The 115,343-nt window shown below is 71.6% G+C and carries 95 protein-coding genes (1 of these 95 running past the window's edge); 49 read left to right on the top strand and 46 right to left on the bottom strand.

Annotation, left to right across the window (positions count from 1 at the left end):
* The 5 genes from BUB97_RS06545 to BUB97_RS06525 all read left to right on the top strand — a co-directional run.
* Positions 1-1,457, top strand: the 3' portion of a protein-coding gene (locus BUB97_RS06545; protein ID WP_073132847.1) for an ABC transporter substrate-binding protein. Its footprint begins 106 nt before the window's first position; the window shows 1,457 of its 1,563 coding nt (coding positions 107-1,563); its start codon lies off the left edge, out of view; its stop codon occupies positions 1,455-1,457.
* The gene (locus BUB97_RS06540) at positions 1,457-3,274 is read left to right on the top strand and encodes an adenine deaminase (protein ID WP_086061957.1); all 1,818 of its coding nucleotides are present in this window, start codon (positions 1,457-1,459) and stop codon (positions 3,272-3,274) included. Before BUB97_RS06545 ends, BUB97_RS06540 begins: the two co-directional genes overlap by 1 nt.
* Before the next feature lie 136 nt (positions 3,275-3,410).
* Positions 3,411-4,076: an SGNH/GDSL hydrolase family protein gene (locus tag BUB97_RS06535; protein ID WP_073132845.1), complete on the top strand. Its 666-nt coding sequence runs from the start codon at positions 3,411-3,413 to the stop codon at positions 4,074-4,076.
* Between the two features lie 179 nt (positions 4,077-4,255).
* Positions 4,256-5,677 carry an MBOAT family O-acyltransferase gene (locus BUB97_RS06530; RefSeq protein WP_073133025.1) on the top strand — a complete coding sequence of 474 codons (1,422 nt, stop codon included), beginning with the start codon at positions 4,256-4,258 and terminating at the stop codon, positions 5,675-5,677.
* 7 nt (positions 5,678-5,684) lie between these two features.
* A complete protein-coding gene (locus BUB97_RS06525; protein WP_073132843.1) occupies positions 5,685-6,806 on the top strand; it encodes an alginate O-acetyltransferase AlgX-related protein in 1,122 nt (373 codons plus the stop codon).
* 3 nt (positions 6,807-6,809) lie between these two features.
* Here BUB97_RS06525 and BUB97_RS06520 read toward each other — a convergent pair whose 3' ends face one another.
* The 5 genes from BUB97_RS06520 to BUB97_RS06500 all read right to left on the bottom strand — a co-directional run bounded on the left by BUB97_RS06520 (position 6,810) and on the right by BUB97_RS06500 (position 13,967).
* On the bottom strand, positions 6,810-7,577 hold the full coding sequence (locus BUB97_RS06520) for a GDSL-type esterase/lipase family protein (protein WP_245818210.1): 768 nt from the start codon (positions 7,575-7,577) through the stop codon (positions 6,810-6,812).
* On the bottom strand, positions 7,574-8,266 hold the full coding sequence (locus BUB97_RS06515) for an ABC transporter permease (RefSeq protein WP_086061956.1): 693 nt from the start codon (positions 8,264-8,266) through the stop codon (positions 7,574-7,576). The genes BUB97_RS06520 and BUB97_RS06515 overlap by 4 nt, the downstream gene beginning before the upstream one ends.
* A gap of 87 nt (positions 8,267-8,353) precedes the next feature.
* Positions 8,354-11,059, bottom strand: coding sequence for a tetratricopeptide repeat protein (locus tag BUB97_RS06510; RefSeq protein WP_073132840.1), 2,706 nt, complete (start codon positions 11,057-11,059; stop codon positions 8,354-8,356).
* Between the two features lie 155 nt (positions 11,060-11,214).
* Positions 11,215-12,480: a glycosyltransferase gene (locus tag BUB97_RS06505; protein WP_086061955.1), complete on the bottom strand. Its 1,266-nt coding sequence runs from the start codon at positions 12,478-12,480 to the stop codon at positions 11,215-11,217.
* A complete protein-coding gene (locus tag BUB97_RS06500) occupies positions 12,477-13,967 on the bottom strand; it encodes a hypothetical protein (protein WP_073132835.1) in 1,491 nt (496 codons plus the stop codon). Before BUB97_RS06500 ends, BUB97_RS06505 begins: the two co-directional genes overlap by 4 nt.
* Before the next feature lie 187 nt (positions 13,968-14,154).
* Between BUB97_RS06500 and BUB97_RS06495 the strand changes: the two genes are divergently transcribed.
* Both BUB97_RS06495 and BUB97_RS06490 read left to right on the top strand, forming a co-directional pair.
* The gene (locus tag BUB97_RS06495) at positions 14,155-16,485 is read left to right on the top strand and encodes a glycosyltransferase (RefSeq protein ID WP_073132833.1); all 2,331 of its coding nucleotides are present in this window, start codon (positions 14,155-14,157) and stop codon (positions 16,483-16,485) included.
* 34 nt (positions 16,486-16,519) lie between these two features.
* A complete protein-coding gene (locus BUB97_RS06490) occupies positions 16,520-17,263 on the top strand; it encodes a hypothetical protein (protein WP_073132830.1) in 744 nt (247 codons plus the stop codon).
* Between the two features lie 369 nt (positions 17,264-17,632).
* On the opposite strand, the gene BUB97_RS06485 is transcribed toward BUB97_RS06490, so the two are convergent.
* Genes BUB97_RS06485 through galE form a run of 3 tightly spaced genes read right to left on the bottom strand, consistent with a single transcriptional unit; the run spans position 17,633 to position 20,839 of the window.
* Positions 17,633-18,757, bottom strand: a complete 1,125-nt coding sequence (locus BUB97_RS06485; protein ID WP_073132828.1) for a hypothetical protein — start codon at positions 18,755-18,757, stop codon at positions 17,633-17,635.
* Between the two features lie 7 nt (positions 18,758-18,764).
* The gene (locus BUB97_RS06480; RefSeq protein WP_073132826.1) at positions 18,765-19,826 is read right to left on the bottom strand and encodes a glycosyltransferase; all 1,062 of its coding nucleotides are present in this window, start codon (positions 19,824-19,826) and stop codon (positions 18,765-18,767) included.
* 2 nt (positions 19,827-19,828) lie between these two features.
* Positions 19,829-20,839 carry a UDP-glucose 4-epimerase GalE gene (gene galE, locus BUB97_RS06475; RefSeq protein ID WP_073132824.1) on the bottom strand — a complete coding sequence of 337 codons (1,011 nt, stop codon included), beginning with the start codon at positions 20,837-20,839 and terminating at the stop codon, positions 19,829-19,831.
* Positions 20,840-21,071: 232 nt separating this feature from the next.
* Here galE and BUB97_RS06470 point away from each other — a divergent pair, with 232 nt between their 5' ends.
* The 3 genes from BUB97_RS06470 to BUB97_RS27210 are packed head-to-tail and all read left to right on the top strand — an operon-like array spanning position 21,072 to position 27,329.
* Entirely contained in the window at positions 21,072-22,229 is a 1,158-nt protein-coding gene (locus BUB97_RS06470) for a glycosyltransferase family 4 protein (RefSeq protein ID WP_073132822.1), read from the top strand.
* A gap of 28 nt (positions 22,230-22,257) precedes the next feature.
* Entirely contained in the window at positions 22,258-24,858 is a 2,601-nt protein-coding gene (locus BUB97_RS06465) for a glycosyltransferase (RefSeq protein WP_073132820.1), read from the top strand.
* Positions 24,855-27,329: a DUF6212 domain-containing protein gene (locus tag BUB97_RS27210; protein WP_073132818.1), complete on the top strand. Its 2,475-nt coding sequence runs from the start codon at positions 24,855-24,857 to the stop codon at positions 27,327-27,329. The genes BUB97_RS06465 and BUB97_RS27210 overlap by 4 nt, the downstream gene beginning before the upstream one ends.
* A gap of 328 nt (positions 27,330-27,657) precedes the next feature.
* Here the strand turns inward: BUB97_RS27210 and pcaF are convergent, their stop codons facing one another.
* The 3 genes from pcaF to BUB97_RS27205 form a co-directional block, all read right to left on the bottom strand.
* Positions 27,658-28,866: a 3-oxoadipyl-CoA thiolase gene (gene pcaF, locus BUB97_RS06455; RefSeq protein WP_073132816.1), complete on the bottom strand. Its 1,209-nt coding sequence runs from the start codon at positions 28,864-28,866 to the stop codon at positions 27,658-27,660.
* Between the two features lie 118 nt (positions 28,867-28,984).
* Entirely contained in the window at positions 28,985-30,169 is a 1,185-nt protein-coding gene (locus BUB97_RS06450) for an MFS transporter (protein WP_217659588.1), read from the bottom strand.
* 42 nt (positions 30,170-30,211) lie between these two features.
* Entirely contained in the window at positions 30,212-30,334 is a 123-nt protein-coding gene (locus BUB97_RS27205) for a hypothetical protein (protein WP_277614023.1), read from the bottom strand.
* Positions 30,335-30,631: 297 nt separating this feature from the next.
* Here BUB97_RS27205 and ugpB point away from each other — a divergent pair, with 297 nt between their 5' ends.
* From ugpB to BUB97_RS06410, 8 genes are all read left to right on the top strand, one after another.
* Entirely contained in the window at positions 30,632-31,975 is a 1,344-nt protein-coding gene (ugpB, locus tag BUB97_RS06445; RefSeq protein WP_073132814.1) for a sn-glycerol-3-phosphate ABC transporter substrate-binding protein UgpB, read from the top strand.
* 49 nt (positions 31,976-32,024) lie between these two features.
* The gene (gene ugpA / locus BUB97_RS06440) at positions 32,025-32,906 is read left to right on the top strand and encodes a sn-glycerol-3-phosphate ABC transporter permease UgpA (RefSeq protein WP_073132812.1); all 882 of its coding nucleotides are present in this window, start codon (positions 32,025-32,027) and stop codon (positions 32,904-32,906) included.
* Complete coding sequence (gene ugpE / locus BUB97_RS06435; protein ID WP_086061953.1) at positions 32,906-33,814, top strand: sn-glycerol-3-phosphate ABC transporter permease UgpE; 909 nt, start codon at positions 32,906-32,908, stop codon at positions 33,812-33,814. The genes ugpA and ugpE overlap by 1 nt, the downstream gene beginning before the upstream one ends.
* A gap of 5 nt (positions 33,815-33,819) precedes the next feature.
* Positions 33,820-34,887 (top strand): sn-glycerol-3-phosphate ABC transporter ATP-binding protein UgpC, encoded by a 1,068-nt coding sequence (gene ugpC, locus BUB97_RS06430; protein WP_073132810.1) that lies wholly within the window; start codon positions 33,820-33,822, stop codon positions 34,885-34,887.
* A 52-nt stretch (positions 34,888-34,939) separates the two neighbouring features.
* A complete protein-coding gene (locus tag BUB97_RS27200; protein WP_073132808.1) occupies positions 34,940-37,279 on the top strand; it encodes a glycosyltransferase family 4 protein in 2,340 nt (779 codons plus the stop codon).
* A 63-nt stretch (positions 37,280-37,342) separates the two neighbouring features.
* Complete coding sequence (locus BUB97_RS06420; protein WP_073132806.1) at positions 37,343-37,603, top strand: hypothetical protein; 261 nt, start codon at positions 37,343-37,345, stop codon at positions 37,601-37,603.
* A gap of 53 nt (positions 37,604-37,656) precedes the next feature.
* Entirely contained in the window at positions 37,657-38,241 is a 585-nt protein-coding gene (locus tag BUB97_RS06415) for an NUDIX hydrolase (RefSeq protein ID WP_073132804.1), read from the top strand.
* Positions 38,238-38,660 carry a hypothetical protein gene (locus BUB97_RS06410; protein ID WP_073132802.1) on the top strand — a complete coding sequence of 141 codons (423 nt, stop codon included), beginning with the start codon at positions 38,238-38,240 and terminating at the stop codon, positions 38,658-38,660. The genes BUB97_RS06415 and BUB97_RS06410 overlap by 4 nt, the downstream gene beginning before the upstream one ends.
* A gap of 3 nt (positions 38,661-38,663) precedes the next feature.
* Here the strand turns inward: BUB97_RS06410 and BUB97_RS06405 are convergent, their stop codons facing one another.
* The 6 genes from BUB97_RS06405 to BUB97_RS06380 all read right to left on the bottom strand — a co-directional run bounded on the left by BUB97_RS06405 (position 38,664) and on the right by BUB97_RS06380 (position 44,432).
* Complete coding sequence (locus BUB97_RS06405; protein WP_073132800.1) at positions 38,664-39,458, bottom strand: creatininase family protein; 795 nt, start codon at positions 39,456-39,458, stop codon at positions 38,664-38,666.
* Positions 39,458-40,528: a signal recognition particle-docking protein FtsY gene (gene ftsY, locus BUB97_RS06400; RefSeq protein WP_245818218.1), complete on the bottom strand. Its 1,071-nt coding sequence runs from the start codon at positions 40,526-40,528 to the stop codon at positions 39,458-39,460. The genes BUB97_RS06405 and ftsY overlap by 1 nt, the downstream gene beginning before the upstream one ends.
* A gap of 322 nt (positions 40,529-40,850) precedes the next feature.
* Positions 40,851-41,681 (bottom strand): diaminopimelate epimerase, encoded by an 831-nt coding sequence (gene dapF / locus BUB97_RS06395; protein ID WP_073132798.1) that lies wholly within the window; start codon positions 41,679-41,681, stop codon positions 40,851-40,853.
* Between the two features lie 57 nt (positions 41,682-41,738).
* Positions 41,739-42,278, bottom strand: coding sequence for a deoxycytidylate deaminase (locus BUB97_RS06390; RefSeq protein ID WP_073132797.1), 540 nt, complete (start codon positions 42,276-42,278; stop codon positions 41,739-41,741).
* Positions 42,275-43,690, bottom strand: coding sequence for a serine/threonine protein kinase (locus tag BUB97_RS06385; protein WP_073132795.1), 1,416 nt, complete (start codon positions 43,688-43,690; stop codon positions 42,275-42,277). Before BUB97_RS06385 ends, BUB97_RS06390 begins: the two co-directional genes overlap by 4 nt.
* 4 nt (positions 43,691-43,694) lie before the next feature.
* A complete protein-coding gene (locus tag BUB97_RS06380; protein WP_073133012.1) occupies positions 43,695-44,432 on the bottom strand; it encodes a metallophosphoesterase family protein in 738 nt (245 codons plus the stop codon).
* A gap of 217 nt (positions 44,433-44,649) precedes the next feature.
* On the opposite strand from BUB97_RS06380, the gene rpmI reads away from it, so the two are divergent.
* The 5 genes from rpmI (at position 44,650) to BUB97_RS06355 (ending at position 49,656) form a co-directional block, all read left to right on the top strand.
* Entirely contained in the window at positions 44,650-44,856 is a 207-nt protein-coding gene (gene rpmI, locus BUB97_RS06375) for a 50S ribosomal protein L35 (protein ID WP_073132793.1), read from the top strand.
* A gap of 18 nt (positions 44,857-44,874) precedes the next feature.
* Positions 44,875-45,246, top strand: a complete 372-nt coding sequence (gene rplT / locus BUB97_RS06370) for a 50S ribosomal protein L20 (protein WP_073132791.1) — start codon at positions 44,875-44,877, stop codon at positions 45,244-45,246.
* 158 nt (positions 45,247-45,404) lie between these two features.
* Positions 45,405-46,502, top strand: a complete 1,098-nt coding sequence (gene pheS / locus BUB97_RS06365) for a phenylalanine--tRNA ligase subunit alpha (RefSeq protein ID WP_073132788.1) — start codon at positions 45,405-45,407, stop codon at positions 46,500-46,502.
* A gap of 10 nt (positions 46,503-46,512) precedes the next feature.
* Positions 46,513-49,008 (top strand): phenylalanine--tRNA ligase subunit beta, encoded by a 2,496-nt coding sequence (gene pheT, locus BUB97_RS06360; protein WP_073132786.1) that lies wholly within the window; start codon positions 46,513-46,515, stop codon positions 49,006-49,008.
* Positions 49,009-49,077: 69 nt separating this feature from the next.
* Positions 49,078-49,656 carry a peroxidase-related enzyme gene (locus tag BUB97_RS06355; protein WP_073132784.1) on the top strand — a complete coding sequence of 193 codons (579 nt, stop codon included), beginning with the start codon at positions 49,078-49,080 and terminating at the stop codon, positions 49,654-49,656.
* A 7-nt stretch (positions 49,657-49,663) separates the two neighbouring features.
* On the opposite strand, the gene BUB97_RS06350 is transcribed toward BUB97_RS06355, so the two are convergent.
* Together BUB97_RS06350 and BUB97_RS06345 are read right to left on the bottom strand one after the other, a co-directional pair.
* Positions 49,664-50,485: a siderophore-interacting protein gene (locus tag BUB97_RS06350; RefSeq protein WP_073132783.1), complete on the bottom strand. Its 822-nt coding sequence runs from the start codon at positions 50,483-50,485 to the stop codon at positions 49,664-49,666.
* On the bottom strand, positions 50,485-51,051 hold the full coding sequence (locus BUB97_RS06345) for a PadR family transcriptional regulator (protein WP_073132781.1): 567 nt from the start codon (positions 51,049-51,051) through the stop codon (positions 50,485-50,487). Before BUB97_RS06345 ends, BUB97_RS06350 begins: the two co-directional genes overlap by 1 nt.
* 189 nt (positions 51,052-51,240) lie before the next feature.
* Here BUB97_RS06345 and BUB97_RS06340 point away from each other — a divergent pair, with 189 nt between their 5' ends.
* Entirely contained in the window at positions 51,241-52,053 is an 813-nt protein-coding gene (locus BUB97_RS06340) for a potassium channel family protein (RefSeq protein ID WP_086061950.1), read from the top strand.
* 9 nt (positions 52,054-52,062) lie between these two features.
* Here BUB97_RS06340 and BUB97_RS06335 read toward each other — a convergent pair whose 3' ends face one another.
* Positions 52,063-52,449 carry a RidA family protein gene (locus BUB97_RS06335; RefSeq protein WP_073132779.1) on the bottom strand — a complete coding sequence of 129 codons (387 nt, stop codon included), beginning with the start codon at positions 52,447-52,449 and terminating at the stop codon, positions 52,063-52,065.
* Between the two features lie 105 nt (positions 52,450-52,554).
* Between BUB97_RS06335 and BUB97_RS06330 the strand changes: the two genes are divergently transcribed.
* From BUB97_RS06330 to BUB97_RS06290, 9 genes are all read left to right on the top strand, one after another.
* A complete protein-coding gene (locus tag BUB97_RS06330) occupies positions 52,555-53,550 on the top strand; it encodes a Bug family tripartite tricarboxylate transporter substrate binding protein (protein ID WP_073132778.1) in 996 nt (331 codons plus the stop codon).
* 102 nt (positions 53,551-53,652) lie between these two features.
* On the top strand, positions 53,653-55,458 hold the full coding sequence (gene lepA / locus BUB97_RS06325; protein ID WP_073132776.1) for a translation elongation factor 4: 1,806 nt from the start codon (positions 53,653-53,655) through the stop codon (positions 55,456-55,458).
* 93 nt (positions 55,459-55,551) lie between these two features.
* Positions 55,552-56,547 (top strand): tripartite tricarboxylate transporter substrate binding protein BugD, encoded by a 996-nt coding sequence (locus BUB97_RS06320; protein ID WP_338141772.1) that lies wholly within the window; start codon positions 55,552-55,554, stop codon positions 56,545-56,547.
* A gap of 136 nt (positions 56,548-56,683) precedes the next feature.
* Complete coding sequence (locus BUB97_RS06315) at positions 56,684-57,046, top strand: response regulator (RefSeq protein WP_073132773.1); 363 nt, start codon at positions 56,684-56,686, stop codon at positions 57,044-57,046.
* Between the two features lie 59 nt (positions 57,047-57,105).
* Positions 57,106-58,485: a xanthine dehydrogenase small subunit gene (locus tag BUB97_RS06310; RefSeq protein ID WP_245818209.1), complete on the top strand. Its 1,380-nt coding sequence runs from the start codon at positions 57,106-57,108 to the stop codon at positions 58,483-58,485.
* Positions 58,485-60,773, top strand: a complete 2,289-nt coding sequence (gene xdhB / locus BUB97_RS06305; RefSeq protein ID WP_245818208.1) for a xanthine dehydrogenase molybdopterin binding subunit — start codon at positions 58,485-58,487, stop codon at positions 60,771-60,773. Before BUB97_RS06310 ends, xdhB begins: the two co-directional genes overlap by 1 nt.
* Before the next feature lie 211 nt (positions 60,774-60,984).
* A complete protein-coding gene (locus BUB97_RS06300) occupies positions 60,985-62,154 on the top strand; it encodes an isovaleryl-CoA dehydrogenase (RefSeq protein ID WP_073132771.1) in 1,170 nt (389 codons plus the stop codon).
* The gene (locus tag BUB97_RS06295; protein WP_073132768.1) at positions 62,154-63,776 is read left to right on the top strand and encodes a carboxyl transferase domain-containing protein; all 1,623 of its coding nucleotides are present in this window, start codon (positions 62,154-62,156) and stop codon (positions 63,774-63,776) included. The genes BUB97_RS06300 and BUB97_RS06295 overlap by 1 nt, the downstream gene beginning before the upstream one ends.
* A gap of 5 nt (positions 63,777-63,781) precedes the next feature.
* Positions 63,782-65,767 (top strand): acetyl/propionyl/methylcrotonyl-CoA carboxylase subunit alpha, encoded by a 1,986-nt coding sequence (locus BUB97_RS06290; protein ID WP_073132767.1) that lies wholly within the window; start codon positions 63,782-63,784, stop codon positions 65,765-65,767.
* Here the strand turns inward: BUB97_RS06290 and BUB97_RS06285 are convergent.
* The 4 genes from BUB97_RS06285 to BUB97_RS06270 form a co-directional block, all read right to left on the bottom strand.
* On the bottom strand, positions 65,764-67,722 hold the full coding sequence (locus BUB97_RS06285) for an AsmA family protein (RefSeq protein ID WP_073132765.1): 1,959 nt from the start codon (positions 67,720-67,722) through the stop codon (positions 65,764-65,766). The two genes, BUB97_RS06290 and BUB97_RS06285, sit on opposite strands and share 4 nt — an antisense overlap.
* Positions 67,723-67,794: 72 nt before the next feature.
* Positions 67,795-68,871: an ABC transporter ATP-binding protein gene (locus tag BUB97_RS06280; protein ID WP_073132764.1), complete on the bottom strand. Its 1,077-nt coding sequence runs from the start codon at positions 68,869-68,871 to the stop codon at positions 67,795-67,797.
* Positions 68,868-71,114, bottom strand: a complete 2,247-nt coding sequence (locus tag BUB97_RS06275; protein WP_073132761.1) for an ABC transporter permease — start codon at positions 71,112-71,114, stop codon at positions 68,868-68,870. The genes BUB97_RS06280 and BUB97_RS06275 overlap by 4 nt, the downstream gene beginning before the upstream one ends.
* A gap of 7 nt (positions 71,115-71,121) precedes the next feature.
* The gene (locus BUB97_RS06270; RefSeq protein WP_073132759.1) at positions 71,122-72,150 is read right to left on the bottom strand and encodes an ABC transporter substrate-binding protein; all 1,029 of its coding nucleotides are present in this window, start codon (positions 72,148-72,150) and stop codon (positions 71,122-71,124) included.
* Between the two features lie 139 nt (positions 72,151-72,289).
* On the opposite strand from BUB97_RS06270, the gene BUB97_RS06265 reads away from it, so the two are divergent.
* The 3 genes from BUB97_RS06265 to cysC are packed head-to-tail and all read left to right on the top strand — an operon-like array spanning position 72,290 to position 75,938.
* A complete protein-coding gene (locus tag BUB97_RS06265; protein WP_073132757.1) occupies positions 72,290-73,237 on the top strand; it encodes a hypothetical protein in 948 nt (315 codons plus the stop codon).
* Positions 73,234-74,127: a sulfate adenylyltransferase subunit CysD gene (gene cysD, locus BUB97_RS06260; RefSeq protein WP_073132755.1), complete on the top strand. Its 894-nt coding sequence runs from the start codon at positions 73,234-73,236 to the stop codon at positions 74,125-74,127. Before BUB97_RS06265 ends, cysD begins: the two co-directional genes overlap by 4 nt.
* Positions 74,127-75,938 (top strand): adenylyl-sulfate kinase, encoded by a 1,812-nt coding sequence (gene cysC / locus BUB97_RS06255; RefSeq protein WP_073132752.1) that lies wholly within the window; start codon positions 74,127-74,129, stop codon positions 75,936-75,938. Before cysD ends, cysC begins: the two co-directional genes overlap by 1 nt.
* Before the next feature lie 93 nt (positions 75,939-76,031).
* Here the strand turns inward: cysC and BUB97_RS06250 are convergent, their stop codons facing one another.
* Both BUB97_RS06250 and BUB97_RS06245 read right to left on the bottom strand, forming a co-directional pair.
* A complete protein-coding gene (locus BUB97_RS06250) occupies positions 76,032-76,556 on the bottom strand; it encodes a hypothetical protein (protein WP_073132750.1) in 525 nt (174 codons plus the stop codon).
* 90 nt (positions 76,557-76,646) lie between these two features.
* Positions 76,647-77,075, bottom strand: a complete 429-nt coding sequence (locus BUB97_RS06245; protein WP_073132748.1) for a secondary thiamine-phosphate synthase enzyme YjbQ — start codon at positions 77,073-77,075, stop codon at positions 76,647-76,649.
* A gap of 260 nt (positions 77,076-77,335) precedes the next feature.
* Here BUB97_RS06245 and BUB97_RS06240 point away from each other — a divergent pair, with 260 nt between their 5' ends.
* From BUB97_RS06240 to phnE (BUB97_RS06195), 10 genes are all read left to right on the top strand, one after another.
* Positions 77,336-79,105: an IlvD/Edd family dehydratase gene (locus BUB97_RS06240; RefSeq protein ID WP_073132746.1), complete on the top strand. Its 1,770-nt coding sequence runs from the start codon at positions 77,336-77,338 to the stop codon at positions 79,103-79,105.
* Between the two features lie 9 nt (positions 79,106-79,114).
* Positions 79,115-80,191 (top strand): LacI family DNA-binding transcriptional regulator, encoded by a 1,077-nt coding sequence (locus BUB97_RS06235; protein ID WP_073132745.1) that lies wholly within the window; start codon positions 79,115-79,117, stop codon positions 80,189-80,191.
* The gene (locus BUB97_RS06230) at positions 80,188-81,147 is read left to right on the top strand and encodes a sugar kinase (RefSeq protein WP_073132743.1); all 960 of its coding nucleotides are present in this window, start codon (positions 80,188-80,190) and stop codon (positions 81,145-81,147) included. The genes BUB97_RS06235 and BUB97_RS06230 overlap by 4 nt, the downstream gene beginning before the upstream one ends.
* Positions 81,144-81,779 carry a bifunctional 4-hydroxy-2-oxoglutarate aldolase/2-dehydro-3-deoxy-phosphogluconate aldolase gene (eda, locus tag BUB97_RS06225; protein ID WP_073132741.1) on the top strand — a complete coding sequence of 212 codons (636 nt, stop codon included), beginning with the start codon at positions 81,144-81,146 and terminating at the stop codon, positions 81,777-81,779. Before BUB97_RS06230 ends, eda begins: the two co-directional genes overlap by 4 nt.
* 35 nt (positions 81,780-81,814) lie before the next feature.
* A complete protein-coding gene (gene uxuA, locus BUB97_RS06220; RefSeq protein WP_073132738.1) occupies positions 81,815-83,005 on the top strand; it encodes a mannonate dehydratase in 1,191 nt (396 codons plus the stop codon).
* Positions 83,006-83,132: 127 nt separating this feature from the next.
* A complete protein-coding gene (locus BUB97_RS06215) occupies positions 83,133-84,146 on the top strand; it encodes a Bug family tripartite tricarboxylate transporter substrate binding protein (RefSeq protein WP_073132736.1) in 1,014 nt (337 codons plus the stop codon).
* Between the two features lie 402 nt (positions 84,147-84,548).
* Complete coding sequence (phnC, locus tag BUB97_RS06210; protein ID WP_073132734.1) at positions 84,549-85,358, top strand: phosphonate ABC transporter ATP-binding protein; 810 nt, start codon at positions 84,549-84,551, stop codon at positions 85,356-85,358.
* A gap of 48 nt (positions 85,359-85,406) precedes the next feature.
* A complete protein-coding gene (gene phnD, locus BUB97_RS06205; protein WP_245818207.1) occupies positions 85,407-86,315 on the top strand; it encodes a phosphonate ABC transporter substrate-binding protein in 909 nt (302 codons plus the stop codon).
* Positions 86,316-86,386: 71 nt separating this feature from the next.
* Positions 86,387-87,277, top strand: a complete 891-nt coding sequence (gene phnE / locus BUB97_RS06200) for a phosphonate ABC transporter, permease protein PhnE (RefSeq protein WP_073132732.1) — start codon at positions 86,387-86,389, stop codon at positions 87,275-87,277.
* Positions 87,274-88,143: a phosphonate ABC transporter, permease protein PhnE gene (gene phnE, locus BUB97_RS06195; protein WP_086061949.1), complete on the top strand. Its 870-nt coding sequence runs from the start codon at positions 87,274-87,276 to the stop codon at positions 88,141-88,143. Before phnE (BUB97_RS06200) ends, phnE (BUB97_RS06195) begins: the two co-directional genes overlap by 4 nt.
* A gap of 185 nt (positions 88,144-88,328) precedes the next feature.
* Here the strand turns inward: phnE (BUB97_RS06195) and phnN are convergent, their stop codons facing one another.
* From phnN to BUB97_RS06120, 15 genes are all read right to left on the bottom strand, one after another.
* The gene (gene phnN, locus BUB97_RS06190; protein ID WP_073132730.1) at positions 88,329-88,871 is read right to left on the bottom strand and encodes a phosphonate metabolism protein/1,5-bisphosphokinase (PRPP-forming) PhnN; all 543 of its coding nucleotides are present in this window, start codon (positions 88,869-88,871) and stop codon (positions 88,329-88,331) included.
* Positions 88,868-89,572, bottom strand: coding sequence for a phosphonate C-P lyase system protein PhnL (phnL, locus tag BUB97_RS06185; protein WP_073132727.1), 705 nt, complete (start codon positions 89,570-89,572; stop codon positions 88,868-88,870). Before phnL ends, phnN begins: the two co-directional genes overlap by 4 nt.
* The gene (gene phnK / locus BUB97_RS06180) at positions 89,569-90,351 is read right to left on the bottom strand and encodes a phosphonate C-P lyase system protein PhnK (RefSeq protein ID WP_073132724.1); all 783 of its coding nucleotides are present in this window, start codon (positions 90,349-90,351) and stop codon (positions 89,569-89,571) included. The genes phnL and phnK overlap by 4 nt, the downstream gene beginning before the upstream one ends.
* Positions 90,348-91,193 carry an alpha-D-ribose 1-methylphosphonate 5-phosphate C-P-lyase PhnJ gene (locus tag BUB97_RS06175; RefSeq protein WP_073132721.1) on the bottom strand — a complete coding sequence of 282 codons (846 nt, stop codon included), beginning with the start codon at positions 91,191-91,193 and terminating at the stop codon, positions 90,348-90,350. The genes phnK and BUB97_RS06175 overlap by 4 nt, the downstream gene beginning before the upstream one ends.
* Positions 91,190-92,293 carry a carbon-phosphorus lyase complex subunit gene (locus tag BUB97_RS06170; RefSeq protein ID WP_073132719.1) on the bottom strand — a complete coding sequence of 368 codons (1,104 nt, stop codon included), beginning with the start codon at positions 92,291-92,293 and terminating at the stop codon, positions 91,190-91,192. The genes BUB97_RS06175 and BUB97_RS06170 overlap by 4 nt, the downstream gene beginning before the upstream one ends.
* Before the next feature lie 4 nt (positions 92,294-92,297).
* On the bottom strand, positions 92,298-92,873 hold the full coding sequence (phnH, locus tag BUB97_RS06165) for a phosphonate C-P lyase system protein PhnH (protein ID WP_073132716.1): 576 nt from the start codon (positions 92,871-92,873) through the stop codon (positions 92,298-92,300).
* The gene (phnG, locus tag BUB97_RS06160; RefSeq protein WP_073132714.1) at positions 92,870-93,319 is read right to left on the bottom strand and encodes a phosphonate C-P lyase system protein PhnG; all 450 of its coding nucleotides are present in this window, start codon (positions 93,317-93,319) and stop codon (positions 92,870-92,872) included. Before phnG ends, phnH begins: the two co-directional genes overlap by 4 nt.
* A complete protein-coding gene (locus tag BUB97_RS06155; protein ID WP_073132712.1) occupies positions 93,316-94,485 on the bottom strand; it encodes an alpha-D-ribose 1-methylphosphonate 5-triphosphate diphosphatase in 1,170 nt (389 codons plus the stop codon). The genes phnG and BUB97_RS06155 overlap by 4 nt, the downstream gene beginning before the upstream one ends.
* Complete coding sequence (gene phnF / locus BUB97_RS06150) at positions 94,472-95,230, bottom strand: phosphonate metabolism transcriptional regulator PhnF (protein ID WP_073132710.1); 759 nt, start codon at positions 95,228-95,230, stop codon at positions 94,472-94,474. The genes BUB97_RS06155 and phnF overlap by 14 nt, the downstream gene beginning before the upstream one ends.
* A gap of 92 nt (positions 95,231-95,322) precedes the next feature.
* On the bottom strand, positions 95,323-97,035 hold the full coding sequence (locus BUB97_RS06145; RefSeq protein ID WP_175562570.1) for a putative bifunctional diguanylate cyclase/phosphodiesterase: 1,713 nt from the start codon (positions 97,033-97,035) through the stop codon (positions 95,323-95,325).
* Positions 97,036-97,233: 198 nt separating this feature from the next.
* Positions 97,234-97,545: a hypothetical protein gene (locus BUB97_RS06140; RefSeq protein ID WP_073132706.1), complete on the bottom strand. Its 312-nt coding sequence runs from the start codon at positions 97,543-97,545 to the stop codon at positions 97,234-97,236.
* A gap of 218 nt (positions 97,546-97,763) precedes the next feature.
* A complete protein-coding gene (locus BUB97_RS06135; RefSeq protein ID WP_073132704.1) occupies positions 97,764-99,353 on the bottom strand; it encodes an ABC transporter substrate-binding protein in 1,590 nt (529 codons plus the stop codon).
* 26 nt (positions 99,354-99,379) lie between these two features.
* On the bottom strand, positions 99,380-100,816 hold the full coding sequence (locus BUB97_RS06130; protein WP_073132702.1) for an amidase: 1,437 nt from the start codon (positions 100,814-100,816) through the stop codon (positions 99,380-99,382).
* Positions 100,817-102,448, bottom strand: a complete 1,632-nt coding sequence (ggt, locus tag BUB97_RS06125; protein WP_277614022.1) for a gamma-glutamyltransferase — start codon at positions 102,446-102,448, stop codon at positions 100,817-100,819.
* Positions 102,449-102,635: 187 nt separating this feature from the next.
* The gene (locus BUB97_RS06120; protein ID WP_073132697.1) at positions 102,636-103,565 is read right to left on the bottom strand and encodes a LysR family transcriptional regulator; all 930 of its coding nucleotides are present in this window, start codon (positions 103,563-103,565) and stop codon (positions 102,636-102,638) included.
* Between the two features lie 93 nt (positions 103,566-103,658).
* Between BUB97_RS06120 and BUB97_RS06115 the strand changes: the two genes are divergently transcribed.
* From BUB97_RS06115 to BUB97_RS06105, 3 genes are all read left to right on the top strand, one after another.
* Positions 103,659-105,965 (top strand): molybdopterin-dependent oxidoreductase, encoded by a 2,307-nt coding sequence (locus BUB97_RS06115; protein ID WP_073132695.1) that lies wholly within the window; start codon positions 103,659-103,661, stop codon positions 105,963-105,965.
* Between the two features lie 2 nt (positions 105,966-105,967).
* Positions 105,968-107,131: a CaiB/BaiF CoA transferase family protein gene (locus BUB97_RS06110; RefSeq protein ID WP_073132693.1), complete on the top strand. Its 1,164-nt coding sequence runs from the start codon at positions 105,968-105,970 to the stop codon at positions 107,129-107,131.
* Positions 107,132-107,230: 99 nt separating this feature from the next.
* Positions 107,231-109,381 carry a TonB-dependent siderophore receptor gene (locus BUB97_RS06105; protein ID WP_073132691.1) on the top strand — a complete coding sequence of 717 codons (2,151 nt, stop codon included), beginning with the start codon at positions 107,231-107,233 and terminating at the stop codon, positions 109,379-109,381.
* 74 nt (positions 109,382-109,455) lie between these two features.
* On the opposite strand, the gene paoC is transcribed toward BUB97_RS06105, so the two are convergent.
* From paoC to BUB97_RS06080, 5 genes are all read right to left on the bottom strand, one after another.
* Positions 109,456-111,675: an aldehyde oxidoreductase molybdenum-binding subunit PaoC gene (paoC, locus tag BUB97_RS06100; protein ID WP_073132689.1), complete on the bottom strand. Its 2,220-nt coding sequence runs from the start codon at positions 111,673-111,675 to the stop codon at positions 109,456-109,458.
* Positions 111,676-111,678: 3 nt separating this feature from the next.
* Positions 111,679-112,629, bottom strand: a complete 951-nt coding sequence (locus BUB97_RS06095) for an FAD binding domain-containing protein (protein ID WP_073132687.1) — start codon at positions 112,627-112,629, stop codon at positions 111,679-111,681.
* Positions 112,626-113,267 (bottom strand): aldehyde dehydrogenase iron-sulfur subunit PaoA, encoded by a 642-nt coding sequence (gene paoA / locus BUB97_RS06090; protein WP_073132999.1) that lies wholly within the window; start codon positions 113,265-113,267, stop codon positions 112,626-112,628. The genes BUB97_RS06095 and paoA overlap by 4 nt, the downstream gene beginning before the upstream one ends.
* A 283-nt stretch (positions 113,268-113,550) precedes the next feature.
* Positions 113,551-114,156, bottom strand: a complete 606-nt coding sequence (locus BUB97_RS06085) for a hypothetical protein (RefSeq protein ID WP_073132685.1) — start codon at positions 114,154-114,156, stop codon at positions 113,551-113,553.
* 200 nt (positions 114,157-114,356) lie between these two features.
* Positions 114,357-115,343: calcium-binding protein (locus tag BUB97_RS06080; RefSeq protein WP_139281306.1), on the bottom strand; the 987-nt coding region annotated here is incomplete at its 5' end.

The following is a 115,343-nucleotide window of genomic DNA, read 5'->3' as shown; positions in this document are numbered from 1 at the left end:
ACCCGCATTACGCCAGCCTCATCACCAACATCGCCTTCGCGCGGCACGTGTTCCAGCCGCTGGTGCAGCAGGACAGCCGACAGGAGCTGCGCCCGGCCATCGCCAGCGCCTGGCACGTGGTGGACGACCTAACCTGGGAATTCACCATCGACCCGAACGCGCGCTTCCATGACGGCGCGCCGGTCACGGCAGAGGACGTGGCCTTCACCATCCAGCGCGCCGGGAACGTCCCCAACTCCCCCTCCTCCTTCGCCTATGCCACGCGGGTGGTCACGGCGGTGGAGGATGCGGGGAACGGGGTGGTGCGCATCCGCACCCGCGTGCCCACGCCGCTGCTGGCGAACAACCTCGCCCTGGTCATGATCGTCTCGAAGAAGCACGGTGAGGCGGCGACGACGCAGGACTACAACTCCGGCAAGGCGATGATCGGCACGGGACCGTTCCGCCACCTCTCCTGGCAGCCCGGCAGCCCCTTCGTGGCCGAGCGGAACCCCGCGTTCCACGGCCCCGTCCCGGCCTTCGCCCGGGTAGAGCTCCGCCCCATCGCCGCCGCTGCCTCCCGCGTGGCCGCGCTGAACGCGGGGGATGTGGACCTGATCGAGATCGTCCCGCCGGAGCAGTTCGAGCGCTTCCGCGGCGACCAGCGCTTCACCACCAGCGAGAGCCCGTCCAACCGGCTGATCTTCCTCACCCTCGACAGCGACCGGGAGAGCAGCCCCTTCATCCGCGCCAAGGATGGCGGCCCCATCGCGAACCCGATGCGCGACGCCCGCGTGCGGCGCGCCCTGTCCCTGGCGGTCAACCGCCAGGCGCTGGTGGAGCGCATCCTGCGCGGCCAGGGCCTGCCCTCCGGCGATCTCGGCCCGCCCGGCTATTTCGGCACCTCCCCGGACCTCGCGGCCGAGCGCCTGGACCTGGAGGCCGCCCGACGGCTGATGACCGAAGCCGGCTTCGCCCAGGGCTTCGCGGTGCAGGTGAACGGGCCGAACGACCGCTTCGTGAATGACGAGCAGGTGGTGCAGGCCATCGCCCAGATGTGGACCCGCCTCGGCATCGCGGCGACGGTCGAGACCAAGCCGCGCGGCGTCTGGCTGAGCGAGGCGGCGCAGCTGAGGTACAGCGTGAACCTCGCCGGCTTCTCCCCGAACCCCGAGGTGCTGGGAATGCTGGAAACCCAGGTGCATAGCTGGAACACCTCGCTCGGCCTGGGCACCGCGAACCGCGGCCGCTTCAGCAACCCCTCCATCGACACGATGATCCAGCAGGCCCGCCAGACCATGGACAACGAGGCGCGCGCCCGCCTGACCCGCGAGGCGACGCGTCAGGCGATCCGTGAGGAAACCGCGCTCATCCCGCTGTATTTCCAGGTGAACACCTGGGCCATGCGGCGGGGCATCACCTATGAGGCGCGAACCGACGAGATGACCCTCGCGCAATCCGCGGGGCGCGCGAACTGATGATCCCCGCCATCGACACGCCGATCACCGCCGAGACCCGCCGCGCGGCCGTCCGCGCCGCGCGCGGCGAGGCCCCCTTCGACCTGCTGCTCACCGGCGCCACGCTGGTGGACGTGGCGCTCGGCGAGCTGCGCCCCGCCGATATCGGGATCACCGGCGGGCTGATCGCCTCCGTCCATCCGCCCGGCACCCGGCGGGATGCGACAGAGGTCCACGACCTGTCCGGCCGCTTCCTCGCGCCGGGCTTCGTGGACAGCCACCTCCATTTCGAATCCTCCTTCATGGCGCCGGCCGACTACGCCTCAGTCGTCGTGCCCCATGGCACGCTGACGACCGTCTGGGACCCGCATGAGCTGGCCAATGTGCTCGGCGTTCCCGGCGTTCGCTGGGCGGTGGAGCGGTCGCGCGGCCTGCCGCTGCGCGTGCTCGTCGCCGCGCCCTCCTGCGTGCCCTCGGCCCCCGGGCTGGAACTGGCCGGCGCTGAGATCGGGCCCGAGGAAATGGCCGAAATGCTCGCTTGGCCCGAGGTCTCGGGCGTGGCGGAGGTGATGGACATGGCGGGCGTCCTCTCGGGCAGCCCGCGCATGGAGGGGATTGTCGCGGCCGGCATGGCCGCGGGCAAGAACGTGAATGGGCACGCGCGGGACCTGATCGGCCCCGCGCTGCAGGCCTATGCCGCCGCCGGCGTCACCTCGGACCACGAGATCATGGGCCCCGAGGACTTCCTCCAGAAGCTCCGCGCCGGCCTGACCGTGGAGCTGCGCGGCAGCCATGACGCGGTGCTGCCCGGCGTGGTGGCGGCCATCAACGCCCTGCCCGCCCTGCCCCCGAACCTCGTCACCTGCACCGACGACATCTTCCCGGACGAGCTGGTGGAAAAGGGCGGGCTGCGCGACACGCTGGCGCGCCTGGTCCGATACGGCCTCCCGCCCATCCATGCGCTGAAGATGGCGACCCTGCATGCGGCGCTGCGGCTGAAGCGCGACGATATCGGCCTGGTCGGCCCGGGCCGGCGCGCCGAGATCGTGGTGCTCTCCGACCTGCCGGGCATGGTGGTGGAACGTGTCTATGTCGCCGGGCGCCTCGCCGCGCGCGACGGCACGATGCTGGAGCCCCTGCCCCGCGACCTCCCGGCGGATTCGCCGCGCGACACGGTGCGGATCCCGCCGCAGCCCGCCTCGGCCTTCACCCTGCGCCCCCATGGCGTGCGCGAGGGGCAGGTTCGCCTTCCCGTGGTCGGAGGCGCGCGGGTCGTGCACTGGGCCGAGATGGAGGTGACGGTGCGGGACGGCGTGGCGGTGCTTCCGCCCGGTCACGCGTTCATCGCCATCCTGCATCGCCATGGCCGGCGAGACCCTGCGCCGGTCGTCTGCCTCGCCGATGGCTGGGGTGAGCCGCGCGGCGCCATCGCCACCACCATAAGCCATGACAACCACAACCTCCTGGTGATCGGCCGCGACCCGGCGGACCTCGCCGCCGCGGCGAATGCCCTGATCGCCTGCGGCGGAGGCATGGCCGTGGCGCGGGGCGGCGTGGCGGAGGCGGTGATGCCCCTGCCCATCGCAGGACTCCTCGCGGAGACGCCGCCCGACGAGACCGCGGCGGCCTTCGCAAGGCTCCGTGCCGCCGCCGATGCCGTGATGGACTGGAAGCCCCCCTTCCGGGTGTTCCGTGGCGTGACGGGCATTTCGCTCGCCTGCAATCCCGGCCCGCATCCGACGGATCTCGGCATTTCGGACGGCGGGACCGGGGTTCTGGTCGACCCGGCGGAACCTCTCCGGGCGGCGTCCTTGCCGGAAGGTGTGGCCGGCGCGTAACGCCCGGCGTCCCATGCGCGGCGACAAGGCGTCTCAAATCGCGAGGCGGTTGCAGCGGGTTTGGATCATGCCGTAAATCGGCACCGCGGTCCGCTGCCTCTGCGCCGCAACCCGTGGTGCTGGAGCCCATCTCCCCATGCAGTCCGCCCTTGCCGGCCTTTCCCTCCTCGTCCTCGGCGACAGCCACTGGGCGGCGAATGGCTATCTCGTCACGACGTTGCAGGACCAGCTGATCCAGCGCGGCGCGACGGTGAACTCCTTCGCCGCATGCGGCGCGCCGCCGAGCGCCTGGCTCTCCGCCCGCGTCGCCTCCTGCGGCACCGCCCAGCGCCTCCAGCGCGGCGCCTTGCAGAACAAGACCGGCAGCGACGCCCGCACCACGCCGCTGGACGACCTCGTGCGCCAGTACCGGCCGAACATGATCGCCATCTCCATGGGCGACACGATCGCGGGCTATGTGCAGCGCCAGACGCCGGCCGACACGATCCGCGAGGAGGCCATGGCGCTGACCGACCGGATCAAGCGCCTCGGCATCCCCTGCATCTGGATCGGCCCGGCCTGGGGCACGGAGGGCGGGCCCTTCCTGAAGAGCTTCGCGCGGGTGCAGGAGGTCAGCGCCATTCTCGCCCGGTCCGTCTCGCCCTGCGCCTATGTGGACAGCACGAAGCTCTCCCGCCCGGGCGAGTGGCCGACCTTCGACGGCCAGCATTTCACGCTCGACGGCTACCGCGCCTATGGCACGGCCCTGGCCCAGACCATCGCGCAGATGCCCGAGGTTCGGGCGGCGGCGCAGAAGCGCTGATCTCGGGCCGTCCGGCTCTCCGGGGGGAGAGTTTGGGCGGGCCGGTGCCGCGGCGCGCGATGGCGCGCGCCGCCGAAAAGGCGGGCCGCCGGAAGGCCTGCATCGATGGGGGCGAGAATGGCGGGGGTGAGCGGCCCTGACGGGCAGCCTGGCCGATGGGCCGGGGCGCGGGGCGCCCGATGATCTTCGCCTCCTTCGAATTCCTCTGCCTTTTCCTGCCGCTCTTCTTCGCGGTCTATTTCCTCACGCCCTTCCGGCACCGGAACTGGCCCATCCTCATCCTGTCCTGGGCCTTCTATGCCTGGTGGCGGGTGGATTTCCTGCTGCTGCTCGTCTTCTGCACGGTCTTCACCTTCTACACCGTGCGATGGATGGACCAGGTCGGGCCTAAGACGCGGCTGGGCACCTGGCTCTTCGTCATCGGGCTGGCCGGGAATCTCGGCGTCCTCGCCTATTTCAAATACGCGAATTTCGGGGTCGGCGTGTTCAACGATCTCCGGGCGGCGTCCGGCCTGCCGCCGGTCCCCTGGGTGGAGATCATCCTCCCCATCGGCCTGTCCTTCTACGTCCTGCAATCTGTCTCCTACCTGACGGATATCTGGCGCGGCACCGTGCCGGTGACGAAGAAGCTGCTGGACTACGCCACCTACAAGGCGATCTTCAGCCAGCTCATCGCGGGCCCGATCGTTCGCTATGCCGAGATCAAGGACGAGCTGGTCTCGCGGCCGCATTCGCTGGCGCAGTTCGGCCTGGGGGCCCGGCGCTTCATGACGGGCTTCGCGATGAAGGTCTGCCTCGCGGATACGGTCGCGCTGGTGGCCGACGCCGCCTTCGCCCTGCCGAACCCGTCCCTGGCCGATGCCTGGACCGGTGCGATCGCCTACACCCTGCAGCTCTATTTCGACTTCGCCGGCTATTCGGCGATGGCGATCGGGCTGGCGCTGATGATCGGCTTCCACTTCCCCGAGAACTTCAACCACCCCTATCTCGCAGGCTCGATCCAGGCCTTCTGGCAGCGCTGGCACATGACGCTGTCGCGCTTTCTGCGGGACTATCTCTACATCTCCCTCGGCGGGAACCGGAAAGGCGCCTTCCGCACCTATCTCAACCTGTTCCTCACCATGGTCATCGGCGGCCTTTGGCACGGCGCCAACTGGACCTTCATCGTCTGGGGCGCCTGGCATGGCGGGCTGCTGGCGCTGCACCGGCTCTGGCAGGGGGCCGGCGGCCGGCCGATGCCCTGGCTAGCTGGCCATCTCCTCACCATGCTGGCCGCGATCATCGGCTGGGTCGTCTTCCGCGCGCATGACATCCACAATGCCGGCACGATGTATGGCGGGATGATCGGGCTGAACGGCGCGGGGCTCAGCGACGCCCTCGCCTGGCACGTCACGCCGGACCAGTGGTGGACGATGCTGATCGCGGTGGTGGTGGTCTACCTGCCGCTGCTCGGCTCCCGCCTGCCCTTCCAGCGCCCGCCCGAGGCAATGGGGGCGTTCTGGCGGAGCCTCTGGGTCGTCGGCCCGCTGCTGGGCTTCCTCCTCGGCGTCGTGCTGCTCTACAGCCGCGCGGCCGTTCCCTTCCTCTACTTCCAGTTCTGAGGCGGCGATGACCGAGAGTAGCTGGAAACACGCCCGGACCGCCGCGATGCTCCAGGGCGCCGCGGCCGTCCTTCTCCTCGGGCTGGGCGCGTGGCAGGGCGTCGCGGCCATTGCCAGCACGCCGGGCGAGCAACGCCTGCGGCCGAACCTGAACCTCGAAGCCTTTCTGTCCGGCAAGCTGACAGGCGCCGTGAACCATGTGATGGCGCATCAGCTTCCGGCCGACCCGCTGCTGCGCGCGGCGGGCGGCGTGTTCCGCTACAACCTCTTCCATTCCGGCGGGCCGCAGGTGCGCGTCGGCTGCAACGAGACCCTTTTCCTGACGGAGGAGCTGCGCCCCTGGCCCGGAGCCGAGGCGGCCATGGCGGAGCGCGCGCAGGGCGTGCGGCGGGTGCGTGAGGCGCTGGCGGCCCAAGGGATTCAACTCGCGGTCGCCATCGTGCCGGACAAGGCGCGGGTGAAGTCGGCCGAACTTTGCGGGGCGCCCTGGTCGGCCCAGGCCATGGCCCGCTACGACGCCTTCATCGGCGCCTTGCGCGGCCAGGGCGTGGAGCCGATCGCCTTGCTCCCCGCGCTCCTCGCCCAGGAGGCGGCGGGCGGCGCCTATTGGCGCACCGACACGCATTGGAACCAGGAGGGCGCCAAGGCCGCGGCTGCCGCGATTGCCGAGGCCCTCGCCGGTGCGCCATTCACCCGCTCGGAAGGGTTCCGGACGGTCCGTGCGGCCGAGGAGACCGATGGCCCCGGCGACCTGCTCCGCCTGACCAGCCTCGACCGCGTGCCCAACGCCCTCCGCCCCGCTCCCGACCGCCAGCATGTGGAGACGACCGAAGCTCCCGAGGCCGGCGGCGGCGGGCTGCTGGACGAGACGCCGGCGCCCGAAGTCGCGCTGGTCGGCTCCTCCTACTCCGTGAACGCAAATTTCGTCGGCGCCCTGCAGGAGGCGCTGCGCAGCGTGGTGTTCAGCGCCGCGACGGCCGGCGGCGGCTTCGCCGGCAGCGCCGCAGCCTATTTCGCGGGCGAGACCTTCCGGGAATCGCCCCCCAAGCTGGTCGTCTGGGAAATTCCGGAGCGCGTGGTCGGCCAGCCCCTCACCCAGGCCGAGCGGGACTTCATCGGGCGCTGGTAGGCCTCAGCGCGCGAGCAGATAACGGATCGAGGGCTCCAGCCCGGCGGCGAGAATGGCGTAGCCGACATAGCTCAGGTGCAGCCGGTCGAAGGCCACCTGGTCCGAGAGCCGGCCCTGCCCATCCACCAGCATGCTTCCAGGGTCGGTGAAGAAGACGGACTGGTTGTCCGCGCAACGGGCGATCAGCTCATTCACCCGCTGGTTCATCCGGCGGAGCGGATCGCTTGCATCCGCGCCACGCGGGAGCAGCCCGACCAGCAGCACCTTGGTGCTCGGCGACTTCTGCCGGATCACGCGGATGATCTCCGCGATGCCCAGCGCCGTGTCCTCGGGCTGCTGCGCGAAGCCCGCATTGTTCGTGCCGATGAGCAGCACGGCGAGCTTCGGCCGCAGATTGGCCGGCCACTGGCCGCCCGGCTGGATCCGCCAGAGCAGGCCCTGGGTGAAATCCCCGGCGACGCCGAGATTGAGCGCGGCGCGATGGCCGTAGAACTGCTCCCACACCTGGGGGAACCAGCCCTGCGTAATGGAATCGCCCAGGAAGACGATCTGCGCACGCCCGGCATCGGCTGCGACGAGGCGGCTGACGTCCGCCACTCGCGCGCGCCAGTTCGGCTCCTCGAGATATTCCGGCCTCGCCTCCCGGGGCATCGGGATGCGCGCGGGCAGCGCCGCGCAGCCCGTGGCGCCCTGGGCCGCCGCCGGCCCCGGCGCGGCGGCAAGCGCGAGGAGGCCGAGGGCGGCCGCGAGGCCGCAGGCCAGCCGGCTCACCGCGGGGCGATCCGGTCGTGAACGATGAAGGAGACGGGCTGCCCAGCCGGCGCCATCAGCCACACACTGTACAGGCCGCCCGGCTGGAGACGCCCGAGGTCGAGCGGAGCGGCCCGCTGAGTGGCGCAGCTGGCCCGAACCACCGCCTGCGTGGGGTTGAGCGAACGGGTGCTGCCAGTATTCGGCGCGATGCCGGAGAAGACGGACTGCCCAGAGGGATCGAGCGCCAAGGCCCCGCCCGCGCAGCCCGGCACGGCGTTGTAGAAGGTCACGCGGGCGCGGGTCTGGTTGTAATCGGCCTTGTCCGTGATGGAGGTGGCGACCACCCGGTCCCCCTCGCGCTGCAGGAGGATGGTGTTCAGCCCACCCCCCGCGACGGGCGCCTGCACCTCCGAAGTGGCCCCGCCGAGCGTCACCTGGAACTTCACGGGGCGCCTGGCCACGTCCTCGGCCACGTAATAGGGGCTGACGCGGTCCGCGCCGCCCTCGCCCAGCGTCACCGCGTCACCGAAGTCGGGCCGCACCACCGCGCTGTCGGGAAGGCCGTTGGCGATCCGCACGAAGGCGAAGCCCTCGGGCAGGCGCTGCTCGTACAGCATGGGCTGCGCGATGGCCGCGCCGCTGCCCGCCGCCAGGGCGAGGCTGGCGACGAAACCGATCTGAAGGAGCTGGGAACGGAGCAGCGGCATTCGGATCCTGCAACTTTTGGAGGAACGGGGCGCGCCGGCCGGGGCCCCGGGATCACGGCGCGCCCCGGGGTCAGGGCGTGCCCGGGGTCAGGGCGTGACGGAGCGGAGCTGCTCGCCCCGCAGACGGGCTGCGGCCTCGAGCGCGCGCCGGGCGCGCACCTGGTCATCCCGCGCGCGGGCGATCCGGGCTTCCAGCAGGGCCATCTGCAATTCGTCGGTCCGGCGGTCCCGGCCTTCGCTCAGGATCTGCTCCGCCCGGCCGATCTGCCCGCGCAGCACGGCGATCTCGCCGGCGACCGAGCGTGCCTCGACATTGTCGGGGTTCTGCCGCAGCACGCCCTCGGCCAGCTCGGTCGCCTCAGACCCACGGTCCGAGCGGACATAGACGCGTGCCAGGGAGAGTTGCGCGCGCCAGTTCTCCGGGTCGCGCGCTGCCACCGGCACCGGAGCGGCGGCACGTTCTCCCGCCTGCGCGGGCCGTGCCGCGGCGCGGCGCCCGGCCGCGGAGGCGGTGCGCCGGAGGTCCTCGGCGAGGCGCGGGTCGCGTTCGGCCCGCTGGGCGAGGCCCTCGGCCTCCTGCTCGCGCCCGGCATCGGCCAGGGCGGCGGCGATCGCGGCCTTGGCAGGGGCCGGGGTGGCCGGAGCGTCGGGGCTGGCCGCCCGGCGGGCGGCCTCCAGGTTCTCCGGCTGGCGCAGCCGGTTGAAGGCGCGGATGATCTCGGCCTGGGTCGCGCCGGTCGGGTCCGGCTGGCCGGCCAGGGCCACCAGCCGCTCCGCGGCCGGGGAGCGCGGATTCCCGCGCGCCGCCACCTCGAGCCGCCGAACCTCCAGCTGGCGCCGGTTCCGCTCCAGCATCACGCCCATGTCCGCCGTGCGCGAGGCCGCGGGGATGCCTTCGAGCCGGGAGACGGTCTCGGGCAGCCGCCCGTCATATTCCGAGAGGAGGGCGGCCGCGTAGATCGAATCCCGCGTCCCGCGCCGCACGAGTTCCCGCTCCAGGCGGCGGGCCTCTTCCTGCTGGCCGCGTGTCTTCAAGAGCCGGGCGAGGTCATGCGCCGCCCAGACATTGCCCGGCTCGGCCGCCAGCGAACGCCGGAGCAGCGCGATCCGCTGTTCCGCCTCCGGCTGGCGGAGCGCCTGGTCCCGCAGCACATCGGAGCGGAAGGCCTGGGTGTTCACATTGGGGCGGTAGCCGCTCTGCTGGGCGAAGCGGTCCGCCTCGTCGAAGCGGCCCTGCTGCACGAGCACGCCATAGAGCGAGGCCTGCACCTCCACCTGCCTCGGGCGCCGGTTGAGCGATTCGCGGAACCGCAGCTTAGCGGTTCCGGGGTCGCCCCGGCGCAGCGCGACCTGGCCGAGCAGATTGGCCGCATCCGCCTGCTCCGCGGCGTTGCCGCGCGCCAGGCGCTGCGCCAACTCCTGCGCCTCATCCAGCTTGCCCTGTTGCAGGGCCCGCCAGGCCTGGAGGGAGGGACCGGTCGTGGGGGGGCGCCCGTTGCGGCCGTTGGACGTGCCAGCGCCGGCCTGCCCCCGCCCGCCATGGCCAAGCCCACCCGGGCCGCGCCAGGCGCCGGCAACTGCCTGCCCAGGTTCGGGGTAGGCCACACCGTCCGGGCTCACATAGCCCAGGCTGCGAAGGAACTCGTCACGCCGGTCCGGCGCGAGTTCGGTCGCGCGGTCGCGCAGCTGCCGCGCCTCGGCCTCGCGCTTCTGGGCCCGGCGGATCATGGCCAGCCCAATCATCGAATCAACGTCGTCGGCATTCTCGGCCAGGGCGGATTCAAACAGCCGCTCGGACTCGCGCTGGTTCGTGCGCATCAGCTCGAACGCCTGCACGCGGACCGCGGCAAGCCGCTCCTGCGGACCCGGGCGCGATTCCTCCAGCTTGGCCGACATCTCCGGATCCGCGGGGAAGGTGCGGAGATACTCCTGCACCTGGGCGAAGGTCTCGCCGCTCGGCCCCTGCCACAGGATCGCCTGGCGCCAGGCGGCGCGGGCGCTGCCGGCGACATCAGGCGAACGTGCCAGCACGCGGAGGCGTTCGATGCCCTCCGAGCGGGACGTCTCGCGCGTCACCAGGATCTGCGCATAGGCCAGCTGCAGCGGCCGGTTCTCCGGATTGCGCGCGACCACCTCCTCCATGGCCGCCCGGGCCTCCAGGAAACCCTGGAAGGAGACGCTTGCCAGGGTCTGGTAGTATTCGGCCGCGTAGACATCCGGCACCTCCCCGTTGGGGAAGATCTCGCGGTAGCGCTGGATGGAGGCCTCGCGCTGGCCGGCCTGGGTCAGGCGCCGGGCATCGGCCAGCACCGCCTGGTCCACATTCGCGATCCGCAGGGCCGCCGCCCCGCGCCGCGCGGCCGCGCCGCCCGGGGCGATCTGGTTCAGCCGCGCCACATAGGTTTCGGCGATGGCGCGCTCGCCATTCAGGGCGGCCACCTCGGCCGCCGTCGCCAGCACGTCCGGGTTGTTCGGCTCAAGCAGCAGGAGCCGCTCCAGCGCCTGCTGGGCGAGTTCCGGCCTGCCCTGGGAGCTCCAGTAATTCGCCTGGTCCAGCAGGATGGCCGAGCCGCGGCTCGCCGTGCGGCCCGCCGCAGCATCTGCCCCAGGCGCCTGAGCGGCAGGGAAGGCGACCGGCGGCAGGCCCGGTCCGGCGGGCGCCTGGGCGGCCGCTGGAGGAATCGAAAGCCCCATGGAGAGGCCGGCGGCGAACAGGCCCGCCACCACCACCGGCAGGCCTGTGGCCGGAGCGGCGCCGGCAGCGCGGGCGGAATGCGGATGGCGGACTGGCACGCCGGACCTTCCTTGCAACTCGGCTTCTGGCCGGGGCGACATGCCCGGCCATGACGGCCTCCCGCAGCGGAAGGCGAGACCGTTATACCTTTTTAGACGAGCGCGGGAATAACGAAGAGTCGGCGAGCGTCACGATCCGCCCCGCCGCGTTCCGTTCAGGCGGCCCGCATGACGGGCTCGCCCTCCGCAGCATAGATCCCGCGCAGCGCCCCGATGAACTCCTCCCGCCCGATCACGTCGCGCAGGCTGGACGAGAGTCGCTCGTGGTTTTCCGGCACGGCGCCCTCCAGCATGGCACGAGTGAGGTCCGGCACCGAGCCGGCGCGGAAGTGCAGGCCATCCACCCCGTCCAGCACCTTCTCGGCCATGCCGCCGATCCCCGACACCATCAAAGGCGTCCCGGCGCGCCGGGCCTCCTGGATCACCACGGGAGAATTCTCCCACCAGATGGACGGCATGATCACCCAGCCGATCGAGGACATGAGCGCCACCACATCGGCAGCGTCATAGCGTCCGGCGAAGACGATCCGGTCCCCCGCGGCGGTGATGGAGCGCTCCAGATGCGGGAAGAACCGCAGCGTTTCCTCCTCGGTCGCGCCATAGACCATGAGGCCAAGGGCCGGATCCTCCGCCAGCGCCGAGGCGAAGGCGGGAATCAGGATGTCCAGCCCCTTGAACTCGGTGGGCTGGCCGAAGAAGGCGAAGCGCCCCGCCAGCCGCGCGCTCTCCCGCCGGCGGCGCGGCAGCGCCAGCAGGTCGTCGCCGAGATAGTTCTCCAGCACCGTCGCCTTGTCCGGGGAGAGGCCCCAGGCGCGGTAGCGCTCGGCGATGAAGTGGCTCGGATAGACGAAGTGGTCGAAGCTCCGCAGGCCGGAGATCATCAGCGCCTTGCGCAGCCGCAGCCGTTCCAGCGTCTGGTCCGGGAAGCAGGTGAGGCAGCGCTGGGCCGTCTCCTTGCGGCAAAGTTCGCGGGACCGGGTGCGGATCATCTGGCCGTGATGGCTGCAGATCGCCAGCATCTCATGCAGCGTCACCACCATGCGCGCATCCGGCCGCGCCTCGGCCAGCTCCGCCACCAGGTCCAGCCCGACGCGCCAGTAGTGGTGGAAGTGGTAGACATCGGCGTTCAGGCCGGCGAGCAGCCGCACCAGGCCGCGGCGCTCCTCCGCGCTGCGCCACCACAGCCGGTCGTCCTCCATGCCGCTCACGGCGTAGAGGTATTCGTTCTCCCCGTAGCGGGCGACCGCCTCGCCGCGGTCCGAGGGGGATTGCCCGCCCGGCAGCTCGATGGCGGCGACGAAGCTCGCCTCCCACCCCTCCCCGGCCAGGGTCTGGAACTGCCGATAGGCCGCCGTCTCACCGCCGCCCTTCGAGAAGTCGGGATGCGCATGCGCGATCACGCAGACCGATGGGTTCCTCATCGCGCCACCCCCGAAACCGGCACCATTTCCCACAAGCCCCGCAAATGCTCGGCCACCAGCCCTCCGATCGCATCGGGCCGCTGCACCGGCAGCGGCAGGGCCGAGGCATCGACCCCTGCCATCAGCGCCACCACCCGGCGCAGGGTGCTTTCCATCTCGCCCACCCCGGCCATGCCGTGCAGCGCGGCGATCATCGGCAGCCGGTCCGCCGGAAGCGCATTGGCTGTTAGCCGCGCCGGATTGCCCTCGATGGCGGCATCGACCAGCGAGGCAGTGTCGATCGGCGCCACTTGGCCGGGCCCCTCCGCCGCCGCCAGCAAGGCCTCCTCGGCATCGCCCTGCACCGTGATCTCCATCCGCCCGCGCCGCATCAGCCCCGCCGCGGCCCGTGAAGCCGCGGTGCCGCTGAGCACCATGCGGCCGAACCGCGCCTCGAACTGCGGCGCGAGCAGCGAGAGCACGCGCGCCGCATACTCGTCGTTCACATCGAAGAGCAGCGCGGTGCTTCCCGACCTGGCGGGCGCGCCGGCCAGGCCGAGCGTCGCCAGCCGGTCCCGGAGCGCGTCGCCGCGATCGGAGAGGGCCTGGCGCACCCAGCCATGCAGCGCCCCCTGGTCCGCCCCGGCCAGTTCGACGCCGGAGAGCGACAGGGCGTTCAGGAATTCCGGCAGGGTGGCCCGGGCCGCCTCGGCGCGGAACCACCAGCTCTGCTCGCCGCGGCGGATCTGAATCAGGGCTTCGACCGCTGTCCCGGCCGGCACGTCCACCCGGCCGGACAGGGCAAAGCCGCCCTCGAGCGGCGCCCGGGCTTCCCCGGCGAAGGGCAGGACCTCCGTCCCGCCACCGGGGCGGCGCACCAGGGCACAGGCCATCGCGGCGGCCTTCTGCCCCGGCGCGGGCGGCAGGTTGAAGCCGCCGGACACGGCCAGCTCGCCATCCGGCAGCATGGCGGCCGTGACGCGGCGGAAATCCATGAACCAGTCGGCAGAGCCCGCGAAGCGCGGCAGCCGGTCCAGCCAGCCGCCGAAAATGCCGGGCGGCCCGGCATCGGCCGTGAGCGTCTTGATGCGCCCCGGATCCCTCGCGGAAGCGTGAAGAAGCTGGTAGGTCGCCCCCCATTCGCGGTTGAGGGTGACGCCCTCGACATCGACCGGCAGGTCATAGGCCAGGAGGTCGACCGCCACTTCCTGAACGGCCGCCGTGCCCACCACGCCGATGATGAGAAGCCGTCCCGGCGCATGGCGCGGAATATCGTGCACGAGGCTGAAGCCGGAGACAGCCATGCCCTCCGGCGCCTCCACGTCCTGCCGGGGGTGGATGTCGAGCAGCAGCGTCTCGACCGGATCGCCGGGGCTGCCCTCCACCCGCAGTTCCAGAGCTTCCCCGACAGGGTGGCGCACCCAGCCGAACACAGCGCCCTGGTCGGGGCTGATGTCGCCGGCACAGTCCAAGCCTGCCTGAAGCGCCTGTCCGAACTCGAAATACATCCGTCGCCCAGATCCCGTTGAGGCCCGATTAGAAAGGGTCGCATGCCCTGAAGCAAGCGCGGCCGCAACCGCCAGGCGAGGCGCCCGCCTTGACCGCGATCCCCCCGCCTCCCCTATCCTGGCGCCGCACCGGGGCGCCCCCGACCACCCTTCGACCCGACGCCCACCGGACCAGAACACCACCCCCATGCGCTGCCTCGTCATCTCGCCGACGCCCACGCATCCCCAGGATGCCGGCAACCGCCAACGTATTCACGCCCTGCTGTCGGCCCTGCGCGGCTTCGGCCACCAGGTCGAGTTCGCCTTCGTGCAGCGCGAGGCCGTTGTCCCCGAAGCGATCGAGGCGATGCGCGCCGCGTGGGACCGGCTCCACCTGATTCCCTATGACCGGACGGCCGAGAGCCCGAGCCTCGGAGAGACCTTCGCGCTCGATGACTGGTTCCCGCCGGCCCTGGAGGAGGCCATCGCCGCCCTTGCCCAGGCCGGGAGCTACGATCTGGTCCTCGTCGAATACGTGTTCCTCAGCCGGGCGCTGGAGCTCTTCCCGCCCGGCACGCTGAAGCTGCTGGACACCCACGACGTCTTCGCCGACCGGCACCACCGGCTGGAGGCGCTCGGCTTGCCCATCGGCTTCTTCCACACCTCCTCGGCCGAGGAGGCTCGCGGCCTGGACCGGGCGGACCTCGTCCTGGCCATCCAGGACGACGAGCGGCAGGCCTTCGAGGAGGTGACGGAGAGCCCGGTCGTCACCCTCGGCTTCATGCCGGAGGTCCAGCCTCTCTCCCCGGCCCCGCATGCGGCGCTGCGCATCGGCTATCTCGGCAGCGGCAACCCGCTGAACGGCCATGCGCTGGCGCGCTTCCTCCAGGCGCTGGATGCGGAGACGCTGCCCGCGCTGGGCGCCGAGATGCGGGTGGCGGGCGGCGCCTCCCGCTTCGCCGGCCCGGCCCGGCCCGGCCTCCTGCCCATGGGTGGCGTGGGAAGCCCGGCCGATTTCTACCGGGGCATCGACCTCGTGGTGAACCCGCATGAGGGCGGCACGGGGCTGAAGATCAAGACGGTGGAGGCCCTGGCCTATGGGCTGCCGGTGATCGGCACGGCCGAGGCCTTCCGGGGCCTTGGCGCCCGCGCCGCCTTCCATGCCGCGCCCGATGCCGCCGCCGTTGCCGCCCTGGCCCGCCGCTGGGCCCGCGAACCCCGCTTCCGCCGCGAGGTGGCGCGGGAAAGCGCGGCGCTCGCGGCCCGCTATGCCCGCGAGGTCCGGCGCCAACTCGCGCCCTTCCGCTCCCGCGCCGCGTTGCAGGCCTTGATCGACCGGCCCAGGGCCCTTCTCGTCACCGATATTCCGTTCTGGCGGGAAAGCCTGGGCAACCAGGCCCGGATCGCGGCCATGCTGCGCGCCGCCCGGGGGGAGATGGACCTCGACACGCTCTTCCTCGGCCCACTGGAACCGGAGGATGCGGATGCGGCCTTCGCCGTGCTCGGCCGCCGCGGCCGCCTCCTCGCCTCTCCCGGCGATCCGGCCGGCCGGCTGGAGGAGCCCGTGCCGGACAACGCGAAGCTCACCCCCTTCGAGCGCAGGTATTTCGACGCCGCGCATTTCGAGGTGCTGGAAGGCGTGCTGGCCGGCAGCGGCGGCTATTCCATCCTCATCCTCGAATACATCCGCCTGTCCTATCTGCGCCACGCGCAGCCGGCCCCGCCCATCCGCGTGCTGGATACGCATGACGTGATGTCGCTCCGCACCCAGAACTTCGAGCATTTCGGGCGCGAGCATTTCCTGCGGATCTCGACGCTGGAGGAACTCGGCATCATGGACGGGTTCGAGCAGGTGCTCGCGATCCAGGATGCGGAGCACGCCCTGCTCCGCGGCGCCATGCCGGGTCGGTCTCTCCTGCTGCCGCATACCCTGCCCGACATGCCCTGCGCGCCGGCGCGCCAGGAGGCCCGGCGCATCGTCTTCCTCGGTGGCGACAGCCCGATGAACCGCGACGGAATCCGCTGGTTCATCGACCAGGCCTGGCCGGCCATCGCCGGGCTCGGGGCGGAGCTGCATGTGGCGGGCCGGGTCTGCGACGCGCTGGCGGACTTCCGCGCCCGCGGGTTGGTGCTGCATGGGGAGGTGGAGAACCCGGTCGCCTTCCTCGAAGCGGCAGATATCGGCATCAATCCCGTGTTCTACGGCGGCGGGCTGAAGATCAAGACCGTGGAGTATCTCTGCCAGGGGCTGCCCTCCGTGCTGTCGGAGGAAGGCGCCTTCGGGCTGACCGGCGGCGAGGGCTCCGCCTATCTCGTCGCCCGCTCCCGCGCCGAATACGTGGCGCATCTGCGGAACCTGATCCGCGACCCGCTGCGCCGGCAGCGGCTGGGCGAAGGGGCGTTCCATTTCGGCCGTGCCCGCTTCGGCACGCCCGCCGCCCGCGCCGCCTGCCGCACCCTTGCCAGCCTCGCCCTGGCCTTCCAGGACTCCGCCCTGGCACTGGCCCCCGGGGCCAGCCCCCTCGCCCGCGCTGCCTGACCGAACCCGACCTGTGCCGATCACCGGAGCCGCCATGCCCCTCGAAACCGCCAGCGACGGCCTGGACCTTCTCGCGATGCACGATGCGGGCGGGGCGGTGGATGCCGCAGCGGCGCGCATCCGCGCCGAAGCGATCCGCGAACGCCTGGCCCCCAGCCTCTCCGGCCTGCCGCTGCCCCTGCGCGAGGCCATCGAGGGCGTGATCGGCGAGATCGCCCGCGTGGCCGCCGAGGCCGAAGCGGCCCGCCAGGCCGCGGTCGAAACCCGGCGCGAGCGCGGCGACTGGCTGCAGATCGACCCTCTGCGCCACATGCCGGAGGACCGCCGCACCCCGCCCCCGGCACCGCCTGCCCGCTTCGAGGTGCATGCGGCCGATCCGGATTTCGTCGGCTATGGCTGGCACACGGCCGAGGGCCGGGGCGGCGAGAGCTGGCGGTGGAGCGGCACGGCGCCCGCCGCCTCGGTCGTCATCCCCGATCTCGGCCCGGGTACAGTGGAGCTGGAACTGGACCTGGAGCGGCCCTTCCGCACGCCCTTCACCGAGGATGCCCTGGTCGTCCTCGCCAATGGCGAGCCGCTGGAGCTGAGCTTCACGCCGCGAGAGCCGCATCGCGGCGTGTTCTCGGCGCTCTGGGCCGGCTCGGAATCGCCCGGCACCAATCTCGGCCTCGTGCTGCTCAGCCCCCTCGTCTCGGATTCGACGGGGCGTGACACGCGGCAGCTGGGCATCGGCATCTGGCGTGCCTCCGCGCGGCGCATCGCCGCCGATCCGGAGTGACGCGGGCCTGCCGAGGTTCTGACCTGTTGGGGCTTCCCGTTGAGGGCTCCGCCCTCACCCGCCAAGGGCCTGATGCCCTTGGAACCCGGTCTGACTGCCGCGGATACCCCGGATCGGCGGGGTCTCTGGTGATGGGTACTTTTCCTGCCGTTGCAGTCGCCTCGGGTCCATGACCCGAGGCGCACCGTGATCCCAGTGATTTCAGCTCGAAGAAGATGATGATGGGTCGAAGGCACTGCCTTCGACGGGTCCGGGGAGAGGAAGAATTCCTTCTTCCTCTCCCCGAGACAGACCAATCGGTCAGAAGCAACACCCGGCAGCACCAGGGATCGACGCGCAGCTCAGCAGCCCGGGTGGGCTCGCGTGACGCTAGACCCGCGCCTGGATGGCGGGGCGGGCCAGCGCCACCTGGAAGTCGGTGGATAGTTCGTTGAAACCCCAGAAGTTCCGCAGCGAGGTGCGGAGCGCGTTGGGCGGGCGCCGAAAGCGATTGCCGTCCGGGCGTGTCACCGGCACCAGCGGGGCGAGGACGCGGCGCCAGAAATCTGTGTCGCCCCAGGCATCCAGCACGCTGAGATGCTGCCCGGGCACGGCTTCGCCCCGGCGAGCCGGAATGTCGAAGGGGGATTCGTGCAGCATATGCGCCTCCTGCCCGAAATACCGCGCTTCCAGTAGAACGGAGGAGCTGACGCCGACCACGCGCCGGATCTCCTCGGAGGCCATGAGCGCGTAGATGTTCTCCCTGCTCACCTGCATCCGGCGCAGGGAAAGCCCGGCCGAGAGAGCGCCGAAGTCGCTGTTGGCATAGGGATGCGGCTTGAACACCACCCCGCCCTCGCCGACCGCCGCGCGCAGCTCCGGGCCGAAATCCGAGAGGTCCACCACCCGTCCGCCTCGCACGAGGGAACGGTCGATGCGCGTCTGGCCGACGAGGAGCGATTCACCACGGATCCTCAGGTTCGGCCGGAACTTCAGGGCCGAGGCCGCGAGAAGCCCGGCCGGGCCGAGGAAGGCGCTCTCCTCCGCATGGTCCGGCAGCATCACCTCGAAGACCGCCGCGTCATTCGTCTGCACGGCGAAGAACACGTCGTCGAGGAAGCGCACGGGATGGACGCTGAAATCCAGGAAGGGGATCCCGAGCAGGCTCAGGATCCGCTTCATCGATTCCGCCAGCTCGAAGCCGATCACGACGGCGCCGCCGAAGGCCTGTTCGAGGGCCGCGACCACCCCCTCCGGCGCGAAGCCGGCATCGAAGAGCCGTGCCCAGCCGCGCCAGCTCTTCTCGGCGCCCCAGAGGTCATAGAGGCGCTCGGTATCGATCCCGCGGCCCCAGGTCACGGCCTCGACGGGCAGGCGCGTCGCGGCCGCAGCCTGGCCGCGCACCAGGCGGTGGAACCAGAGGATGTTCTCCGTCTGCGCCGGACGGAAAGCGGCATCGCCGGGCCGCAGCACGTCGCCGGAGAAGACGATCCGTTGGATGTGGGGTCCGGCCATGCCCGTTTCAGCCCAGGGCCGGTTGGGCGGGGGCCGAGGCCGCGAGGAAGCCGAGGAAAGCCCCCGCCGCCCGCTCCAACGCCGGCAGCCCGTGGTTCAGCTCGACATGGCGGCGTGCGCGGCGGCCCATCGCCCGGCGCAGTGGGGCCTCGCGCAGCAGCAGCTCCACCGCGTGCCGCAGCGTGGCGCGGCCCACCATGAAGCCATGCTGCCCCTCGGCGAAGCCGCCATGGACGGTGTCACGGTAGACGATCACGGGGAGGCCGCAGGCCATTCCCTCCACCACGGCGCGCGGCAGCCCATCCATGGTCGAGGTGTGCACCATGATCCGGCAGCGCCCGAGCAGGGAGATCACCTCCGGCTGCGGCAGGCGGCCGGTGAGGGTGAGGTTGCGCGTATCCGCCACCGCCGCCTTCACCTCCGGGCGCGGCGTGCCGCCGCCGACCAGCGCGACACGCCAGGAATCGGTGAAGGGCACCACATCCTCCTGGTTCTTCCGCTTGTCGTAGAGCCCACCGACATTGACGATGTCGTAAAGCGGCGGCTCCGGCTTCTTCGCGGGCCGGCTGGCGTCCAGGTCCACGTATTTCGGCATGATGAAGGCGCGCCCGGCCTCGGCGAAGCGCGGGAAGTGCCGGGCGAGCTGCTCCTGATATTCGCCGAAGATGAAATCCGCCCGGTCCAGCAGCGGGTCGGTCACCGCGCCGCCGACGACGAAGCCGATGCGCGGCGCAGCGCCCGGCCCCTTCGCCAGTGCCTCGTGCAGCGCCAGATTCACGCGGTAGCTCAGCCCCTTCAGCAGCACCGCATCGGGCGCGAAGGCGCGGACCTCCTCGATCAGGGCCGCCGAGAGCTGGCGGTGCGGGATGTCCTTCGGATTGTCCGACGGAGCGAAGGTGACCGGGACCTCGCCGTCCAGGAAGCGCTCCTGCTCCGTCGCGGTGCCCGGATGCATCCGGAACACCGCGATCTCCGCGCCGCCCCGGGCGAGGAAGCGCATGAAGTGCATGTCGCGCAGCGCGCCCGCCATGGAGCGGTCGGCATGGCTCATCAACAGCGCGACACGCATGTTCAGGCCACGTTCTCCGCCAGCACGCCGCGATAGCCCTGCGGATTACGCGCCCGCCAGGCATAGGCAGTGCCCACGATGTCATCCAGCGCGCCCAGCTTGGGCGCCCAGCCGGTCTCCCGCCGCAGCTTGTCGTTGGAGGCGACGAGCACGGCCGGGTCGCCGGCCCGCCGCGGCCCGAGCGTATGCGGCACCGGCTTCCCGGCCGCGCGCTCCACCGCCGCGATCACTTCCAGCACGGAGGCGCCGGTGCCGCTGCCCACGTTGTAGCGGCAGGACGGCCCGTCCTTGAGGCGGTCCAGCACGCGGAGATGCGCATCCGCCAGGTCGGCCACGTGGACGTAGTCGCGAATCGCGGTGCCGTCCGGCGTGTCATAATCCGTGCCGAACACGGTCAGCGGCGGCCCGAGGCCGAGCACCGCGTTCACCGCATTCGGAATCAGATGGGTCTCGGGATCGTGATCCTCGCCCAGCCGCCCGCCGGGATCGGCGCCCGCCGCGTTGAAGTAGCGCAGCGAGGCGGAACGCAGCCCATGGATGCGGTCGGCCCATTCGAGCCCGCGCTCGGCCATCAGCTTGGATTCGCCATAGGGCGAAACGGGCCCCTTGGTCTCCTCCTCATCGATGGGAATGCGCTGCGGCAGGCCAAAGAGCGCGGCGGTGGAGGAGAGGACGAAGCGCATCACCCCGGCCCGCACAGCGGCATCGGCGAGCCAGAGCGTGTTCCCCACATTCTCGGCGATGTAGCGCAGCGGCTCCCGCATGCTCTCCCCCACCAGGGAAAGGGCCGCGAAATGCAGGACACCCTCGAAGCGCCAGCCCGCGAGCACCTCCTCGACCGTCCGCCGGTCCGACAGGTCGCCCACCACCAGCTCCGCCCCGGGCAGCACGGCGCTGCGGTGCCCTTGCCGCAGGCTGTCGAGCACCACCACATCGTCGCCACGTTCGAGCAGCGCCAGGACCACATGGCTGCCCACATAGCCGGCGCCGCCCGTCACCAGGTATCGTGCCATTCCTCGTCCTCGCCCAGATCGACGTCCCCGGCCGGACACGCTGGAGGATCATACCTCACAGCGGCCCCCAGCCGAAGCTGCCCGCACGGCCATCCGGGCGAACCGCCGGGGCGCCGGCCGCGCCGTGCCGGGTCCCTCGGGCGGTCCCCGCCGGGGCCGGGCGTCCCTTCGCAAGCCATGGGCCAGTTGCGCAAGGGTTGTCGCGGTCACTGATCCGTTGGATGAAAGGCGCATGGCACGGACCACGCGGACACGGCGCCTGCTGGTCCTCTTCCCCGGAGAGCGTTTCGGCGGCGCAGAGGCGCATACGCTTCGCATCACCGATGCGGCGGCGCAGGCTGGCATGCAGGTCACGCTGGCCGCGGCCCCCGCGCTGCATCCTTCCCTGGCGGCGCCCGGCCGCAGCCTGCTCGACCTGCCCGTCGCCTGGCGGCGCGGGCTTCCCGCCACGGCCCGCCAGGCCCAGGCCGAAGCGGTGCGCGCCGCCCTGGCGGAGGCAAAGCCGGACGTCGTTCTCCTCCCCCTGCCCTGGCCCGACCAGGCCGGCGGCGCCTTCGAGGCCCTGGCCGAATCGGGCACGCCCACCCTGGTCGTCTCCCATCTCGCCCCGCATGGAGAGGAGCCGCCGCCTGGCCTGGATGAGGAGGCCCTGGCGGCAGCGCACGCCATGCGGGCCGACTGGGTGGCCGTCTCCGCCCCCACGGCCTTCCGCCTCGAGCGCTTCCTCGGCCTGGCCGCGGGCCGGGTGGCCACCATCCGGAACGGCGTGGACGCGCCGCCGGAGATGGACCGCGACGCCTGGCGCGCGGCGCTGCGGAAGCGGCTTGGCCTGCCCGGCGACGCGCTCGTCGCCCTCTTCCTCGGCCGCCTGGATGCCGCGAAGGGTGCCGACCGCCTGCCGTTCCTCGCCGAGGCCTTCGCGCGGCGCAGCGGCGGCGTGATCGCCGCCGCCGGCACGGGCAGCCTGGATGCGCAGCTCAGCGCGGAGGCCTCGGCCGACCATCCGCTGCGCCTGCTGGGCAGGCATCCCCGCCCGGCGGAGCTGCTGGCCGGGGCGGATGCGCTGGTCATGCCTTCCCGGCTGGAAGGAGCGCCCCTGGCCTTCCTCGAAGCGGCCACGCATCACCTCCCCGTGGTGGCCAGCCATGAGGCGCTGGAGGCGCTAGGCTCGGGCGCCGCCCGCCTTGCCGCGCTGGCCGATCCGGAGGATGTCGCCGAAATGGCGGATGCACTCGCCGGCTGCCTCGACCCGGCCGGCCCCGCCCGGACCCGCGCGGAAGCTGCCTGGCGCTTCGCGACCGCCTGGGGCGGCACGGCGATGGCCGAAGCCTATCTCGCCCGGCTGCGCCGCCTCCCCGCCGGCTCCCTTGGCGTGGCCGGGGGCGGGTGAGATAATTCGGCACGGACCGGGCTCGGGGATGGCAGAGGCAGGGGATCATCCGGTGGAGAGCGGCGGGACCGCGCCCTGCATTGGGCCCAGCATCGAGTGGGGCATCGGGCCCGCCATCGCGCCGGATGTGGCCGTCATCATCCCGGCCTGGCGACAGCCGGCCCTGCTGGCGGAGGCGGTTCTTTCGGTCCTTGCCCAGCGCGGGGCGCGCCGAATCGCGACGGTCATCGTGGATGACGGCTGCCCCATGCCGGAGACGCGGGAGGTCGCCCTTGCCCTCGCGCGCGCCCATCCCGGCCGGGTCTTCCTGCTGCGCCAGGCCAATGGCGGCCTCTCCGCCGCCCGCAACGCCGGCGTCGACTTCGCCCTGCGCGCCTGGCCCTCCTGCCGCGCCTTCTTCATGCTCGATGCCGACAACCGGCTCGGCCCCTGGCTGCTCGACCGGGCGGCGGCGCTGCTGGAGGCCTCGGGCCCCCGCATCGGCTGGGTCTATCCGGATTTCGACTTCTTCGGCATCGCCGAGCATGGCTCGGCCGCCGGCGAGCACTCTCTTTTCCTGCACCTGCTGGAGAACACGTGCGACGCGGGCAGCCTCGTCGCCCGCGCGGTGTTCGAGGCGGGGCTGCGCTTCGACGAGACGATGCGCCAGGGCTTCGAGGACTGGGACTTCTGGCTTCGCGCCGCCGAGGCCGGCTTCCGCGGGCGGCACCTGCCCATGGCGGGGTTCCGGTACCGGCGCCGCGCCGGGGGCATGCGGCTGGAGGCGGAGCGCCGCCGGGCCGGCATCCTGGCGGGGATGCGCGGGCGCCAGCGGCGGCTACTGGACCCGCGCCGCCTGCTCGCGCTCGAATCCGCGGAGGTGCCGCGCTTCCTCCTGCTCCGTCAGGGCAGCGAATGGGCCGAGCCGGTGGTGGACGCGCTCCGCCCTGCCCGGCCTGCCCTCCCGCGCGAGGCGGCGCGGCGCGCGATCGTGGAATCCAGCCGCCATCCGCAGGCGGTGCATGCCCCGCCCTTCCTCCTCTTCGCCTCCGAGGCGGCGCTGGAGGCTCTGGCCGCGGGCAAGCTGCTGCACAACGCGCTCTGGCAGGCCGAGATCCTGCTGCGGCAGGCCGATGCGGTCGGGATCACCCTCTCGACCGAGGGGCCGGGGCACCTGGCCCTGGAGCGGAGCGAGGGCGCGCTGCCGGAGGACGCCGCCCTCCTGCTGTTCCGCACCGAGGCCTTCGCGGAGGCCGCGGCCCTCGGCTCCCTTCTAGGGTCCGTCACGCGCCGGGCGGCCAGCCTTGCCATCACCCTGCCCGTGCCCCTGGCGGATGCGCCACCCTCCGTGGCGCCGGATGCGGCGGCAGAGCTGGCCGCGCTGTCCGAAGCCTTCGCCACCCGCCATCCCGAGCATGGGGAGTGGCGCGGCGACTGGCGCCGCCCGCGTGCCCGCGCCCATCAGGGCTATGCGGAGCTGATCGGCGCGGGCGCTGTCCTCCCCTGGGTCTCGCCGGGCGAGGGGCGCGACATCGCCCTGGCCGTGCCCATCTTCGAGCTGGGTGGGGTCGAGCGGGTGGTGACGAATTACGCCCGCATTCTGCGGGAGCGGGGCTGGCGCCCGCATCTCTTCGTCACAGGCGCCGATTCCGCCCGCCTCTCCCCCGATGCGCTCGCCGCCTTCGAGACGGTGCAGCTGCCGCAGCGCGGCGGCATCGAGGGGCGCGACCCGGACACAAGCCATCTCGGCGCGCCGCTGCCCGGGGTAACAAATGCGCGCGATGCGCTGGGGCAGTTCGCTCCGATGCATGCCATGCTCGCCACCCATGCCCAAGGCGCCCATGCCCTGGCCGGGGCGCTGCGCGGCCTGGGCACGACCACCCTGGCCGGGCTGCATGTGATCGAGCGCGAGCTGGCCGGCGCCCCCCTGGGCAATCCGCATGCCCTGCTCGCGCATGAGGGTGCCTATGACGGCGTCGTCGTCGTTTCGGAAGGGCTGCGCCGCTGGTGCATCGCGCAGGGTATTCCGGGCTCCAAGATCGACGTGGTGCCCAACGGCCCGGGCCAGCCGGCCGCCCCCGGCGCGGCCGCGGCCGCCATGGCGGCTCGCGCGGAGCGGGAGGGCAAGCTGCGCGCCCTCTTCATCGGCCGGCTGGACCCGCAGAAGGGGATCGACCGGCTGCGCGACATCGTCGCGCTCACGCCCGGCCTGGAATGGCGGGCCGCCGGGCGGGCCGTGCTCGACCGCCCGCCCGAACCTATCCCGGGCCTCTCCATCGAGCCACCGGCCGATCCGGCGGGGCTCGACGCGCTTCTCGCCTGGGCCGATGTCCTCGTCCTTCCCTCCCGCTTCGAGGGATCGCCGCTCACGATCCCGGAGGCGCAGCGCATGGGCTGCGTGCCCCTCGTCACCCGCACGGGCGCGGTGGACGAGATGATCGCCGACGGGGTGGACGGCTTCATCATCGGGGGCCGCGGCGACCCGGAGATCGTCTCCGCCTTCGCCGCCCGCCTCTCCGCCCTCGCGGCGGACCGGACCGCCCTGCGGGCCGCCTCCGCCGCCGCCTATGCCCGCGCCGCCGCCCTTCCGGGCTGGGGCGCGCGCATGGCCCCCCTCCTCGACCGCATCGACAAGGCTCCCCTCCCGTGACCCTGCGCGCCGATCCCTCCCATCTCCCCCGCCTCGCCGCGGGCCAGCCCATGGTGATGGTGGCCGAGGGGGTGATGGATCCCTCCCCCCTCGCCGCGCCTGCGCTGGAGGTCTGGATGGTCTCCAACCGGTCGGGGGCCAGCCTGCTCCACCCGCATGGCACCCGCGCCCCGGACCCCGAGGCGGCCGTACCGCTCCCGACCCCGCCCATGGGCACCCTTGCCCTGGTGGCGAGCGAGCGGCTGCGGATTGCGCCGCTCACGCGCTGGTGGACGGAGGCTTCCGGCCTGCCCGCCCCGCCCTTCCTCCTCGCCCCGACCGGGCAGGCCGCCATGCCCGGGCTGATCGCGCTGCTCGCCGACTCCCTCGCCGCCGCGGCGCGGCGGGAGTCCGAGGCGCTGCAGGCTGTCACGGCCGCGCGACAGGAGATGGAGGAAACGCGCGAGGCCATGGCCGACACGGTCCGTCTCCTCGCCCACCGCCCGCCCGCCGCGCCGCGCCTCGTCCTCTCGGGCGAGGAGGGCGAGGCCGCGCCCATCACCGGCGCGGCACGGCACAAGCTGGGCACCGGCCTCGCGGGGCTGGCGGCGATCGCGGTACATCTGGCGGGCCCCGCCACCGGCCACGGGCTGCTGCGCCTCCGCCTGCTGGCAGCCGAGAGCGACCGGGTGGTGGGCTCCTGGGCCATTCCGGCCGCCGAACTGGCCCCGGGCTGGCTCACCCTCGACCTTCCAACGCCGCTCGGCCCCCTGCATGAGACGGCGGTGCTGGAGGTCATCCCCGAGGGCGACGGCCTGCCCGCCCTCTCCCGCGAGGCACGCTGGGCAGGGACCGAGGGCGAGCATCCCCTCGCCCTCCGCGCCTGGGCCGGCGCCCCGGGCAGCCGCTATCTCGCCCCGGCCCACTGGATGCCCGAGGAAGTAGGGCTGGCCCTGCCGCCGACCGATATCCCCCTCTCCCTGCCGGCGGCGAGCTGGGAAGCGGCGCTCCCGCTCGAGGGCCAGGCGGAGATGATCGCCCTGGGCGAGGAGATGCCGCGCCCCCTGCTCCGGGCCGCTGCGAAGGGCCGCGCCATCCTGCTGCTGCCGCATATTCATGCGGCGGGGCTGGACCGCGTCCGCATCGCCTTTTCCGCGGCAAGGGGCACGGGTGCCTCGGTGGCGGCCTGGGTTCATGCAGTCGATGCGGCGCCGTCGGATGCCGCCACGCTCGACCGGCTCGGCACGGGCGGCGCCATGACGGGGTGGCGCGCCGTGCCGGAGGAAGGGCTGGAACTCACCCTGCCCCTCTCGGCGCGACTGTCCGGCCGCGCGAGCCTGGTGATCGGGTTGCAGGCCGGGGATGAGGACGCTTCGGCCGAGGTTTCCGGCGTGACCCTTTCCGCCATCGGCATGGGCGAGGCGCTTCCCGCCGCGCCGGCCCAGGCTGTGGCGCCGGCACCGGCCGTCGCCCCGGTGCAGGCACCCCGCGCGACCCTGCCGCCGCAGCCGGCGGCCGCGCCGCCAGCGCCTCCGGCGGCGATTCCCGCCACGCCGGCCGTACCGTCCGCCGCGAGCCCCTTCGCGCCAGCCGCACCGGGGCCCCAGCCGGCCGCGCCGCCGACGGTGCCCCCCGCGCCGGCTCTCCCGGCGGCCTCCACACAGCCTCCCGCGCCCCCCGCCGCGATTCCCGTCGCAACGGCTGCGCCGGCGGCCAGGCCCGTGGCGAGCCCGCCTGCCGCCCCGGTCATGCCGGCCCCGCTCAAGCCCACGCCTGCGGCCCCCGCGCCCCAGCCGGCGCCGCTGCCCGCCCCGCCGGTCCGCGTGGTCGCGCCTACCCCGGCGCCGCAAGCGGTGGCGCCTGCCGCGGCCCCGGCCGCCGGCCCGCGGCTCTATGCGCCGCCGACGCTTCAGCCCCCGCCGATGCCGCGGCCCGTCGGCGAGCCGGCACCCGCCCCTGAGCCGGCCCGCCCCGCAGTCGCTCCTCTGACGCCAACCCGCCCCGCCACACCCCCGGTGCGCGCCACGCCCACCAATGTCGCGCCCGGCCGCGCCCCGGCCCGCTTCGAGGCAGTGCGGCTGCATCAGCACCTGCCCGGCGAGTCCTACCGCCACCTCGACATGACGGTGGCGAGCCTCGCAAGCGGCCCGATGCGCTGGGCCTCGGTACGGCTGAAGCTGGCCAGCAAGGATGGCGAGGCACGGCTGGAGTTCCGCCAGGCGGCCGGCTGGCCTCACATGTTCCGGGACTGGCTGGGCCGGGCGAGCGACAAGTTCGGCCCCTTCCTGCGCGTCAGCCATCCGGAGCTGCGCGAGTTCCTGGACTCGATCAAGGACGAGCGGGACGCGGCAATGATGCAGGCCCTGTTCGCCGTGCTTCCGCGCGCCGCCGAGGATGCGGCACGGCAGGCCGGACTTTCCGTGGCCGACACCGCGCAATGGAGTGATACGGCGAAGAGCCTCCAGGACGAAGGCCTGCGTAGCGCCCCGTGAGGAAAAGGCGCGCCGGCAAGACCGGCGCGCCCGATGTAGTTCTGCGGTGCTTCTGACGGAGGGAGGGCTCTGCCCTCACCCGCCAAGGGCCTGAGACCCTTGGAACCCCGTCGGACTGCCGTGGATACCCCGGATCGAAGGGATCTCCCGTTGCAGGGTGCTGATCCTGCCTTTGCAGTCGCCTGAGGTCCTAGACCTCAGGCGCACCGTCAGCCCCGTGATTCCAGACTTCTAGAAAAAGACGATGGTGAGGGGTCCGGGGAGAGGAAGAATTCCTTCTTCCTCTCCCCGGGACAAACCGTCAGCCCAGAACAGACCCCCCGCAGTATCAGACGCGTTCGACCACCATGGCGATGCCCTGCCCGACGCCGATGCACATGGTGCAAAGCGCGTAGCGGCCGCCGCGCCGGTGCAGCTCGTGCACCGCCGTCTGGACCAGGCGCGCGCCGCTCATGCCCAGCGGGTGGCCAAGGGCGATGGCGCCGCCATTCGGGTTCACATGCTCGGCGTCGTCCGGCAGTCCGAGGTCCCGGGTCACGGCGAGGGCCTGGGCGGCGAAGGCCTCGTTCAGCTCGATCACGTCCATGTCCGCGAGCTTGAGGCCGGCTTTCTCCAGCACCTTGCGCGTGGCGGGCGCCGGGCCGAAGCCCATGATCCGCGGCGGAACGCCGGCCGTGGCGGTGGCGACGACGCGGGCGCGCGGGGTCAGGCCCTGGCGTCGCGCCATGGCCTCGTCGGCGAGGATGATCGCGCAGGCGCCGTCATTCACGCCCGAGGCGTTGCCGGCCGTCACGCTGCCGCCTTCCTTCCGGAAGGGCGTGGGCAGCCGGGCAAGGGCCTCGGCCGTTGTCTCGGGGCGCAGGTGCTCGTCCTGCGCGAAGACAACCGGGTCGCCCTTCCGGCGCGGGATGGTGACGGGGACGATCTCCTCCGCGAAGCGCCCGGCCTTCTGGGCGGCAGCGGCGCGCTGCTGGCTGCGGAGCGCGAAGGCGTCCTGGTCGGCGCGGCTGACCTGGAAGTCCTGAGCGACGTTCTCGGCGGTCTCCGGCATGGAATCCACGCCGTGCCTCGCCTTCATCAGCGGGTTCACGAAGCGCCAGCCGATGGTCGTGTCGTAGATCTCGGCCACGCGGCCGAAGGCCTCGGCGCTCTTGCCCTGCACGAAGGGCGCACGCGTCATGCTTTCCACCCCGCCCGCCAGCATGAAGCCTGCCTCGCCGGCCTTGATGGCGCGCGCGGCGATGCCGACCGCATCCATCCCGGAGCCGCAGAGCCGGTTGACCGTGCTGCCGCCGATCGTGTCCGGCAGGTCCGCGAGCAGGAGGGCCATGCGGGCCACGTTGCGGTTGTCCTCGCCGGCCTGGTTGGCGCAGCCATAGATCACGTCGTCCAGCGCGGCCCAGTCCACCCCCGTGTTGCGGGCCATCAGGGCCTTGAGCGGTACGGCGCCGAGGTCATCGGCGCGGACGGCGGAAAGTCCGCCCGCATAGCGTCCGATCGCGGTGCGGGCGGCGTCGCAGATGAAGGCCTCGGCCATGGCGTCCTCCGGTTTGGCTGTCGTCCCCGCAGGAAGCGCATCCGGTCGTGCCGGGCAAGGGGCCAGGCCGCGGCCGGAAGCGGCAGCCGCAACACGGCCCGCGGCGATTCCCGCGCCGCTAGTTCCGCCCGGTCCGCAGGGCGGCAAGGGCGCCGAGGGACAGCAGCCCGACTCCCGCATAGAGCCAAAGCGCGTTGAGGCCGACCCGCTCCAGCGCAAGCCCGAAGGCGACGGGAGCCAGGGCCTGGAGGAGGCGCATGGGTGCCAGGATGATGCCCTGCCGCGCCCCGTAGCCCCGCGCCCCGAAGAGCGCGAGCGGCAGGGTGCCGCGCACGATGGTCAGCATGCCGTTCCCCGCGCCGTGGATGATCGCGAAGACGGCGGGCCCGAGCCCGAGGCCGAGGGCCGCCGCCGCCACGGGATGCGCCGCGGTCGCCACGCGCCCGGTGGTGAGCGGATGCAGGCGGCGGAGCAGCGACACGTCCAGCACGCGCGAGAGCACCTGCATCGGCCCCACCAGGCTCGCTGCCGCCAGGGCCGCCTCGGGCGTGGCCCCGGCCAGGGTGAGCACGCCGGGAAGATGCGCGGCCAGGGCGGCGACGTTGAAGCCGGTTCCGGTCAGGGCCAGGGCAAGCAATGCGAGCGGGGCCCAGCCAGTGGCCGCGTCCGGATCCTCTACGCTGGCCGCCGCAGGCGCGGGCGGCGGGGCGTGGGGCACGAGGAGGAGATGCAGCGGCAGCGCGAGTCCGAGCTGAAGCAGCGCCCAGGCCAGGCAGGCCCCGCGCCAGCCGAAGTCCGCTTCGATCCAGGCCGTGAGGGGCCAGCCGATGGTGCTCGCGAAACCCGCCATCATCGCCACACCGGAAATGGCGCCGCGCGAATCCTTTCCATAGAGGCCGGCCAGGGTCGCGAAGGCGGAATCGTACAGGCCGAGGGCCATGCCGAGACCGAGCACGCCCCATCCCAGGAAGAGGATGGCCGGCCAGCCCGTGGGCGCCACGGCCAGAAGCACCAGCCCGGCCGCGAGGGCGAGGTTTGAGGCCGCGAGCACGCCCCGCCCGCCCCGCCGGTCGATCACGCGCCCGACCCAGGGCCCGAGCAGCGCGGTCAGCAGAAGCGCGGCGGAGAAGGCGCCGAAGATGGCGCTGGGCGGCAGGCGGAAGTCGCGCGCCATCGGGGCCGCGACGATGGCGGGCAGGTAGTAGGAACAGGCCCAGGCAAGCGTCTGGGCAACGCCCAGGGCGCCGACCACTCGGCGGCGTCGGGGCATGGAGGGCGGCGGCCCCGTCTCGTCGGTCTGCACGCCACCATCAACCGGAAAACCGGCAGGTGCCGCAAGACCGACTCAGCGTTCCTCAGGGGAGGCGCCGGAAGGGGCGGCGGGGCGCGGAGCCGGGGCCTGGCCACCCGCGGCGGCCGCGGCGAGGCTGCGTGACACCGCCTCGAGCGCGGCGCGCAGGCGGGTCACCGCCGCCTCGGGTGGCAGGCGAGGCGAGGCGCGGCGCGGCGGCCAGGAAGGCTTGGCCTGGTGAGGCGCGGAACCTCCGCCCCGTGGCGTCGCAGGGCGCGCCATTGTGGCGGGAGGTGAAAGGGACGCATCGGGTTCCATCACGGAAATGTGCGTCACGAGGCTAAAGGCTCATTTAATGACCGGAGTTCCACAGCGGATGTGCGCCCTTCCACGAAGGCGTCATCCGATTGTAGTCTGATTGCAACACGGGGCGGCTACCCCGGCCACATTCTCTCCCTGGGAAGGAACTTCGTCATGCGGCGACGCCACCTTGCCGCCGGCGCCCTCGCGCTGGCCGGCCTCATCGGCTCATCCTTTGGCGCGCCTGCGCAGCAGCCCGTCGAAATCCAGTTCTGGCACGGGCTGAACCAGCCGCTCGGCGGCATGCTCGAGCAGCTGGCCACCGATTTCAACGCGACCCAGCAGCAGTACCGCGTCGTCCCGAGCTTCCGTGGCGGCTATGCCGAGACCGTGGTGGCCGCCATCGCGGCCTTCCGCTCCAACACGGCGCCGCACATCGTGCAGATGTTCGAGGTCGGCACCGGCACGATGATGTCCGCCGGCCGGGCCATCAAGCCGCTGCACGAGCTGATCGCCGAGACTGGCGTCGCGATCGACACGCGCGACTTCATCGGGCCTGTTGCGGGCTACTACAGCTCCGCCGACAACCGGCTGATGGCCCTGCCCTTCAACAGCAGCACCGCCATCGCCTTCTACAACAAGGACATGTTCCAGCGCGCGGGCCTCGACCCGAACAGCTTCCCGGCCACCTGGGAGGGCGTCGAGCAGGCCGCCCGCAGGCTGAAGGCCGCCGGCATCGCCTGCCCGATGACCACCGCCTGGCCGACCTGGCTGATGGTGGAGCAGCTCCTGGCCATCCACGACGTGCCGCTCGCCAGCCGCGCCAACGGCTTCGAGGGGCTGAACACGGAGCTGAACCTCACCAACCCGCTCCTGACCCGCCACCTGACCAACCTCGTGAACTGGCAGAAGGAAGGGCTGTTCCGCTATGCCGGGCGCGACACGGCGGGCGACCCGCTCTTCCCGGCGGGCGAATGCGCGATCAGCTTCGCCTCTTCGGGCCTGCGCGCGCGCATCTCGCGTGAGGCGCGGTTCCAGTGGGGCGCGGCCATGCTGCCCTATTACGAGGGCACGACGCCGCGGAACTCCATCATCGGCGGCGCGGCGCTCTGGACGATGAATCGCGGCCCCAACGCGCGGCGCAGTGCCGAGGAGCTGAAGGGCGTGGGCGAGTTCTTCCGCTACATCACCAGCCCCGCCGTGATGGCCAAGTGGCACCAGGATACGGGCTATGTCCCCGTGACCCGCTCCGCCTACGAGGCCACGAAGGCGGCCGGCTTCTACCAGCAGAACCCGGGCGCGGACGTGCCGATCGAGCAGATGCTGCGCGGCGGCGACCCGACCCCGAACAGCCGCGGCATCCGCCTCGGCGGCTTCATCGAGATCCGCAACATCATCCAGGAGGAGATGGAGCGGGCTTTCCAGGGGCAGGCGACGCCGGAGCAGGCCCTGGCCGCGGCCAATACACGGGGCAACCAGGTGCTGCGCAACTTCGAGCGCACCAACCGCAACAACTGATAGCGTACCGCCGGGCGGGAGGCTCCCGCCCGGCGCGACGAAGGGCTCCATGCAGAAAAAAGTCATCTTCCGCGGCCGTCTCCTGCCGCTGGCGCTGCTGGCGCCCCAGCTTGCGGTGACCTTCGTGTTCTTCTTCTGGCCGGCGGGCCAGGCGATCTACCAGTCCCTGCTGCGGGAGGACGCCTTCGGCTTCTCCCGCGAATTCGTCGGGCTGGAAAACTTCCGTGAGGTGCTGACCGACCCGTCCTGGGTGAACGCGGCGCTGAACACCCTCGTCTTCTCCGCCTGCGTCGCGGGGCTCGCCCTTGGCCTTGCGCTGTTCCTGGCCGTGCAGGCTGACAAGTCGCTGCGCGGCGCCACCATCTATCGCAGCCTCTTGATCTGGCCCTATGCCGTGGCCCCGGCCGTGGCGGCCGTGCTGTGGCTCTTCCTGTTCCAGCCGCAGATCGGGCTGATCGGCCGCGGGCTGAACGCCCTGGGCATCGCCTGGGATTACCGGCTGAACGGCACCCATGCGATGGTGCTCGTCATCATCGCCGCGGCCTGGAAGCAGCTGGCCTACAACTTCATCTTCTTCCTCGCGGGGCTCCAGTCCATCCCCGCCAGCGTGCTGGAGGCGGCGGCCATCGACGGCGCGCGCCCGGCGCGGCGCTTCTGGACGGTTGTCTTCCCCCTCCTCTCGCCGACCACCTTCTTCCTCCTGGTGGTGAACCTCACCTACGCCTTCTTCGAGACCTTCGGCATCATCCACGCCCTCACCAATGGCGGCCCGGCCAAGGCGACGGAGACGCTGATCTACAAGGTGTATGTGGACGGGGTGGAGAACCTCAACCTCGGGCAATCCTCGGCCCAGAGCGTGATCCTGATGATCCTCGTCATCGGCCTCACCGCCATCCAGTTCCGCGCGGTCGAGAAGAAGGTGCATTACTGATGGAAGGCACCCTCCCCTCCCGCGCGCCGGTGATCCGCGACGATGCGCTGCTGCGGGCCACGCGGCGGCGCCGGCTCGCCTCGCGCCTGGTGGCCCATGCCGCGCTGATCCTCGGCGTCATCATCGTCGCCTTCCCGATCTGGATGACGCTGGTGGGCTCCACCCATGATGCCGCCACCATCGGCCGGGGCGATGTCCCGCTCCTGCCCGGCGTTCATGCGGCGGAGAACTACGCCATCGCCTGGAACGAGGGCGGCGGGCGGACCCGTACCACGCCGGCCTCCACCATGCTGCTGAACAGCCTGCTGATGGCCGTGCTGATCGCCGTGGGGAAGATCGTCATCTCGATCCTCTCCGCCTATGCGGTGGTCTTCTTCCGCTTCCCCGGCCGCATGGCGGCCTTCTGGGCCATCTTCATCACCCTGATGCTGCCGGTGGAGGTGCGGATCATTCCGACCTTCCAGGTGATCGTGGACCTGAACCTCGGCAACACCTGGGCGGGGCTGGTCGTGCCGCTGATCGCCTCGGCCACCGCCACGCTGCTGTTCCGGCAGTTCTTCCTGACCATCCCCGACGAGTTCGTGGAGGCGGCGAAGATGGACGGCGCGGGGCCCCTGCGCTTCCTGCGGGACGTGGTGCTGCCGCTCTCGCTCACCAACATCGCGGCGCTCTTCGTCATCCTCTTCATCTATGGCTGGAACCAGTATCTCTGGCCGCTGCTGATCATCAACGACCGCTCCATGGAGACGATCGTGGTCGGCCTTTCGAAGATGATCGGCCGGGGCGATTCCCAGAACGACTGGAACACCATCATGGCGACCGCCGTGCTGGCCCTCCTGCCCCCCGTGCTCGTGGTGGCGCTGATGCAGCGCTGGTTCGTACGGGGCCTGACCGAGACCGAGAAGTAGCCCCCATGGCCACCCTTTCCCTGCGGGATGTCCGCAAGTCCTTCAACGCCACCCCGGTCCTGCACGGCATCGACCTGGAGGTGGCCGATGGCGAGCTGGTCGTGATCGTCGGCGCCTCCGGCTGCGGCAAGTCCACGCTGCTGCGGATCGTGGCGGGGCTGGAGGCCCCCAGCTCCGGCCAGGTGGTGATCAACAACCGCGACGTGACCGGGCTGGAGCCGGCGGACCGGGACATCGCCATGGTGTTCCAGAACTACGCGCTCTACCCGCACATGTCCGTCTTCGGGAACATGGCCTATGGGCTGAAGATCCGCGGCCTGCCCCGCGCCGAGATCGAGCGGCGGGTGAAGGACGCGGCCGAGATCCTCGGCATCGGCGCGCTGCTGGAGCGCAAGCCGAAGCAGCTCTCGGGCGGGCAGCGCCAGCGCGTGGCCATGGGCCGCGCCATCGTGCGGGAGCCCGCCCTCTTCCTCTTCGACGAGCCGCTTTCCAACCTCGATGCCAAGCTGCGCGTGCAGATGCGGGCCGAGATCCGGCGGCTGCAGCGCCGGCTCGGCGTCACCTCCCTCTTCGTCACGCATGACCAGGTGGAGGCGATGACGCTGGGCGACCGGCTGGTGGTGATGAATGCCGGCCGCCCGGCGCAGGTGGCGCCGCCGATGGAGATCTTCTCCCGCCCCGCCGATACCTATGTCGCCGGCTTCATCGGCAGCCCGGCGATGAACTTCATCCCCGCCACGCTGGAGGAGGGCGGCGCCTCGGCGCGCCTGCCCGGCGGCGCGCCGATCCGCTTCTCCGACGGCCCGCGCCCCGGCCCGGCGGGCATGCCCCTGACCCTTGGCCTCAGGCCCGAGCACCTCTCCCCGGGCGAGGGACCCGACTCGATCCCGCTGGCGGTCGAGCTGGTGGAGCCGCTGGGCTCCGAGACGGTCGTTCATGGCCGCGCGCCCGGCGGCCTGGCCATCACGGCGCGGCTTTCCGGGGCCTTCACCGGCTCGGCCCTGCCGGTTCGCCTGCCGCCGGCCCATCTGCACGTCTTCAACGCCGAAACGGGACGCCGCCTGGATCCCTGATCCGTCCCTTTCCCCTTCCGGCCGGGCGCGTCGCCCGCTACCCATCGGGGTGATGGACGCCTGGCCGAACGAGACCCCCGCCCCTTCCGCTCAGCAGGAGCACGCCGCGCGCCTCTGGCATGCCGGCGACTTCGATGGCGCGGCCCGGCTTTATGCCGAGGCCGCGGCCCTTTCGGCAGATCCTGCGCCCCTCCTGCTCTGGCGGGCCCATGCCTTGCGGGCTGCGGGGCAGCCCGAGGCCGCCCTGGTCGCCTATTCCCAGGCGGCCGCGGAAGCCCCGGCCGACCCGGCCCCACACCGCCACCGGGGGCACGCGCTGCGCCTGATGGGCCGGGTGGAGGACGCGCTCGCGGCCTATGCCCTTTCCGTGGCGCTGGCGATCGGGGCCACCGGCACGCCGGAGGCCGAAGCCGCGATCCGCGCCCTCGAATCGGAAAGCCCGACCTTTCCCGAGCCGCCGCGCGCCGAGCCCCCGGTGCCCGCCGCCGACCCAGCGCCAGCCCCGGCCGCCCCGGCGGCACGCCCTGCTGGGCGGATGATCTCCCCGCCTCGCCCCCCCTCGCTTCCCGCCGCCCGGGCGCGCTCCACCGTCCTCGCGCCGCCGCCCCGGCCGCGCATGGCCATGCTGCGCAGCGGCGGCACCAGCTCGGGCATCGGAAACCAGGGCGTCGGGGGCAGCATCGCCTTCGATGTCAGCGACCTGCTGCTCCATTTCGGGGGCCGCCGCACCGTCACCGGCATCCAGCGCGTGCAAGCCAGCCTCGTCGGCGCCGCGCTGAATGCGGGGCAGGATGCGGCCTATCTCGCCTATGACCGCGACCGGGCCGGCTGGCGCGCCGTGCCGCCGGATGCGCTGTCCCGCCTGCTCGCCAGTGCCGCCGCCGGGGCCGACACCTCCGATCCCGACTGGATCCTCGCGCGGGACACGGTGCTGGACGCCGCGAAGAGCGGGCCGCTGCATGGCTTCGCCAACGGCGCCATGCTGGTGAACCTCGGCAATTCCTGGGGCATTCCGGACTATTTCCGCGGGCTGCGCGCGGCGCAGCGCGCCGCCGGAATCCGCTACGTCCCCTTCCTGCATGACTGCGTGCCGCTGGTGATGCCCGAACACTGCGTCCGCACGCTCGTGCAGGATTATGTGCGCTGGTTCTCGGCCATGGGCGTGCATGCCCATGGGGTGCTGTGCAATTCCGAATGCACCCGGGCGGATGGCCGCCGCTTCCTGGATGCGCTGCTCCCCGGCCTGGACCTGTCGACGGAGGTGGTGCCGCTCGACGCCGACCCGCGCGGCAATGCCGCCCCGGACCCGTCCGCGTTGGAGGGCACCCGCGCGCCGCGGTCGCCCGAGCCCTATGTGCTCTTCGTCGCGACGATCGAGAGCCGGAAGGACCACCTCACCGTCTTCCGCGCCTGGCTTGCCCTGCTGCGCCGCCACGGGCCCGGCCGCATCCCGCGCCTGGTCTGCGTCGGCGCGCCGGGCTGGCATGCCGAACCGGCGATGAACCTGCTGGAGGGCAGCCCGGAACTGGCCCGCCATGTTGTGCTGCTGCACGACATCTCCGACGGCGGGCTGGCGGCGCTCTACCGGGACTGCCTCTTCACGGTCTACAACTCCCACTACGAGGGCTGGGGCCTGCCGGTCACGGAAAGCCTTGCCTGGGGCAAGGTCCCGGTCATTCCACGACATTCCGCCCTGCTGGAATCGGGCGGCGACGCCGCTGTCTATGTCGATCCGCAGAGCGAGCTGGACATGGCCGCGACGGTGGAGCGCCTGCTTTTCGAGCCGGGCGCCCTGGAGCAGGCCGCGCAGGCCGTGGCCGCGCGGCGCCCCCGCCGCTGGGAGGCGGTGCTGGCCCAGGTGCAGGATGCGCTGGAACGCTTCGCGCGGCTGGAGACGCCGCCCGCACCCGAGCGCCTGGCCCTGCCCTTGGGCCACCATATCTCCCTGCGCCGGGCCGATGCGCTGAAGCCCGACCTCACCATCGCCCTCTCGGATACGGTGCGGGACGGGCCGGGATGGCGGCCGCCGGAGGATTGGGGAACGCCGCTGGCCGGCGGCCGCGCGCGGCTGCGCCTGCCTCTGCCCCCCGGCTCGGACGGCCTGCTGCGCCTGCATCTGGAGCTGCGCGGCGGGGCGGGCGCCCCGCTCTCCTTCACCCTCTTCGCGGATGCCGTGCCGGCGGGCACGGCCATGATCCCCGACCCGCCCGGCGGCGATTTCGCGACTGCCATGCCGGTGGAAGTGGCCGAGGGCACCCGGCTGCTGGAGCTGGAGCTGGACGCGCCGGAGGGCACCGGACTGCGCGGCCTGATGCTCTGCCGGGACGACGATCTGCTTGCGCGCCTCGATTTCCTGGAGGCGCAGCGCCTGCCTTCCGCCCAGGCCGTCTGATCCGGCCCGCATTGCAGCCATGGGTTGCTGGAAGGTTAACGGCCGGATCGGCGAGGCTGGGGCATGCGCACCGCCCGCCCCGCCGCCAGATTAACCCGCGATTCACGCCTTTCCGGCACCATCCTGCGCATGATCAGCACCAACTCCCTGGCTGCCTTCACGCAGGATGTCTCCCGCGCCGCGGGGATCGGGCAGGTCCAGCCGGTCCGGACCGGCGGAAGCAGCAATGGTCAGTCCGCGCCGCCGCAGCGGGCGCTGGAAGCGGTCCCGGCCGCCCCTGCGACTCCCCTGCCGCGCGGCTCGCTGCTCGACCTCCGGGTCTAGTTCCCGCCCCGGAAGGGGTTGTGAGGGCAGGTCCGGCGGCCCATTCTTTCCCGATGGCCGGGCAGTTCGAAAGAAGGCGGCAGGAGGGGGATGACCAGGACCGGCTGACCTGCCGGGACTGCGGCTTCATCGCCTATGAGAACCCCAAGGTCGTGGTGGGCTCCGTGGTGGCCGTGCCAGGAGCCGGGCCGGGGGCCGGGCCGGACGCGGTGCTGCTCTGCCGCCGCGCCATCGAGCCGCGACGCGGCTTCTGGACCCTGCCCGCCGGCTATCTCGAAATGCACGAGACGGTGGAGGAAGGGGCGCGGCGCGAGGCCTGGGAAGAGGCGCGCGCGCGGATCGAGACCGAAGGCGTCCTCGCCGTCTATTCCATCGCCCGGCTGGGCCAGGTGCAGGTGATGTTCCGTGCCCGCCTCGCCGAGCCCGGCTTCGAGGCAGGCCCCGAGAGCCTGGAGGTACGCGCCTTCGCCTGGGACGACATTCCCTGGGACGAGATCGCCTTCCCGACCGTGCACTGGGCCCTGAATGCCTGGCGCGAGGGGGCGGGTTTTCCCAGCCCCGCCGTGCTCAACCCGCCCGAGGACCTCAGGGGCATCCGCCCCCTCCCCGGGCACGTCCTGGCGGGAGATGCCGGATGATCACCACCTTCGCCCTGTCCACCCTGCTGCTCGGGGCCATGCCAGGCCCCGGTCCGGCAGCGGCTCCGGTTCAGCTCGTCCAGTCGGCCGAGGCGCCGCCGGCCGCCACGCGCAGCCGCCCTCGGCGCCCCGCCCGCCGCACGGCCCGGCGCGCCACCCCGCCCCCGGTCGAGGCACCGCCGCCGCCGGCCCCCGCACCGCCGCCGCAGGCAGAGGTCGCGCCGATGCCCAATCGCTCGATCGAGGCGCCCCGGGGCCCCTACGCACCGGAGACGGCCCAGATCCGCCCGGATCTCATCCGCCCGCGGAACCTGCCCGACGCCCGCGTGCAGTCGGACAACGACTACACGCGGGAGCGCGACAGCCTCTACCGGGAGCCTGCCGCCGGGGCGCGGATGAACATCCCCTTCTCCTACTAGCGTTCAGCGCTGCGCCCGGCCCGGGCTCCAGACATCGTCCGGCCGGGTCCAGAGCGCGCCGTCCCGCAATCCGCGCGCCAGGGCCTCCGCCATGGCGGCCAGGATGCGCTCGCCCTTCTCGGCCGTCGCGGCACGCGGGTCGCCCCGCACCCCCGTGCCCGGCGCCCGCTCGGCGAAGGACCAGAAGCGCTGGAAGGCGCTGCCCCCGACCGATGGCCCGCCATTGGATAGGGCGCCCGCCACCTTGTCCTGCCGCACCTGACCCGGGTCGAGGGCGAGCCAGAGGCTCGTCTCGGCCTCGCAGGCATGCTGCGTCCCGGACTGGGTCTCGAGGATGCCGGCGATGCCGGCGGCTGCCGCCTGATGCACCGTGGCCGTCACCACCGGGATGCCCATCTCGGCGCCGAGTTCCCGCGCGATGACCATCAGCGGCTCGACATTGCCGCCATGGGAGTTGACCAGGAACAGCTTGCGAAAGCCGCAGGCCATGATGGACTTCGCGACGCAGGCGATCACCGCCTGCATGGTGCGAAAATCGAGGCTGATCGTGCCGCCGAAGGGCAGGTGATGCTCGCTGATGCCCTGCCACATCGGCGGGAGCACGATGGCGGGCGCGTCCTCGGCCACCAGCTCCGCCGCGCGGATGCAGGAGGCATGGCCGATCAGGCTGTCGGTCCAGACCGGCAGGTGCGGGCCGTGCTGCTCCAGCGCCGCGACCGGCAGCATCACCACCGCGTCGCGCTTGGCCCATTCGCCGATCTCAGGGGCGGTCAGGCGTTCCCAGCGAACCTCGACCATCAGGAAAGCCCCACCAGCGAGCGGGCGTAGTCCCGCGCCTCGAAAGGGCGGAGATCGGCGGCGGTCTCACCCACGCCGACGGCATGGACGGGAAGCCCGAACTCCTCCGCCAGCGCCACGACCACGCCGCCTTTCGCGGAGCCGTCGAGTTTGGTCACCACCAGCCCGGTCACATCCACCATCTCGCGGAACACCTTGCACTGCTGCACGGCATTCTGGCCGGTGGTGGCATCCAGTACCAGCAGCACGGCATGGGGCACCTCGGGGTCGAGCTTGCGGAGCACGCGCATGACCTTACGCAGCTCCTCCATCAGCCCGGCCTTGTTATGCAGGCGGCCGGCGGTGTCGATGAGCAGGATGTCGGCCCCCTCGCTGCGGGCGCGCTGCAGCGCCTCATGCGCGAGGCCGGCGGCATCGGCGCCCTCCTTAAGCGGGGCGACGACGGTGCTACCGGTGCGCTCGCCCCAGATCTGCAGCTGCTCCACGGCGGCGGCGCGGAATGTGTCGCCGGCCGCCATCATCACGCGGCGCCCCTCGGCCCGGTAGTTCTGCGCGAGCTTGGCGATGGTGGTGGTCTTGCCCGTGCCGTTCACGCCGACGACGAGGACCACATAGGGCTTTCGGCTCCAATCCGGCCGAAGCGGCTGGGCGACGGGCCCGAGGATGGCCGCGATCTCCTCGGCCAACGCGGCCTTCACCTCGTCCTCGCCCACCTCCTTGCCGAAGCGGGTGCGGCGGAAGCCGGCGACGATGCGCTGGGCGGCGGGAAGGCCGAGATCGGCGGTGATCAGCGTCTCCTCCAGCTCCTCCAGCGCGGCATCGTCCAGGCGGCGCTTGCGGAACAGACCGGTGAGATTCTCGGTCAGCCGCGCGGTGGAGCGGGAGAGGCCGGCCTTGAGGCGGGCGAAGAACCCGCCCGGCGCCGCGACCGGCGCCCCGGGCACGGCCTCCGGCTCCGGCAGGTCAGACAGATCCGGGGCTGGGGGCGCGAGGCTTGCCGGCGGCTCGGGGAGCTCCGGTTCCTCCGGGATGCCCGGCATGGCGGGCCGGAGGGCCTCCGGAGGGGCCATTTGCTCCGGCAGGGGCGCAGGCCGCGGCAGGGAGAACCCCGGCACGCCCTGCACCGGCGGAAGGAGGTGATCGGGCTGGAGCGCCTGGACCGGCGGGGCCGAGGCCGGCGGGTCGCCGATGGTCGGCTCCGGCTCCGGAGTCTGGTCGGGCGGCTCGGGCTCCCGCACCGCCGGCGGGGTCTCCGCGGGGGGCGGCGCGATGGCGGGCGCATCGGGCTCCTGCGCCGGCGGCTTCGGCTCGGGCTCCGGCGTCGTCGCCCGGCCGGTCAGCCGTCCCCAGAGATCCTTCAGGGCCATCGGTTGTCCTCTGTGAAGCAGCGACTCACGCGGGGTAGGCGTCGAGGTCGATCATGCCGGTGAAGGCAGTGGCGGTGGGCCCGGCCATCAGCACATGACCGTCATCCCGCCACTCGATCCGCAGATCCCCGCCGGGCAGGGAAACGGTGGCGGCGCGCGCGGAGAGGCCGCGGCGGGCGGCGTTGACCAGGGTGGCGCAGGCGCCGGACCCGCAGGCGAGCGTCAGCCCCGCCCCCCTCTCCCACACGGCCAGCCGCAGGTGGTCAGGGGCCAGCACCTGCACGAAGCCAATATTCGCCCGCTGGGGGAAGATGGCCGCGTGCTCCAGCTCCGGGCCGATGCGGGGAAGGTCCAGCGCGGCCAGGTCGGGGACGAAGAAGGTCGCGTGCGGGTTGCCCATGGAGCAGGCGGCGGGGTCCGATACGCCATCGGCCGAGAGCGGCAGGTGCAGCGTGTCCGCCTCCTGCGCCAGCGGCACCTCCCCCCAGCCCAGCCGCGCCTCGCCCATATCGACGCGGATCGTGCCGTCGGGCAGTCGCTCGGAGGGGAGGAGGCCCGAGATGGTGCGGACCGCGGCGGCGCCGCTGCCGGAATCGGCCATCGCCAGCTCGGCCACGCAGCGCGTCGCGTTGCCGCAGGCGCCCGCCTCGGAGCCGTCGGGGTTGTAGATGCGCATGAACACATCCGCCCCCTCCGTGCCCGGCTCCATCACGATGAACTGGTCGCAGCCGATGCCGGTGTGCCGGTCGGCGATGGCGGCCGCCCGGCCGGGGGTGATGGGCAGCGGGGCCCGGCGCGCGTCCAGCACGACGAAGTCGTTGCCAAGGCCGTGCATCTTGCGGAAGGGGATGATCATCGCGCCGTCGATATAGGCGGCGGAGGCCCGCGCCGGAAGGCGCGGCCATCCGGGCCGCTATCCCGCGGGCGTCGGGGTCGGGTCGAGGGTGCTGGCGCCCCCAGCCTCCCCCGGCAGCAGGTCCCGCAAGACGTCATCGGGCACCGCGTCGAAGCGGAGCCCCGCCTCGGCGAAGAGCCGGGCCGAGATGTGCCCGCGCCGGTCCCATTCCGAACGCGTGCCGATGCGGGGCGGGGTCGCCACCACGCGGCGGATGCCGGACTGGATCGAGAGCACGGCGCAGTGGTTGCAGACCGGCTTTCCCACCACGTAGAGCGTGCAGCCCCGTGCCTCCCGCCCCGCGAAGAGAAGGGCTGACTGTTCGGCATGCACCATCATGTCGAGCTTGGTCGGCTTGTCGGAGAGGCGGTCCATGTCGTCCTCGATCCGCGTCGGGAAGCCATTGAAGCCCGTGGCGACGATGCGGTTCAGCTCGGGCGCGACGATGACCGCGCCCACGCGGCCCCGCGGGTCCTTGGACCATTCCCGGATATGGGCGGCGAGGCCGAGATAGCGCCGGTCCCAGCGGCTGAGTGGCGCGCCCCCCTCCTCGTTCACGCCGCGCCCTCCCGCGGGCGCACCACGGTGACGCTGCAGGGCGCGCGCGCCGCCACCTCGCCCGAGACGGAGCCCAGCATGCTCCGCAGCATTGAATTCGCACGCGCGCCCATCACGACATGGTCCACCCCGTTCGCCTCGGCATATTCCAGCAGGGGCTCGGCCGCGCTGGAACCCTCCAGCACGTGGAAGGTGATGCGGCCCTCCTCCAACCCCAGCGGCGCGGCCCAGTGGCGCAGCTCGGCCAAGCGCTGCACCCGGGCCGAGCGGCCGGCCTCGTCATGCGGCGCGTCGCCGGTCAGGTAGCCGTCCAGCAGCACGTTCAGGCAGGCCACCCGCGCCCCGGGCAGGGTGCGGAGCACGTTGCCCACGCTGGCCCGCAAGGCCTCAGCGAGGGGCGTGGTCTGCTCTCGCAGGTCCACCGCCACCACGACAATGGGAGCGGAATGGGCCGTGGGCGCCGGCTGGCGGCGCGGGCCGGTGGAACGGTCCCGGTTCACCCGGCGCTCCAGCACGGTGAGCCAGCCATCCCGCCGCATCCGGGCCGCGCGCGGGGTGAGGCGGATGGTTTCGGGGTTGCTCAGCTCAAAGGCCAGCTGGGCGGCCGAGAGATGGCGGCGCGCCGGCTCCACCTCCAGGCAGCGCAGGATGATCTCCTGCATCCAGGGCGGGATCTCCGGGCGCAGGCGGCGGGGCGGATGGGGGTCGCGCCAGAGGCGGCGGCGCACCGCGGCCAGGTGCAGCGGCTCGCCGAAGGGAAGATGCCCGGTCACGAGCTGGTACATCACCACGCCGAGGGAGAAGAGGTCGCTGCGCGGGTCGTCCCGCCGGCCCATGGCCTGGCCGGGCGACATGTAGGGGGCGGAGCCGTAGGGAATGCGGAACTCCTCCGCGATCAGGTCCGGCAGGCGGCCATGGTGGGAAAGGCCGAAATCGACCAGCACCGCATCGCCCCGCAGCCCGTCCGGCGTTTCCCGGAAGAGGATGTTGGCCGGCTTGAGGTCGAGATGGGAGACGCGCTGGCGGTGGATCGCGGCAAGGGCTAATGCCACCTTGGCGCCGATCGCCGCCACCTCCTCCACCGGCAATGGTAGCTCCCGCAGCCGGGCAAGGAGGGAGCGGCCGGGGATTCGCTCCATGACGAGATAGGGGTTCGGCGCCTCGAAGCCCTGGGCCGCGACGAAGCCGGGCACATGGGGCCCGGTGAGGCGCGGCAGGATCATCTGCTCCATCTCGAAGGAGACGATGTGGCCGGCATCGTTCCCGTCCAGATGCGGCAGCTTCATCAGGAGGGGAATGGCGTGGTCCGGATGCGAGACCTCGAAGATCGAGGCCATGCCGCCCTCGTGGAGCGGCGTGCCGAGGACGAAGCCGTCGATCACCTGGCCCTGGCGGGGGCGGCGATGGGGCATGGCCCTAGCTCCCGGTGAAGAGACGGTCGGCCAGGCTTCCCGGCAGCCCGGCACGGCGGATCTTCGCGGCGGCCGCCTCCACGTCATAGGGCACGCGCATCCAGCGCAGCTCCGCCGTGCCGGGGTTCAGCAGGCCGTAGCAGGCGGCGGGGTCGCCATCGCGCGGCTGGCCGACCGAGCCCATCACCGCCAGCCAGCGGCGCGGGCGCTGAAGCGGCACGGGCGTGTCATGCGCCGGGGCGAAGGCCGTGCACTTGTCCGTGGCCGTCAGACCGAAGAGCCGAGGCACGTGGACATGGCCGCAGATCGTCACCCGCGCGGGCGTCGCCTCCAGGCTGCGGCGGGCTTCCTCGGCGCCGAGGACGTAGCGCCAGTCCTCCGGGCTCGATGCATCGGCATGGACGTAGAGGCGGTCCTCCTCCGCATGTTCCAGTGGCAGGGTCTGGAGGAAGGCCGCGGCATCGGGGCTGAGCTGGGCACGGGTCCAGTCGATGGCAGCGGCGGCGCGGCCGGTCATCCGGTTGCCACGGGCGAAGACCGCCTGGTCGTGGTTGCCGAGGATGGCGACGGCGCCATCCGCCATCCGGGCCATGACGGTGCGGAGGCACCAGGCCGGGTCGGCGCCGTAGCCCACATAGTCGCCCAGGAAGACGAAGCGGGTGGCGCCGGCGCGGTCGGCATGGTCGAGGCAGGCTGAGAGGGCCTCGCGGTTGCCGTGGATGTCTGAAAGGAAGGCGATCATCGCCGGGGCATGTTGGCGCGTGGCGGCGCTAGGCGCCAGGACCGGCACAGGCCTTGCCGCCGCCTGCCCCATCCTCTATACGCCGCCCCTCCACGCGCCCCGGGCTTCTCTGGGCTGCCCGGCCGTGGTCCCGGCCCCCGCCGCATGGTGCGGCCCGTGCCCGAAAGGGTGCGGCGCAAGGTGGGGCCGTCCATCCCCCGCCTAAAGGAGGACCCAAATGCCCAAGATGAAGACGACGTCTTCGGCCAAGAAGCGCTTCAAGATCACGGCCACGGGCAAGGTGCTCGCCGGCCCCGGCAAGAAGCGCCACAACCTCTCCGCCCGTTCGCAGAAGGTGAAGCGCCAGAACCGCGGCAATCAGGTGCTGCGCGATCAGGACGCGAAGACCGTCATGCAGTGGCTGCCCTACGGCCTGCCCCGGTAAGCGAGAGGAGACAGTTCCATGGCTCGTGTTAAGCGCGGCGTTACCGCCCACGCCCGTCACAAGAAGGTCCTCAAGCTCGCCAAGGGCTATGTCGGCCGGTCCTCCACCGCCTACCGCCCCGCTCTCGAGCGGGTTGAGAAGGCGCTGCAGTACGCCTATCGCGACCGCCGCAACAAGAAGCGCGACTTCCGGGGCCTCTGGATCCAGCGCATCAACGCGGCCTGCCGCGAGAACGGGATCGTCTATTCCCGCTTCATTGCCGGGCTGAAGGCCGCCGGCATCGAGCTGGACCGCAAGGTCCTGGCCGCGATCGCCTATGACGACGCCACCGCCTTTACGGCCCTCGTCGAGAAGGCCAAGGCGTCCCTCCCGGCTCAGCAGTCCGCCTGAAGCCGGGCGCCCCGCCCGTTGCGGCGGGGCATCCACTCTGAATGAACGCCAAGGGCCGCATCCGCTGGGATTTCCCAGCGGCGCGGCCCTTGGCATATGAGGCCCCCGCCGGCCCTGCCCCGTGGCTCGATGCCGGCGCCCAAGGATCAGGTTCGGGAATGGCTGACGATCTCGACATGCTGCGCGCCTCGATCGAGGCCGCCATCGCGGAGGCGGCGGATCCCCGCGCGCTGGATGCCGTTCGCGTCGCGGCGCTGGGCAAGAGCGGCGAGGTGACCGCGCTCCTCAAGGGCCTGGGCGCCCTGCCGCCGGAGGAACGCAAGGCGCGCGGCGCGCAGGTGAACGTGCTGAAAGGCGAGATCGAGCGGGCGCTGGAGAACCGGCGCGTGACGCTGGAGGCCTTCGCCCTGGATGCGCGCCTCGCGGCGGAGCGGATGGACGTCTCCCTCCCGCCCCGGCCCTTCGCACCCACCGGGCCGGAGGCCGGCAGCATCCACCCGATTTCCCGCACCATGGAGGAGCTGATCGCCCTTTTCGGCGCGATGGGATTCGCCGTGGCCGAGGGGCCGGATATCGAGGGCGACTGGCACAACTTCTCCGCCCTCAACATCCCCGAGCACCACCCGGCCCGGCAGGACCACGACACCTTCTACCTGACCGCTCCGCCCTCTGCCGAAGGTGGGGCCGGCCGGCGCCCGGTGCTGCGCACCCACACCAGCCCCGTGCAGATCCGCACCATGCTGACCCAGGAGCCGCCGATCCGCGTGATCGTGCCCGGCCGCACCTGGCGCGCGGACCACGACGCCACGCATTCCCCCATGTTCCATCAGGTGGAGGGCCTGGTGATCGGGCGCGACATCCATATGGGGCACCTCAAGGGCACGCTGATCGATTTCCTCCGGGCCTTCTTCGGCATTGCCGACCTGCCCGTACGCTTCCGCAGCTCCTACTTCCCCTTCACCGAGCCCTCGATGGAGGTGGATATCGGCTGGAGCCGCAAGACGGGCGAGCTTGGCCAGGGCGGCGACTGGCTGGAGATCCTGGGCAGCGGCATGGTCCACCCGAAGGTGCTGGCCAATTGCGGGCTCGATCCCCGGGTCTGGCAGGGCTTCGCCTTCGGCATGGGGATCGAGCGCATCACCATGCTGAAGCACGGCATCCCCGATCTGCGGCCCTTCTACGAGGCCGATCTGCGCTGGCTGCGGCACTACGCCACCAGCCCGCTCTCCCCCTTCACCCTGCACGACGCCGCCTGAGGGTCGAAAGATGAAGTTCACCCTCTCCTGGCTGCGGGACCACCTCGAGACCGAGGCGACGCTCGAGCAGATCCTCGCCACCCTCAACACCATCGGCCTCGAGGTGGAGGGCGTGGAGGACCGCGCCGCCGCCCTCGCCCCGTTCCGCGTCGCCTATGTGGTGGAGGCCGAGCAGCATCCGAACGCCGACCGGCTGCGCGCGCTGAAGGTGGATGTAGGGGATGGCACCCTCCGCTCGGTCGTCTGCGGCGCGCCGAATGCGCGGGCCGGGATGAAGGGCGTGGCCGCCCTGCCCGGCGCGTTCGTCCCGGGCACGGGAATCACGCTCAAGGCGGGCGAGATCCGCGGCGTGAAGAGCGAGGCGATGATGCTCTCCTCGCGCGAGATGGGGCTGGGCGACGACCATAACGGCATCGTCGAGCTGCCGGAGGATGCGCCGGTCGGCACGCCCTATGCCGAGTATGCCGGCCTCGGCGACCCCGTGATCGAGATCAGCGTCACCCCCAATCGCGGCGATGCGCTGGCCGTGCGCGGCGTGGCGCGGGACCTTGCCGCCGCGGGGCTGGGGACGCTGAAGCCCTGGAGCCCCGAGCCGCTGGCCCCAGCCTACCCCACGCCGCTGGAATGGGTGATCGAGGACCCGCGCGCCTGTATCCAGGTGCTGGGCCGTGCGATCCGGGGCGTGACCAACGGCCCCTCGCCGCAATGGATGCAGGACCGCCTGACGGCCATCGGCCTGCGCCCGATCAATGCGCTGGTGGATATCACCAACTACTTCACCTTCGATCTCGGCCGGCCGCTGCACGTCTTCGACGTGGCGAAGGTGAAGGGCCGCACCCTGACCATGCGGCTGGGGCGCGAGGGTGACGAATACCTGGCGCTGAACGGGAAGACCTACCGCCCAACTCCGGAGGACATCGTCATCGCCGACGAGGCCGGGGTCGAGAGCCTCGCGGCCATTATCGGCGGCGAGTCGACGGGATGCGACGAGACGACGCGCGAGGTCTTCATCGAATGCGCCCTCTTCGACCCCGTGCGCATCGCGCTCACCGGCCGCCGGCACGGGGTGCACAGCGACGCGCGCGCGCGCAACGAGCGTGGGCTCGATCCCGCCGCGCAGCGCGCGATGCTGGAAGCCGCGACGCGGATGGTGATGCAGCTTTGCGGCGGCGAGCCGAGCACGGTGACCGAGGCCGGGGCCGAACCCGCCTGGCAGCGCGAGGCGACCCTGCGCTTCGAGCGGATCGCGGGGCTCGGCGGCTCCGGTGTCCCGCCCGAGGCGGCCGTGAACTCGCTGGAGCGGCTGGGCTTCTCCGTGCTGGCGCATGACGCGGCCGAGGTGACGGTCGCCGTCCCCTCATGGCGGAACGACATCGCCTCCTCCCGCTCCGCCTACCGCGCGGGCGGCACGGAGCTGACTCAGGAGCCGGGCATCGATCCCGCCCGCGCCAGGGCCGCCGCCGAGGGTGCGGATGCCGTGGAGGCCGAGTGCGACCTGCTCGAGGAGGTGCTGCGGCTGGAGGGGCTGAACGCCATTCCCGCGGTCTCGCTGCCGGCCGAGGGGCGGCTGCCCCTGCCCTCCCTCACCCCGCGCCAGTCTCGCGCGGCGCTGGCCCGGCGCGTGCTGGCCTCGCGAGGACTGCAGGAGGCCGTGACCTTCGGCTTCACGGCCCGCGCCACGGCCTCCTTCTTCGGTGAGACGCCGGAGTCGCTCCGGGTGGAGAACCCGATCGCGGCCGATCTGGACCAGATGCGCCCGACGCCGGTGGCCACCCTCCTCCAGGCGGCCGGGCGGAACGCCGCGCGGGGCTATCCCGACGTGTCGCTCTTCGAGGTCGGGGCCTCCTACGCCGCGCCGACGCCCGAGGGGCAGCTCGCCACGGCGGCGGGGCTGCGCCTGGGCCGCACGCCGCGGCACTGGTCCGAGGCCCAGCGCGCCTTCGACGCGCTGGACGCCAAGGGCGACGCGCTGGCGGTGCTGCTGTCCCTCGGCCTCTCCCCCGCCGCGCTGAGCGTGACGACCGACGCGCCCGGCTACTACCATCCCGGCCGCTCCGGCGTGCTGCGCAGCGGCCCGAAGCTGCCTCTCGCGCGCTTCGGCGAGCTGCATCCGCGCGTTCTCTCAGCGCTCGGGATCGACGGGCCCGCGGTGGCCTTCGAGGTGCTGCTGGATTCCGTCCCCGAGCCGAAGCGGAAGAATAAGGCCGCCCCGGATCTCGCGGCGTTCCAGCCCGTGCGGCGCGACCTGGCCTTCCTGGTGGATTCCACGGTGCAGGCCGATGCGCTGCTCCGCGCCGCGCGCAACGCCGAGCGGAACCTCCTGGCCGAGGTATCGCTGTTCGACCGCTATGCCGGCGACCGGCTGCCCGAGGGCAAGGTTTCGCTCGCGCTGGAGGTGGTGCTGCAGCCGCGGGAGCGGACGCTCACCGATGCGGAGATCGAGGCGGCCATCGCCAAGATCGTCGCCGCCGTGACCAAGGCCACCGGGGCGACCCTTCGGGGCTGACCGCGGTGCAGGAGGCGTCTAGCGTGGTGGCGCGCCCGCTCCGGCGGGTGCCCACCACAGGAAACGCCCATGGCCAACGAAGCTCCCCGCCCCTTCCGCTACCCCGTGCCCGAGCTGGGTGCGCTGCCGGAGGATATCCGGGCCCGCATTCTGGCCGTGCAGGAGAAGGCCGGCTTCGTCCCCAACGTCTTCCTCCTCCTCGCCCGCCGGCCGGAGGAGTTCCGCGCCTTCGTCGCCTATCACGACGCGCTGATGGAGAAGCGGGAGGGGCTGACGGCGGCCGAGCGGGAGATGATCGTCGTCGCCGTCTCGGCCGCGCATTCCTGCCAGTATTGCGTGGTGGCCCATGGCGCCATCCTGCGGGTGCGGGCGAAGGACCCGCAGGTCGCTGATCTCGTCGCCACCAACTACCGCAAGGCCGGGCTGCTCCCGCGCCAGCGGGCCATGCTGGACTATGCGCTGAAGGTGGCCACGCAGTCCCACCTCGTCGGCGATGAGGACCACCAGGCGCTGGCCCAGGCCGGCTTCACCGAGGACGAGGCGTGGGACATCGGCGCCATCGCCGCCTTCTTCTCCATGTCCAATCGCCTCGCCAACGCCACGGACCTGCGGCCGAACCCGGAATTCCACATGCTCGGCCGCCGCTAGGGCAGTCTCAGTCCTCCACCGCTTCATGGGCGGCGGCGGCGCCGCGCTTCCAGTAGGCGGCTGCCTTCACCCGCTCCTTCGGCAGCCCATGCCGCTCGAGCAGGACACGGCGCAGCTGGCGTGCCACCTCGGCCTCGCAGGCCACCCAGGCATGGCCACTGCCGCGGGGGAGGATCAGGGCCTCCAGCGCGGCGACCAGCCGTCCGGCCTGGCCGGGCGGCCTCGGGCCGCGTTCGACCCAGACCACCTCGATGCCGGGCCGTTCGGGCAGCGCCTGCCGCTCGGTACCGTCCGCAACCTCGATGACGGCGAGGACACGGGCGGTCGGCGGCCGTTCCTCAATCCGTCTCCCGATGGCGGGCAGCGCCGTCTCGTCGCCGGCGAGGAGATACCAGTCCAGATCGTCCGGCAGCACGAAGGAGCCACGCGGGCCGCCGACACCGATGCGCTGCCCCGGCGCGGCCGCGGCCGCCCATTCCGTCGCCGGTCCTGCCTCGTGCAGCGCGAAGTCGATGACCAGTTCCCCCAGTTCCGGGTCGAAGCGCCGCGGGGTGTAGTCGCGGGCGATGGGCCGCGGTGCCCCCTCCGGCAGCACGGGGCCGTTCGGCCCGAAATCCGGCATCATCGGCTCCCCCTGGCCCGGCGAGGGGAAGAAGAGCTTCACATGGTCGTCGAAGGAGGCGGTCACGAAGCCCTCCAGCTCCGGACCGGCCAGCGTCACGCGCGCCATGCGGGGCGTGACCCGCTCGACGTGCCGGACCGTCAGCACCCGGCGGCGCAGCTCGTGCCGCACGCGCCGGCCGAGGCGGCCCTCGGTCATCTCCGGCATCAGACCCGCTCCACCTGCACAGCCGCCTCGTCGATCAGTGCGACGATCCGCCGCATCTGTTCCTCCGACAGAGCTCCCCGGGACAGGCGGAGGCGCAGCGCCATCTTGAGGTTCTGCATCGCGCGCATGGCCTGCAGCCCGGCGCCGTCGGGCCGGTCGGCGGCCGTGGCATCCATTCTCGCGAAGAGAGCCTCGACCTCAGGCTGCGCGGCCTCGAGAACCCGTTCCCCCTCGGGGGTGACAGCATAGAGCTTGCGCCCGCCCTCGGTGCTGGCGACCGTGATCTGTCCCAGTTCCTCCAGCAGGGTGAGGTTCGGATAGATGACGCCAGGGCTCGGGGAATAGGTTCCGGCCAGCCGCTCCTCGATGGCCTTGATCAGCTCGTAGCCGTGGCGAGGGCGTTCCGCGATCAGCCGCAGGACGACGAGACGGAGGTCGCCGGTCTCGAAGAAGCGGCCGCCCGACCCGCCTCGCCCCCCGCGATGGTGGTGGTGATGTCCGGCCTGCGGGCCGCCGCGATGGAAGCGGCGCCGGTCGCACCTGCCGTGATGATGAAAGGGATGCATGGGTTCTCCCGTAAGGATTTCGATATAACGATTATTTAGATATATCGAGACCCTTCCGGATTCAACCCCCTTCGGCTTGGCTGCGCCGTTCTGCCGCGTTATCGCCTGTGGAAAGCCTGCGAAGCTCCGAGGCCCCCGGCATGAAAGCCCGCCCGACACCATGACGTCCGCCCAGCGCCTCATGCCGGCATGAAGATCCCGCCCCATTCGGCGGAGACGAGGGCCGTCGATGCCCTCCCCGCCGATCGCCGGCTGTTCCGGGAACTCTATTACCGCGACACCGCGCGGGCAGTCCGGTACCGCTACGGCCTGCTGCTGCTTGACGCCGTCACGCTGCTCTTCATCATCGGCACCTCCTTCATCGAGCGGAGTGCCACGGTGGAGGTGGCCGATACGGCGCTCGGCCTCGTCCTTCTGGCCGAGTTCGCCGCGAGGCTCCGCGCCAGCCCGAGGCCGTGGAAGGAACTGGCGCATCCCGCCACCCTGGCGGACGCCATCGCCATCGTCTGCTTCCTGATCCCGATGCTGGGCGCGGCCGCCGGCTTCCTGCGGGCCCTGCGCGTGCTGCGCCTGCTCCGCTCGCAGAGGCTGCTGAACCGGCTACGGAAGGACTTTCCCGGCTTTCAGCGGAACCAGGACACGATGGTGGCCGCAATGGACCTGCTGGTGTTCATCTTCATCATGACCGGGCTGGTGTACGAGACCCAGCACCGGAGCAATCCGCAGATCGGCGACTATGCGGATGCCCTCTATTTCACCATCACCGCCCTCACCACCACCGGCTTCGGCGACATCACCCTGCCCGGCCGGACGGGGCGGCTGCTCAGCGTGGTCATCATGTTCTGCGGAGTGACGCTGTTCCTCCGCCTTGCCCAATCCCTCTTCCGGCCCTCCAAGGTCCGCTTCCCCTGCCCGCAATGCGGGCTGCAGCGGCACGAGCCGGATGCGGTCCACTGCAAAGCCTGTGGCCACCTCATCAACATCCCGGATGAGGGGAGCTGACCGGCGGGATCAGTCGGTTCCGAGATAGGCGGTCGCGTCGATCTCGACGAGGCAATCCGGGGAGCCGAGACCGCTGACGATGCAGGAAACCCGGTGCGGCGGATCCTCGGCGAACATCTCGAAATAGACCTCGTTCATCGGTTCCCAGTTCGCGCGGTCGGTCACGTAGACCGTGCACTTCACCACGTCCTTCAGCGTGCCGCCGGCCTCCTCGATCAGGGCGCGGATGTTCTCGATGGTCTGCCGTGTCTGGGCGCGCACATCCCCGACGGCGAAGCGGCCCTCCCTGTCGCGCCCGGTGGAACAGGCGAAGACGAAGCCGCCAGCCAGGGTGGCCTGGGCAAAGGGCAGCTTGGGCTTGAACACCCGGTCGGTGGCGACGGCGCGCTTGGGCATGGATTCAGGATCCCGGTTCCACTCGGGCCCGCTACGGATGGCGCGCCCCTTGCTTCACCTTACCAAGAGGTAATCCTCTCGCCATCCCGCCGCCCGGAGCCCGATATGCCAGCCCGCCGCCCCCTCCTGCTTGGCTTCCTGGCCGCCCCAGCCCTGCTCCGGTCGGCGAGTGCGCAGGTTCTGCCCGGCGGCCGCCCGATGCGCTGGGTCGTGCCCTTCCCACCCGGCGGGGCCGGCGATGCGATCGGGCGGATCTGGGCCGACGCCTTCACGGCCCGGAACAACCAGCCCGTGGTGATCGAGAATCGGGGTGGAGCCAATGGCGTGCTGGGGATCGAGGCCGTGACCCGCGCCGCACCGGACGGGGCGACGCTGGGCGTGTTCAACATCGGCTTCTTCACTGCCCTGCCGCTGATGGCCAGGGTCTCCTACGACCCGGCCCGGGACCTCACGCCGGTGGCCAAGCTGGTGACGAGCACCGTCCTCTGCTGCGTGACGGCCGAGCGCGCGGCCCAGCGTGGCTGGACCGACTTCCGGGCGCTGATCAACTGGGCGAAGCAGCCCGGACGCCAGATCACCAAGGGTTCGGCCAGCAATGGGGGCCCGGCCCACCTGCTGATCGCCACTATCGCCAAGCGGAGCGGCGCCGACATCGTCCATGTGCCCTATCGTGGCGGGGCGCCGGCTTTGAACGACCTGCTGGCTGGGCAGATCGACATGGTGTTCGACTTCATGCCCGCGCTGCTGCCCCAGGTGGCGGCCGGAAAGCTGGTTCCACTCGCGGTCGGCAGCCGGGCCCGCTCCCCGCTCCTGCCAGAGGTGCCGGGCCTTGGCGAGTTCGCGGATCTCGGGCTCGGCGGCCTCGACCTGCAGTCCTGGAACATCCTGACGGGCCCGACCGGCATGTCCCCGGAGATGGTGGAGGGCATCGCGGCCGGGGTCCGGCGCGGTGCGGAGGCTCCGGGGCTGCGGGAGCGGCTGGCGACGGCCGGGCTGGTGCTGTCCATCTCCGACAGCTCGGCGGCGGTGCGGGAGGCGATCGCCCAGGACGCGCCGCGGTGGAAGGAAATGGTGGAGGCCTCGGGCGCGCGCATCGAGTAGCCTCCGCACCCCGCCGCTTGGTCCCGCGCGCGGCATGCCCTATCTGGGGGGCTGACACGCCCCAGATAGGCCGGGGCCCGCCCGCTCACGGCCCGGAACCAGATGACCGACACCCCTCTCGACCGCATCCGCAACTTCTCGATCATCGCCCATATCGACCACGGCAAGTCGACCCTGGCCGACCGGCTGATCCAGAACACCGGCACCCTCTCCGCCCGTGAGATGACGGAGCAGGTGCTGGACAACATGGATATCGAGAAGGAGCGCGGCATCACCATCAAGGCGCAGACCGTGCGCCTGAACTACCGCGCCCAGGACGGGCAGGACTATGTCCTGAACCTCATGGACACGCCGGGCCATGTGGACTTCGCCTACGAGGTTTCGCGATCCCTGGCGGCCTGCGAGGGCTCGCTGCTGGTGGTCGACGCCTCCCAGGGGGTTGAGGCGCAGACGCTCGCCAATGTCTACCAGGCGCTGGATGCCGGGCATGAAATCGTGCCCATCCTCAACAAGGTGGACCTTCCGGCCGCCGAGCCGGAGCGGGTGAAGCAGCAGATCGAGGATGTGGTGGGCTTGCCCGCCGACGACGCGGTGATGATCTCGGCCAAGACCGGGCTGAACATCGAGGGCGTGCTCGAGGCCATCGTCACCCGGCTTCCGGCACCGAAGGGCGATGCCGCCGCTCCCACCAAGGCGCTGCTGGTCGATAGCTGGTACGACCCCTATCTCGGCGTCGTCATCCTGGTGCGCGTCAAGGACGGGCATCTCCGCAAGGGCCAGAAGATCCGCATGATGGCGGAGGGCTCGACCCATGTCGTGGAGCAGGTCGGCGTGTTCCGCCCGAAGATGCAGGCCGTGGAGAGCCTCGGGCCGGGCGAGATGGGCTACATCACGGCAGCCATCAAGACGGTTGCCGACACCAATGTCGGCGACACCATCACGGACGACCGGAACCCGGCCGCCGAGCCACTGGCCGGCTTCAAGCCCTCCATCCCCGTGGTGTGGTGCGGGCTTTATCCCGTCGATGCCGACGACTTCGAGAAGCTGCGCGACAGCCTGGCCAAGCTGCGGCTGAACGACGCCTCCTTCCATTACGAGGCGGAAAGCTCGGCCGCCCTGGGCTTCGGCTACCGCTGCGGCTTCCTCGGCCTGCTGCATCTGGAGATCATCCAGGAGCGGCTGTCCCGCGAGTTCGACCTGGACCTGATCGCGACGGCGCCGAGCGTCGTCTACAAGCTGAAGATGACGAACGGGGAGGAGCGCGACCTCCACAACCCCGCGGACATGCCCGATGTCGTGTCCATCGACAGCATCCAGGAGCCCTGGATCAAGGCGACGATCTTCGTCCCCGACGAGTATCTGGGCAACATTCTCACCCTGTGCAGCGAGCGCCGCGGCCAGCAGGTGGAGTTGACCTATGTCGGCAGCCGGGCCATGGCCGTTTACCGCCTGCCCCTGAACGAGGTGGTGTTCGACTTTTATGACCGGCTGAAGTCGATCTCGCGCGGCTATGCGAGCTTCGACTATGCGATGGACGGCTACGAGGAGGGCGATCTCGTGAAGATCAGCATCCTCGTGAACAACGAGCCGGTGGATGCGCTCTCCTTCATGGCGCACCGCTCCCAGGCCGAGCGGCGCGGCCGCTCCATCTGCGAGAAGCTGAAGGACCTGATCCCCCGCCAGCTCTTCAAGATCCCCATCCAGGCGGCGATCGGCGGCCGGGTGATCGCGCGCGAGACCATCGGCGCCATGTCCAAGGACGTGACCGCCAAGTGCTACGGCGGCGACATCTCCCGCAAGCGCAAGCTCCTCGAGAAGCAGAAGGAGGGAAAGAAGCGCATGCGGCAGTTCGGCAAGGTGGAAATCCCGCAGAGCGCCTTCATCGCCGCCCTGAAGATGGACAGCTGACGCGGCCCGGGGGTGCGGCAGCACCCCCGGAACTTGCTTGACAGCGGAGGGGGTTTCTTGCGACCGCCGGACAATTAACGGGAGTTTACGTTCATGGTCCGAATGACCCGCCGTCGCACGCTTCTGCTCGCCACCGCCCTCGCCGCCCCGGCTGTCCTGCCCGGCCTTGCCAAGGCCCAGGGCGCCTTCCCCAACCGGCCCATCACCATCATCGTGCCCTTCGCCGCCGGCGGTCCGACCGATGTCGTGACCCGGCTGGTGGCCGAGGTGATGGCCCGCGACCTCGGCCAGCCCGTGGTGGTGGAGAATGTCGGCGGCGCCGGCGGCACGCTGGGCGCCCAGCGCGTCGCCCAGGCCCGGCCGGATGGCTACACCCTGCTGCTCCACCATATCGGCATGGGCACCACCCCCTCGCTCTACCGCCGCCTCGCCTATGACGCGGTGAACGGCTTCGAGACGATCGGCCTCGTCACCGAGGTGCCGATGACCATCATCACGAAGAAGGACTTCCCGGCCAACAACCTGGCCGAGCTGGTCGCCGTGCTGCGCGAGCGCAAGCAGAACGTGAACCTGGCCAATGCCGGCGTCGGCGCCGCCTCGCATATCTGCGGGCTGCTGCTGCAGTCGGCGATCCAGACGCAGCTGACCACCGTCCCCTATCGCGGCACCGGCCCGGCGATGACTGACCTGATCGGCGGCACCGTGGACGTGATGTGCGACCAGACCACCAACACCACGCAGCAGATCAATTCCGGCGCGGTGAAGGCCTTCGCGGTGACCACCAGCAGCCGGAACGCGGCCCTGCCGAACCTGCCGACCGCCGCCGAGGCCGGGCTACCGGGCTTCGAGGTCTCGGTCTGGCACGGGCTCTACGCGCCGAAGGGCACGGATGCCGCGATCCTGAACCGCCTCTCCCGCGCCCTCCAGGCCGCCCTGCGCGAGGATCGCCTGGTGGCGCGCTTCGCCGAGCTCGGCACGGCTCCCGTGAGCCAGGAGCAGGCGACTCCGGAGTTCCATCGCCGCTACTGGCAGGCCGACATCGCCAAGTGGCGGCCGATCATCCAGGCCGCTGGGCAGTACGCGGACTGACCCGGCGCGCCCTCCGGGGCGCAACGAAGCCCGGCCGCCCTTGACAGGGGAACGGCCGGGCGCCACCCCGTGTGATGAACGGACTCAGCTTCCCCAGGGAGTTCCCAGGGAGGCCGGGCGAATGGAGACGGTCTGAATGGCAAGCCTCGCCGGGCGACGTGTTCTGGTTGTCGAGGATGAGACCCTGGTCGCCATGCTCGTGGAGGACACGTTGGCCGATGCCGGCGTGGTGGTGCTGGGACCGGTGGCGACCGTCTCCGAAGCCCTCGCTATGCTCGACGCCCAGCGTCCGGATCTCGCCGTTCTGGACCTCAACCTCGCCGGCGAGACCTCCGAGCCCGTGGCGGACCGGCTGATCCAGCTTGAGGTCCCCTTCATCGTCGCCTCCGGCTATGGCGCGGCGGGGCTTCCGCAGCGGCTCGCCGGCGTTCCCGTGCTGGCCAAGCCCTATGCGCCCGAGGACCTGACCGCCGCCCTTTCGCGCCTGCCGGTCACCTGACCGCGGCTGCTGGCGTGCCGGGCTGATCGCCCGGCACGGAGCCTGCTAGGCTCCCGCCCATGATGCCCTCCGCCGGCCCCATCGCCTTCACCCTGAACGGCACGCCCCGCACCCTGCCGGCGGGCACCTCCCCCACCACCACCCTGCTCGACTGGCTTCGCGGCCCCGCTGCCCTCACCGGCACCAAGGAGGGCTGCGCCGAGGGCGATTGCGGCGCCTGCACTGTCGTCATCGAGGAGACCGATGGCGCCCGGGTTCCGCTGAATGCCTGCCTCGCCCTGCTCGGGCAGGTCCATGGCCGCAGCATCCGGACCGTGGAGGGGCTGCGTGGCCCCGACGGCACCCCGCATCCGGTGCAGCACCTGCTGGCCGAGGCGGACGCGACGCAATGCGGCTTCTGCACCCCCGGCATCGTCATGGCGGCCTGGGCCCATGCGCGAGAAGGCGGGGACGTGCATGACGCCCTGGCGGGCAATCTCTGCCGCTGCACCGGCTATCGCCCGATCGTGGAGGCCTTCGCCGGGTTGCGGGACGACGGCGCCCCGCCCCCGGCCGCGCCACCCTCCCCCGCCACGCGGCTCGAGGCACCGGGGCAGGTCTTCCACCGGCCCGCCAGCCTGGCCGGGCTTCTTGCCCTTCGCGCCGCGCATCCGGACGCCTGGCTCCTCGCGGGGGGGACCGATCTCGGCCTGCGCGTCTCCGAGCGGCGCGAGGCGCCGGCCCAGGTGATCTGCCTCTCCGACGTGCCGGAGTTGAACGGGCTAGAGGCAACCGCCACGGGCCTGCGGGTCGGGGCCGCCGCCAGCTACCGGCGGCTTCTCGCGGCTTGCGCGGCCGATCCCGCCTTCGCCCCGCTCGCGAAACTCCTCCGCAGCCTGGGCTCGCGCCAGATCCGGGGCATGGGGACGCTCGGCGGCAATCTCGGCACCGCCTCCCCGATCGGCGACGCGCTTCCGCCCCTGATCGCACTGAGGGCCAGTCTGCGCCTCGCCGGGCCGGGCGGGATGCGGGAGATGGCGGTGGAGGACTTCCTCACGGGCTATCGCCAGAATGCCCTGCGGGCGGAGGAGGTGATCCAGGACGTGCACATCCCCCGCCCGCCGGCCGGAAGCCTCTTCGCGGCCGAGAAGCTCTCCAAGCGGCCGGACCAGGACATCACCACTGTCGGCCTCTCCGCGCTGCTCGTGATGGAGGAAGGGCGTGTCGCCTGGGCGCGGGTCGCCCTCGGCGGCACCGGCCCCCGTGCGGAGCGCTGCCGGCCCGCCGAGGCGGCACTGACGGGACGGATGTGGAACCGGGAAACGGCCGAAGCGGCCGCCGCCGCCCTCGAGGCGGCCATCGCCCCGCTCTCCGACCTGCGGGGGAGCGCCAGCTATCGGCGCCGGGCCGCCGGCAACCTCCTGCGCCGCCTCTGGCATCGCCAGGCGGAGGCCGCGTGATGGACGGCATGGCACGCGGGACCGGGCCCGGCGCGGCCCTCAGGCAGGACAGCGCCCTGAAGCACGCGACCGGTGAGGCCCGCTTCGCCGACGACCTCCCCACCCCGCCGAACCTACTCCACGCCGCTCTCGTGCTCTCCCCCGTCGCGCATGGCCGCCTGGCGCCGCTCGACCTCGCCCCCGCTCTCGCCATCCCCGGGGTGGTCGCGGCGCTCGGCCCTGGGGACATCCCCGGCCGCAACGACATCGCCCAGGCGAAGCGCGCCCCGGAGCACATGCTGGCCGAGGGGCTGGTGGAGTATTGGGGCCAGCCCCTGGCCATCGTCGTCGCGGAGAGCCGGGACGCGGCCCTGGCCGGCGCGGCCGCGGTGCGGCCGGGGATCGAGGCCCTTCGCCCCGTTCTTTCCGTCGAGGAATCGCTGGAAGCCGGCAGCCTGCTGATGCCTCCGATGGTGATGGCGCGGGGTGACGCCCGCGCCGCCCTCGCCGCCGCGCCGCACCGCCTCTCCGGCGAGTTCAAGGCGGGCGGGCAGGAGCATTTCTATCTCGAAGGCCAGATCGCCCTCGCCCTTCCCGGGGAGGATGGGGACCTGACCATCCATTCCTCCACCCAGCACCCCACCGAGGTGCAGCATGTCGCGGCGCGCATCCTTGGCTGCGACCAGAACCTCATCTCCGTGCAGGTGCGGCGCCTCGGCGGCGGCTTCGGCGGCAAGGAGAGCAATGCCTCCTGGGTGGCGGCCTGCGCGGCCCTGGCGGCCCGGCGCACCGGGCGCCCGGTGAAGCTTCGCCTCGGCCGCAAGCAGGACATCGCCGCCACGGGCAAGCGCCACCCCATGCTGTTCCGCTGGGAGGCCGGCTTCGACGGGACCGGGCGCATCCTGGCGCTGGAGGCGACCCTCGCGGCCGATGGCGGGCACAGCGTCGATCTCTCGGGCGGCGTGGTCTTCCGTGCTGTGACCCACGCGCTCAACGCGTTGGACGTGCCCGACGTGACCATCACCGGGGTGGCCTGCAAGACGAACACGGTCAGCAACACCGCCTTCCGCGGCTTCGGCGGGCCGCAAGGCGTGCTGCTGATGGAAGACGTGACCAGCCATGTCGCCCGCGCCCTGGGCACGAGCCAGGAGGCGGTGCGCGAGCGCAACCTGGCGGGTGGCGAGAACGGTGCCCTCACCCCCTATGGCCAGGCGCTGGAGGGCGATCTGATCCGGCGCGTCTGGGCGGAATGCCGGGACGGCGCGGACTGGGAGCGCCGCCGGGCGGAGGTGGAGGCCTTCAACGCCCGCCACGAGGTTCTGCGGCGCGGGCTGGGCAGCTTCGTCCTCGCCTTCGGCATCTCCTTCGGCATCATGTCCATGAACCAGGCGGGCGCGCTGGTGCATGTCTATGAGGACGGCTCGATCCGCCTGAACCATGGCGGGACGGAAATGGGCCAGGGGCTGTTCATCAAGATCGCCCAGGTCGTCGCCGGCGTCTTCGGCGTGCCGGTGGAGCGCGTTCGCATCACCGCCACCAGCACGGCCGAGGTGCCCAACACCGCCCCCACAGCCGCGAGCACCGGCACGGACCTGAATGGCTGGGCGGCCCAGATCGCCGCGGCCACCATCCGCGGCCGCATGGCGGAGCTGGCCGCCGCCGAATGGGGCGTGCGGCCGGAGGAGGTGCGGTTCGAGGAGGAGGAGGTCTTCGCCGGCAACCACCGCATGCGCTTCGGCGAGCTGGCGCATCGCTGCGTGCAGGCGCGCGTGTCGCTGTCGTCCACCGGATTCTACAGGACCCCCGACATCCACTGGGACCCCGCCAGCCTTCGGGGGGAGCCGTATTTCTACTTCTCCTACGGCGCCGCCATCGCCGAGGTGGAGCTCGATCTCTTGACCGGCGAGCACCGGCTCCTGCGCGCCGACATGGTCCAGGATTGCGGCCGCTCACTGAACCCGGTTGTGGATCGCGGCCAGATCGAGGGCGCCTTCGTGCAGGGGCTGGGCTGGCTGACCTGCGAGGAGCTGTTCTGGGACGAGCAGGGCCGCCTGCGGACCCTCGGCCCCTCCACCTACAAGATCCCCGGCTCGCGCGACGTGCCGCCGGCCTTCAACGTGCGGCTGCTGGAGGGTGCGCCGGCCCGGGCGGACACGATCTTCCGCTCCAAGGCCGTGGGCGAGCCGCCGCTGATGCTCGCAACCGCCGTGTGGAACGCCTTGCGGGACGCCGCGGGCGCGGATCGCCTGGACCTGCCCGCCACGCCGGAACGGCTCCTCATGGCCGTGGAGGCGCGCCGGGCGGGATAGGGATTCCGCCCGGGGAGGAGGACGGGCCCCCTCCGCCGACGCTCACGGAAGCCCCTTCCGGCCGAGACGGCTTCTGGCGGCGTTCCTTCTTCCGAGGCCGGCGGGACGGGCGCGGTCCGGTGGTTTTGCCCTGCCGCTTGCGAAGCGCATCCCGCCCCCATACCGTTCGCCGAAAGCCTGCCGGTCGAGCAGGGCGAGGGAACGGCACCGCATGAGCAACAGCTTTCGTGGACTCGATTTCGACCTCGGCGAGACCGCCGATGCGCTGCGCGAGCAGGTGGCCGCCTTCGCCGCCGACGAGATCGCCCCGCGCGCGGCCGAGATCGACCGCAGCAACGAGTTCCCGACGGATCTGTGGCGGAAGTTCGGGGAACTCGGCCTGCTCGGCATCACCGCGCCCGAGGAATATGGCGGCGCCGCGATGGGCTATCTGGAGCATTGCGTGGCGATGGAGGAGCTGAGCCGCGCCTCGGCCAGCGTCGCCCTCTCCTATGGCGCGCATTCCAACCTCTGCGTGAACCAGATCTCCCGCAACGGCAATGAGGAGCAGAAGCGCCGCTACCTGCCCCGGCTGATCTCCGGCGAGCATGTGGGCGCGCTGGCGATGAGCGAGCCGGGCGCGGGGTCCGACGTGGTGGGGATGCGGACACGCGCGGAGCGGAAGGGCGACCGCTACGTCCTCAACGGCAACAAGATGTGGATCACCAACGGGCCGGATGCCGATGTGCTCGTGGTCTATGCGAAGACCGATCCGGAGGCTGGCCCGCGCGGCATCACCGCCTTCCTGGTCGAGAAGGGCTTCAAGGGCCTCTCCACCGCGCAGAAGCTGGACAAGCTGGGCATGCGCGGCTCGAACACCTGCGAGCTGATCTTCCAGGATTGCGAGGTGCCGGCGGAGAATGTGCTCGGCGCCGAGGGGCGCGGCGTGAACGTGCTGATGAGCGGGCTGGATTACGAGCGCGCCGTGCTGGCCGCCGGGCCCACGGGCATCATGCAGGCCTGCATGGATGTGGTGCTGCCCTATGTCCATGACCGCAAGCAGTTCGGAAAGTCGATCGGCGAGTTCCAGCTCATGCAGGGCAAGATCGCGGACATGTACACCGTGATGAACGCCGCGAAGGCCTATGTCTATGCGGTCGCCAAGGCCTGCGACCGCGGGCAGACCACGCGCAAGGACGCGGCGGGCGCCATTCTCTACGCGGCGGAGAAGGCCACCTGGATGGCGCTGGAAGCGATCCAATGCCTGGGCGGCAACGGCTATATCAACGACTACCCGACGGGCCGCCTCCTGCGCGATGCGAAGCTGTATGAGATCGGTGCCGGCACGAGCGAGATCCGCCGCATGCTGATCGGCCGCGAACTCTTCGCCGAGACCGCCTGATGCCGGTGCTGCAGACGGCGCTGGATGCGCGTTCGCCGGAATACGCGGAGAACGCGGCGCGGATGCGGGCGCTGGTGGAGGATCTCCGCGCCAGGGCCGAGCATGTGCGGCAGGGTGGCGGGGCGGCGGCGCGGGAGAAGCACCTGTCGCGTGGCAAGCTGCTGCCGCGGGACCGCGTGCGGGCGCTGATCGACCCGGCTTCCCCCTTCCTCGAGATCGGCCAGCTCGCCGCGAATGGCCTCTACAAGGACGAGGTGCCGAGTGCCGGGCTGATCACCGGCATCGGGCGCGTCTCGGGCCGAGAATGCATGATCGTGGCGAACGACGCCACGGTGAAGGGCGGCACCTACTTCCCGCTGACGGTCAAGAAGCACCTGCGCGCGCAGGAGATCGCGGAGCAGAACCGCCTTCCCTGCCTTTACCTCGTCGATTCCGGGGGCGCCAACCTGCCGAACCAGGATGAGGTCTTCCCCGACCGCGACCATTTCGGGCGCATCTTCTTCAACCAGGCGAACATGTCAGCCAAGGGCATCCCGCAGATCGCGGTGGTGATGGGAAGCTGCACCGCCGGCGGCGCCTATGTGCCGGCCATGTCGGACCAGAGCGTCATAGTCCGCAATCAGGGCACCATCTTCCTGGCCGGCCCACCCCTTGTGAAGGCCGCCACGGGCGAGGTGGTGAGCGCCGAGGACCTGGGCGGTGCGGAGGTGCATTCGCGTATCTCCGGCGTGACGGATCATATGGCGGAGAACGATGCGCATGCGCTGGGCATCGCGCGCCGCATCGTCGCCGGGCTGAACACGCGCAAGCCCGCTTCCCTCGACATCGTCCCGCCCCGCCCGCCTGCGCTCGACCCTCAGGGTCTTCATGGGCTGGTGCCGGCCGATCTGCGCCAGCCCTATGACGTGCGCGAGGTGATCGCCCGCATCGTCGATGCCTCCGAATTCGACGAGTTCAAGCCTCTCTACGGCCCCACCCTCGTCACCGGCTTCGCGCGGCTGCACGGCTATCCCGTGGGGATCGTCGCCAATAACGGCGTGCTCTTTTCCGAAAGTGCGCAGAAGGGCGCGCATTTCATCGAGCTGTGCTGCCAGCGCGGCATCCCGCTCGTCTTCCTGCAGAACATCACGGGCTTCATGGTGGGCCGCAAATACGAGAGCGGCGGCATCGCCAAGGACGGCGCCAAGATGGTGACCGCGGTGGCCACGGCCACGGTGCCGAAATTCACGGTGGTGATCGGCGGCAGCTTCGGGGCGGGGAATTACGGCATGTGTGGCCGCGCCTACTCGCCGCGCTTCCTCTTCATGTGGCCGAATGCGCGTATCGGGGTCATGGGCGGCGAGCAGGCGGCTTCGGTGTTGTCCACCATCCGGCGTGACGGGATCGAGGCCCGCGGCGGCGCGTGGAGCGCAGAGGAGGAGGAGCGGTTCAAAGCGCCGGTCCGCGAGCAATACGAAACCCAGGGCCACCCTTATTACGCGACGGCGCGGCTCTGGGATGACGGCATCATCGACCCGGCGGATACCCGAACCGTGCTCGCCCTCGCCATCTCCGCCTCGCTCAACGCGCCGATCGAGTCCTGGGCCTCCCGCGCCCCGGGCTTCGGCCTGTTCCGGATGTGACGGCTATGTTCGGGACCATTCTCATCGCCAATCGCGGCGAGATCGCCTGCCGTGTCATCCGCACCGCCCGCCGCCTCGGCATTCGCACGGTGGCCGTGTATTCGGATGCCGATGCCGGCGCCCTGCATGTGGCGATGGCCGATGAGGCGCGCCGCCTTGGCCCGGCGCCGGCGCGCGAGAGCTATCTGCGGATCGAGGCCATCATCGAGGCGGCGCGCGCCTCGGGCGCCGAGGCCATCCATCCCGGCTACGGCTTCCTCTCGGAGAATGCCGAATTCGCGGAGGCCTGCGCGGCCGCCGACCTCACCTTCATCGGGCCACCGCCCGCCGCCATCCGCGCCATGGGCTCCAAGTCCGCCGCCAAGGCGTTGATGGAGAGGGCGGGCGTGCCGCTGGTGCCCGGCTATCACGGCCAGGACCAGTCCGCCGCCACCCTGCGGAGGGAGGCGGACCGCATCGGCTACCCGCTGCTCATCAAGGCCAGCGCCGGTGGCGGCGGGAAGGGCATGAAGGTGGTGGAGAATGCCGCCGGGCTGGAGGAGGCGCTGGCGCTTGCCAAAGGCGAGGCGCGCTCTGCCTTCGGTGACGACGATGTTCTGCTGGAGCGCTATCTCACCCGCCCCCGCCATATTGAGATCCAGGTCTTCGCGGACACCCAGGGCAACACCGTCCACCTCTTCGAGCGCGACTGCTCCATCCAGCGCCGGCACCAGAAGGTGGTGGAGGAAGCGCCCGCCCCGGGCATGGACCCCGCCCGGCGGGAGGCCATGGGCCGCGCGGCCTGCGATGCGGCGCGCGCCATCGGCTATGTCGGCGCCGGCACGGTGGAGTTCATTGCCGAGGGCGACAGCTTCGCCTTCATGGAGATGAACACCCGGCTGCAGGTGGAGCATCCGGTGACGGAGGCCATCACCGGGCAGGACTTGGTGGAATGGCAGCTCCGGGTGGCCGCCGGCCAGAAGCTGCCGCTGCGCCAGGACCAGCTCGGCATCGGCGGCCACGCCATCGAGGTCCGCCTCTACGCCGAGGACCCCAGCCGCGATTTCGCCCCCTCCACCGGGCGCATTGAGCACTTGCGGTTTCCCGCTGGGGCGGACGGCATCCGAATCGACACGGGCATCCGCGAGGGCGACGCGGTCACCATCCATTACGATCCGATGATCGCCAAGATCATCGCCGAGGGGCCGGACCGGGGGGCGGCCCTGGCCCGCCTCGCCCGCGCCCTCGCCGCGACCGAGATCGCGGGGCCCGCCACCAACCTGCCCCTGCTCCGCGCCATCCTCGCCCAGCCGGATTTCCGTGCGGGGGCTCTGGATACGGGCTTCATCGGCCGGCATGCCGAAAGCCTGCTCGCCCCGCCCGCCCCGGCGCCCGGCGAGGCGCTGGCCGCCGCCATCGCCGCCCTGCTGGCCGAGGAGGCAGCCCGGCCCGCCGCCGACCCCTCCGACCCTCACTCCCCCTGGGGCACGGCACTGGCATGGCGCCTGAACGGGGGTGGCTACCAGGACTTCACCCTTCAGGACGGGGAGGCCACCCACCGCCTCCGCGCCCATCTCCGCCCCGATGGCTTCCGGCTGGACCTGCCGAACGGGCCCTCTGAGGTCTTCGCCCTGCCCCTGCCGGACGGCCGGTTCGCACTGGGGATCGACGGCCGCAGCCTCCCAGCCCGTGTGCTGCGGCGGGATGACCGGCTGACCGTCCTCCTCGACGGCGCCGCCCATGCTTTGCGCTTGGTCGATCCTCTGGCCCCCGCCGGCACGGAAGGTCCGGCCTCGGGCCGTATCCTCGCGCCCATGCCCGGCAAGGTGCTGGAGGTGCTGGTCGCCTCCGGCCAACTCGTCACGCGCGGCGCCGTCCTGCTCGTCATGGAGGCGATGAAGGTTCAGATGCGCATCACGGCTCCGGCGGAGGGCGTCGTCGGCGCCGTCCGCTGCTCCCCGGGCGACCTCGTCGAGGATGGGGCGGAGCTGGTCTCGATGGAGGGTTCCTAGCGCCGCGACTGGCCGCGGCGGACGAGGCCCTCGCAGCGGTTGTCCTCACCGGTGCCGAACTGGATGGTGGGCAGCAGGCCCGCGACAGGCGCCACCAGCGCGGCCAGCCCGCCGATGATCCCGCCGCGCGCCGCGAGCTCGCCCATCTCCGGCCCCACATCGGGGTTGCGGAAGCTCCCATCGATCAGGATGGAGGTCGGCAGCGCGCCGATGGTGAAGCTCTTGGATTCGCTGCGAAGGCGCACGTCCAGCTGCTCGCGCGCGATGTTCACGGCACCCGTGGCATTGATGATCACGTCCTCCGTGTCGAGGAGAACGGTGCGGAGCCCCGCGACGCCGCGTTGCAGCCCGACATTGGCGACGAAGCACTGCACCACCGTCCGCCCCGGCACGCCGAGGGCCGAGAGGATGGCATTGCCCAGCCGAAGCCCGGAGAGATCGACCAGCAGGGCGGAAAGGTTGCCGCCCGACATGCCGAGCGTCACCTCGCCATTGCCGCTGCCAAGGATGTCGGCGAAGGAGCGGCCGGTGCCCTCGATCCGCGCGCGCCCGTTGATCCGCCCCGCCCCCTCGAAGGTGTTGGTGGCCTGCATCAGCCGGGACAGATCGAGGCGCTGGAACTGCACGTCGGCGCGTGCATGCAGGCGCTCCCCGTCCCGCGGCGTCAGCGCGATGGTGCCCTCGATCCGGCCGGTGCCGACGCCCAGGGTCAGCGGGCGGAGGGTGACGGCCCCGTCCTTCACCTCCATCACGGCGCGCATGTTGTCGAAGGGAATGTTGCGCCCGACGATGCTGTCGGCCCGGTAGTTCAGGCTGACATTGGCGGCCTCCAGCTTGGGGAAGTTGATCGGGTCGTCCGGCAGGACGCGGCCGCGGGATTCGTTGCGCGCCTGCTCCCGCCGCTGCTGCGGGCTCTGCCCGGGGGTGGAGGTGCGGCCGGGCTCCTCGCCGATGAAGCCGCCGAGATCCGCCAGATCCACCCGGCGGGAGCGGAGCTCCGCCTCCACTTCCGGCTTCTGCCCGCCCGTGGTCACCGCGATGGTGCCGGACAGATCACTCCGCCCCAGGCGGCCGTTGAAGTCGCGGAACCGGACCCGGCCGTTCACATAGTCCAGCTGACCGGCGATCTCGTAGTTCGGGGTCTTGGGAATGGGGACGCCGGTGAGCGGCTGGAGCAGCCCCATATCCGGCCCGCGCAGTTCCAGCCGCACATCCGCGCCCTGCAGCTCCAGCGGGTTCTGCAGCGTGCCCCTGAGGCTGACCCGGGTGGGGCCGTTGGCGAGCTGGATCTCGATGGGCCAGGGCTTGCCCGTATCCTGCAAGGCCAGGATGGCGCCGCCCAGGGCCGTGCCCGTTATGGGCTGGCCGGCATAGGTGCCGCGCGCCTCGGCGGCGATGCGGGGCTCGGCGGTGTCCTCGTCACGCGTCGCGACGGCCAGGTTGAAATCGGCCCTGAGCCGGGGATCGACCACATGCGCTTGGCCCTCCACGATGCGCAGGAGGCCGATCTTCGGCGCCGCGCCGCGCGGGGCCGGTTCCGCCCCCTCGCCCGCAGGCTGGCCGAATTCGAAGGCATAGTTCGTGCGGCCGTCGGGCAGGGCCACGGCCTCGACCACCGGCCGCGTGACCTCGATGGCCGGGATCACCACCGCCCGGTCGTTCCAGTAGGCCATGACGTCGATCTGGGCGGAAAGGCGCTCGGCCCGCGCGAAGGGCGGGTGCTCCGCGAAACCTTCGGGGTTGGCGATCCGCACGCCATCGGCGGAAACCTCCGTCACCCGGCCCAGCCGGACATGGAGGTGCTCGATCGTCACCTTGCGCCCGAGGGCCGCGGAGGCCCGGCTTTCGGCCAGCGGGATGAACCAGTCCCAGGACCAGAAGGCGATCAGGAGGACGAGGGCCGCCAGGGGCAACCCGGTCCAGATCGCCCAACGCGGTATCCGACGGCCCGCCATGCGTCTCTCCGCTTCCATTCTGCTTGGCGGAGTAATGCGCGAGGGGGCCTGCGGTTGACCCCGGAGCGGCTTTCAGGCCAAGGCCGGCCCCCGGAGCAGCGCGGCGCCATGGGCGCCGAACCGGAGCCCGACCGTCTCCCCCGGCGCCCAGGGGCGGCCGGCGGCCGGCGAGACGACGAACACCTCCCCCACCGGGGTGGACACGGTGTATTCGACCACCCCACCCAGATAGGCCGCCTTGGCGACGGTTCCGCTTAGCATGGCGGAGGCATCCCCGGCCGGCAGGACGGCGATCGCCTCTGGTCGCAGGGCCAGCTCGGCCAGGCCGTCGGGTAGTCCCCGGTGGGGCAGCCGCAGCTGGGCCGCCCCGACCTGAACCTCGCCATCGGCCGCATCCAGCCGGCGGAGGGTCGCGGGCAGACGGTTCGCCTCGCCCACGAATCCGGCGACGAAGGCGCTGGCGGGGCTCTCATACAGCTCCCGCGGGCTCCCCTCCTGGGCGATCACGGCCTGGTTCATCACGATGATCTTGTCCGAGATCGCCAGGGCCTCGGCTTGGTCATGGGTGACATAGACCACGGTGACGCCCAGCCGCTGCTGCAGCTCGCGGATTTCCTCGCGCATCTTCCGCCGCAGCCGGGCGTCCAGATTCGAGAGCGGCTCGTCGAACAGCAGCACCGAGGGTTCGAGCACCAGGGCCCGCGCGACGGCCACGCGCTGCTGCTGCCCGCCGGAGAGCTCGGAGGGCAGGCGCGCCTCGAAGCCCGCGAGCCCCACGCTGTCCAGCGCCGCGCGTCCGGCCGCCTCGGCTTCGCGCTTCGGCCGGCGGGAGACCGTGAGCCCGTAGCAGACATTCTCGAGCACGGTCATGTGCGGAAAGAGCGCGTAGGACTGGAACACCATGGACACGTCGCGCTCGGCCGGGGGCAGGGTGGAAACATCCCGCCCGCCGATCAGCACGCGCCCCTCGCTCGGATAGTCCAGCCCCGCGATCATCCGCAGCGTCGTCGTCTTCCCGCAGCCCGAGGGGCCGAGCAGGGTGCAGAGCGTTCCCGCCGGCACGGTGAAGGAGACATCCCGCACGGCCACGGAGCCCGTGCCGAAGCGTTTCCACACGCGCTCGAAGCGCACCGCGGCCGCGCGACTCATGCCACCACTCCCCCATTCGCCACGCCCGGGCCCGGCGTGGCCAGACCCGGCGCGGCCAGACCCGGCGCGGCCAAACCCGGCACGGCCGCCCGCCGGCCGATCCGCCGCCGTCCGACAAGCAGCTGCGCCAGACCGAGCATCAGCACCATCAGCAGGATCAGCACCACTGCGACGGCGATCGCCAGCCCGTAATCCCCGTTGATCACCCGGTTCACGATGAAGACCGTGGCCAGCTCCGTATCGGCGGTGACGAGGAAGATCACGGCGGAAATCGTCGTCATCGCCCGCACGAAGGCATAGACGAGCCCCGCCACGATGGCGGGCCGCAGCAGGGGCAGCACGACCCGCCGGAAGGCATCGCCCCCGCCGCCGCCGAGGGTGTGGGACGCCTCGTCCAGCGAAGGATCAATCTGCGCCATGGCCGCCATGCCGGAGCGGAGCCCGACGGGAAGGTTCCGGAACACGAAGCACGCGACGATGATGGCCCCCGTTCCCGCGAGTTCCAGCGGCGGCAGGTTGAAGGCGCGGAGATAGGCCACGCCGATCACCGTGCCGGGCACGGCGAAGGACAGCATGGTCGCGAATTCCAGCACCCCCTTCCCGGCGAAGCGCGTGCGCGAGAAAAGCCAGGCCGCCGCGATCCCCAGCGCCGCCGTGATAGGGGCCGATATGGCGGCCAGCGTCACGGTGGTGATCACGCTGTTCCAGGCCAGGCCGGTGAGCTGTCCGCCGCTGATCTCGAAGGCCTTCACCATGTGGCGGAAGGTGGGCGTGTAGTCGCGGCCCCAGACCTCCACGAAACCGCCGGAAATCGCCAGCACGTAGAGAATGACGGTGAGCGCGGCCCAGGGCAGCGCCACGGCAAGGCAGAGCCGCCGCACGCCCGCGGGCAGTGGCGGCGCCAGCCCGCCATCGCCCTTGCCGCCGATGGAGACATAGGACTTCCGGGCCGTCAGCCAGCGCTGGAGGCCGAAGACGCCGAGCGCCATGACGAGCAGGACGAGGGAGAGGGTCGCAGCCCGGCCCGCATCGGCCTGGGCACCCACCACGGCGAAGAAGATCTCCGTCGCCAGCACGCCGAACTGGCCGCCGAGAACCACCGGATTGCCGAAATCGGCCATGCTCTCGATGAAGCCGAGAAGGAAGGCATTGGCGATGCCCGGGCGCAGCAGCGGCAGGGTGACGGTGGAAAAAGTGGCCCCCGGCGTGGCCCGCAGGGTGGAGGACGCCTCCTCCAGCGTGGGCGAAAGCCCCTCCACCACCCCGATCAGCACGAGGAAGGCGATGGGCGTGAAGGCGAAGAGCTGGGCGAGGAGCACGCCCGGCAGGCCGTAGATCCACCGGCCCAGCTCGATCCCGAACCAGGAGGAGGCGGCGATCGAGACGAGGCCCGAGCGGCCGAAGATGAGGATCAGGCCCAGGCCGAGGATGAAGGGCGGCGTGACGATGGGCAGCACGGTGAGCCAGCGCAGCGGGCGGGCGAGGCGCAGCCGCCCGCGCGTGACCAGCAGCGCGAAGGCAAGGCCGAGAGCCGTGGTCCCGGCCCCGACCAGGACACCCAGCAGCAGCGTGTTCCACACCACGCCGCAGCGCGGCGCGCCGGCGAGGCAGCCAAGGCTCCAGAGCCGGTCATCGGCCAGCCGGCCGAACACCGCCCCTGGCGCGATGGCTCCGGCCGCGTCGCGGAACGCGTCGGCGAGAAGCAGCAGCAGGGGGAATGCCGTGAAGACGGCGATGGAGATGGCCGTGATGACCGCCACGGCGGCGGTGAAGGCATCGCCGCGAAACGCTCCGCGGCCGGCCAGCCCGGCGGCGAACAGCACGGCGAGAGCCGAGGGAACCACCGCCCCGCCCCAGCCGATGCCGAACTGGCGGTCCTCCATCGGGCCGAACAGGCCTTCGAGCCATGGCGCCGTCCAGCCCTGCACCCCGATGGCATAGCCCTGCGCCAGGAGCAGGATCAGGCCGAGCCCGCCGGCCAGGAGAAAGGCGTCCGCGCGCGCGCGGCGCGGGAGCGGCAGCAGCGCGGCCAGCAGGCCGAGGCCAGGCGCCAGCACCGCCGGCCAGAGCCACCACCGCCCCTGGCTGGCCACCTGCCCGGCCGCCGGCGCGAAATCCGGGTCCGACAGCCAGGCGAAGCCGGCGAGCGGCAGGGCTGCGATCCCGTCCTGCAGGAGATACCAGGGCAGCAGCAGCGCCGCCATCAGGGCGATCAGGCTGCTCCAGAATCCGGCGGCGCGCATGGGCGGATCAGCGCGGCAGCGCGTTCACCTCGCGGTCCCAGCGCTCGATCAGCCGCCGGCGCTCCGCCGAGGCGCCGTAGCGGGCGAAGTCGTAGTCGATCAGGCGGATCTGCGACATCTGCGGCGCTTCGGGCGGCACCGGGGCGGCGCGGTTCGACGGTGTCTGGAACTGCTTCGTCTCGGCGCCCAGCGCCTGGGCGGCGGGGGTCAGCGCCCAGTCATAGAAGCGCTGGGCGTTCCGCAGGTTCCGCGCGCCGCGGATGATCGACATGGAGCCGACCTCGTAGCCCGTCCCCTCGCAGGGAAGCGCGCTGCTCACGGGGAAGCCGCCGAGGCGCTCCGTCACCGCATCATGCACGAAGGAGATGGACACCCCCGTCTCCCCCCGGGCCACGGACTTGATCGGGCCGGTGCCGGAGCGCGGATAGGCGTTGATGTTCCGGTGCAGGGCCTTGAGGTACTCGAAGGCCGGGTCCTCGCCCATGATCTGGACGATGGTCGCGATCATCACATAGGCCGTGCCGCTGGATTGCGGATTGGCCATCTGGATCTCGTTGCGGAAGCGGGCGTCCAGCAGGTCCTTCCAGCAGGCCGGCGGCGCGATGTTGCGGCGGGCCAGCAGTTCCGGGTTGAAGCCGAAGCCGAGCGCGCCGGCATAGATGCCCACCGTGCGATACCGGCTGTCCCGCGCCTGCTTCTGCGCCCAGTCATGCAGCTGGTCGAGCGCGGCGGAGCGGTACTCGGCCGAGAGGTTCTCCTCCGCGGCCTGCAGATGGGGGTCCCCCGTGCCGCCGAACCAGAGATCGCCGCGCGGGTTCTGCGCCTCCGCCCGGATCTGGGCCAGCACCTCGCCCGAGCCCTTCTGCGAGACCGAGACGCGGATGCCCGACTCCCGCTGGAAGGCGTTCGCCGCTGCCTGGCACCATTCGACCTGCACGGAGCAGTAGAGGTTCAGCGAGCCCTGCGCCCGGGCGGCCCCGGCCGAGGCCAGCAGGACGGCCGGCAGCAGGGCGGCCTGGAGGATCCGGTGCAGCATCGCGTCGCTCTCCCCGGCCGCTCGGGGCGGCGGCCTGTCATGATTCTGAAGTATTATTGTCATACGGCGCGGGGTGAGCCGTCCAGGGGCGGCGGGGGCCGCCCTTTCCCTCCCCCCACCCGCTGTGCAACATCGCCCCATGCAGGGCGCGGCGTCGGACATCGGTGGGAAGGGGACGCTCTTCGCGCATCTCGGGGCCCATAAGACCGGCTCCACCCTGTTGCAGTCCGTCTTCCTTGCGGAGCGGCCGCGGCTGCTCTCGGAGGGCGTGGCCTACATCCCCTTCCGCGACTTCCGCCGGGGCTTCACCCTGCGCACCCCGGCCTGGCGCAGCGCGCCCGCCCTGCCCTGGGCCGAGATGCGCGCGGCCCTGGATGCGCTGCTTCCGCCGGAGCCCTACCGCGCCCTCCTCGTCTCCGACGAAACCCTGCTCGGCCATCTCCGCACCGATCTCGGCAACTCGCCCCACCGGCTCTACGAGCATTGCGGAGAGGCCGTGTCCTTCCTCAAGAGGACGATCGGGGAGGAGCGGATGACGGTCTTCCTCTTCATCCGGCGCCTCGACGACTTCATCGAATCCGCCTTCCTCCAGCGTATCCGCGTCGGCGCCGATGTGGAGTTCCAGGACTATGTGGGCGGCTTCGATCTCGGCCGACTGTCCTGGGTACCCACCGTGCAGGAAATCGCGGGCGCGCTCACCGGGCCGGAGGATGCCGTGGTCGTCTATGACCATGCCTGGCTGCGCGCCGCGCCTGGCGCCGTGCTGGCGGATCTGTTCGGCCGCATGGGGGCGACGCCGCCACCGCCCGAGGCGCTCTCGCCCGGCATCAACCTCTCCTACACCGAGGGACAGTTCCGTCTCGTGCGCCGCCTCAATCGCGTCTGGCCGGCGCGCCTCCTCCGCCCCGGCCGCAACGCCGTGCTGCACCTGATCGAGCGCAGCCGCGGCGGGGGCGGCCGCGCCCGCTTCTTCGACGCAGCGACGCGCTGGCGGCTGGCGGAGCGCCACCGGACGGACCTCGCCGGCATCGCCGCGCTCGGCGGCAAGATCACCCTGGCCCAGGCCATCGCGGAACCCGCTGCTTGAATCATCTTCGCCAGCTGGAGGCGGAAGCCATCCACATCCTGCGGGAGACGGCGGCCGAGTGCCGCCGGCCCGTGCTGCTCTATTCCATCGGCAAGGACAGCGGGGCGCTGCTGCATCTCGCGCGCAAGGCCTTCCATCCCGGCCCCCTGCCCTTTCCCCTGCTGCATGTGGATACCGGCTGGAAGTTCCGGGACATGTACGCGATGCGGGACCAGGTGGCGGCCGATCCGGCGCTGCGCCTCATCGTCCACGTCAACCCCGACGGCCCGGCGCGGGGCATCAGCCCGGTCACGCATGGCGCGGCCCTGCACACGGAGGTGATGAAGACCGAGGGGCTGAAGCAGGCGCTGGCAGCGGGCGGCTTCGACGCGGCCATCGGCGGCGCGCGCCGCGACGAGGAACGCAGCCGCGCAAAGGAGCGCATCTTCTCCTTCCGCAACGCGCGCCACCAATGGGAGCCCCGCGCCCAGCGGCCTGAACTCTGGCGGCTCTACAACCCTCGCCTCGCGGCCGGGGAGTCGCTGCGGGTGTTCCCGCTCTCCAATTGGACCGAGCTGGATGTGTGGCGCTACATCGCGCAGGAGAGCATCCCGCTGGTCCCGCTCTACTTCTCCGCCCCACGTCCGGTGGTGGAGCGCGAGGGCCGCCTGATCGTCCGCGACGACGACAGGCTGCCGCTGGAGGATGGCGAAACCCCTGTCCTGCGACGGGTCCGCTTCCGCACCCTCGGCTGCTACCCGCTGACGGGCGCGGTGGAGAGCGAGGCGGCGGATGTGGCCGGAATCATCGCCGAGTTGGAGGCCAGCCGGCTGTCCGAGCGTGCCGGCCGCGCGATCGACGGCGAAGGCGGGGCCTCGATGGAAGCGAAGAAGCGCGAGGGCTATTTCTGATGGGCCGCCCGCTCCTGCGCGTGGTGACCTGCGGCTCGGTCGATGACGGCAAGTCCACCCTGATCGGCCGGCTGGCCGACGATCTCGGCCAGGTGCCCGAGGACGAACGCCGCGCGGTCGCCGCCCGCGCCGCCGATGGCCGGCTGGACCACGCGCTGCTGCTGGATGGGCTGGCGGCGGAGCGCGAGCAGGGCATCACCATCGATGTCGCCCATCGCGCGCTGAACGTGGCTGGCCGCCGCATCCTTCTCGCCGATGCGCCGGGCCATGAGGGCTATCTGCGCAACACCGTCACCGCCGCCTCCACGGCGGATCTCGCCATCCTGCTCGTGGACGCCGCCAGGGGTATCCGCCAGCAGACCCGCCGGCACGCGGTGATCGCGGCGCTCATGCGCGTACGCGGCATCGTTCTCGCCGTGAACAAGATGGACCTCATCGGCCATGACCAGGGGCGGTTCGAGGCGCTGGCGGAGGAGTTCCGCCGCTTCGCCGCGCCGCTCGGGCTGGAGGGGCTGGTCAGCATCCCCATAGTGGCGCTGACCGGCGGCAACCTCGCGGCGCGCGACCCGGCGATGCCCTGGTATTCCGGCCCGACGCTGACCGAGCATCTCGCCACGGCCGAGCCGGCCGATTCCGCCGCCGCCCCCTTCCGCATGCCCGTGCAGTGGATCAGCCGCCCGGGCCCTGAATTCCGGGGGGCGGCGGGCATGATCGCCTCCGGCCGCCTCCGGCCCGGTGACGCGGTGCGGGTCATGCCGTCCGGGAGCCCGGCCACCGTGGCCCGCATCGTCGCGCCGGAAGAGGATCGCCCGGAGGCCGTGGCGGGCGAATCGGTGATGCTCACCCTGGCGGAGGAGGTGGATTGCGCCCGGGGCGACATCCTCTGCGAGGCCGGGGCGCCACTGGAGGTCGCCGACCAGTTCGAGGCGACGGTGATCTGGATGGCGGACGCGCCGCTCCTCTCGGGCCGGCCCTATCTCCTGAAGCTCGGGACGCGGACCGTCGGCGCGAGCGTGACCGAGATCCGGGAGCGCCTGGATGTGGATACCGGCGGCCGCCTCGCCACGCGGGAGCTGGCGCTGAACGAGATCGGCCGCTGTAACCTTCTCACGGACCGGCCGATCGCCTTCGCGCCCTATGCCGAGAGCCGTGACCTCGGCGGCTTCATCCTCATCGACCGCCTGACGAACGAGACCGCGGGCGCCGGGATGATCCGCTTCGCGCTGCGCCGCGCCGCCAATCTCCGCTGGCAGCCGCTGCAGGTGGACCGCGCCGCCCGCGCCGCGCTGACGGGCCAGCGCCCGCGGGTCATCTGGTTCACGGGCCTGTCGGGCGCAGGGAAATCGACCATCGCCAACCTCGTGGAGGCGCGGCTGCATGCCATGGGCCGCCACACCTATCTGCTGGACGGCGACAACATCCGCCACGGGCTGAACCGGGACCTGGGCTTCACCGAGGCCGACCGGGCCGAGAACATCCGCCGCATCGCCGAGGTGGCGCGGCTGATGGCCGATGCCGGGCTGATCGTCCTCGTCGCTGCCATCTCCCCCTTCCGCGCGGACCGGCTGGCCGCGCGCGAGCGCATCGGCGAGGAGGACTTCGTCGAGGTCTTCGTGGACACGCCGCTTTCGGTCGCTGAGGGGCGCGACCCCAAGGGCCTCTACCGCAAGGCGCGGGCCGGGCAGCTCGCCAACCTCACCGGATTGGGCAGCCCCTATGAGGCGCCGGAAACCCCGGAGCTGCACCTCGACGGCACCGAGCCGGCCGAGGATTCCGCCCGGCGGGTGATGGCGTATATCGACGGCACGTGACGCCGATGCGCCCCCCTCACCTCAGAGGCGGAATGCCTCGGGGGAGGCCGGGTGGAAAAGATCCTCTCGCGCGAGGCGGGGCTGTCCGCGGCCTCAGCCCCGGCAGCGCGCCTCCCGACGCGCCGCCGCCGTCGCGCAGGCCTCGCGCGCCGTGCCCCTCACCCGCAGCGGCCGCCTCTCGGGGTGCAGCACCGGAACGGCCACCGGCCGGGCGGGGGACGCCGCCGCGGCCCGCAGCGCAGCCGGGCGAGGAGCGGGGAGAGGCGCCGCGACACGGGCCGGGGCCGGCGGGGCCAGACGGGGGCGCGGCGCGACGGACGGCCCGGCGGCGCGCGGGAAACGCGGCTCCAGCTCCTCGGCGACATAGCGCGCGACATTCGGCGTGCGGATCACCTCGCGGTAGGAGTCCAGCGGCACTCCGCGAAACTCCTCGCTTCCGCCGTCGCGGCGGGCCATGCGGAGCGTTCCCGCACCGGGAGGTACGCCGCACCAGCGCGCGACGGAAAAGGCCGGCGAAACCAGGGTCGAGCTGCTGCAGGTCTCGGCGGCACTGGCCGGCAGGGCCGCCGCTGCCGCGAGGAGGGTGAGCGAGACCCCGAAAACACCAGCCCGGCCCATGCGGCACCTCCATGCGGCGAAGAGGGGCGCAGGCATAGAGCCGAAGCCCGGCCGCCGGAAGCCGCGCGGGCGCAACAATCCAGCGGAAAGCTATCCGCCCTCTCCGATCAGGTGCAGGTCCAGCATCCGGCGATGCGGGCGCAGCCGGTGCTCATAGAGATAGACCGCCTGCCAGGTGCCCAGGGCAGGCCGGCCGGAGCGGATAGGAATGGACAGCTGCACGGAGGTGAGCACCGCGCGGATATGCGCCGGCATGTCGTCGGGCCCCTCCTCGTCGTGCCGGTAGCGGGCGCCGCCACCATCCGGCACCAGCCGCTGAAGGAAATCCTCCAGGTCGGTCCGGACCTCGGGGGAGGCATTCTCCTGCACGATCAGCGAGGCCGAGGTGTGCCGGCACCAGAGCGTCAGCAACCCGGTGCCGATGCGCTGCTCGGCCACCCAATCCTTCAGCCGGCGTGTGATGTCCACCAGTCCTCGCCCGGCGGTGTCCACCGCCAATTCGCCGACACGCTGTTCCATCCGTCCTCCCCGCCGCGGGCCGATGCAGCCTGTCCGCATCCCCGCGCGGCCTCCCGGCGGAGCGCGCCGCCACGCCGCTCGCGTTCTGCTGCGCCGCGCCGCGACGGCCACCTCACAAAGCTGTCACCTTGTGGAGTGCTTCGGCAAAGCGCGCCCTGTTGACGCAACGAAGCGCCGCATCCTAGACCGGTTGGGATTGGATCGATCCAAAAGAACGGGCAGGTCGGCTCGCCGAAGCCCTGGGGGAGCGAAGCGCGCCGATGACCAAGCTGCGGAGCCAAGCCTGGTTCGACGATCCGGCGGATCCGGACATGACGGCCCTCTATCTCGAGCGCTACCTGAACTTCGGCCTCACCCGCGCAGAGCTGCAGTCCGGCCGTCCGATCATCGGCATCGCCCAGACCGGTAGCGACCTCGCGCCCTGCAACCGCCACCATCTCGCCCTGGCCGAGCGCACCAGGGCCGGCATCCGCGACGCGGGCGGCATCCCGCTGGAATTCCCCTGCCACCCCATCCAGGAAACCGGCAAGCGCCCCACGGCCGCGCTGGACCGCAACCTCGCCTACCTCTCCCTCGTCGAGGTCCTCTACGGCTATCCGCTGGACGGCGTGGTGCTCACCACGGGCTGCGACAAGACGACCCCCGCGCTGCTGATGGGCGCGGCGACCGTGAACATCCCCGCCATCGTGCTCTCCGGCGGCCCGATGCTCGACGGGCACTACAAGGGGCGGCTCGCCGGCAGCGGCACGATCATTTGGGAATCCCGCCGCCGGCTCGCGGCCGGCGAGATCGGCTACGAGGAATTCATGCAGATCGCCGCCGCCTCCGCGCCAAGCGTCGGCCACTGCAACACCATGGGCACGGCCCTCTCCATGAACAGCCTCGCCGAGGCACTGGGGATGAGCCTGCCCGGCTGCGCCTCCATCCCCGCGCCCTACCGGGAACGCGGCCAGATGGCCTATGAGACGGGCCGCCGCATGGTCCAGATGGTCCATGAGGAGCTGACGCCGCGCCAGGTGATGACCAAGGCGGCTTTCGAGAACGCCATCATGGTGGCCTCCGCGCTGGGCGCCTCGACCAACTGCCCGCCGCATCTCATCGCCATCGCCCGGCATGCAGGGGTGGATCTCTCGCTCGACGACTGGCAGCGGGTCGGGCATGCGCTGCCGCTCCTGGTGAACTGCCAGCCCGCCGGCGCCTATCTCGGCGAGGCCTTCCACCGCGCCGGCGGCGTGCCGGCCGTCATGCGCGAGTTGCTCGATGCGGGCGTGCTGCATGGCGAGCCCGTGGGCGTCAGCGGCCGCTCGGTGGCGCAGACCCTGCAGGGCGTGGTGGCGGAGGACCGGGACGTGATCCGCCCCTTCCACGCGCCGCTCATGCCCGAGGCGGGGATGCTGGTGCTGCGCGGCAATCTCTTCGACACGGGCGTGATGAAGACGAGCGTGATCTCGAAGGAGTTCCACGCGCGCTATCTCTCCAACCCGGATGACCCGGATGCCTTCGAGGGCCGCGCCATCGTCTTCGAGGGGCCCGAGGACTACCACGCCAGGATCAACGACCCCGCCCTCGCCATCGACGAGAACTGCGTCCTCTTCATCCGCAACTGCGGGCCAGTGGGCTATCCTGGCTCGGCGGAGGTGGTGAACATGCAGCCGCCCGATGCGTTGATCCGGAAAGGCATCACCGCCCTGCCCTGCATCGGCGATGGGCGCCAGAGCGGCACCTCAGCCAGCCCCTCGATCCTGAACGTCTCGCCCGAGGCTGCGGTGGGCGGTGGGCTCGCCCTGCTCCGCACCGGCGACCGCGTGCGCTTCGACCTGCGCCAGCGCCGGGTGGACGTTCTCCTGCCGGATGAGGAGATGGCCGAACGCCGCAGCGCCCTGCGGCCCGTCGTGCACAGCAACCAGACGCCCTGGCAGCAACTCTATCGCGAGCGCGTGGGGCAGCTCTCGGATGGCGCCTGCCTGGACTTCGCGACCGCCTATCAGGATGTCGCGACCACCGCCGGCCTTCCCCGGCATTCGCACTGACCGCACGCGATGCCGCCCAGCCCGCCGGACCGCATGCGGCTGACGCTGAAGGACGTCGCGGCCCGCGCCGGCGTCTCCCGCGCGACCGTGTCCCTCGTGCTGCGCGATAGCCCGCTGGTCGCGGCGGAAACGCGCGACCGCGTGCGCGGGGCGGTCGATGCGCTGGGCTATGTGTACAACCGCGGCGCGGCGACGCTGCGCTCCAGCCGGACCAAGACGATCGGCCTCCTGGTCACCGATCTCAGCAACCCCTTCTTCGCGGAAATGGCGATCGGGGTGGACCGCGTGATGGAGGCCGAGGGCTATGTCAGCTTCCTCGTCAGCACAGGGGAATCCCTGGAGCGCCAGGAGCGCTTCCTGCGACGCATGCGTGAGCAGGGGGTGGACGGCGTCGTCCTGTGCCCCGCCACCGGCACCGCGCCCGGGCTGGTGCGGATGCTCCGCGAATGGTCCCTGCCCTGCGTGCAGGCGCTCCGCTGCGTCACCCTCCCGCCCGGCGAGGAGCCGGGGGACTATGCCGGCGCGGATTACCGGTCCGGTGTCGAGGAGACGGTCGAGCACCTCGTCCGGCTCGGCCATCGCCGCATCGCCTTCATTGGCGGCGAGCTGCTGCATTCCGCCACGCGGGAGCGCTGGGCCGGCTTCCGCGACGCCATGCGCCGCCATGGGCTGGATGACGGGCTGATCCTCCGCACGCCGCTCACCCGCCGGGCCGGCGCCGAGACCATCGGCTCCCTGCTCGACTCCTCGGATCCGCCGAGCGCCGCGATCTGCTTCAACGACATCGTGGCCTTCGGGGTCATGCTGGGCCTGGAACGCCGCGGCCTGCGCGCCGGGCGCGACCTGGCGGTGACGGGCGTCGACGACCTGCCGGATGCGGCGCTAACCGAGCCGCCGCTGACCACCGTCAGCACCCTGCCGCGGCTGGTGGGCGAGGAATCCGCCCGCCTGCTCCTCCGCCGCATCGCCGAGCCCGAGCGCCGGTCCGAGCGGATCGTCCTCCCGGCACGGCTGGTTCTCCGCGCCTCCTGCGGCGTGACGCGCCAGGCCGCCGCCCCCCTCCTCGCCCAGGCTGCGCTGCGATGACCCGAGACGCCCCACCCCGCCTCGCCTGCCTGGGCGAATGCATGATCGAGCTGCGCGAGCGGCCCGATGGCCTGCTCTCCCGCGGCTTCGGCGGCGACACGCTGAACACGGCCGTCTATCTCGCCCGCCTCGGTGTTTCCGTGGACTACGTCACCGCCCTCGGCAACGACCCGCATAGCGACGAGATGCTCCGCGACTGGGAGGCGGAAGGCGTCGGCACGTCCCGGGTGGAACGGGTGTCGGGTGCGCTGCCCGGCCTCTATCTCATCCAGACCGACGAGAAAGGCGAACGCCGCTTCTCCTACTGGCGGGATGCCGCGCCCGTCCGCCGCCTCTTCGACCTGCCGGGAACGCAACGGGTCGAGGCCGCCCTCGCCATGGCCGACCCGCTCTATCTCTCCGGCATCACGCTCTCCCTCTTCCGGGGGCTCGCGCGGGAGCGGCTGTTCGCGGTTCTGGAGCGGGTGCGCGCCGTCGGCGGGCGGGTCGTCTTCGACAGCAACTTCCGCCCGCGCGGCTGGCCCGATCGCGACGAGGCGCGCGCCGCCTTCGGCCGCGCCCTCTCCCTCAGCCACACGGTCCTTGCCGGGGTGGAGGATTTCACCCTGCTCGATGGAGAAACCTCGCCCCGGGCGCTGATCACGCGGCTGCGCCAGGCGGGGGTGGAAGAGGCGGTGGTGAAGCTCGCCGAACCCGGCGCCATCGCTGTTTCCGCCGGGGCGGAGCAATTCGTCCCCGTGCCGGAGGCGGTGGAGCCGGTCGACACCACAGCGGCCGGCGACAGCTTCGCCGCGGCCTATCTCGCCGCCCGCCTCAACGGCGCGGCGCCAGACGCCGCCATCCTCGCCGGCCACCGCCTCGCCGGCCGTGTGATCCAGCATCCCGGCGCGATCATCCCGCGCAGCGCCATGCCCGCCGGCATCCTCCCCGCCCCAGCCGCTCCGGAGACCGCATGACCCAAGCCGACAATGCGACCGATCTGCTGCGCGCGGCGCGGATCGTGCCGGTCCTGACCATCGACGATGCCGCCCAGGCCGTTCCTCTCGCCCGCGCGCTGGTCGCGGGGGGCGTCCGCATGCTGGAGGTCACGCTGCGGACCCCGGCAGGCGCCCGCGCGGCCGAGGCGATCATGGCCGAGGTGCCCGGAGCGATCGTCGGGCTGGGCACGGTGCTGACGCCGGGCGATCTCGACCTCGCCCTACGCCTCGGCGTGGCCTTCGCCTTCTCGCCGGGCGCGACGCCCGAATTGCTGGATGCCGCGGCACGGGCGCGCCTTCCCTTCGTCCCCGGCATCGCCACCGCCTCCGAGCTGATGGCGGCCATGGCCCGCGGCTTCTCCACGGTGAAGCTCTTCCCCGCCGCGCAGCTCGGCGGCATCGGCGCCGTGAAGGCCCTCGGCGCCCCCTTCCCCGAGGCGCGCTTCTGCCCCACCGGCGGCATCGGGGAGAAGGAGGCGCCGGATTACCTCGCCTTGCCGAATGTCGTGGCGGTCGGTGGGTCCTGGCTCGTGCCCGGGGCCGAGCTGAAGGCAGGCGACTGGGCCGCCATCGAGGCCCGGGCACGCCGCTCCACCGATGCGCTCGGCTGACCGATGCACCACTCCCGCCCCGGAAGGACCTCCTGATGCTCGAAAGCTGGCGCTGGTTCGGCCCTGAGGACCCCGTGACGCTGGCGCATGTGCGCCAGACCGGCGCCACCGGCGTCGTCTCGGCCCTGCACCACCTCAACCAGGGCGGCGCCTGGCCCGAGGAGGAGGTGCGGAAGCGCAGGGCAGAGATCGAGGCGGCGGGCCTCCGCTGGGCCGTGGTGGAGAGCATCGCGGTGGCCGAGGAGATCAAGACCCGCACCGGCGCCTTCCGGGACCGCATCGAGGACTACAAGCAATCCATCCGCGCCGTCGCGCGGGCGGGGGTGCGGACCATCTGCTACAACTTCATGGCGGTGACGGACTGGACGCGCACCGATCTTGCCTGGTGCGTGCCGAGCGGCGGCTACGCACTGCGCTTCGACTGGACCGAGCTGGCCGCCTATGACCTCTTCGTCCTCCGCCGCCCCGGCGCCGAGGCCGACCACCCGCCCGCCCGCCGGGCTGCCGCCGAGAAGCGCTTCCACGCCATGTCCGAAGGCGAGATCGGTGCCCTGGAGCGCGTGCTGATCGACTGGCTGCCCGCGCGCGAATTCGTCTACGATCGTGCCGGCTTCCAGCGGATGCTCGACATCTACCGCGATGTCGGCACCGACGGCATGCGCGAGAACCTCATCGCCTTCCTGAGCGAGATCACGCCCGTGGCGGCCGAGGAAGGCGCGCGACTCTGCATCCATCCCGACGACCCGGCCTTCCCGATCTTCGGCCTGCCCCGGGTGATGTCCACCGCCGCCGATACGCGCGCCCTGCTGGAGGCGGTGCCGGACCGGGCAAACGGGCTGACCCTTTGCACCGGCGCCTTCGGCAGCCATGCCGCGAACGACCTGCCCGCCATGGCGCGCGAATTCGGGCCGCGCATCCATTTCGCGCATCTGCGCAACGTGGCGATCGAGCCCGACGGCTCCTTCCATGAGGCGGACCACTTGGATGGCGCGACCGACATGGTCGCCGTGGTCGCCGCCCTGCTCTCCGAGGAGGCGCGGCGCCGCGCCGAAGGCCGCGAGGATGCGACCATCCCCATGCGCCCGGACCACGGCCACCTGCTGGTCGACGACATCGGGAAGCGCGTGAACCCCGGCTATTCCTGCATCGGTCGGCTGAAGGGCCTGGCGGAGCTGCGCGGCGTCATCCGCGCGGTCGAGGCCTTCCGCGAGGGCCGCATCCACTAACCCCGGGGCACCGCGCCGAACGGGGACAACGAGGTACCGGCCTTCCGTACCGGCACGGCGCAGCCTGAAAGGCCCGCCGCCCCGGGGGAGGCGCCGGGCGGAAGCGTTTCACCAGGGAGGACTAACCATGACGTTCCGAGAGACACTCACCCTCCCGCTCTCGCGCCGCGGCGCGCTGGCGGGCGCATTCGGCCTCGGCCTTGCGGCACCCGCCGTGGCGCGCGCCCAGGGCGCCTACCCCAACCGGCCCGTCACCCTCGTCGTCGGCTTCCCGCCGGGCGGGCAGACGGACTTCGCCGCGCGCATCCTGCAGCAGGGCCTCTCCTCGGCCCTCGCCCAGCCGGTGGTGATCGACAACCGCGGCGGCGCCGGCGGCAATCTCGGCACGGACGCGGTGCTGCGCGCGCGGCCGGATGGCTACACGCTGCTGGTGGGCAATGCGAACCCGCTGACCATCAACCCGCACACCTTCCAGGGCATGACCATCGACCCGCTGCGCCTCACCGCGGTGGGGATGATGCTCAAGTCGTCCCTGATCCTTTGCGTGCACCCCAGCGTGCCCGCCCGCAACCCCGCGGAATTCGCCACCTGGGCGCGCGAGGCGAATGGCGGCAAGGGCATCAACTACGGCTCCGGCAGCGCGGGCAGCCTGACCCATGTGGCCATGGAGCTGTTCAAGAACCGCATCGGCAACCCGCCGATGGAGCATGTGCCCTATCGCGGCAGCGGCCCGGCCCTGCAGGACTTCATCGTCAACCGCTTCAGCGCCATGTTCGACGCGGCATCGGTCATGGCGCCCTTCATCCGGTCGAACCAGCTGCGCCCGATGCTGGCCACCGGGGCCCAGCGCATCCCGGCGTTCCCCGATATCCCGACCGCCGCCGAGGCAGGCCTGCCGGACTTCGCCATCACGGCCTGGATCGGCCTGTTCGGCCCTCCGGGCATGCCGGCCGAGATCGTGCAGCGCCTCAACGCCGCCCTGAACCAGGCGGTGCAGGACCCCACCGTGCGCGAGCGCATCACCACCCAGGGCGACGAGCCCGGCGGCGGCACGGCCGAGGAGTTGGCCGGCCTGCTGAAGTCCGACCATGCCCGCTGGGGCGAGGTGGTGCGCGCCAACAACATCCGCGCGGACGGCTGACGGCACGCTGCGCCCTCATGCAGCGATGCGGAGGTCCCGACCGATCCGGGCCTCCTTTTGAGGGCTCCGCCCTCACCCCGCCAAGGGCCTGAGGCCCTTGGAACCCCATCGGACTGCCGTGGATGCCGTTGACCGGCGGAGTCTCTGATGGCCGGTGCTTGATCCTGCCTTTGCAGTCGCCTGAGGTCATCGACCTCAGGCGCACCGTCCGTCGAGTGATTCCAAACTGCGAAAAGAAGATGATGGGTCGAAGGCACTGCCTTCGACGGGTCCGGGGAGAGGAAGAATCCCTTCTTCCTCTCCCCGGGACAGATCCGCGGCGAGCAACACTGGCCCGGCCGTCATCAATCCTTCAAATCTCCGTCACGCAGCGGTCAGCAGGCCCCTCTAAGTCGCGCTCCCATGCTGATCATCGAAGGACTGACCCGGCGTTACGGCGATCGCATCGCCGTGGACGATGTCTGCCTCGAAGTGCCGCGTGGCAGCTTCGTCGGCGTCATCGGGCGCTCGGGCGCGGGCAAATCCACTCTCCTGCGCATGGTGAACCGGCTGGCCGACCCCAGCGCCGGCCGCATCCTGTGGGAAGGGCGCGACGTGACGGCGCTGCAGGGCCGCGCCCTGCGGGACTGGCGCGCCCGCTGCGCCATGGTGTTCCAGCAGTTCAACCTCTCCGGCCGTCTCGACGTGCTGACGAATGTACTGGTGGGCCGGCTGAACGCGGTCCCGGCGCATCGCTCGCTGCTCCGCCTCTGGTCCGCCGAGGATCGCGCCATCGCCCTCTCGGCCCTCGAGCGCTTCGACATCGGCGAACTCGCGGCCCAGCGCGCGGAGCATCTCTCCGGCGGGCAGCAGCAGCGGGTCGCCATCGCGCGCGCCCTGGTGCAGGAGCCCGACATCATCCTGGCGGACGAACCGATCGCCTCGCTGGACCCGCGCAACACGCGCGTGGTCATGGACGCCCTGGCCCGCATCAACCGCGAATTCGGCATCACCGTGCTGTGCAACCTGCACGCGCTGGACATCGCCCGCGCCTATTGCGACCGGCTGGTCGGCCTGTCGGCCGGGCGGCTCGTCTTCGACGGACCGCCGGAGGCCCTCGATGCCGCCGCGGCCCGCGAGCTCTACGGCCTGGAGGCGGATGAGGCGGTGGACCACGCCCCCGCCCTGCCCGGCCCCACGCCGCAGGTCGCTCCCTTCGCCCTTCACGCCTGACGGCCGGCACCACGCCGCGCCGCGGGACCACGACCAGAGAGGTCTTCCATGATCCTGCAACGCCGCGCCCTCCTCGGCGCCACCGCCGCGCTCGCCCTGCCCGCCGTGGCGCGGGCCCAGGCCAACTTCTCCCGCCAGTTCCCGGAGCTGGTCTTCGCCATCATCCCGTCCGAGAACGCCTCCGGCGTCACCGAGCGCTGGGCGCCCTTCACCAACCACCTCTCCCAACGCCTCGGCACGAAGGTCACGCTGCGCATCGCCAACGACTATGCGGCGGTGATCGAGGGCCAGCGCGCCGGTAACATCCACATCGCCTCCTACGGCCCCTCGTCCTTCGCGCGCGCGCTGATGACCGGCGCCCGCATCACTGCCTTCGCCATCGAGGTGAACCTCGATGGCACGAAGGGCTACCACTCCGTCCTCTACGTGAAGTCGGGCAGCCCCTATCAGAACGTGCAGGACCTGCGCGGCAAGAACCTCGGCCTCGTCGATCCGAACTCCACCTCCGGCAACAACGTCCCGCGCTTCGCGCTGAACAAGATGGGCATCACGCCGGAGGAGTTCTTCGGCCGCGTCGTCTACACCGGCAGCCATGAGAACGCGGTGATCGCGCTCAACCAGGGTACGGTCGATGTCTGCGCCAACTGGTGGAACGACGAGAGCGAGAGCAACCTGCTCCGCATGGCCCGGAAGAACATGGTGAAGGCGGAGGACTTCCGCATCATCTTCAAGTCCGACCAGATCGTGAACTCGCCCATGGCCTATCTGGACAGCCTGCCGCAGGACCTGCGTACGGCGATCCAGACCGCGGTGCTCGAGCTGCCGCAGCGCGAGCCGGAGACCTTCCGCCGCATCACGGATGGCCAGCAGGCGCCCTGGCAGGCCGTGACCAACGCCGACTACAACCCGATCATCGAGCTGAACCGCTTCGTGGACGGGCTGCGCCGCCGCTCCTAGCCAGCCCTCCCGCCTGAACGCCGCCCCGGTCCACGCGCCGGGGCGGCGTCTCCGCATCCAGGAGCCCCCACTTGGCCACCGCGCTCACCCATCTTCCGGACGACCGGCTTTCCGAGCTGCTGCACGGCTACCGTGCCGCCTCGCGCGGGCAGCGTCGCCGCGCGCTGATCCTTGCTCTCACCATCGCGGCGCTCGTCCTGCTGGCCGGCCATGTGGCGGAGGTGGACCTGGGCCGCCTGTGGCAGCATGGCGGCGCCTTCTTCGGCTATTTCGACCGCGTCACCATGCTTGAATCCGGCGCGGGTCGGGTCTGGACCGATCCGGCGGAATGGTTCTGGGGCTGGCGCAAATGGAGCCTGCTGCTCGCCGACACGCTCCTCATCGCCTATGTCGGCACCGCCCTCGGTGCGGCGGGCGGGTTCGTGCTCTCCTTCTGCGCCGCCTCGAACCTGGTGCGGAACCCCTGGGCGCGCGGCGCGGCGCGGCGCTTCCTGGAATTCTGCCGGACCGTGCCGGACATCGTCTTCGCGCTGATCTTCGTCATCGCCTTCGGCCTCGGGCCGCTCCCCGGCGTGCTGGCCATCGCGATCCACAGCATGGGCGCGCTCGGCAAGCTCTTCTCCGAGGTGGTCGAGAACATCGACATGAAGCCCATGGAGGGCGCCTCGGCCGCCGGTGCCTCCTGGGCGGCGGTGGTCCGCTACGCCGTGGTGCCGCAGGTGCTGCCGAATTTCGCGAGCTACGCGCTGCTCCGCTTCGAGGTGAACGTGCGGCAGGCCTCAGTCCTCGGCTTCGTCGGTGCCGGCGGCATCGGGCAGGATCTCATCGAGGCCATCCGCAAGTTCTACTACAACGACGTGGCCGCGCTCCTGCTGCTGATCATCCTGACTGTCATGCTGATCGACCTGGGAACTGAGCGCCTGCGCCACCGGCTGATCGGCGCGATGGAGGCCCGCGCATGAACCGCTCCCTCTCCCTGCGCGACGCCGCCCTGGCGGATATGGCGGGAATCAGGGCGCGGCATCCCACCGTCTTCCTGCCCCTGCCCGCCTCCCGCCTGGGCGCCTTGTTGCTCTGCGCCGCCGCGCTCGGCCTGTTGGTCTTCGGCCTCTGGCGGCTAGACTTCTCCCCGGCGCGGCTGGTGGACGGGTTTGCCCAGCTCTTCCATTTCCTCGGCCTCATGATCCCGCCGGACCCCGGCACCTGGTCCCGCACCGTGCTGATCCTGAAGGGGCTCGCTGAGACCCTGGCCATCGCCCTGCTCGGCACGCTCGGCGCCGCCATCCTCGCCTTCCCGCTCGGCTTCCTCGCCGCGCGCAACACCTCGATCAACCGCGCCGTCCAGTTCCTGTCCCGCCGGATGCTGGACGGGGTGCGCGGCATCGACGCGCTGATCTGGGCGCTCATCTGGGTCAGCGTCGTCGGCCTTGGCCCCTTCGCCGGCGTCCTCGCGATCCTCACCTCGGATATCGGCACCTTCGGCAAGCTCTTCTCCGAGGCCATCGAGGCGGCGGACCGCAAGCCGGTCGAGGGCGTCACGGCCTCCGGCGGCGGCAAGCTTCACGGAATCCGCTTCGGCGTGCTCCCGGCCGTGCTGCCGGTGATGGCGGGGCATGTCCTCTACATGTTCGAGTCGAACACGCGCTCCTCCACCATCATCGGCATCGTCGGGGCGGGCGGGATCGGCTTGATGCTCTCGGAGATGATCCGCACCCTGGAATGGAACGTCGTCTCCTTCATCGTGCTGCTCATCCTCGTGACCGTCGCGGTGATCGATGCGATGTCGGGGCGCCTGCGGGCGGCGCTCGCCGGCGCTCGCCCGGCCTAGCCGGGCGCGTCCGGGGCTGCCATCCAGGCCCCGGAACGATACGCCGCGCGGGGCCCTTGGCTTCGAGGGCCCCGCGCGGCGCAGGCGGTCTCCGATACGGGAAGGGAAGGCGCAACCTGCGCCGGCTCCCATGCGGCTGGCTTACGGGATCAACGCCGGGCGGGAGGCCGCCCCCCTCGTCCCGGTCAGGCGGCCCTCAACCCGGCCAGCACTTTGTCGACGCCCACCGCCACCGGCCCGTCATTCACCACCGTCTCGACGAAGAGCCCAGGCGGGAGGGGCGCCTGGCGCGCGAGGCGGCGAGCCACATCCTCCACCGTCTCCCGCCCCCGCGCGGCCAGTCTCGCGGCCCGCAGCTCCAGCGGCGCCGTGATCTCAAGCACGCGCAGGGGGTAGCGGCGCGCGGCTTCGGGCAGAACCTGGCGCGACAGGTTGGCGACGGCCACCCGCCCGGTCGCCAGCGCCTCCTCCAGCACGTCGCGCGGCAGGCCGTAGCGGAGCCCATGCGCGTCCCACCACAGCGCCAGGGCCCCCGCTGCCTGCAAGGCGTCGAAGCCTGGCCCCGTCGCGGCCTCGTGGTCCTCCCCGCCCGCATCCTCGGGGCGCGTGATGACGCGGCGCAGGAAGACGAAGCGGGGATCGTCCCGCAGCGCCTCCCGCGCGGCCGCCATCAGCGTGTCCTTGCCGGCACCGGAGGGACCGACGACGGCGACCAGCCGGCCCGTCACGCGGCCTCCCGCAGAGGCGCCACCTCCACCACCCGGTCGGCCACGCGCTCGCGCACCTCCAGGTCGTGGAAGATCCCGACCAGCGCGGCGCCCCGCGCCTTCGCCTCGGCGATCAGGGCGATGACGACCTCGCGGTTGGCGGCGTCCAGGCTGGCAGTGGGCTCGTCCAGCAGCATCAGGGGGAAATCCGCCACGAAGCCGCGCGCGAGGTTCACCCGCTGCTGCTCACCGCCCGAGAAGGTGGCGGGCGGCAATCCGTGCAGCCGGTCCGGCAGGTTCAGGCGCCGCAGCAGCGCCTGGGCCCGCGCCAGCGCCTCCTCCCGCGGCATGCCGCGCGCGATCAGCGGCGCGGCGACAACCTCCAGCGCCGGCACGCGCGGGATCACCCGCAGGAACTGGCTGACATGACCGATCGTCTCCCGCCGCAGCGCGTTGATCGCGCGCGGGGAGGCCGTGGCGAGGTCCGCCACCCCTCCATCCGCCTGGCGAACCAGGATGGCGCCGGAATCCGCGCCGTAATTGCCCTGGAGAAGCCGCATCAAGGTGGACTTGCCCGCCCCCGAGGGGCCGGAAAGCGCCACGCATTCGCCGGCCTTCACCACCAGCCCGGCATCCCGCAGGACCGGGATGCAGACCCCGCCCTGAAGATGCAGGGTGAAGCCCTTGCTCAGCCCTTCGGCCTTGAGAACCCATTCGGTCATGCGGCGAGCACCGAGGAGACGAGAAGCTGCGTATAGGGGTGGCGCGGGTCGTCCAGCACGCGGTCGGTCAGCCCCTCCTCCACCACCCGGCCATGGCGCATGACGACCAGCCGGTGGGCGAGCAGCCGCGCCGCCGCGATGTCATGGGTCACCAGCGCCACGGCGATGCCGAGGTCGCTGACCAGGCCGCGGATCAGGTCGAGCAGCCGGGCCTGCACGGACACGTCCAGGCCGCCCGTCGGCTCATCCATGAAGACGAGGCGCGGGCGCGTGACGAGGGTGCGCGCGATCTGCAGGCGCTGGCGCATGCCGCCGGAGAACTGCCCGGGCCGGTCGTCGATGCGATCGGGGTTGATCTCGACCCGCTCCAGCCAGCGCGCGGCCTCGGCACGGATATCGCCGTAATGGCGCGCGCCGACGGCCATCAGCCGCTCGCCGACATTGCCGCCGGCCGAAACCCCCATGCGGAGCCCGTCCCGCGCATCCTGGCGGACGAAGCCCCACTCGGTGCGGGCAAGGCGACGCAGGGCGGGCTCGCCCATGGAATGCACATCCAGATCCTGCCCCGACGCATCCCGGTAGGCCACGCGGCCGGCATCGGGCCGCATCTCCCCCGCCAGGGCCCGCAGCAGGGTGGACTTGCCCGAACCCGATTCCCCGACGATCGCCAGCACCTCGCCGGGCCAGAGATCGACGGAAACCTCGTCCAGCGCCCGGACGGCACCGAAGGAGAGCGACAACCCGCGCGCCGAAAGGATCGGCTCGTCATCCGGCATCATGCCGCCCTCTCCGCCTGGCGTTCGCCGCAGTAATCCGTGTCCGAGCAGACGAAGAGCCGTCCGCCCCGGTCGTCCGTCACCATTTCGTCGAGGTAGGTGTGGTCCGCCCCGCACAGGGCGCAGTGGCCCTTGGCGCGCAGCGGCTCGAAGGGGTGGTCGTCGAAGTCGAGGCTCCGCACCTCGGTATAGGGCGGCACGGCATAGAGCCGCCGCTCTCGCCCGGCGCCGAAGAGCTGGAGCGCGGGGGACATGTGCATCTTCGGGTTGTCGAAGGAGGGTATGGGCGACGGCGCCATGAGGTACCGGCCACCCACCATCACCGGATGGTCATAGGAGGAGCCGACGCGGCCATGCCGCGCGATGTCCTCATAGAGCTTCACCTGCATCAGCCCGTAATCGGCCAGCGCGTGCAGGCGCTTCGTCTCGGCGCGGCGCGGCTCCAGCCGGTAGAGTGGCTCGGGCTGCGGCACCTGATAGACCATCACCTGCCCTTCGCGCAGCGGCGTCTCCGGGATGCGGTGGCGGGTCTGGATGATCGTCGCCTCCGCCGTGCGCTCCGTCGTGCGCAGGCCCGGCGCCACGCGGGCGAAGAAGCGGCGGATGGAGACGGCGTTGGTCGTGTCGTCCGCCCCCTGGTCGATTACCTTCAGCACGTCCTCCGGCCCGACCACGCTGGCCGTGACCTGGATGCCGCCCGTGCCCCAGCCATAGGGCAAGGGCATCTCGCGCGAGCCGAAGGGCACCTGGTGGCCCGGCACCGCCACCGCCTTGAGCAGCGCGCGGCGGATCATCCGCTTCGTGCCCTCGTCCAGATAGGCGAAGTTGTAGCCTTCGGCGCTCATTCGGCGGCCTCCCGCAGGGTTTCCCGCGCGGCCTCGGGCGCGGCCGCTGCCCGCATGGCGCGCACTGCCTCCAGCTCGCTCTGGAAGTCGACGTAATGCGGCAGCTTCAGGTGCTCCAGAAAGCCCGTCGCCTCCACGTTGTCGGAGTGGGACAGGACGAATTCCTCGTCCTGCGCGGGCGCCGTGATCTCCTCGCCCAGCTCCTCCGCGCGGAGCGCGCGGTCCACCAGCGCCATGGACATGGCGCGCCGCTCCGTCCGGCCGAGCACCAGCCCGTAGCCGCGCGTGAACTGCGGCGGCTCGGTGCGCGAACCATGGAACTGGTTCACCATCTGGCATTCGGTGACGGTGATGTCGCCGATCTCGATCGCGAAGCCCAGCTCGGGCGGCAGGATCTCGACCGTCACCTCGCCCTGGCGGATCTCGCCGACGAAGGGGTGGTTGTTGCCGTAGCCGCGCTGGGTGGAATAGGCCATGGAAAGCAGGAAGCCCTCATCCGCGCGGGCCAGGTTCTGCAGACGCAGCGGCCGGCCGGCGGGGAAGGAAAGCGGCGTGCGGGTCAGGTCGCCCGGTTCGACGTCGGAGGCTTCCTCCGGCGCCATCAGCCCCTCATCCGCCAGCATCGCCGTCACGCGTGGGCAGGCCGCGTCCTCGCCGGGGTCGGCCTCCGGCGCCTCCGACGGCACGTGCCCCTCCGCGGCCAGGGCGAAGTCGAGCAGGCGATGGGTGTAGTCGAAGGTCGGGCCCAGCACCTGCCCGCCCGGAAGGTCCTTGTAGGTGGCCGAGACGCGGCGGCGCAGCCGCATGGCGCCCGTGTCCAGCGGCAGCGTCGCGCCGAAGCGCGGCAGGGTGGTGCGATAGGCGCGCAGCAGGAACACGGCCTCGATCAGGTCGCCGCGTGCCTGCTTGATGGCCAGGGCCGCCAGGCCCGGATCGTAGCACGAGCCCTCCGCCATCACGCGGTCGACGGCCAGGGTGAGCTGCCCGCCGATCTGGTCCGTCCCGATCTCCGGCACGGCGGCATCGCCGCGCCGCTCCTCGGCCAGCCAGGCATGGGCATGGGCGATGGCCGCCTCGCCGCCCTTCACTGCGACATACATCGGCTCAGCCCTCCTCGATCCGCAGGCTGCGCGGCAGGGCCGCCACCTGCTCCCCCGTGCAGAGGATGACATCCACGCCGCGCGGGAAGCGCGCCGCATTGGCCCGCCACTCCGCGACGAAATCCTCCGGCGGCCCGGTGACCCGCAGCCGGTGTTCCCGCTCGATCCCCGGCCCGGTCAGGCGCCAGCCCGCGCCCTCCTCCAGCCCCTGCACCTGCAGGATCAGCGTGGCGGAGCCCTGGGGCTCTTCGTCAGAGCCGGCCCGCAGCGAAAGCAGCCCCGGCGGTCGCCCTGCGGTCAGCACGAACTCGGCCCCGGCCGGATCGGCCACCACCGGGCATCCGGCGTGGAAGCGCACCCATTCCAGGGCATCGGGACCCGCATCGATGAAGAGCGGCGTGCCGGAATCCACCAGGGTCAGCAGCACCGCGCCCGCCGCGGGGCAAAGCGGCCGCGGCGGCGAAGGCGCGCGCGGGATGCGCTGGATGCGTCCCGGGCGGCTCATCGCCTCCAGCACGGCGCGAAAGGCGGACTGCGCGTCCAGCACAGGGTCGGCAAAGCCGGGAAGAAGGCCGCTCATCGCATATTCGCCATCGTCAGGAATCGCACCCGTGTCGCCGCGGCCTTGCGGGCCATGGACGCCTTTGCCTCGGCCTGCTCCGCGGCTAGCGGTGTCACCACGGCGTCCATCAGCCCGGGGCGCCGTGCCGGGTCCTGCAGCGCGGCGTCCAGTACGGCCGCCAGCTCGGCCCCCGGCAGGTCCCGGCCGGCGAGATAGGCATGGCCCACCGTCCCGTCCTCCAGCCGCACCGCGCAGCGCGTGACCGTCATCTCGCCCAGGTTGAAGGGCGCACCGTCGCCGCCCGCCCGGCCGCGCAGCATGCTCAGGCCGATCTCCGGCCCGCGCAGCCGCACATGCGCGGGCAGCGGCGGCACCGCTCCCAGCCTCTCCCGGATACGCCCGGCGCCGGCACGGGCGAGAACGCCCATCCAGTGCCGCCGCTCCTCAACCGACACCGCGCTCATGCCGCAGCCGCCGCCGCAGCCGCGGCCCGCCCGGACCAGCCGTCCGAATGGATCAGCCGCCCGCCCCGCCAGACGGCCCGCACGCGCGGCGCGGCGCCACTATCGTCCAGCAGCACCAAGTCGGCGCGCTGCCCCGGCGCGAGCGCGCCGCGGTCGCCCAGGCCCGCGGCACGCGCCGGATTGCACGTCACCAGCGCGATCGCCTGGTGCAGCGGAACCAGCCCCGCCCTTTCCCAGGCCAGCACGGCCGGAAGCATGGCACCCTGGTGGTAATCGGCCGCCAGCATGTCCAGCAGCCCGGCCTCCAGCACCGCGCGGGCCGTGGCGTTGCCAGTCATGGAGGCATCGCGCAGCGCATTGGGCGCGCCCATCAGCGTCGCCATGCCCAGGCGGCGCGCCTCGGCCGCGGCCTCCAGCGTCACCGGGAACTCGCTGATGGTGGCGCCGAGCTCACGCATCAGCCCCACCTTCTCCGCCGTGTCGTCGTCATGGGAGGCGATAGGCAGGCCCTGCGCCCGCGCCAGCGACGTCACGCCACGCGCCACCTCCCAGGCCCTCGGCGCCGCCATCCTCTCGCGGGCGCGGGTCTCGACGGTGGTCGCATCCTCGCCATGCGCCCGGGTCTGGTAGCGGATGTACTGCTCGATATCGCGGTACTGGCCCTGCCCCGGCGTGTGGTCGGTCAGCGAAACCATGCCGACGAGGCCACGCGCAAGCAGGTCCCGCAGCACGGGCTCGGCGCGGGGATTCGTCACCTCGAAGCGGGCATGCACGCGAAGGTCCACGCGCAGCTCCTCCCGCAGGCGCGCCACGGCCTCGATCACGCCGCGCGCGCGGTCCTCCGTGCGGAGCAGGCGCGCCTTGCCCTCCGCGAAGGAGAGGCCAGCATAGGCGGTGGTGACGCCCGAGGCGGCCAGCCGCGCATCCAGCTCCCCGATGGCCACATCCAGCGGGAAGGCGGCATCCGGACGCGGCTCCACCTCCTTCTCGATCATATCGCCATGCAGATCGACCAGGCCGGGGATGAGCAGCAGGCCGCCGCCGTCCAGCGCCGGCCCGCGCGGCGCGCCCTCGGCAATCTCGGCGATGCGCCCGCCCTCCATCCGCAGGGCGCCATGCGGCACCACGCGGTCCGGCAGCACCAGCCGGAGGTCAGCGATCCACATGACGGTTCTCCTCGCGTGCGGCATGATCGACCGAGAGCTGCACGCGCTCCCCGGCCCAGATGGTTTCGGAACAGGCGATGGGGATGCCGGACAAGTCCGCATCCACCTTGCGGATGATGAGCACGGGCTGCGCCTCCGCCTGGTCCAGCAGAAGCGCCTCCTCGGCGTTCGGCAGGCGCGTGAGCACGGTGCTCGCGATGCGCCGGTAGTCGGGGATGCCATAGGTGGCCAGCACGGCGCTGACTCCTCCCCCGCCTTCCCAGGCCGCCAGCATCCCGGGGAAGCGGCGCGCGGGGAAATGCGAGTCCGAGAGGTTCACCGGCACGCCGTCGGCAAGGCCGAGCCGCCGGACGCGGAACACCGGCTCTCCCGGCGGAAGGCGCAGGGCCTCGGCGACGGCGGGGGACGCGGGCTCCTCCCGCGCATCCAGAGCCTGGCCGGAGGGCTCGCGTCCCTGTTCCAGCAGGTTCTCGGAGAAGCGCGTGCGCTCGGACAGACGGTAGTCCAGCACGGGCGCCTCGCGCACATAGGTGCCGCTGCCCTGGCGCGTGCGCACCAGCCCTTCGGCGGCCAGCGCCGCGACGGCGCGCCGGACGCTGTGCCGCCCGGCGCCGAAGCGCGCCATCAGCACGGGCTCGGTCGGCAGGCGGCTGCCCGGCGGGATCTCGCCGAGGCGAATGGCCGCGCCAAGGGCGTCCTGCACGTCGCGCCAGGAGGAACTGGCCTGGGAAGGTTCGGTCGTCACGAGCGGGACCTTAGCCCCGCTGCGGATTCATTCGGATGACTTCAGCCTGACATTTTGGTGACAGTGGCCCGGATGCGCCGGCCGCGCCGCCGCTAGGAGGCCAGGGCAGCCCGGTCTCGCACCAGGCGCCCGGCCTCAGCCTCGGCCACGGCGGCCCCGAAGAACCAGCCCTGCCCGATGTCGCACCCCATCCGGGCAAGAACCGCGGCGGTGGCCGCGTCCTCCACCCCCTCGGCGACCGTCGGCAGGCCCAGGCTGTGGCCCAGCCCGACCACCGCCGCGACGATCTTCCCGCTCTCCGGGCTCGCCGCCATGCTGCGCACGAAACCGGCGTCGATTTTGATTTGGTCGAACGGCAAGGTCTGGAGGTGGCGCAGGCTGGAATAGCCCGTCCCGAAATCATCCAGCGTCAGCCGCACGCCAAGGGCCTTCAGCTCGGTCAGCAGGTCGCGCGCCATCTCGAAGTTCTCGACCAGCCCGGTCTCCGTCAGCTCGATCTCGAGCCGGCGGGCGGGCAGGCCGGAATCCGCGAGGACGGCGGCCACGAGCGAGGGCAGCGCCCGGTCCCGGAGCTGGATGGGCGACACGTTGACGGCCAGGCTGATCTCGTCGGGCCAGGAGAGGGCGGCGCGGCAGGCCTGGCGCAGCAGGCGCTCGGTCATCGGCACGATGAGGCCGGTATCCGCCGCGATGGGGATGAACTCGGCGGGCGGAATCATCCCGCGGACGGGATGCGGCCAGCGCACGAGCATCTCAAGGCCGACGATCCGCCGCCCGGCGCCAAGCGCCACCAGGGGCTGGAAATGTGGCACCAGCTCGTCTCCCGCGATCGCGCGCCGGAGCTCCGCCTCCATCTCGGCCCGATGGCGGATGCGGGTGTCCATCTCCGGCTCGAAGAAGCGGAAGCAGGCCCTCCCATCCGCCTTGGCGCGATACATGGCGAGATCGGCGCGCCGCAGAAGCTCCTCGGCACCTCCCTCCACCTCGGAAGCCAGCGCGACACCCACGCTCGCTCCCACCAGCACGGAGGCGGCCCCGTCCCTGAGGTCGAAGGGCTCCTCCAGCGCAGCGACGACGCGGCGGGCAAGGCGCGAGGCGGCTTCCGCCGCGTCCTCCGGGCCGCCCGCGCCCGCCGCTCCCTCTGCCGCCAGGGCATCCGGCGCCTGCTCGCTGCCGAAATACCCCGCGATCGCGAACTCGTCCCCGCCAAGGCGCGCCACCAGGTCCACCTCCCGGGTCGTGCCGAGGAGGCGTTCGGCCACCATCCGGAGCAGCCTGTCCCCGGCCGCGTGGCCGCGAAGGTCATTCACCGGCTTGAAACGGTCGAGATCCACCATCAGGGCGGCCACCGCGCCACCCTCCCGGCGCGCGCGGGCCAAGCTGCGCTGCAGCCCATCCGCCAGGCTGCGACGGTTGGGCAGGCCGGTCAGGGCATCATGGACGGCAAGCTGCCGTGCCTCCGCCTCGGCCTGGCGGCGCAGCGCCATCTCGCGGCGCACGTCCTGCAAGCGACGGATGGCGTAGGCCGCGAAGCCGAAGGGCATGATGAGGAGGGCGGCCAGAATCTCGTCCAGCTCCCAGTCCTCATGCCGGTGGGCGAAGTCGTACAGCTGATCGAAGGCATCGGTCGCCAGGGCGGCCAGGAAGGCGCCCGTGAAGCCGAGGCCTACCAGGCCCAGATCGCGCGATTCCGGCCGCAGGCCGCGCCACCAGCCCCCGAGCCGGCCCGTCCCGGCCTCGGCCGAGCGACTCGGGTCGGGCGGGTCCGGGGCAGAGCGTGGGTGCGGCTGGTCTGGCTGCAACATGCCGCTGGAATAGGCCCAGATCACTAACGAGGCGTTGCGACGCGCGGCCGGGGCGGGACATCTGGGCCCAGGTTCTATCAAGGGGGTGCGGGCCGAAGCGGCGGAGACCCGCATTCGGCAGGCCTGCCGTAGCGGCAGGCGGCCAGGGCCGGGCGCCGAGCAGCCCCAGGGCCGCGCCCGAGCCCGGTCAGCCGCCTGTCAGATGAACTGTCCCCGCAGGAAGCCAAGGGCCGGCAGGGGACGCCAGCTGCGGGGGAGATCGGCGCGGCGGATGGGGGAGACGATGTAGTTCGGCACGGGCATGCTGGAGCTTCGCAGGAAGCTCGCATAGGCCCGGACCTGCTGTTCCCGCCAGTTCCGGTCGGCATCGGCGGCGGCGCGGCTGGGATAGATCTCGGCCACCCGGGTCTTCCGCCCGATGGCCGCGATCACGGCCCAGAGCTTGTCGTCGCGGGCCCGGTTGAGGCTGACCACCCCGTCCGCGGGCGGTCCCTGCAAGGGCTGGTTCATGCGACCGGGCCCGTCAAATCGGCGCCGCCCAGACGGCGATCAGCTTCCGCATGCATGCCCCTCCATCTGTGACCTGGAAGCCTAGCCCACAAGGGCCGTGAAGGGAGAAGCTTCCTCTGCGGTCTCGTGCGGAGGGAGGGGGGCAGGCGGAGGGGAGCGGCCCGACGAGCCACCCCTCCCGCCCGACATCCAGCGGCGCCCGGCCGCGCCCCCGAGCCTCAGGCCAACTCCATGTTCCAGAAGACGAGGATCTGGTCGACGACCACGCCGCGAACGCCGGAGCGGTGCCCCGTGACCACCTTGTAGCCGCCGAGCGGGATGGAGAAGGCCTCCTCGTTCGACAGGCGCTGGAGATCCGCCGCGATCTCCTTCTGCTTCGCCGGGTCCGTCTCGAAGGCGAAGGCCTCGCGCAGCCGCTCCATCTCGGCGCTTTCGGCCCAGCCCACATAGCCGCGCCCGCCGCGGCCATCGAGGTTGAGGTTGATGATGGGGTTCATCAGGTCGAGATTGGTCCAGATGCCCCAGGCAATGCTCCACCCGCCCTGCTCCACCGGCACGTTCCGGTTGCGACGGGCGAGAAGGCTGTTCCAGTCCATGCTGTCCACCTGCACGTTCATGCCGATGGACCGCAGGAGCTGCTCCGTCACCGGCGCCAGGGCGCTGCCCGAGGGCAGGTCCGCCGGATGCAGGATCACCACCTTCTCGTTGGCATAGCCGCTCTCGCGCAGCAGCTGCCGCGCGCGCTCGATATTTCCGGTGGGGACGGGAAGGTCGGCGGCATAGGGCGATTCACAGGAGAGAACGGAGGCGCAGGGCTGGGCGAGGCTGTCATCGCCGATCTGCGCGTCCAGGTAATCTTTCTGGCTCACCGCCGCCATGACGGCCTGGCGCACCTTGCGGTTGTTGAACGGCGCCTGCGCGCTGTTGAAGCGCATGAGGATGGAGTTGCTGGCGCCGCGTGCCTTCAGCACCACGTCGCGGCTGCGCCGCATCAGCCCCATCAGGTCGGGCGGGATATTCTCCATCACATGCACTTCGCCCGCGAGCAGGGCGTTCGCCCCGGTCTGGGCGTCGCTGATCTCCATCCATTCGATCCGGTCGACCTTGGCGACCTTGCCGCCGGCCAGGCCTGAGGCGGGCTCGCTGCGCGGGGCATAGCCGTCGAAACGCTCATAGACCACGCGGTCGCCGGAGCGGTACTCGGCCGCGATGAAGCGGAAGGGGCCGGAGCCGACCACCTCGGTGATGCGCTGGTCCGCCGGAATCTCGACGATGCGGCGCGGCAGAATGAAGGGCACGGGCCCGCCGGGCTTGCCCAGGGTTTCCAGCACCAGCCCGTAGGGGCGCTTCAGCACCAGCCGGAAGCGCTCCGCATCCACCGCCTCCAGCCGCTCGGTCACGTTGCGCAGGCGCGTGCCCATCACGTCGCGCGGCATCCAGCGGTTCAGCGAGGCGATGACGTCGGCGGTGGTGACGGGCGTGTCGTCATGGAACTTCAGCCCGGGACGCAGGCGGAACTCATAGGTCAGCCTGTCTTCCGAGACGGACCACTCCCCGACCATCTGCGGCTGCGGCCGGCTCCGCCCGTCCAGCGCAAAGAGCGTGTCATAGACGAGGTAGCCGTGATTCCGCGTGATGTAGGCCGTGGTAGCATAGGGGTCGAGCACGCCGAGCGTCGCGTGCATCACCGCCTTCAGCACGCGCTTCTCACCCGGGCGCGGCTGGGCCATGGCGCCGGGCGCGGCCAGGGCGGCCGCAAGGCCTGCCCCGCCCTGCAGGATGGCGCGACGTGTGCTGTTGATCGGCATGGTCGTGATCTCCCGATGAAGGCGTGTCAGTGGCGGATGGAGGGATCGACAGGGCGGCGGCCGAGGGCGCCCAGCACCTCCTCGCACCAGGCCGCCATGCGCAGCAGCGCCGCCTCGCCGCGCGGACGGCCGAGGATCTGCAACCCCACCGGCATGCCGCCCGCCGTGAAGCCGCAGGGAATGGAGATCACGGGGCAGGAGGTGAGCGACAGGGTGAAGGTGATGGCGATCCAGTCGATGTAGGAGTCGAAGGCGTGGTCGCCCAGCCGCTCCACGCGGCGCCATTCAGCCGGGAAGGGCGTCATGATCGCGGTGGGGCAGAGCAGGAACTCATGCTCGCTCAGGAAGTCCATCAGGCGCTGGAACATGGCGGCGCGGGCATTCTCCGCGCGCGCATAATCCGCGATGGGCAGATCCGCCGCCCGTTCGGTGCTCGAGTGGATCTCGGGGATCACCCGCGAACCATGCTGCGCGATCATCGGCGCGAAGGCCGCGAGATGGTTCACGCCACGGATCGCGTGGAACACGTCGCGCCCCTGCGAAAGATCCGGCGCCGCCTCCTCGACATCCGCCCCGGCCGCCGCCAGGCGTGAGACGGCGCGCTGCACCACCGATGCGACCTCCGGGTCCACCGGCGTGACCCCCAGATCCATGGAGAAGCCGATGCGGCCTGGCCGGCGCGGCGTCGCGGCTGCTTCCCCGAAGGTGCCGGGGGCAGCGGAGGGCAGGCTGAGAGGATCGGTCCAGACCTCGCCGGCCATGGCATCCAGCATCAGCCCGCAATCCCCGACCGTGCGGGTGATCGGGCCGACGACCGGGAGCATGGAGAAGCTCATGCCCCGCCGCGCCCGGGGCACGCGCCCCGGCGAAGGCCGCAGCCCCACGACCGAGCAGAAGGCGGCCGGCAGCCGGATCGACGCCCCGAGATCCGACCCCAGCGCCATCCAGGCCTCGCCGGTCGCGACCGAGGCGGCCGCACCGCCGGACGAGCCGCCCACGGTGAGCCGCGTGTCGAACGGGTTCCGCGTGGGTCCGAACAGCGCGTTCGTCGTGCTGGCGTTGAAGCCGAATTCCGGGGAGTTCGACTTGCCGAGCGTGACGCCCCCATTGCCCTCCAGCAGCTCCACCGAGGGGCTGGAGCGCGCGGAGACATGGTTCTCGAACAGGACGGAGCCGCCGAAGGAGTGGCGCACCCCGGCCACCTCATCCAGGTCCTTCACCGTCACGGGCAGGCCGCCGAGCCAGTTCGGATCATGCGGCCGGGCCGGCGCGGCCGCGATGGCGCGGGCCTGCTCCCGCGCGCGGTCCAGGCACAGGATGGGCAGGGCGTTCACCGCTGGCTCCACCTCTGCGATGCGACCCGCGGCGGCCTCCACCAGCTCGGCCGGCGAGACGGCCCGCCGGCGCAGCAGGCCCACGGCCTCCGTCGCGGTCAGATCGGTCAGCGAGCGGTCATACGGCATTCACATTCCCTTCGTGGCTTGGCCCCTGCGCGGGTCCGGCCAGAATGATGTTCCCCGGCGCGCCAGCCCGCCACCCAGCCCCATCGGCACGCCATCCGCGCGCCAGCAGGAGGCGCCGGTCATGCGCCTTCCCTCGAACAGAATGGCGCCCATGCCGCCCGCGACATGGTCCACGGGCGTGACCGGATGCCCCCTGGCCGCCAGCGCGTCATGCACCGCCTGCGGCACGCCCCGCTCCACCTCCGCATCCGGCCCATGGGTGAAGACACGGGGTGCCTCGACCGCCTCCTGCACGCTCATGCCGTGGTCGACCAAGTTCATCACGAACTGGAAGACGGCAGCGGGGATGCGATGTGCCCCCGGCAAGCCGACCGCGAACCAGGGCGCGCCTTCGCGATAACCGATCATGGCGGAAATGCCGCTCGTGATCCGCTTGCCCGGCTGCAGCGAGAGCGCGTGGCCGGGATGCGGGTCGAAGAGATACATGTAGTTGTTCGGGATGATCCCCGTGCCCGGAACCATGATCCGCGCGCCGAACAGGCTGTTGATGGTCTGGGTGGAGGTGACGATGTTGCCGTGCCGGTCCGCGATCGTCACATGGGTGGTGTTCGCGGATTCGTTCGTCAGCACGCGGGAGACGAAGTCGCCGCTGCGCGCCGGGTCGATCTCCGGCCGCCGCAGCGCGGCATACCCCTTCGAGACGAGGCGCTCCACCAGCACGTCGACGAAGGCCGGGTCGGCGGTCGCGGCGCGACGGTCGGCGGCCGCGATCTTCAGCGCCTCGAGCACGAGATGCAGCGTCTCCGCCCTGCCGAAGCCGGAGGCGCGCAGATCGAAGCCTTCCATCAGGTTCAGCATCTGGATCACATGCACGCCGCCGGAACAGGGCGGCGGCGGCCCGATCAGCTCCACCCCGCGATAGGTGCCCCGCACGGGCCGGCGCGTCTCGGTGCGATAGGCGGCGAGATCCGCCAGCGCGATGCAAGAGCCCTGCGCGCGCAGATGCTCCACGATCCGGGCCCCGAGCGCGCCGCCATAGACGGCATCCGGCCCCTCATCGGCGATGCGGCGCAGCGTCTCGGCATAGTCCGGCATGGTGAGCCAGCTGCCCTCGGGCAGCGGCGCCCCGCCGGGCAGGAACATGGCGGCCATCCCCGGATCCAGCGCCAGGTCCGGCGCGGTCTCGGCAATGCAGGCGGCGAGGTAGGCGGTCACCCGGAACCCGCGCGAGGCATGGCGGATGGCCGGTTCCAGCACCGCCTCCAGCGGCAGCGTGCCATGACGCGCCAGCGCCTCGCACCAGGCCTTGAGCGTGCCGGGCACCGCAACGGAGGTAGCGCCGCGCTTGTTCGCCCTTCCCTCGGTTTCCATGTAGTCCGGCCAGGTGTCGGCCACCGGCCGATACATGTCGGGCCGGGCGGCCGCGGGGGCGGTGGAGAGCCCGTCCAGCACGACCTGCCGCCCATCCGCGAGGCGGATCAGCGCCACGCCCCCACCGAAGAAGCCGACCATCATCGGCTCCACCACCGTGAGGGTGAACAGCGCGGCGACGGTGGCGTCTATGGCGTTGCCGCCCGCCGCCAGCATCTCCGCCGCGGCGGCCGAGGCGAGCGGGTGGTTGGTGACGGCCATGCCGCCTTCTGCCGTAACCGGCGCCTTCTCGATGCTGAACGGAGCCCCCGCGCGCTGCCGCCAATCCCCCATCGCGCCCGCCCCTCTCTCGCCAAGGCCTCGCAGCCTGTTCCGGTCAGCGAAGTATCGAGGGGCGTTCGGCGGGCGGTCCAATACGCATCAGCGCCGTTTTCCATAAGCGGGACGTCTAGGTCCCGCGGAGCCGGTACCCCCGGGCGTGGCGGATGAAGCGGCGGGCCGCCGGGGATGGCTCGCTGCGCCGGTGCGCCACCGCCAGCTCCGCCATGATGCCCGGGCCGGCCAGCGGCCTGTAGGCCACCCCGGGAAGCTGGATGCAGCCCACGGATCGCGGCACGAGCGCCACGCCCAGCCCGACGGCGGCCATGCTGGCGATGGTCATGAAGTCCCGCCCCTGCGGCCCCAGCCGGGGCTGGAAGCCGGCGAGCTGGCAGGCCGCCATGGTGTGCCGGTGAAAGCTGACCCCCGCACCGTGATGCGGGGTGATGAAGGTCTCCGCCGAAAGCTCCTCCAGCGGCACGGCCTCGCGCGCGGCCAGGGGATGGCTGGCCGGCAGGGCGATGGCCACCGGCTCCTGCAGCACGGGAAAGCTGGTGACGCCCGGGGGCAGGGAGACTGGCGGCCGGATGAAGGCGACATCCAGCCGATCCGCCGCCATGGCCGCCAGCTGCTCCTGCATGGCCATCTCGGTGATGCCGAGTTCCACCTCGGGGGAGGCCTCCCGAAAGGCGCCGAGCATGGAGGTGAGCACGCCCGTATAGGCCGCCGAGGCGACATAGCCGATCGCGAGGCGCCCCACCTCCCCCCGCCCGGCCCGGCGGGCCGCGAGCATGGCGGCCTCGGCCCGCGCCAGCGTCGCACGGGCTTCCCCGGCCAGGAGCTCGCCGGCCAGGGTAAGGCGGACGGCGCGGCGCGTGCGGTCCAGCAGCGGCGTGCCGATGATGTCCTCCAGGGCACGGACCTGCTGGCTCAGCCCGGGCTGGGCGATGCCCAGCCGCTCCGCCGCGCGCCCGAAATTCAGCTCCTCCGCCACGGCGAGGAAGTAGCGGAGGTGGCGGAGCTCCAGCCTCGGCCGCCCGTGGTCCGGCTTCGGGTCCAATCAGAACTCCCGCTTATGAAGATGCACGCTGCCGCATAATGGATAGCGGGGCGGCCCGGCGTCCATCATGCCGGGGTTGAGGAAGGGGCCGCCATGGACGACCGCACCGCCGACCGCCCGCTCCGGCCCCATAGTGCCCATCGGGGCGCCTTCTCCGCGGGCTGGGACGGTTCCCGCGTGACGGTGGTGCCGCATCCGGCCGACCCAGCCCCCTCCCCCATCCTCGGCACCTTCACGGACAGCCTGCGCCACCGGGCGCGGGTCGCGCGGCCAATGGTGCGCCGCGGATGGCTGGAGCAGGGTCCCGGCCCCAGCGGCCGGCGCGGGCTGGATGCGTTCGTCGCCCTTCCCTGGGACGAGGTGCTGGACCGCCTGGCCGGGGAGCTGCGCCGCGTGAAGGCGGCACACGGGGCGGAGGCGGTCTATGGCGGCTCCTATGGCTGGTCCTCGGCCGGCCGCTTCCATCATGCGCAGAGGCAGATCCACCGCTTCCTGAACGTGGCGCTCGGCGGCTATGTCCGCTCGGTCAACACCTACAGCGCCGGCGCCTCGCGGGTGATCCTGCCGCATGTGATGGGCTCGCTGGAGGGGCTCTTCCGGCGGAACGTCACCTGGGAGCAGGTGGAGCGGGACACGGAGCTGCTGCTCTGCTTCGGCGGCATGGCGCTGAAGAACTCCATGATCGCGAGCGGCGGCGTCAGCCGGCATGTCGAGCCCGGCGCCATCGCCCGTGCCCGCGCCCGCGGCGCCCGCTTCGTGCTGGTCGGCCCGCTGCGGGACGACCTGCCACCGCAGGCCGAGGCCGATTGGTGGCCCATCGCCATCGGCACGGATGTCGCGCTGATCCTGGCGCTCTGCCACACGCTGGCCTCGGAGAAGCTGCACGACCGCGCCTTCCTGCAAAGTCACACGACCGGCTACCCGCGCTTCGAGGCGTATCTGCTCGGCAAGGACGACGGCCAGCCCAAGGATGCGCGCTGGGCCGCCACGATCTGCGGCATCGAGGCGCCGCGCATCACCGCCCTGGCGCGGGAGCTCGCGACGAGGCGCAACCTCATCACCGTCGCCCACGGCCTCCAGCGCGCCGAGTACGGTGAGCAGCCCGTCTGGGCCGCCGCCGTCCTGGCCGCCATGCTCGGCCAGATCGGGCAGCCCGGCGCGGGATACAGCTACGCCATGGGGGCGATGGGCCATTACGGCCGCCGCCCCAATGCCGTGCCCATCCCCACCATGCCGCAGGGCCGGAACGGCGTCCGTGCCTTCATCCCCGTCGCGCGCATCGCCGACATGCTGCTCCATCCCGGCGCGCCCTTCGACTACAATGGCGAGCGGCTCCGCTATCCGGAAATCCGCCTGGTCTATTGGGCCGGCGGCAATCCCTTCCACCACCACCAGGACCTGAATCGCCTGCGCGAGACCTTCGCCCAGATCGACACGCTGGTGGCGCATGAGACCGCCTGGACCGCGACGGCCAGGCATGCCGACATCGTCCTGCCCTGCACGATGACGCTGGAACGCGACGACATCGGCGCGGCCGGCACCGACCCGCTGATGCATGCGATGCGCGCGGTCGCGCCCCCCTTCGCGGAGGCAAGGGACGACTACGCCATCTTCGCCGCCCTGGCCGCCCGAATGGGGGTGGAGGAGGCCTTCACGGAAGGCCGCGACGCCGAAGCCTGGCTCCGGCGCCTGTGTGAGACAACGCGTGAGGCCCTACAGGCGAAGGGCTTCGAGGCTCCCGGCTTCGACGCATTCTGGGAACGCGGCGAGCTGGCCCTCCCCTCGGTGCCGGATGATGGCGGCCCGCTGCGCGCCTTCCGGACGGATCCCCTGGCCAACCCGCTGCAGACGCCCAGCGGCCGGATCGAAATCTTCTCCGAGCGGATCGCCGGATTCGGCTATGCGGATTGCCCGGGCCACCCGGTCTGGCTTCCCTCCACCGAGCAGCCCGGCGCGCAGTGCCCGCTGCGCGTCATCGCGAACCAGCCCGCGACACGCCTGCACAGCCAGCTGGACTTCGCGGCCTACAGCCAGTCCCGCAAAGTCTCGGGGCGCGAGGTGGCGCGGATGAACCCGGCCGATGCCGCGGCCCGCGGCATCGGCGAGGACGACGTCATCCGGCTCTTCAACGCGCGTGGCGCGCTCCTCGCGGCCACCTCCCTCTCCAACGATGTCGCGCCCGGAGTGGTGCAGATCGCCACGGGCGCCTGGTACGACCCGCTGCCGGACGACGGGCGGCGGCCGCTCTGTGTGCACGGAAATCCGAATGTGCTCACGCGGGATCTCGGCACGCCCCGCCTTGCCCAGGGCAGTTGCGGCCAGACCACCATCGCCCAGGCCGAGCGCTTCGACGGCCTCCGCCCGCCGATCCGCGCCTATGACCCGCCCGAGGAGCTCTGAGCATGGGACCACTGGCGGGCCTCCGAATCCTCGACCTCACCACCGTCGTCATGGGCCCCTACGCCACCTCGGTGCTCGGCGACCTTGGGGCGGATGTGATCAAGGTGGAGGCGCCGGGCGGCGATCCGATCCGCAGGGTCGGACCGAGCCGCAGCGGCGCCATGGGGCCGATGTTCCTGCATGCAAACCGCAGCAAGCGCGGGATCGTGCTGGACCTGAAGACCGCCGCCGGGCGGGACGCGCTGCTGCGGCTCGCCGCCACGGCCGATGCGCTGGTGCACAACCTGCGCCCGCGCGCCATGGAGCGTCTCGGCCTCGGCTATGCGGCGCTTGCCGAGGCCAATCCGCGCATCGTCTATGCGAACGCCTGCGGATACGGGCAGGACGGCCCCTATGCCGACCGTCCCGCCTATGACGACTTGGTGCAGGGCGCCTGCGGCATTCCCGCCCTGATGGCCAGGAGCGGCGACGACGGGCCGCGCTATGCGCCGGTCAACATCGCCGACCGCGCCGTGGGGCTGCACCTCGCCATCGCCCTCCTGGCCGCCCTGCGCCACCGGGACCGGACGGGACAGGGACAAAGCGTGGAGGTGCCCATGTTCGAAACGATGGCGAGCCTCGTCCTGGGCGATCATCTCGGCGGGCTGAGCCATCTCCCGCCGAGCGACGAAGGCGGCTATGCGCGGCTGCTCGCCCCCATGCGGCGGCCCTATGCGACCGCCGACGGCCATCTCTGCGTGCTGATCTATGACGACCGGCACTGGCGGGCCTTCCTGCCCCTCGCGCGCGGCGCCGCCCTGGAGGGGGACGAACGCTTCGCCACGCAGCGGGGGCGGACGGCGCATTCCACAGCGTTCCACCAGGCGGTGGGCGAGGTGCTGGCCACCCGGCGGACCGCCGAATGGACCGATCTGCTCGGAGCGGCCGATATCCCCTTCGCGCCGATGCACGACCTCAACACGATCCTGGACGACCCGCATCTGACGGCCGTCGGCTTCTTCGAGACCTCGCAGCATCCCAGCGAAGGCGCGGTGCGGAGCATGCGCCTGCCGACGCGCTGGAGCGGATCCCCGCCATCGCCCGCCCTCCCCGCCCCGGGCCTCGGTGAGCATACGGAGGAGGTGCTCTCCGAGATCGGGCTGGGCGGAAGAGAGGGTACCGCCTGACACCGGGCATGACGGCGCGCGATCCCCCTCCTTAATTGCCTTTGCCTCGCATTTGCATAGTTGCTAACGACCTCTCCTCCCTGCCTGGACAGATCACTGATGACTTCCCTCCGCCGAACTGCCCGAAGCCTTGCCTGCGCGGTCACGCTCGCGCCCGCCATCGCTGCCGGGCAGACGGCTGACTCCCCGGAGGCGGGACCCGTTCTCGTCCCGGAGGTGCGGGTGGAATCGAGCGGCCAGACCGCCACCGGCCCCGTCCAGGGCTTCGTGGCCACGGAGCAGCGCGGCGCGACCAAGACAGACACGCCGCTCATCGAAACTCCCCAATCCGTTACCGTTATCACGCGCGACCGGATCGAGGCCCAGGCGGTGCGAAGCGTCTCGGAAGCCCTGCGCTACAGCGCGGGCGTCACCTCGGAGCTGAGCGGCTTCGACCCGCGCTTCGACGACCTCCGCATCCGCGGCTTCGACGCCCGGGCCAGCCAATATCTCGACGGGCTGCGGCTGCTGCGACAATTCGGCCCTTCCTCCGTCGAGCAGTACGGGCTGGAGCGGATCGAGGTGGTGCGCGGCCCCTCCTCGGTGCTCTACGGCCAGACCGCGCCGGGCGGGTTGATCAACCTCGTCACCAAGCGCCCGACGCAGACCGCCTTCGGCGAGGTGAATCTCTCCGCCGGCTCGCATGACCGCTTTCAGGGAAGCTTCGATCTCGGCGGTCCGCTCACGGCGGATGGCCAATTCCTGTACCGCCTGACCGGGCTCGTGCGGAACAGCGACACTCAGGTCAGCCATGTGGCGGATGACCGCTACTATATCGCCCCGGCCCTCAGCTGGAGGCTTGATCCGAACACCACCCTCACGCTGCTCGGGCGCTTCCAGTACGACCAGGGCGGCTCGCCCATCGGGCTGCCCGCGCAGGGCACGCTTCTGCCTAACCGGAACGGCCGCATCGCGCGCGACCGCTATGCCGGCAGCCCCCGCTACAACCGGTCCGATGTGAGCGTGGCGAGCATCGGCTACGAGTTCCAGCACCGCATCGACGACCGTTGGAGCATTCAGCAGAACGGACGCTTCCTGCACAGCAATGTCGACTACTACAGCATGTATGGCTCGGCGCTTTCCGCCGACCAGCGCGTGCTGACCCGCGGCACTTTGACTCAGAGGGAGAGTTCCGACACCTGGAACTTCGACACCACCGTGACCGGCCGCTTCCGGACGGGGCCGGTGCAGCACACGCTGCTCTTCGGCTTCGACGAGCGGCTCTTCTCCGGAAACTACCAGGCGCATTTCGGCCGCGGGCCGTCGCTGGACCTGTTCAACCCGGACTATGGCGTCTCAGTTCCCGACGCCCGCATCGCATCCACCTCGGTCACCAACCGCGACGACCGGCTGCAGCAAAGCGGCCTCTATCTGCAGGACCAGATCCGCATCGGAAATCTCATCCTCGTCGCGGGCGGGCGGCTGGACTGGGCGAGGACACGCCAGACGCCACGCGCCACGGGCCTGCAGACCCGGCAGGATGACGACGCCTTCACGGGCCGGCTGGCGGCGACGTACCTCTTCGACAGCGGCTTCGCGCCCTATCTCTCCTACTCCACCTCCTTCGACCCGGTGGTCGGGGCGGGTGCGCCGCAACGGGGCGGCAGCCCGTTCCAGCCGACCGAAGGCGAGCAGTATGAGCTGGGCCTGAAGTACCAGCCGCCAGGGATGAACAGCTTCGTCACGGCCTCGCTGTTCCAGCTGACGCAGACCAATGTCTCCACGCGCGACCCGGCCTACACGCAGTACAGCATCCAGACGGGGGAGGTCCGCGTGCGCGGGCTGGAGCTGGAGGCGACGGCGAGCCTGGCGGAGGGGCTGAACCTCGTGGGCTCCTACACCTATCTGGATGCGGAGATCACGAGCGCGAACGATGCCACGCGGGGCAACAGGCCGGCCCTGGTCCCCACGCACCAGGCGAGCCTCTGGGCGGATTACCGCTTCGGGGAGGGCAGCTTCCTGCCGGGGTTCGGGATCGGGGCGGGCGTGCGGCATGTCGGCAACCGTTTCGGCGAGAACGCCAACACGCTGCAATCGCCCGGCGTGACGCTCGCCGACGCCTCGGTCAGCTACCAGACGGGGCCATACAAGTTCACCGTCAGCGGCAGCAACATCTTCGACAAGATCTACGTGGCCTCCTGCCAGGGCGCCTTCTACTGCTACTACGGCACAGGCCGGACGGTGATCGGGACGTTGACCTATCGCTGGTAAGCCGAGCGGCACACCCCTGCCCGGCGCCCGCTTCGCCCGCCGGGGGGAAAAGCGGGCTGAGCGGCCCGAAGGGGTCACCCCACCTCCGGCAGCCGCTCGATCAGCTTGTCGAGGGTGATGGGATAGTCGCGGACGCGGATGCCGGTGGCGTTGTAGATGGCATTGGCCACCGCGCCGCCCACGCCGCACAGGCCAAGCTCACCGACGCCCTTCGCCTTCATCGGCGACGAGATCGGGTCCACCTCGTCGAGGAAGATGACCTCCTGGTGCGGGATGTCGGCATGCACCGGCACCTCGTAACCCGCGAGGTCATGGTTGACGAAGAAGCCCAGCCGCTTGTCCACCGCCAGCTCCTCCATCAGCGCCGCGCCGACGCCCATGGTCATCGCGCCGATCACCTGGCTGCGGGCGGATTTCGGGTTCAGGATCCGCCCCGCCGCGCAAACGGCCAGCATCCGCCGGATGCGCGTCTCGCCGGTCGCCGCATCCACGCCCACCTCCACGAAATGCCCGGCGAAGGTCGATTGCTGGTACCGCTTCGCCAGCTCGCCATATTCGATCTGGTCCTCCGCCACGATGCCCTCCTGGCCGGCGGCCTCGCCCAGCGGCACGGCACGGTTGCCGGCGCGGACATGCCCGTCCACGAACTCCGCCTCCGCCGAGTTGAAGCCGAGCTTCCGCGCCACCTCGTCGCGTAGCTTCACGCAGGCGGCATAGACGCCGGCGGTGGAGTTGTTGGCGCCCCACTGCCCGCCCGAGCCGGCCGAGGCGGGGAAATCGGAATCGCCGAGGCGCACCGCCACCTTCTCCAGCGGCACGCCCATCATCTCCGCCGCCGTCTGGGCGATGATGGTGTAGCTGCCCGTGCCGATATCGGTCATGTCCGTCTCGACCGTCACCGCCCCCTGCGCGTCCAGGCGCACCCGCGCGCCCGACTTCATCAGCAGGTTGTTGCGGAACCCCGCCGCGACGCCCATGCCGACCAGCCAGCGGCCCTCCCGCCGCTGGCCCGGCCTGGCGTTGCGCCCGGCCCAGCCGAAGCGCTCCGCGCCGAGGCGCAGGCACTGCACCAGCTGCCGCTGCGAGAAGGGCCGCTCCGGATGCTCGGGATCCATCTGGGTATCGTTGAGGATGCGGAACTCGACGGGGTCGAGGCCCAGCCGCTCCGCCATCTCATCCATCGCAACCTCGAGCGCCATCATGCCCGGCGCCTCGCCTGGCGCGCGCATGGCATTGCCCTCCGGCAGGTCGAGCTCGGCTAGCCGCAGCGCGGTCAGCCGGTTCGCACCGGCATAGAGCAGCTTGGTCTGCGCCACCGCCGTCTCCGGGCCGCCCCCGGGCAGGTCGCCCGAGATGCTCTCATGCGCGATCGCGGTGAGCCGGCCATCCCGCCCCGCGGCGAGGCGGATCCGCTGGATCGTCGCGGGGCGGTGGGTCGTGTTGTTCGCCACCTGCGGGCGGGTGAGCGCCAGCTTCACCGGCCGCCCCGCGGCCCGCGCGCCCAGCGCCGCCAGCACGGCATCGGCCCGCAGGAACAGCTTCCCTCCGAAGCCGCCGCCCACATAGGGGCTGTCCAGACGGACATTCTCCGGCGGGATGCCGAGCGTCTTGGCGACGTCCCGCTTGCCCCAGGCGATCATCTGGTTCGAGGTCCAGAGGGTGAGCCGCTCGCCCTCCCATGCGGCGATGGTCGCATGCGGTTCCATCATGGCATGGCTCTCGTCGGGGGTGGTGTAGGTCTCGTCCAGCTTCACCGGCGCCGCCGCGAAGGCGCCCTCGAAGTCGCCGAAGCGATCCTCGGGCGGCGCACCGCTGCCCTCGCCGCTGTCGCCGGGCACCAGCTTCGCGTTGCGGGCTTCGGCGGCGAGGTCGAAGCGGCCGGGCTGGCGGGCATAGTCCACCCGGATCATCGCCGCGGCATCGCGCGCCTGCTCGAAGCTTTCGGCCACCACCACCGCGATCGCCTGATGGTAGTGCTGCACCTCGGGCCCGCCGAAGAGAGAGGCGGTGTTCATCCGCCCCTTCTCCAGCCGCGGCACGTCCAGCGTGGTGACGATGGCCAGCACGCCCCGGGCGCGGCGCGCGGCGGCCGTGTCCATGGCCGTCACCCGCCCCCTGGCAATGCCCGCGGCGAGCACATAGCCATAGGCCTGGTTCGGTGCCGCATCGTGCCGCTCATAGGCATAAGGGGCGGTGCCCGTGGTCTTGCGCGGACCATCGATACGGTCGAGCGGCTGGCCGATGACCTTGAGCTGGTCGATCGGGTTCCGGGTCGCGGGGGTGTCGAACTTCATGGCTCAGCCCCTCGCCTCGGACAGGACAGCGGCGAGCGTCCGCTCGGCCAGCGTCACCTTGAACGCGTTCTCATGGGTCGGGCGCGCGCCATCCAGGATCGCCGCCATGGCGGGCCTGGCACCCCGCTGCAGCTCGGCCTCGGCACCCTCCACGCGCCAGGGCTTGTGGGCCACGCCGCCCAGCGCCACCCGCCCCGTGCCGTCCCGCTGCACCACGGCCGCGACCGAGACGAGCGCGAAGGCATAGGAGGCGCGGTCCCGCACCTTACGGTAGAACTGCCGCCCGCCGACCGGCGCCGGCAGGGTCACAGCGGTGATGAACTCGCCGGCCTCGAGTGCCGTCTCGATATGCGGCGTGTCGCCGGGCAGGCGGTGGAACTGCGCCATGGGGATGCTCCGGCTCCCGCCATCCGCCTTCACCGTCTCCACCGTCGCGTCCAGCGCCCGCATGGCCACCGCCATGTCACTGGGGTGGGTGGCGATGCAGGCCTCGCTCATCCCGATGACGGCATGATGCCGGGTGACGCCGCCGATCGCGGAGCACCCGCTGCCGGGCTGGCGTTTGTTGCAGGCCATGTTGGTGTCGTAGAAATAGGGGCAGCGCGTGCGCTGGAGCAGGTTGCCCGCCGTCGTCGCCTTGTTGCGAAGCTGGCCCGAGGCACCCGCCAGCAGGGCGCGGGACAGCACGCCGTAATCCCGCCGCACCCGTTCATCCGCCGCCAGGTCGGTGTTGCGAACCAGGGCGCCGATCCGCAGCCCCCCTTCCGGCGTCGCCTCGATCCGGTCCAGCCCGAGGCCGTTCACGTCCACCAGATGCGTCGGCACCTCGATCTGCAGCTTCATCAGGTCGAGCAGGTTGGTCCCGCCCGCGATGAACTTGGCGCCCGGGTTGCGGGTGACCGCCGCGGCCGCCTCGGCGGGCGTGCGGGCCCGCTCGTAGGTAAAGGGCCTCATGCCTGCCTCCCGGCGACTTCGGCAATCGCCTCGACGATGTTGGAATAGGCGCCGCAGCGGCAGATGTTGCCGCTCATGCGCTCGCGGATCTCCTCGGCGCTGATCTCCGGCGCCGTGTTCAGGTCGGCCGTCACATGGCTCGGCACGCCCGCCTTGATCTCCTCCAGCATGGCCACGGAGGCGCAGATCTGGCCCGGCGTGCAGTAGCCGCACTGGTAGCCGTCATGCTTCACGAAGGCGGCCTGCATGGGATGCAGGTTCTCCGGCTGGCCCAGCCCCTCGATGGTGGTGACCTCGTCGGCCTCATGCATCACCGCCAGCGTCAGGCAGGAATACACGCGCCGTCCGTCCACCATCACCGTGCAGGCCCCGCACTGGCCGTGGTCGCAGCCCTTCTTGCTGCCGGTCAGCTGCAAGTGCTCCCGCAGCGCGTCCAGCAGCGTCGTCCGCGTGTCCAGCTCCAGCCTGCGTGCTTGCCCGTTCACCGTCAGCGAAACCTGGGACAGGACAGGCGCAGACGCTGCGGCCGGGGCTTGCCCCCCCTGCGCATGCACCTGCGGCGATGCGACCGCCGTCGCCGAAGCCGCCGCCCCGATCATCAGGCCACGCCGGGTCGCTTCAAGGCTTTGGCTGCCCATTTCATTCTCCATGACCGATCCTGCATCCCCGAAGTCGCCGGGGGCCCGGTGCGGGCCGACGCCGCGCGCTGCCCTTTCGGGAGGCGCCGCGCGACCTCTCGGCCGTGCTCACCCTCCCGCTCTGACAGGGAGAACGGCCGGCGCGGCCAAAGGTGGCAGGAGCTTCGGGCCCAGATTCGCCAGATCGGGGCGCGGGGGCGCCGGGCAGGCCATGGAAGATGGCCCGCGGCTGGGCGCCGCGGGGTCTGGCCGGCGGACCGCGCTCGGGGCCGGAAGGGTTCCGTCAACCTTGGGCGGGGGCGTCCGGAACGGCCCCGGCCGCCGCAGTGCTCGTGAGGTTCATGAGCAGCATGCCCGCGGCCAGTCTGGTGAGGAGGCGGGCCGCGCGGAGCCGCACGGCGGCCTGACCGTCCACGCCCTCGGGCAGGGTACAACCGGCGAGGGTGAGCGCCGTGCCAAGAATCCGCGCCTCCAACGCCCCCGTCACGGCCTCGCCGCTGGCCTCCCGCCCGAATTCCTGATCGACAGCCTCCCCGGCCCTGTCGATCTCGGCCTCGACCCTCCCGTCATCGGCGGCAATCGCCTGGATTTCCGCAGGCGGGTCGGGTTCCTCATCGGCCAGGATCGCCATCAGTCCCATGGCCGCGGTCAGGGTATGGATCGGCCCGCCATCGCCACCGCGTGACGCGAAGGCTCCGAACGCCACGGCCAACGCCGCCTCGCCCAGGACCTCACGCGTTTCGTCATTAAGCGCGTCAATGGCCGGGGACGGGTCGCCAGCGCCCGTCTCGGACTCGGCGCCGTCGAGCGCGGGCACGCCGCCATCGGCGAAGGCGCGGGTGATCACCGCGAGTGCGTCGAAAAGACGTTGCTCGGATACGGAAGCCACAGGCTCATTCTCCCCTTTCCCGGGGTAACGAGTCTGGGCCGAGGTCGTTGATGCCGCCCGGCTGCAGGCCGCAGCGGAAGTCGAGAATGAACCGGCCCCGGCGGATCTGTACCGGCTTCGAAACCGGAAAGCGGCTCACCCGGCGTTTCGATCCCTACCCATGCGGCCCGGCGGGGCTTCCCCCGCCGGGCCTGCCGGTCTTACGCCACCCAGACGTCGGCGGCGCTGAGGCTCGTACCCTGGGCAACAGAGCCGATGCGGATGGCATTCGCCCCGCCCGCCCCGTCCGCGTCGTAGAACAGCGCGCCGCTGCCCTGGTCGTACAGGACGTGCTGCCCGGCCGTGCCCGCGCTCGTACCAAGGCCGAAGGCCTCCGCCGCCAGCGGCCCCGCCGAACCCAGCGCCGCGAACACCGCACCGTCCAGCTCGATCCGGTCCTCCCCCTCGGCGAAGTCCAGGATCCGGCTCTCATTCCCGGCCCCCAGCGCATCGAAGCGGAAACGGTCCGCCCCCTCCCCGCCGCTCAGCCGGTTCAGCCCGGCCCCGCCGATCAGCAGGTCGTCCCCGCCACGCCCGACCAGCGCGTCGTTGCCGCCCAGCCCCGAAAGGGTGCTGCCCAGCTCATTGGCCAGCATCCGGTTGTCGAGTTCGTTGCCCGTCCCGACCCGTGCCTCGCCTTCCAGCATCAGCTTCTCGACATTCGCGCCGAGCGTGTAGTCGATCAGCGCCGTCACCCGGTCGTAGCCCTCGCCGGCCAGCTCGGTCACCGCATCGCCGGCCTCGTCCACCACATAGCCGTCATCACCGAGCCCGCCGGCCATGCTGTCCGCGCCCGCGCCGCCGACCAGCCGGTCGTCGCCGGCACCGCCCAGCAGCTGGTCGTTCCCGCCATTCCCGACCAGCGCGTCCTCGCCATCCAGCCCGGAGAGGATGTTCGCCCCGTCGGTGCCGAGGATGCGGTTGTCGAGCGCATTGCCCGTGCCCGAAACCGCCGCGCCCTCCAGCATCAGCTTCTCGACATTCGCGCCCAGCACGTAGTCGATCCGCGCCGTCACCCGGTCGTAGCCCTCGCCGGCCAGCTCCACCACCACGTCCCCGGCATCGTCCACCATGTAGCCGTCATCGCCCAGGCCGCCGAACATCTGGTCGCTGCCGGCACCCCCGAGGAGACGGTCGTCGCCGCCGAG

The sequence above is a fragment of the Muricoccus roseus genome (assembly GCF_900141905.1).
Taxonomy (GTDB): domain Bacteria; phylum Pseudomonadota; class Alphaproteobacteria; order Acetobacterales; family Acetobacteraceae; genus Roseomonas; species Roseomonas rosea.
The sequence above is the reverse complement of the archived record's forward strand: the minus strand, read 5'-3'. Positions and strand labels throughout refer to the sequence as shown.

Coding starts and splice junctions, on each gene's coding strand:
- phnC (WP_073132734.1), top strand. CDS start 84,549: ATGCTGATCATCGAAGGACTGACCCGGCGTTACGGCGATCGCATCGCC.
- dapF (WP_073132798.1), bottom strand. CDS start 41,681: ATGATCATCCCCTTCCGCAAGATGCACGGCCTTGGCAACGACTTCGTC.
- BUB97_RS27200 (WP_073132808.1), top strand. CDS start 34,940: ATGGACGCCTGGCCGAACGAGACCCCCGCCCCTTCCGCTCAGCAGGAG.
- lepA (WP_073132776.1), top strand. CDS start 53,653: ATGACCGACACCCCTCTCGACCGCATCCGCAACTTCTCGATCATCGCC.
- BUB97_RS06405 (WP_073132800.1), bottom strand. CDS start 39,458: ATGGTCGAGGTTCGCTGGGAACGCCTGACCGCCCCTGAGATCGGCGAA.
- BUB97_RS06115 (WP_073132695.1), top strand. CDS start 103,659: ATGGACGACCGCACCGCCGACCGCCCGCTCCGGCCCCATAGTGCCCAT.
- galE (WP_073132824.1), bottom strand. CDS start 20,839: ATGGCACGATACCTGGTGACGGGCGGCGCCGGCTATGTGGGCAGCCAT.
- BUB97_RS06410 (WP_073132802.1), top strand. CDS start 38,238: ATGATCACCACCTTCGCCCTGTCCACCCTGCTGCTCGGGGCCATGCCA.
- BUB97_RS06490 (WP_073132830.1), top strand. CDS start 16,520: ATGCCCCTCGAAACCGCCAGCGACGGCCTGGACCTTCTCGCGATGCAC.
- phnL (WP_073132727.1), bottom strand. CDS start 89,572: ATGACCGAATGGGTTCTCAAGGCCGAAGGGCTGAGCAAGGGCTTCACC.
- BUB97_RS06515 (WP_086061956.1), bottom strand. CDS start 8,266: ATGCCGCTGCTCCGTTCCCAGCTCCTTCAGATCGGTTTCGTCGCCAGC.
- BUB97_RS06470 (WP_073132822.1), top strand. CDS start 21,072: ATGGCACGGACCACGCGGACACGGCGCCTGCTGGTCCTCTTCCCCGGA.
- BUB97_RS06215 (WP_073132736.1), top strand. CDS start 83,133: ATGACGTTCCGAGAGACACTCACCCTCCCGCTCTCGCGCCGCGGCGCG.
- BUB97_RS06350 (WP_073132783.1), bottom strand. CDS start 50,485: ATGCCGGAGATGACCGAGGGCCGCCTCGGCCGGCGCGTGCGGCACGAG.
- uxuA (WP_073132738.1), top strand. CDS start 81,815: ATGCTCGAAAGCTGGCGCTGGTTCGGCCCTGAGGACCCCGTGACGCTG.
- BUB97_RS06380 (WP_073133012.1), bottom strand. CDS start 44,432: ATGATCGCCTTCCTTTCAGACATCCACGGCAACCGCGAGGCCCTCTCA.
- phnH (WP_073132716.1), bottom strand. CDS start 92,873: ATGAGCGGCCTTCTTCCCGGCTTTGCCGACCCTGTGCTGGACGCGCAG.
- BUB97_RS06170 (WP_073132719.1), bottom strand. CDS start 92,293: ATGTATGTCGCAGTGAAGGGCGGCGAGGCGGCCATCGCCCATGCCCAT.
- BUB97_RS06415 (WP_073132804.1), top strand. CDS start 37,657: ATGGCCGGGCAGTTCGAAAGAAGGCGGCAGGAGGGGGATGACCAGGAC.
- pheS (WP_073132788.1), top strand. CDS start 45,405: ATGGCTGACGATCTCGACATGCTGCGCGCCTCGATCGAGGCCGCCATC.
- ftsY (WP_245818218.1), bottom strand. CDS start 40,528: ATGGCCCCTCCGGAGGCCCTCCGGCCCGCCATGCCGGGCATCCCGGAG.
- BUB97_RS06250 (WP_073132750.1), bottom strand. CDS start 76,556: ATGGGCCGGGCTGGTGTTTTCGGGGTCTCGCTCACCCTCCTCGCGGCA.
- BUB97_RS06175 (WP_073132721.1), bottom strand. CDS start 91,193: ATGAGCGCCGAAGGCTACAACTTCGCCTATCTGGACGAGGGCACGAAG.
- phnG (WP_073132714.1), bottom strand. CDS start 93,319: ATGAGCGCGGTGTCGGTTGAGGAGCGGCGGCACTGGATGGGCGTTCTC.
- BUB97_RS06485 (WP_073132828.1), bottom strand. CDS start 18,757: ATGGCCGGACCCCACATCCAACGGATCGTCTTCTCCGGCGACGTGCTG.
- phnD (WP_245818207.1), top strand. CDS start 85,407: ATGATCCTGCAACGCCGCGCCCTCCTCGGCGCCACCGCCGCGCTCGCC.
- BUB97_RS06500 (WP_073132835.1), bottom strand. CDS start 13,967: ATGTATTTCGAGTTCGGACAGGCGCTTCAGGCAGGCTTGGACTGTGCC.
- BUB97_RS06270 (WP_073132759.1), bottom strand. CDS start 72,150: ATGCTGCACCGGATCCTCCAGGCCGCCCTGCTGCCGGCCGTCCTGCTG.
- BUB97_RS06155 (WP_073132712.1), bottom strand. CDS start 94,485: ATGTGGATCGCTGACCTCCGGCTGGTGCTGCCGGACCGCGTGGTGCCG.
- BUB97_RS06145 (WP_175562570.1), bottom strand. CDS start 97,035: ATGTTGCAGCCAGACCAGCCGCACCCACGCTCTGCCCCGGACCCGCCC.
- cysC (WP_073132752.1), top strand. CDS start 74,127: ATGGGCCGCCCGCTCCTGCGCGTGGTGACCTGCGGCTCGGTCGATGAC.
- BUB97_RS06140 (WP_073132706.1), bottom strand. CDS start 97,545: ATGAACCAGCCCTTGCAGGGACCGCCCGCGGACGGGGTGGTCAGCCTC.
- BUB97_RS06285 (WP_073132765.1), bottom strand. CDS start 67,722: ATGGCGGGCCGTCGGATACCGCGTTGGGCGATCTGGACCGGGTTGCCC.
- paoA (WP_073132999.1), bottom strand. CDS start 113,267: ATGGGCAGCCAAAGCCTTGAAGCGACCCGGCGTGGCCTGATGATCGGG.
- BUB97_RS06290 (WP_073132767.1), top strand. CDS start 63,782: ATGTTCGGGACCATTCTCATCGCCAATCGCGGCGAGATCGCCTGCCGT.
- BUB97_RS06330 (WP_073132778.1), top strand. CDS start 52,555: ATGCCAGCCCGCCGCCCCCTCCTGCTTGGCTTCCTGGCCGCCCCAGCC.
- BUB97_RS06535 (WP_073132845.1), top strand. CDS start 3,411: ATGCAGTCCGCCCTTGCCGGCCTTTCCCTCCTCGTCCTCGGCGACAGC.
- BUB97_RS06110 (WP_073132693.1), top strand. CDS start 105,968: ATGGGACCACTGGCGGGCCTCCGAATCCTCGACCTCACCACCGTCGTC.
- BUB97_RS06245 (WP_073132748.1), bottom strand. CDS start 77,075: ATGGAACAGCGTGTCGGCGAATTGGCGGTGGACACCGCCGGGCGAGGA.
- BUB97_RS06420 (WP_073132806.1), top strand. CDS start 37,343: ATGCGCACCGCCCGCCCCGCCGCCAGATTAACCCGCGATTCACGCCTT.
- BUB97_RS06480 (WP_073132826.1), bottom strand. CDS start 19,826: ATGCGTGTCGCGCTGTTGATGAGCCATGCCGACCGCTCCATGGCGGGC.
- BUB97_RS06315 (WP_073132773.1), top strand. CDS start 56,684: ATGGCAAGCCTCGCCGGGCGACGTGTTCTGGTTGTCGAGGATGAGACC.
- BUB97_RS06300 (WP_073132771.1), top strand. CDS start 60,985: ATGAGCAACAGCTTTCGTGGACTCGATTTCGACCTCGGCGAGACCGCC.
- BUB97_RS06310 (WP_245818209.1), top strand. CDS start 57,106: ATGATGCCCTCCGCCGGCCCCATCGCCTTCACCCTGAACGGCACGCCC.
- pcaF (WP_073132816.1), bottom strand. CDS start 28,866: ATGGCCGAGGCCTTCATCTGCGACGCCGCCCGCACCGCGATCGGACGC.
- pheT (WP_073132786.1), top strand. CDS start 46,513: ATGAAGTTCACCCTCTCCTGGCTGCGGGACCACCTCGAGACCGAGGCG.
- BUB97_RS06355 (WP_073132784.1), top strand. CDS start 49,078: ATGGCCAACGAAGCTCCCCGCCCCTTCCGCTACCCCGTGCCCGAGCTG.
- BUB97_RS06240 (WP_073132746.1), top strand. CDS start 77,336: ATGACCAAGCTGCGGAGCCAAGCCTGGTTCGACGATCCGGCGGATCCG.
- BUB97_RS06230 (WP_073132743.1), top strand. CDS start 80,188: ATGACCCGAGACGCCCCACCCCGCCTCGCCTGCCTGGGCGAATGCATG.
- BUB97_RS06530 (WP_073133025.1), top strand. CDS start 4,256: ATGATCTTCGCCTCCTTCGAATTCCTCTGCCTTTTCCTGCCGCTCTTC.
- BUB97_RS06495 (WP_073132833.1), top strand. CDS start 14,155: ATGCGCTGCCTCGTCATCTCGCCGACGCCCACGCATCCCCAGGATGCC.
- ugpC (WP_073132810.1), top strand. CDS start 33,820: ATGGCCACCCTTTCCCTGCGGGATGTCCGCAAGTCCTTCAACGCCACC.
- BUB97_RS06505 (WP_086061955.1), bottom strand. CDS start 12,480: ATGAGGAACCCATCGGTCTGCGTGATCGCGCATGCGCATCCCGACTTC.
- BUB97_RS06465 (WP_073132820.1), top strand. CDS start 22,258: ATGGCAGAGGCAGGGGATCATCCGGTGGAGAGCGGCGGGACCGCGCCC.
- ugpA (WP_073132812.1), top strand. CDS start 32,025: ATGCAGAAAAAAGTCATCTTCCGCGGCCGTCTCCTGCCGCTGGCGCTG.
- paoC (WP_073132689.1), bottom strand. CDS start 111,675: ATGAAGTTCGACACCCCCGCGACCCGGAACCCGATCGACCAGCTCAAG.
- BUB97_RS06295 (WP_073132768.1), top strand. CDS start 62,154: ATGCCGGTGCTGCAGACGGCGCTGGATGCGCGTTCGCCGGAATACGCG.
- BUB97_RS06280 (WP_073132764.1), bottom strand. CDS start 68,871: ATGAGTCGCGCGGCCGCGGTGCGCTTCGAGCGCGTGTGGAAACGCTTC.
- BUB97_RS06105 (WP_073132691.1), top strand. CDS start 107,231: ATGACTTCCCTCCGCCGAACTGCCCGAAGCCTTGCCTGCGCGGTCACG.
- ugpB (WP_073132814.1), top strand. CDS start 30,632: ATGCGGCGACGCCACCTTGCCGCCGGCGCCCTCGCGCTGGCCGGCCTC.
- ugpE (WP_086061953.1), top strand. CDS start 32,906: ATGGAAGGCACCCTCCCCTCCCGCGCGCCGGTGATCCGCGACGATGCG.
- xdhB (WP_245818208.1), top strand. CDS start 58,485: ATGGACGGCATGGCACGCGGGACCGGGCCCGGCGCGGCCCTCAGGCAG.
- BUB97_RS06525 (WP_073132843.1), top strand. CDS start 5,685: ATGACCGAGAGTAGCTGGAAACACGCCCGGACCGCCGCGATGCTCCAG.
- BUB97_RS06095 (WP_073132687.1), bottom strand. CDS start 112,629: ATGAGGCCCTTTACCTACGAGCGGGCCCGCACGCCCGCCGAGGCGGCC.
- ggt (WP_277614022.1), bottom strand. CDS start 102,448: ATGGCCGTCACCAACCACCCGCTCGCCTCGGCCGCCGCGGCGGAGATG.
- rplT (WP_073132791.1), top strand. CDS start 44,875: ATGGCTCGTGTTAAGCGCGGCGTTACCGCCCACGCCCGTCACAAGAAG.
- BUB97_RS06275 (WP_073132761.1), bottom strand. CDS start 71,114: ATGCGCGCCGCCGGATTCTGGAGCAGCCTGATCGCCCTGATGGCGGCG.
- phnK (WP_073132724.1), bottom strand. CDS start 90,351: ATGATGCCGGATGACGAGCCGATCCTTTCGGCGCGCGGGTTGTCGCTC.
- BUB97_RS06540 (WP_086061957.1), top strand. CDS start 1,457: ATGATCCCCGCCATCGACACGCCGATCACCGCCGAGACCCGCCGCGCG.
- BUB97_RS06340 (WP_086061950.1), top strand. CDS start 51,241: ATGAAGATCCCGCCCCATTCGGCGGAGACGAGGGCCGTCGATGCCCTC.
- BUB97_RS06135 (WP_073132704.1), bottom strand. CDS start 99,353: ATGCCGATCAACAGCACACGTCGCGCCATCCTGCAGGGCGGGGCAGGC.
- BUB97_RS06335 (WP_073132779.1), bottom strand. CDS start 52,449: ATGCCCAAGCGCGCCGTCGCCACCGACCGGGTGTTCAAGCCCAAGCTG.
- rpmI (WP_073132793.1), top strand. CDS start 44,650: ATGCCCAAGATGAAGACGACGTCTTCGGCCAAGAAGCGCTTCAAGATC.
- BUB97_RS06235 (WP_073132745.1), top strand. CDS start 79,115: ATGCCGCCCAGCCCGCCGGACCGCATGCGGCTGACGCTGAAGGACGTC.
- eda (WP_073132741.1), top strand. CDS start 81,144: ATGACCCAAGCCGACAATGCGACCGATCTGCTGCGCGCGGCGCGGATC.
- BUB97_RS06320 (WP_338141772.1), top strand. CDS start 55,552: ATGGTCCGAATGACCCGCCGTCGCACGCTTCTGCTCGCCACCGCCCTC.
- BUB97_RS06265 (WP_073132757.1), top strand. CDS start 72,290: ATGCAGGGCGCGGCGTCGGACATCGGTGGGAAGGGGACGCTCTTCGCG.
- phnE (WP_086061949.1), top strand. CDS start 87,274: ATGAACCGCTCCCTCTCCCTGCGCGACGCCGCCCTGGCGGATATGGCG.
- BUB97_RS06385 (WP_073132795.1), bottom strand. CDS start 43,690: ATGCCCCATCGCCGCCCCCGCCAGGGCCAGGTGATCGACGGCTTCGTC.
- BUB97_RS06130 (WP_073132702.1), bottom strand. CDS start 100,816: ATGCCGTATGACCGCTCGCTGACCGATCTGACCGCGACGGAGGCCGTG.
- BUB97_RS06345 (WP_073132781.1), bottom strand. CDS start 51,051: ATGCATCCCTTTCATCATCACGGCAGGTGCGACCGGCGCCGCTTCCAT.